Origin of the sequence: Phreatobacter sp. (assembly GCF_016793595.1) — a bacterium.
Classification (GTDB): Bacteria; Pseudomonadota; Alphaproteobacteria; order Rhizobiales; family Phreatobacteraceae; genus Phreatobacter.
In genome coordinates this window covers 1-113,413 of sequence record NZ_JAEULY010000014.1, presented here as the reverse complement: position 1 = coordinate 113,413, position 113,413 = coordinate 1, and the positions used below count along the sequence as shown (strand labels likewise).

The 113,413-nt window shown below is 66.7% G+C and carries 108 protein-coding genes and 3 pseudogenes (1 of these 111 cut by a window edge); 40 read left to right on the top strand and 71 right to left on the bottom strand.

The window, feature by feature from the left end; all coding sequences use genetic code 11:
- The 3 genes from JNK84_RS14850 to JNK84_RS14840 form a co-directional block, all read right to left on the bottom strand.
- Positions 1-1,104: the beginning of an NADP-dependent malic enzyme gene (locus tag JNK84_RS14850; protein ID WP_293425172.1), read on the bottom strand. The gene continues 1,182 nt to the left of window position 1, outside the view; the window shows 1,104 of its 2,286 coding nt (coding positions 1-1,104); it begins with the start codon at positions 1,102-1,104; the stop codon falls past the left edge of the window.
- A gap of 97 nt (positions 1,105-1,201) precedes the next feature.
- Positions 1,202-1,606 (bottom strand): GNAT family N-acetyltransferase, encoded by a 405-nt coding sequence (locus tag JNK84_RS14845; RefSeq protein ID WP_293425171.1) that lies wholly within the window; start codon positions 1,604-1,606, stop codon positions 1,202-1,204.
- 5 nt (positions 1,607-1,611) lie between these two features.
- The gene (locus JNK84_RS14840; protein WP_293425170.1) at positions 1,612-2,997 is read right to left on the bottom strand and encodes a leucyl aminopeptidase family protein; all 1,386 of its coding nucleotides are present in this window, start codon (positions 2,995-2,997) and stop codon (positions 1,612-1,614) included.
- A 167-nt stretch (positions 2,998-3,164) separates the two neighbouring features.
- Between JNK84_RS14840 and JNK84_RS14835 the strand changes: the two genes are divergently transcribed.
- Positions 3,165-3,755: a cysteine hydrolase family protein gene (locus JNK84_RS14835; RefSeq protein WP_293425169.1), complete on the top strand. Its 591-nt coding sequence runs from the start codon at positions 3,165-3,167 to the stop codon at positions 3,753-3,755.
- A gap of 64 nt (positions 3,756-3,819) precedes the next feature.
- Here the strand turns inward: JNK84_RS14835 and pheT are convergent, their stop codons facing one another.
- The 7 genes from pheT to JNK84_RS14800 form a co-directional block, all read right to left on the bottom strand.
- The gene (gene pheT / locus JNK84_RS14830) at positions 3,820-6,237 is read right to left on the bottom strand and encodes a phenylalanine--tRNA ligase subunit beta (protein WP_293425168.1); all 2,418 of its coding nucleotides are present in this window, start codon (positions 6,235-6,237) and stop codon (positions 3,820-3,822) included.
- Complete coding sequence (locus JNK84_RS14825) at positions 6,234-6,653, bottom strand: ASCH domain-containing protein (protein WP_293425167.1); 420 nt, start codon at positions 6,651-6,653, stop codon at positions 6,234-6,236. Before JNK84_RS14825 ends, pheT begins: the two co-directional genes overlap by 4 nt.
- 8 nt (positions 6,654-6,661) lie before the next feature.
- Complete coding sequence (gene pheS, locus JNK84_RS14820) at positions 6,662-7,744, bottom strand: phenylalanine--tRNA ligase subunit alpha (protein ID WP_293425166.1); 1,083 nt, start codon at positions 7,742-7,744, stop codon at positions 6,662-6,664.
- Positions 7,745-7,808: 64 nt separating this feature from the next.
- Complete coding sequence (locus tag JNK84_RS14815) at positions 7,809-8,867, bottom strand: aromatic ring-hydroxylating dioxygenase subunit alpha (RefSeq protein ID WP_293425165.1); 1,059 nt, start codon at positions 8,865-8,867, stop codon at positions 7,809-7,811.
- 114 nt (positions 8,868-8,981) lie between these two features.
- On the bottom strand, positions 8,982-9,347 hold the full coding sequence (gene rplT / locus JNK84_RS14810) for a 50S ribosomal protein L20 (protein WP_293425164.1): 366 nt from the start codon (positions 9,345-9,347) through the stop codon (positions 8,982-8,984).
- A 50-nt stretch (positions 9,348-9,397) separates the two neighbouring features.
- Positions 9,398-9,598 carry a 50S ribosomal protein L35 gene (rpmI, locus tag JNK84_RS14805; RefSeq protein ID WP_293425163.1) on the bottom strand — a complete coding sequence of 67 codons (201 nt, stop codon included), beginning with the start codon at positions 9,596-9,598 and terminating at the stop codon, positions 9,398-9,400.
- Between the two features lie 188 nt (positions 9,599-9,786).
- Positions 9,787-10,098: a hypothetical protein gene (locus JNK84_RS14800; RefSeq protein WP_293425162.1), complete on the bottom strand. Its 312-nt coding sequence runs from the start codon at positions 10,096-10,098 to the stop codon at positions 9,787-9,789.
- Between the two features lie 184 nt (positions 10,099-10,282).
- On the opposite strand from JNK84_RS14800, the gene JNK84_RS14795 reads away from it, so the two are divergent.
- Positions 10,283-10,588, top strand: coding sequence for a DUF1330 domain-containing protein (locus tag JNK84_RS14795; RefSeq protein ID WP_293425161.1), 306 nt, complete (start codon positions 10,283-10,285; stop codon positions 10,586-10,588).
- Positions 10,589-10,605: 17 nt separating this feature from the next.
- On the opposite strand, the gene JNK84_RS14790 is transcribed toward JNK84_RS14795, so the two are convergent.
- Positions 10,606-11,454, bottom strand: a complete 849-nt coding sequence (locus tag JNK84_RS14790; protein WP_293425160.1) for a LytTR family DNA-binding domain-containing protein — start codon at positions 11,452-11,454, stop codon at positions 10,606-10,608.
- Between the two features lie 127 nt (positions 11,455-11,581).
- Between JNK84_RS14790 and JNK84_RS14785 the strand changes: the two genes are divergently transcribed.
- On the top strand, positions 11,582-12,781 hold the full coding sequence (locus tag JNK84_RS14785) for an acyltransferase family protein (RefSeq protein ID WP_293425159.1): 1,200 nt from the start codon (positions 11,582-11,584) through the stop codon (positions 12,779-12,781).
- Here JNK84_RS14785 and ccrA read toward each other — a convergent pair.
- The gene (gene ccrA, locus JNK84_RS14780) at positions 12,756-14,036 is read right to left on the bottom strand and encodes a crotonyl-CoA carboxylase/reductase (protein ID WP_293425158.1); all 1,281 of its coding nucleotides are present in this window, start codon (positions 14,034-14,036) and stop codon (positions 12,756-12,758) included. The genes JNK84_RS14785 and ccrA overlap by 26 nt on opposite strands.
- Before the next feature lie 339 nt (positions 14,037-14,375).
- Between ccrA and JNK84_RS14775 the strand changes: the two genes are divergently transcribed.
- The 3 genes from JNK84_RS14775 (at position 14,376) to JNK84_RS14765 (ending at position 16,994) form a co-directional block, all read left to right on the top strand.
- Positions 14,376-14,630, top strand: coding sequence for a GlsB/YeaQ/YmgE family stress response membrane protein (locus tag JNK84_RS14775; protein WP_293425157.1), 255 nt, complete (start codon positions 14,376-14,378; stop codon positions 14,628-14,630).
- 118 nt (positions 14,631-14,748) lie between these two features.
- A complete protein-coding gene (locus tag JNK84_RS14770) occupies positions 14,749-16,725 on the top strand; it encodes a protein meaA (RefSeq protein ID WP_293425156.1) in 1,977 nt (658 codons plus the stop codon).
- 23 nt (positions 16,726-16,748) lie between these two features.
- A complete protein-coding gene (locus tag JNK84_RS14765; RefSeq protein WP_293425155.1) occupies positions 16,749-16,994 on the top strand; it encodes a hypothetical protein in 246 nt (81 codons plus the stop codon).
- 56 nt (positions 16,995-17,050) lie between these two features.
- On the opposite strand, the gene JNK84_RS14760 is transcribed toward JNK84_RS14765, so the two are convergent.
- Entirely contained in the window at positions 17,051-17,467 is a 417-nt protein-coding gene (locus JNK84_RS14760; RefSeq protein ID WP_293425154.1) for a hypothetical protein, read from the bottom strand.
- A gap of 177 nt (positions 17,468-17,644) precedes the next feature.
- Between JNK84_RS14760 and JNK84_RS14755 the strand changes: the two genes are divergently transcribed.
- Positions 17,645-19,264, top strand: a complete 1,620-nt coding sequence (locus JNK84_RS14755) for an acyl-CoA synthetase (protein WP_293425230.1) — start codon at positions 17,645-17,647, stop codon at positions 19,262-19,264.
- Here JNK84_RS14755 and JNK84_RS14750 read toward each other — a convergent pair whose 3' ends face one another.
- From JNK84_RS14750 to JNK84_RS14740, 3 genes are all read right to left on the bottom strand, one after another.
- Positions 19,265-20,398 (bottom strand): GNAT family N-acetyltransferase, encoded by a 1,134-nt coding sequence (locus JNK84_RS14750; protein WP_293425153.1) that lies wholly within the window; start codon positions 20,396-20,398, stop codon positions 19,265-19,267. It abuts the gene before it with no gap.
- On the bottom strand, positions 20,395-21,795 hold the full coding sequence (locus JNK84_RS14745; protein ID WP_293425228.1) for a lipopolysaccharide biosynthesis protein: 1,401 nt from the start codon (positions 21,793-21,795) through the stop codon (positions 20,395-20,397). Before JNK84_RS14745 ends, JNK84_RS14750 begins: the two co-directional genes overlap by 4 nt.
- A gap of 199 nt (positions 21,796-21,994) precedes the next feature.
- Complete coding sequence (locus JNK84_RS14740; protein ID WP_293425152.1) at positions 21,995-22,933, bottom strand: peptidylprolyl isomerase; 939 nt, start codon at positions 22,931-22,933, stop codon at positions 21,995-21,997.
- Positions 22,934-23,328: 395 nt separating this feature from the next.
- On the opposite strand from JNK84_RS14740, the gene secA reads away from it, so the two are divergent.
- Positions 23,329-26,118, top strand: coding sequence for a preprotein translocase subunit SecA (gene secA / locus JNK84_RS14735; RefSeq protein WP_293425151.1), 2,790 nt, complete (start codon positions 23,329-23,331; stop codon positions 26,116-26,118).
- A gap of 30 nt (positions 26,119-26,148) precedes the next feature.
- On the opposite strand, the gene JNK84_RS14730 is transcribed toward secA, so the two are convergent.
- Both JNK84_RS14730 and uraD read right to left on the bottom strand, forming a co-directional pair.
- Positions 26,149-27,372, bottom strand: a complete 1,224-nt coding sequence (locus tag JNK84_RS14730) for an MFS transporter (protein ID WP_293425150.1) — start codon at positions 27,370-27,372, stop codon at positions 26,149-26,151.
- Positions 27,373-27,463: 91 nt separating this feature from the next.
- Positions 27,464-28,345: a 2-oxo-4-hydroxy-4-carboxy-5-ureidoimidazoline decarboxylase gene (gene uraD, locus JNK84_RS14725; protein ID WP_293425149.1), complete on the bottom strand. Its 882-nt coding sequence runs from the start codon at positions 28,343-28,345 to the stop codon at positions 27,464-27,466.
- A 190-nt stretch (positions 28,346-28,535) separates the two neighbouring features.
- On the opposite strand from uraD, the gene JNK84_RS14720 reads away from it, so the two are divergent.
- Together JNK84_RS14720 and JNK84_RS14715 are read left to right on the top strand one after the other, a co-directional pair.
- Entirely contained in the window at positions 28,536-30,212 is a 1,677-nt protein-coding gene (locus JNK84_RS14720) for an AMP-binding protein (protein ID WP_293425148.1), read from the top strand.
- A gap of 3 nt (positions 30,213-30,215) precedes the next feature.
- Positions 30,216-30,662, top strand: coding sequence for a MaoC/PaaZ C-terminal domain-containing protein (locus JNK84_RS14715; protein WP_293425147.1), 447 nt, complete (start codon positions 30,216-30,218; stop codon positions 30,660-30,662).
- Positions 30,663-30,705: 43 nt separating this feature from the next.
- Here the strand turns inward: JNK84_RS14715 and JNK84_RS14710 are convergent, their stop codons facing one another.
- From JNK84_RS14710 to JNK84_RS14680, 7 genes are all read right to left on the bottom strand, one after another.
- Entirely contained in the window at positions 30,706-31,986 is a 1,281-nt protein-coding gene (locus JNK84_RS14710) for a TRAP transporter large permease (protein ID WP_293425146.1), read from the bottom strand.
- 16 nt (positions 31,987-32,002) lie between these two features.
- Positions 32,003-32,584, bottom strand: a complete 582-nt coding sequence (locus tag JNK84_RS14705; protein ID WP_293425145.1) for a TRAP transporter small permease — start codon at positions 32,582-32,584, stop codon at positions 32,003-32,005.
- Between the two features lie 98 nt (positions 32,585-32,682).
- Entirely contained in the window at positions 32,683-33,669 is a 987-nt protein-coding gene (locus tag JNK84_RS14700) for a sialic acid TRAP transporter substrate-binding protein SiaP (protein ID WP_441343252.1), read from the bottom strand.
- Between the two features lie 101 nt (positions 33,670-33,770).
- Entirely contained in the window at positions 33,771-34,499 is a 729-nt protein-coding gene (locus JNK84_RS14695) for a GntR family transcriptional regulator (protein WP_293425143.1), read from the bottom strand.
- A 208-nt stretch (positions 34,500-34,707) separates the two neighbouring features.
- Entirely contained in the window at positions 34,708-36,018 is a 1,311-nt protein-coding gene (locus JNK84_RS14690) for a carbohydrate porin (RefSeq protein WP_293425142.1), read from the bottom strand.
- Between the two features lie 226 nt (positions 36,019-36,244).
- A complete protein-coding gene (locus JNK84_RS14685; protein WP_293425141.1) occupies positions 36,245-36,868 on the bottom strand; it encodes a pyridoxamine 5'-phosphate oxidase family protein in 624 nt (207 codons plus the stop codon).
- Positions 36,869-36,976: 108 nt separating this feature from the next.
- Positions 36,977-37,867 carry an AraC family transcriptional regulator gene (locus JNK84_RS14680; RefSeq protein WP_293425140.1) on the bottom strand — a complete coding sequence of 297 codons (891 nt, stop codon included), beginning with the start codon at positions 37,865-37,867 and terminating at the stop codon, positions 36,977-36,979.
- 242 nt (positions 37,868-38,109) lie between these two features.
- Here JNK84_RS14680 and JNK84_RS14675 point away from each other — a divergent pair, with 242 nt between their 5' ends.
- The 8 genes from JNK84_RS14675 (at position 38,110) to JNK84_RS14640 (ending at position 48,110) form a co-directional block, all read left to right on the top strand.
- Complete coding sequence (locus tag JNK84_RS14675; RefSeq protein WP_293425139.1) at positions 38,110-39,699, top strand: ABC transporter substrate-binding protein; 1,590 nt, start codon at positions 38,110-38,112, stop codon at positions 39,697-39,699.
- Positions 39,696-40,718 carry an ABC transporter permease gene (locus JNK84_RS14670; protein ID WP_441343249.1) on the top strand — a complete coding sequence of 341 codons (1,023 nt, stop codon included), beginning with the start codon at positions 39,696-39,698 and terminating at the stop codon, positions 40,716-40,718. The genes JNK84_RS14675 and JNK84_RS14670 overlap by 4 nt, the downstream gene beginning before the upstream one ends.
- A 10-nt stretch (positions 40,719-40,728) precedes the next feature.
- Positions 40,729-41,565, top strand: coding sequence for an ABC transporter permease (locus JNK84_RS14665; protein WP_293425138.1), 837 nt, complete (start codon positions 40,729-40,731; stop codon positions 41,563-41,565).
- Positions 41,565-43,214 (top strand): ABC transporter ATP-binding protein, encoded by a 1,650-nt coding sequence (locus JNK84_RS14660; RefSeq protein WP_293425137.1) that lies wholly within the window; start codon positions 41,565-41,567, stop codon positions 43,212-43,214. Before JNK84_RS14665 ends, JNK84_RS14660 begins: the two co-directional genes overlap by 1 nt.
- Before the next feature lie 58 nt (positions 43,215-43,272).
- On the top strand, positions 43,273-44,484 hold the full coding sequence (locus tag JNK84_RS14655) for a GGDEF domain-containing protein (RefSeq protein ID WP_293425136.1): 1,212 nt from the start codon (positions 43,273-43,275) through the stop codon (positions 44,482-44,484).
- A 191-nt stretch (positions 44,485-44,675) separates the two neighbouring features.
- On the top strand, positions 44,676-45,086 hold the full coding sequence (locus JNK84_RS14650) for a DUF6165 family protein (RefSeq protein ID WP_293425135.1): 411 nt from the start codon (positions 44,676-44,678) through the stop codon (positions 45,084-45,086).
- Positions 45,083-46,231 carry a nucleotidyltransferase family protein gene (locus tag JNK84_RS14645; protein WP_293425134.1) on the top strand — a complete coding sequence of 383 codons (1,149 nt, stop codon included), beginning with the start codon at positions 45,083-45,085 and terminating at the stop codon, positions 46,229-46,231. The genes JNK84_RS14650 and JNK84_RS14645 overlap by 4 nt, the downstream gene beginning before the upstream one ends.
- A 73-nt stretch (positions 46,232-46,304) precedes the next feature.
- Positions 46,305-48,110, top strand: coding sequence for a tetratricopeptide repeat protein (locus tag JNK84_RS14640; protein ID WP_293425133.1), 1,806 nt, complete (start codon positions 46,305-46,307; stop codon positions 48,108-48,110).
- 31 nt (positions 48,111-48,141) lie between these two features.
- Here the strand turns inward: JNK84_RS14640 and JNK84_RS14635 are convergent, their stop codons facing one another.
- The 18 genes from JNK84_RS14635 to JNK84_RS14550 all read right to left on the bottom strand — a co-directional run bounded on the left by JNK84_RS14635 (position 48,142) and on the right by JNK84_RS14550 (position 65,547).
- The gene (locus JNK84_RS14635) at positions 48,142-48,339 is read right to left on the bottom strand and encodes a hypothetical protein (protein WP_293425132.1); all 198 of its coding nucleotides are present in this window, start codon (positions 48,337-48,339) and stop codon (positions 48,142-48,144) included.
- A gap of 54 nt (positions 48,340-48,393) precedes the next feature.
- Complete coding sequence (locus JNK84_RS14630) at positions 48,394-49,545, bottom strand: PqqD family peptide modification chaperone (RefSeq protein ID WP_293425131.1); 1,152 nt, start codon at positions 49,543-49,545, stop codon at positions 48,394-48,396.
- Positions 49,532-50,302: a hypothetical protein gene (locus tag JNK84_RS14625; protein ID WP_293425130.1), complete on the bottom strand. Its 771-nt coding sequence runs from the start codon at positions 50,300-50,302 to the stop codon at positions 49,532-49,534. Before JNK84_RS14625 ends, JNK84_RS14630 begins: the two co-directional genes overlap by 14 nt.
- A gap of 85 nt (positions 50,303-50,387) precedes the next feature.
- On the bottom strand, positions 50,388-50,672 hold the full coding sequence (locus JNK84_RS14620; RefSeq protein ID WP_293425129.1) for an acyl carrier protein: 285 nt from the start codon (positions 50,670-50,672) through the stop codon (positions 50,388-50,390).
- Between the two features lie 51 nt (positions 50,673-50,723).
- Positions 50,724-52,274, bottom strand: a complete 1,551-nt coding sequence (locus JNK84_RS14615; RefSeq protein WP_293425224.1) for a class I adenylate-forming enzyme family protein — start codon at positions 52,272-52,274, stop codon at positions 50,724-50,726.
- Positions 52,274-54,292: an asparagine synthase (glutamine-hydrolyzing) gene (gene asnB, locus JNK84_RS14610; RefSeq protein ID WP_441343248.1), complete on the bottom strand. Its 2,019-nt coding sequence runs from the start codon at positions 54,290-54,292 to the stop codon at positions 52,274-52,276. The genes JNK84_RS14615 and asnB overlap by 1 nt, the downstream gene beginning before the upstream one ends.
- A gap of 4 nt (positions 54,293-54,296) precedes the next feature.
- Positions 54,297-55,304, bottom strand: coding sequence for an NAD(+) synthase (nadE, locus tag JNK84_RS14605; RefSeq protein ID WP_293425127.1), 1,008 nt, complete (start codon positions 55,302-55,304; stop codon positions 54,297-54,299).
- Positions 55,301-56,158 carry an alpha/beta fold hydrolase gene (locus tag JNK84_RS14600; protein ID WP_293425126.1) on the bottom strand — a complete coding sequence of 286 codons (858 nt, stop codon included), beginning with the start codon at positions 56,156-56,158 and terminating at the stop codon, positions 55,301-55,303. Before JNK84_RS14600 ends, nadE begins: the two co-directional genes overlap by 4 nt.
- 225 nt (positions 56,159-56,383) lie before the next feature.
- A complete protein-coding gene (locus JNK84_RS14595; protein ID WP_293425125.1) occupies positions 56,384-57,073 on the bottom strand; it encodes a N5-glutamine methyltransferase family protein in 690 nt (229 codons plus the stop codon).
- A gap of 160 nt (positions 57,074-57,233) precedes the next feature.
- Positions 57,234-58,097 (bottom strand): VOC family protein, encoded by an 864-nt coding sequence (locus JNK84_RS14590; RefSeq protein WP_293425124.1) that lies wholly within the window; start codon positions 58,095-58,097, stop codon positions 57,234-57,236.
- On the bottom strand, positions 58,094-59,107 hold the full coding sequence (locus tag JNK84_RS14585; RefSeq protein ID WP_293425123.1) for a zinc-binding dehydrogenase: 1,014 nt from the start codon (positions 59,105-59,107) through the stop codon (positions 58,094-58,096). The genes JNK84_RS14590 and JNK84_RS14585 overlap by 4 nt, the downstream gene beginning before the upstream one ends.
- A 14-nt stretch (positions 59,108-59,121) precedes the next feature.
- A complete protein-coding gene (locus tag JNK84_RS14580; RefSeq protein WP_293425122.1) occupies positions 59,122-59,535 on the bottom strand; it encodes a PaaI family thioesterase in 414 nt (137 codons plus the stop codon).
- 13 nt (positions 59,536-59,548) lie between these two features.
- Positions 59,549-61,096, bottom strand: coding sequence for a class I adenylate-forming enzyme family protein (locus tag JNK84_RS14575; RefSeq protein WP_293425121.1), 1,548 nt, complete (start codon positions 61,094-61,096; stop codon positions 59,549-59,551).
- A 13-nt stretch (positions 61,097-61,109) separates the two neighbouring features.
- Positions 61,110-61,871 carry an ABC transporter permease gene (locus tag JNK84_RS14570; protein WP_293425120.1) on the bottom strand — a complete coding sequence of 254 codons (762 nt, stop codon included), beginning with the start codon at positions 61,869-61,871 and terminating at the stop codon, positions 61,110-61,112.
- On the bottom strand, positions 61,868-62,665 hold the full coding sequence (locus JNK84_RS14565; protein WP_293425119.1) for an ABC transporter permease: 798 nt from the start codon (positions 62,663-62,665) through the stop codon (positions 61,868-61,870). Before JNK84_RS14565 ends, JNK84_RS14570 begins: the two co-directional genes overlap by 4 nt.
- Positions 62,662-63,429, bottom strand: coding sequence for an ABC transporter ATP-binding protein (locus JNK84_RS14560; RefSeq protein WP_293425118.1), 768 nt, complete (start codon positions 63,427-63,429; stop codon positions 62,662-62,664). Before JNK84_RS14560 ends, JNK84_RS14565 begins: the two co-directional genes overlap by 4 nt.
- A 7-nt stretch (positions 63,430-63,436) precedes the next feature.
- Positions 63,437-64,501: an ABC transporter substrate-binding protein gene (locus tag JNK84_RS14555; RefSeq protein WP_293425223.1), complete on the bottom strand. Its 1,065-nt coding sequence runs from the start codon at positions 64,499-64,501 to the stop codon at positions 63,437-63,439.
- Positions 64,502-64,665: 164 nt separating this feature from the next.
- Positions 64,666-65,547 (bottom strand): helix-turn-helix domain-containing protein, encoded by an 882-nt coding sequence (locus JNK84_RS14550; RefSeq protein WP_293425117.1) that lies wholly within the window; start codon positions 65,545-65,547, stop codon positions 64,666-64,668.
- A gap of 402 nt (positions 65,548-65,949) precedes the next feature.
- Here JNK84_RS14550 and JNK84_RS14545 point away from each other — a divergent pair, with 402 nt between their 5' ends.
- Entirely contained in the window at positions 65,950-66,150 is a 201-nt protein-coding gene (locus tag JNK84_RS14545) for a hypothetical protein (protein WP_293425116.1), read from the top strand.
- 46 nt (positions 66,151-66,196) lie between these two features.
- Here the strand turns inward: JNK84_RS14545 and JNK84_RS14540 are convergent, their stop codons facing one another.
- From JNK84_RS14540 to JNK84_RS14525, 4 genes are all read right to left on the bottom strand, one after another.
- A complete protein-coding gene (locus tag JNK84_RS14540; RefSeq protein WP_293425115.1) occupies positions 66,197-66,874 on the bottom strand; it encodes an ankyrin repeat domain-containing protein in 678 nt (225 codons plus the stop codon).
- A 65-nt stretch (positions 66,875-66,939) separates the two neighbouring features.
- Positions 66,940-67,428 carry a GlcG/HbpS family heme-binding protein gene (locus JNK84_RS14535; RefSeq protein ID WP_293425114.1) on the bottom strand — a complete coding sequence of 163 codons (489 nt, stop codon included), beginning with the start codon at positions 67,426-67,428 and terminating at the stop codon, positions 66,940-66,942.
- Positions 67,429-67,535: 107 nt separating this feature from the next.
- Positions 67,536-68,156, bottom strand: coding sequence for a response regulator transcription factor (locus JNK84_RS14530; RefSeq protein WP_293425113.1), 621 nt, complete (start codon positions 68,154-68,156; stop codon positions 67,536-67,538).
- Complete coding sequence (locus tag JNK84_RS14525; protein ID WP_293425112.1) at positions 68,153-69,676, bottom strand: sensor histidine kinase; 1,524 nt, start codon at positions 69,674-69,676, stop codon at positions 68,153-68,155. Before JNK84_RS14525 ends, JNK84_RS14530 begins: the two co-directional genes overlap by 4 nt.
- 626 nt (positions 69,677-70,302) lie before the next feature.
- On the opposite strand from JNK84_RS14525, the gene JNK84_RS14520 reads away from it, so the two are divergent.
- From JNK84_RS14520 to JNK84_RS14510, 3 genes are all read left to right on the top strand, one after another.
- Positions 70,303-71,169: a hypothetical protein gene (locus JNK84_RS14520; protein WP_293425111.1), complete on the top strand. Its 867-nt coding sequence runs from the start codon at positions 70,303-70,305 to the stop codon at positions 71,167-71,169.
- 102 nt (positions 71,170-71,271) lie between these two features.
- Positions 71,272-72,660, top strand: coding sequence for a site-specific DNA-methyltransferase (locus JNK84_RS14515; protein WP_293425110.1), 1,389 nt, complete (start codon positions 71,272-71,274; stop codon positions 72,658-72,660).
- Positions 72,660-73,391, top strand: a complete 732-nt coding sequence (locus tag JNK84_RS14510) for a DUF5681 domain-containing protein (RefSeq protein WP_293425109.1) — start codon at positions 72,660-72,662, stop codon at positions 73,389-73,391. The genes JNK84_RS14515 and JNK84_RS14510 overlap by 1 nt, the downstream gene beginning before the upstream one ends.
- Before the next feature lie 373 nt (positions 73,392-73,764).
- Here JNK84_RS14510 and JNK84_RS14505 read toward each other — a convergent pair whose 3' ends face one another.
- The 5 genes from JNK84_RS14505 to JNK84_RS14485 form a co-directional block, all read right to left on the bottom strand.
- Positions 73,765-74,667 carry a plasmid partitioning protein RepB C-terminal domain-containing protein gene (locus tag JNK84_RS14505; RefSeq protein WP_293425108.1) on the bottom strand — a complete coding sequence of 301 codons (903 nt, stop codon included), beginning with the start codon at positions 74,665-74,667 and terminating at the stop codon, positions 73,765-73,767.
- Complete coding sequence (locus JNK84_RS14500; protein ID WP_293425107.1) at positions 74,664-75,557, bottom strand: plasmid partitioning protein RepB C-terminal domain-containing protein; 894 nt, start codon at positions 75,555-75,557, stop codon at positions 74,664-74,666. The genes JNK84_RS14505 and JNK84_RS14500 overlap by 4 nt, the downstream gene beginning before the upstream one ends.
- The gene (locus JNK84_RS14495; RefSeq protein WP_293425106.1) at positions 75,554-77,122 is read right to left on the bottom strand and encodes a recombinase family protein; all 1,569 of its coding nucleotides are present in this window, start codon (positions 77,120-77,122) and stop codon (positions 75,554-75,556) included. The genes JNK84_RS14500 and JNK84_RS14495 overlap by 4 nt, the downstream gene beginning before the upstream one ends.
- Before the next feature lie 300 nt (positions 77,123-77,422).
- Positions 77,423-77,653, bottom strand: coding sequence for a hypothetical protein (locus JNK84_RS14490; RefSeq protein WP_293425105.1), 231 nt, complete (start codon positions 77,651-77,653; stop codon positions 77,423-77,425).
- A gap of 121 nt (positions 77,654-77,774) precedes the next feature.
- A complete protein-coding gene (locus tag JNK84_RS14485) occupies positions 77,775-78,359 on the bottom strand; it encodes a hypothetical protein (protein WP_293425104.1) in 585 nt (194 codons plus the stop codon).
- Positions 78,360-78,443: 84 nt separating this feature from the next.
- On the opposite strand from JNK84_RS14485, the gene JNK84_RS14480 reads away from it, so the two are divergent.
- Positions 78,444-78,671, top strand: coding sequence for a helix-turn-helix domain-containing protein (locus tag JNK84_RS14480; RefSeq protein ID WP_293425103.1), 228 nt, complete (start codon positions 78,444-78,446; stop codon positions 78,669-78,671).
- 100 nt (positions 78,672-78,771) lie between these two features.
- Here JNK84_RS14480 and JNK84_RS14475 read toward each other — a convergent pair whose 3' ends face one another.
- Entirely contained in the window at positions 78,772-79,188 is a 417-nt protein-coding gene (locus tag JNK84_RS14475; RefSeq protein WP_293425221.1) for a MucR family transcriptional regulator, read from the bottom strand.
- A 233-nt stretch (positions 79,189-79,421) separates the two neighbouring features.
- Between JNK84_RS14475 and JNK84_RS14470 the strand changes: the two are divergent.
- Positions 79,422-79,604, top strand: a pseudogene (locus JNK84_RS14470) (integrase core domain-containing protein); the annotation flags it as partial.
- A gap of 18 nt (positions 79,605-79,622) precedes the next feature.
- On the opposite strand, the pseudogene JNK84_RS14465 reads toward JNK84_RS14470, so the two are convergent.
- A pseudogene (locus tag JNK84_RS14465) lies at positions 79,623-79,881 on the bottom strand (integrase core domain-containing protein); the annotation flags it as partial.
- An 8-nt stretch (positions 79,882-79,889) separates the two neighbouring features.
- A complete protein-coding gene (locus JNK84_RS14460) occupies positions 79,890-80,693 on the bottom strand; it encodes an IclR family transcriptional regulator (protein ID WP_293425102.1) in 804 nt (267 codons plus the stop codon).
- A 284-nt stretch (positions 80,694-80,977) separates the two neighbouring features.
- Here JNK84_RS14460 and JNK84_RS14455 point away from each other — a divergent pair, with 284 nt between their 5' ends.
- From JNK84_RS14455 to JNK84_RS14420, 8 genes are all read left to right on the top strand, one after another.
- On the top strand, positions 80,978-82,183 hold the full coding sequence (locus JNK84_RS14455; protein WP_293425101.1) for an ABC transporter substrate-binding protein: 1,206 nt from the start codon (positions 80,978-80,980) through the stop codon (positions 82,181-82,183).
- Complete coding sequence (locus JNK84_RS14450; RefSeq protein WP_293425100.1) at positions 82,180-82,920, top strand: SDR family NAD(P)-dependent oxidoreductase; 741 nt, start codon at positions 82,180-82,182, stop codon at positions 82,918-82,920. The genes JNK84_RS14455 and JNK84_RS14450 overlap by 4 nt, the downstream gene beginning before the upstream one ends.
- 108 nt (positions 82,921-83,028) lie before the next feature.
- Positions 83,029-83,787 (top strand): SDR family NAD(P)-dependent oxidoreductase, encoded by a 759-nt coding sequence (locus JNK84_RS14445; protein ID WP_293425099.1) that lies wholly within the window; start codon positions 83,029-83,031, stop codon positions 83,785-83,787.
- 24 nt (positions 83,788-83,811) lie between these two features.
- Complete coding sequence (locus JNK84_RS14440) at positions 83,812-84,567, top strand: SDR family NAD(P)-dependent oxidoreductase (protein ID WP_293425098.1); 756 nt, start codon at positions 83,812-83,814, stop codon at positions 84,565-84,567.
- A 21-nt stretch (positions 84,568-84,588) separates the two neighbouring features.
- Positions 84,589-85,371, top strand: a complete 783-nt coding sequence (locus JNK84_RS14435; protein WP_293425097.1) for an SDR family NAD(P)-dependent oxidoreductase — start codon at positions 84,589-84,591, stop codon at positions 85,369-85,371.
- An 18-nt stretch (positions 85,372-85,389) separates the two neighbouring features.
- Positions 85,390-86,151 (top strand): SDR family NAD(P)-dependent oxidoreductase, encoded by a 762-nt coding sequence (locus tag JNK84_RS14430; protein WP_293425096.1) that lies wholly within the window; start codon positions 85,390-85,392, stop codon positions 86,149-86,151.
- Positions 86,152-86,208: 57 nt separating this feature from the next.
- The gene (locus JNK84_RS14425) at positions 86,209-86,505 is read left to right on the top strand and encodes a Dabb family protein (RefSeq protein ID WP_293425095.1); all 297 of its coding nucleotides are present in this window, start codon (positions 86,209-86,211) and stop codon (positions 86,503-86,505) included.
- A gap of 3 nt (positions 86,506-86,508) precedes the next feature.
- Positions 86,509-88,416, top strand: coding sequence for an AMP-binding protein (locus JNK84_RS14420; protein ID WP_293425094.1), 1,908 nt, complete (start codon positions 86,509-86,511; stop codon positions 88,414-88,416).
- 216 nt (positions 88,417-88,632) lie between these two features.
- Here the strand turns inward: JNK84_RS14420 and JNK84_RS14415 are convergent, their stop codons facing one another.
- From JNK84_RS14415 to JNK84_RS14340, 16 genes and pseudogenes are all read right to left on the bottom strand, one after another.
- A complete protein-coding gene (locus JNK84_RS14415) occupies positions 88,633-89,763 on the bottom strand; it encodes a CaiB/BaiF CoA transferase family protein (protein ID WP_293425093.1) in 1,131 nt (376 codons plus the stop codon).
- A 16-nt stretch (positions 89,764-89,779) separates the two neighbouring features.
- Positions 89,780-90,925 carry an acyl-CoA dehydrogenase family protein gene (locus tag JNK84_RS14410; RefSeq protein ID WP_293425092.1) on the bottom strand — a complete coding sequence of 382 codons (1,146 nt, stop codon included), beginning with the start codon at positions 90,923-90,925 and terminating at the stop codon, positions 89,780-89,782.
- 24 nt (positions 90,926-90,949) lie between these two features.
- The gene (locus JNK84_RS14405; RefSeq protein WP_293425091.1) at positions 90,950-92,119 is read right to left on the bottom strand and encodes an acyl-CoA dehydrogenase family protein; all 1,170 of its coding nucleotides are present in this window, start codon (positions 92,117-92,119) and stop codon (positions 90,950-90,952) included.
- Positions 92,120-92,155: 36 nt separating this feature from the next.
- Positions 92,156-92,986, bottom strand: coding sequence for an enoyl-CoA hydratase family protein (locus JNK84_RS14400; protein WP_293425090.1), 831 nt, complete (start codon positions 92,984-92,986; stop codon positions 92,156-92,158).
- A 26-nt stretch (positions 92,987-93,012) separates the two neighbouring features.
- Entirely contained in the window at positions 93,013-93,759 is a 747-nt protein-coding gene (locus JNK84_RS14395; RefSeq protein ID WP_293425089.1) for an SDR family NAD(P)-dependent oxidoreductase, read from the bottom strand.
- Positions 93,760-93,763: 4 nt separating this feature from the next.
- Positions 93,764-94,489 carry an enoyl-CoA hydratase/isomerase family protein gene (locus JNK84_RS14390; protein ID WP_293425088.1) on the bottom strand — a complete coding sequence of 242 codons (726 nt, stop codon included), beginning with the start codon at positions 94,487-94,489 and terminating at the stop codon, positions 93,764-93,766.
- Positions 94,490-94,661: 172 nt separating this feature from the next.
- A complete protein-coding gene (locus JNK84_RS14385; protein ID WP_293425087.1) occupies positions 94,662-95,423 on the bottom strand; it encodes a TetR/AcrR family transcriptional regulator in 762 nt (253 codons plus the stop codon).
- Positions 95,424-95,601: 178 nt separating this feature from the next.
- Positions 95,602-95,685, bottom strand: a pseudogene (locus tag JNK84_RS23495) (hypothetical protein); the annotation flags it as partial.
- Between the two features lie 217 nt (positions 95,686-95,902).
- Positions 95,903-96,913 (bottom strand): NADPH:quinone oxidoreductase family protein, encoded by a 1,011-nt coding sequence (locus JNK84_RS14375; RefSeq protein ID WP_293425085.1) that lies wholly within the window; start codon positions 96,911-96,913, stop codon positions 95,903-95,905.
- 28 nt (positions 96,914-96,941) lie between these two features.
- Positions 96,942-98,573, bottom strand: a complete 1,632-nt coding sequence (locus tag JNK84_RS14370) for an AMP-binding protein (protein ID WP_293425084.1) — start codon at positions 98,571-98,573, stop codon at positions 96,942-96,944.
- Between the two features lie 102 nt (positions 98,574-98,675).
- Positions 98,676-99,485 (bottom strand): enoyl-CoA hydratase/isomerase family protein, encoded by an 810-nt coding sequence (locus JNK84_RS14365; RefSeq protein ID WP_293425083.1) that lies wholly within the window; start codon positions 99,483-99,485, stop codon positions 98,676-98,678.
- Between the two features lie 42 nt (positions 99,486-99,527).
- Complete coding sequence (locus tag JNK84_RS14360) at positions 99,528-100,223, bottom strand: ABC transporter ATP-binding protein (protein ID WP_293425082.1); 696 nt, start codon at positions 100,221-100,223, stop codon at positions 99,528-99,530.
- Positions 100,220-100,933: an ABC transporter ATP-binding protein gene (locus JNK84_RS14355; RefSeq protein WP_293425081.1), complete on the bottom strand. Its 714-nt coding sequence runs from the start codon at positions 100,931-100,933 to the stop codon at positions 100,220-100,222. The genes JNK84_RS14360 and JNK84_RS14355 overlap by 4 nt, the downstream gene beginning before the upstream one ends.
- A complete protein-coding gene (locus tag JNK84_RS14350) occupies positions 100,930-101,943 on the bottom strand; it encodes a branched-chain amino acid ABC transporter permease (RefSeq protein ID WP_293425080.1) in 1,014 nt (337 codons plus the stop codon). The genes JNK84_RS14355 and JNK84_RS14350 overlap by 4 nt, the downstream gene beginning before the upstream one ends.
- On the bottom strand, positions 101,940-102,785 hold the full coding sequence (locus JNK84_RS14345; RefSeq protein ID WP_293425079.1) for a branched-chain amino acid ABC transporter permease: 846 nt from the start codon (positions 102,783-102,785) through the stop codon (positions 101,940-101,942). Before JNK84_RS14345 ends, JNK84_RS14350 begins: the two co-directional genes overlap by 4 nt.
- A gap of 295 nt (positions 102,786-103,080) precedes the next feature.
- Positions 103,081-104,274 carry an ABC transporter substrate-binding protein gene (locus JNK84_RS14340; protein ID WP_293425078.1) on the bottom strand — a complete coding sequence of 398 codons (1,194 nt, stop codon included), beginning with the start codon at positions 104,272-104,274 and terminating at the stop codon, positions 103,081-103,083.
- A 728-nt stretch (positions 104,275-105,002) separates the two neighbouring features.
- Between JNK84_RS14340 and JNK84_RS14335 the strand changes: the two genes are divergently transcribed.
- From JNK84_RS14335 to JNK84_RS14300, 8 genes are all read left to right on the top strand, one after another.
- Positions 105,003-105,179, top strand: a complete 177-nt coding sequence (locus JNK84_RS14335; protein ID WP_293425077.1) for a hypothetical protein — start codon at positions 105,003-105,005, stop codon at positions 105,177-105,179.
- Positions 105,180-105,918: 739 nt separating this feature from the next.
- Complete coding sequence (locus JNK84_RS14330; RefSeq protein WP_293425076.1) at positions 105,919-107,766, top strand: TonB-dependent receptor domain-containing protein; 1,848 nt, start codon at positions 105,919-105,921, stop codon at positions 107,764-107,766.
- Between the two features lie 63 nt (positions 107,767-107,829).
- A complete protein-coding gene (locus JNK84_RS14325; protein WP_293425075.1) occupies positions 107,830-108,795 on the top strand; it encodes an ABC transporter substrate-binding protein in 966 nt (321 codons plus the stop codon).
- 5 nt (positions 108,796-108,800) lie between these two features.
- Entirely contained in the window at positions 108,801-109,604 is an 804-nt protein-coding gene (locus JNK84_RS14320; protein ID WP_293425220.1) for an ABC transporter permease, read from the top strand.
- Entirely contained in the window at positions 109,601-110,368 is a 768-nt protein-coding gene (locus JNK84_RS14315) for an ABC transporter ATP-binding protein (RefSeq protein WP_293425074.1), read from the top strand. Before JNK84_RS14320 ends, JNK84_RS14315 begins: the two co-directional genes overlap by 4 nt.
- Positions 110,365-111,582, top strand: coding sequence for an NnrS family protein (locus JNK84_RS14310; RefSeq protein ID WP_293425073.1), 1,218 nt, complete (start codon positions 110,365-110,367; stop codon positions 111,580-111,582). The genes JNK84_RS14315 and JNK84_RS14310 overlap by 4 nt, the downstream gene beginning before the upstream one ends.
- Positions 111,583-111,718: 136 nt before the next feature.
- Positions 111,719-112,921 (top strand): NnrS family protein, encoded by a 1,203-nt coding sequence (locus JNK84_RS14305; protein ID WP_293425072.1) that lies wholly within the window; start codon positions 111,719-111,721, stop codon positions 112,919-112,921.
- 297 nt (positions 112,922-113,218) lie between these two features.
- Positions 113,219-113,413 (top strand): hypothetical protein (locus JNK84_RS14300; protein ID WP_293425071.1); only part of this gene is annotated, 195 nt, incomplete at its 3' end.

The following is a 113,413-nucleotide window of genomic DNA, read 5'->3' as shown; positions in this document are numbered from 1 at the left end:
ATCCTCGCGCGCCAGCGCGGCAAGAGCCTCGGCGGCGGCGACCTTCATCTCCATGTTGATCTTGGTCGCGCGCACGTCGAGTGCGCCGCGGAACAGGAAGGGGAAGCCCAGGACATTGTTGACCTGGTTCGGATAGTCCGAGCGACCGGTCGCCACGATCGCGTCCGTGCGCACCGCATGGACCTCCTCGGGCGTGATCTCCGGGTCGGGATTGGCCATGGCGAAGATGATCGGCTGCGCCGCCATCGACATGACCATCTCGCGGGTCAGCGCGCCTTTCACGGAGAGACCGAAGAACACATCCGCGCCCTTCACGGCCTCCGCCAGCGTGCGGGCGTCGGTGGTCACCGCATGGCCCGACTTCCACTGGTTCATGCCCTCGGTGCGGCCGCGCCAGATCGTCCCCTTGGTGTCGCAGAGGGTGACGTTCTCGGGGTTGAAGCCCATGGCCTTGAGCAGCTCCACACAAGCAATGCCGGCGGCGCCCGCGCCGTTCACCACCAGCTTCGTCGTCTTGATGTCGCGGCCGGTAATGTCCATCGCGTTGATCAGGCCGGCAGCGGCGATGATCGCTGTGCCGTGCTGGTCGTCATGGAACACCGGGATGTCCATGAGCTCCTGTAGGCGCTGCTCGATGATGAAGCACTCGGGCGCCTTGATGTCCTCCAGATTGATGCCGCCGAACGAGGGGCCGAGATAGCGCACCGCCTCGATGAACCGGTCGGCATCCTCCGTATCGACCTCCAGATCGATGGAATCGACATCGGCGAAGCGCTTGAAGAGGACGGATTTGCCCTCCATCACCGGCTTCGAAGCCAGCGCACCGAGATTGCCAAGACCGAGAATGGCGGTGCCGTTGGTGATCACGGCCACCATGTTGCCGCGGGTCGTGTAGTCGAACGCCCGGTTCGGCTCCTCCGCGATGGCGAGAACCGGCACGGCGACACCGGGCGAATAGGCGAGCGACAGGTCGCGCTGCGTCGCCATCGGCTTGGTCGGTACGATCTCGAGCTTGCCGGGCTTGCCGAGCTGGTGGAACGCGAGCGCTTCCTGATCGGTGATGGTCGGGCGGTTGCGTCGGCCGGAGGTCTTGTCGGTCGCCATGGATTGTCTTCGGAGCGTTCCTTGGAAGGGACGGCGACCATAGGGAATGGCCCGCCATGCGGCAACGGGCCGTGAGGGGGAGATCGGCTTCCCCCTGTCACAGCAGCTTGGTCATGTAGAAGCGGCGCAGGCCGGCCGGATAGTCGAACTCGGCAAAAACCGTGTAGCCGCAGCTTTCATAGAAGCCGCGCGCCTGGAACTCGTAGGTATCGAGAAGCATGGCGGAGGCTCCGCGCGCCCTCGCCTCCTCTTCCAGCCTCCCGATCAGCCGCCGCCCGAGGCCGGTCTTGCGGAGGTCAGGGTCGAGCCAGACGCCCCTGACCTCGGCCGCTCCCATGCGCAGGACCCCGCGCGCGCCGCCCCGGACGTCGTCCGTCCCGTCCCTGATGGCCACCGTGAACGTCTGGTCGGACCAATCGACCTGCTGGTGGTTGAACGCCACCAGCCGCGCGTGCAGCTCGGCATAGGCCTCATCTCCGGGCTCGAGTACCGTGAAGTCCATGCGCGCTACTTCCCGTACCTCTGGCTCAACACCTCGAACAGCGCGCGCGCCGCGTGCAGCTCGCCGCCGACGGGGCGGGCGGGCCTCTCGGCCGGAACCCATGCGTAGATGTCGGCATGTAGCCAGGCCTTCGCCTTCTCGACGAAGCGGTCGAGATAAAGCGCAGCGGTAATCGAGCCGGCAAGGCCGCCGGTCGTGACGTTGTTCATGTCCGCGACCTTGCTGTCGAGGCCGGCCGCATAGGGCCTCCAGAGCGGCAGCCGCCAGACCGGGTCACCCACCCTGAGGCCAGCCGCCGTCAATTCCTCCGCCAGCGTGTCGTCGTGGGTGTAGACCGGCGGCAGGTCCGGTCCGAGCGCGACGCGGGCAGCGCCCGTCAGAGTGGCGAAATCCGCGATCAGGGCGGGGGCTTCCTCGTCGGCGAGCGCCAGCGCGTCGCAAAGGACGAGGCGCCCCTCGGCGTCGGTATTGCCGATCTCGACCGTCAGGCCCTTGCGCGTCGGAAACACATCCCCCGGCCGGAAGGCCGTGCCGGAGACGGAGTTCTCCACCGCCGGCACCAGCAGCCGCAACCGCACCGGCAGCTTCGCCGCCATGATCATGTGGGCGAGGCCGATGGCCGCCGCCGCGCCGCCCATGTCCTTCTTCATCAGGAGCATGGCCGCATCGGGCTTGATGTCGAGACCGCCGGTATCGAAGCAGACGCCCTTGCCGACCAGCGTCACCTTCGGGTGCTTCTCGTTGCCCCAGACGAGATCGACGAGGCGCGGCTCCCGCGGCGAGCCGGCGCCGACCGCGTGGATCATCGGCAGGTTGGCGCCGATCAGCGCCGCACCGACAATCGACGTCACCTTGGCGCGGTGGCGCTTGCCGAGGTCGCGGATGGCGGCCTCCAGCTCCGCCGGTCCGAGATCGTTGGCAGGTGTGTTGACGAGGTCACGGGCCAGGAACACCGCCTCGGCCATGCGCGTGACAGCCTCGCCGTCGACGCCCTTCGGCACGACGAGAATGGCGGGTCTGGTCTCCGACCTCTTGTAGCGGGAAAAGCGGTACTGCCCCATCGCCCAGGCAAGCGCGGCGGTCGCCGCGTCGCCGGGGTCGCTGGCGAAGGCATAGGTACCCGGCGGGATCTGGCCCGGCAGCTTGCCCACCAGCAGCGGGTCGCGGTGAGCAGCGTCCTCGGGCTCCAGCGCAAAGAAGACTGCGGCGATGCTCCCCTTGGCATCGGGGATAATCGCCGCCCGGCCCGCCTTCGGTTCATAGCCCGTTGCGGCGAGAAAGGCCTGTTGCGCCACCTTCAGCTTCGCCTTCGCCGCCGGGTAGGTCTTGCGGGTCACGAATGTCACCGGCACGGCGCCGGTCGTGCCGGCGGGTCTGAGAGCGGGATGCATGGGGAGCCTTCGGCGGTGGGGAATTCCAACAGGCTAGTGCCTTGCCGCGCCATCTGTCATCTCGCGCGTTGCGCGCAGATGCGAGCCGCGCACCACATGGTTTACGACACGGCCATCCCGTCGTTTGATGCGCGCCCGCGACGACGGACCGATCCGAGGACAAGCCCATGACCACCCCGAAAACCCTTCTGGAAATGGCTGGCCGCAAGCCCGCGCCGCCGAGACTGGCCGAGAGCATCCTCGTGCTGATCGACATCCAGAACGAATATCTCGACGGCCCCATAGCGCTGCCCGGCGCCGGGACGGCAGTGGCGAAGGCGGCGGAGCTGCTGGCGCGCGCCCGCAAGGCCGGGGCGAAAGTCGTCCACGTCGCGCACAAGGGCGGCAAGGGAGGCCTGTTCGACCGCGAGGCCCATCGCGGCGCGATCGTCGATGCTGTCGCCCCCATCGACGGCGAGGCCGTCATCGAGAAGCCGCGGCCGAATTCATTCTCGGGGACGAATCTCGCCGAGACCATCGGAGCGCCCGGCGCGCCACTGATCATGATCGGCTTCATGACCCATATGTGCGTGTCGTCCACGGCGCGCGCTGCGCTCGACCTCGGCTACCAGACGGCGGTCGCGGCGGATGCCTGCGCGACGCGCGACCTGCCGAGGCCGGATGGCGGCGTGATCGACGCGAAGAGCCTGCACGAGGCCGAACTAGCGGCGCTCGCCGACCGGTTCGCCGGCGTATTCAGGGTCGAGGAGATCGTCTGAGGGCGGCGATTCACGAACGTCATGGCCGGGCTTGGTCCGGCCATGACGTGGAAGTACCCGTATCCTACGCCCTGAGCGTGCCGCCGGTCTTCCTGGTCACCTCTGCGACGATCTTCGCAGCCACCGCGTCGATCTCGGCGTCGGTCAGCGTTTTGTCCCTGGGTTGCAGCGTCACGGCGATGGCGACCGACTTCTTCGCCTCGTCGATGCCCTTGCCCTCATAGAGATCAAAGACCTGCACGCCGGTGATGAGCTGCTTGTCGACGCCCAGCGCCGCCTTGACGAGGTCGCCCGCCTTCACCGTACGGTCCACGAGGAAGGCGAAATCGCGCTCCACGGGCTGGAAAGGCGACAGCACCAGCTGCGGCTTCGTGCGGGTCGGGCGCACCTTTGGCGGCGGCAGCTTGTCGAGCAGCAGCTCGAAGGCCACAACAGGCCCCTTCACGTCGAGGGCCTCCAGCACGCGCGGATGCAGCTCGCCGAACGAGCCGAACACGGTCTGCGGACCCATCTGGAACGTGCCGGACCGGCCGGGATGGAACCATGCCGGCCCCCCCGGCACGACCTGGATGCCGGCGAGCGGTGCGCCAACCGCAGCCAGCACGGCCAACGCATCGGCCTTGGCGTCAAATACGTCGGCAGCGCCCGCGCCCTGCCAGTGGCGGCCAGCGCCCGAGGGTTTGGCAAGGCCGCGCCTGATGCCGGTCGCGGCCATGAACTGGTCTTCCGGCTTGTCGCCCTTGAACACCTGGCCGACCTCGAACAGCGCGACATCGCCGTAGCCGCGGTCGGCATTGCGTTGCGCCGCGGCCGCGAGGCCGACCAGCAGCGTCGGCCGCATGTCCGAGAGATCGGACGCGATGGGGTTGGCGAGCGCCAGCGCCGGCTGGCCGCCGCCAAACAGCTCGGCCTGATCCTTGGCGATGAAGCTCCAGGTCACCGCCTCGACGAGGCCTCGTCCGGCGAGAGTGCGCTTCGCCATGCGGGTGCGCTTCTGGATCAGGGTCAGCACCGGCTTCGGCACGGTGCCGCCGCGATCAAGCGGCGTCGAGGGCACGCGGTCGACACCGGCGATGCGCATCACCTCTTCGGTGAGGTCAGCCTTGCCGTGCACGTCGGGCCGCCAGGAGGGCGGCGAGACCTTGACCATCGGGCCGTTGCCGGACACGTCGAAGCCGAGCGCCTCCAGGATGCGCTTCTGCTCGCGGTCTGAAACGTCGAGGCCGGTCAGGCGCTTGGTCTCGGCGAGCGGGAAGTTGATGATCGCGCCAGTATCGGGAATGGAGCCCGCCAGCGTCACCTCGGATGGCTCGCCGCCGCACAGGTCCATGACCAGCTTCGTCGCGAGCTCGATGCCCGACAGGGTGAAGTTCGGATCGACGCCGCGCTCGAACCGGTAGCGCGCATCGGTGACGATGCCGAGATTGCGGCCGGTGCGGGCGATGTCCATCGGATCCCAGAGCGCGGATTCGATCAGCACGTCGGTCGTCGTCTCGTCGCAGCCCGAATGTTCGCCGCCCATGACGCCGGCGATGGATTCCACGCCGTTGTCATCGGCGATCACCGTCTCGTGGCCGGTGAAGCCATAGACGCGGCCGTCGAGGCCGAGAACGGTCTCGCCGGCCTTCGAGCGGCGCACGACCAGCGCGCCCTTCACCTTGGCCGCATCGAACACGTGCAGGGGGCGGCCCCGGTCGAAGGTCACGTAATTGGTGATGTCGACCAGCGCATTGATCGGGCGGAGGCCGATGGCCTTCAGCCGGCGCTGCATCCAGTCCGGCGAGGGGCCGTTCTTCACGCCGCGCACGAGGCGGAGCGCAAAGGCCGGGCAGTACTTTTCCTCGCCCTTGGCGAAGGCGAGGTTCACCTGCTGCGGATTGGCGAAGGCGCCCTTCACCTGCGGAATCACGTCGGCCTTGAGCTTGCCGAGGCCGGCCGCCGCGAGGTCGCGCGCGATGCCGTGGATCGAGGTGCAGTCCGGCCGGTTCGGCGTCAGGTTGATCTCGACCACGGGGTCGCCGAGATGGGCCCAGTCGGCATAGCGCGTGCCGACCGGCGCATCGCCCGGCAGGTCGATGATGCCGTCATGGTCCTCGGAGATTTCGAGTTCGGCCGCCGAGCACAGCATGCCCCGGCTCTCGACGCCGCGGATCGTGCCGACGCCGAGCGTGATGCCCTTGCCTGGAATGAACGTGCCGGGCGGCGAGAACACCGACTTCATGCCCGTGCGCGCGTTGGGCGCACCGCAGACGACCTGCACGGGATCGCCCGTGCCGGTATCGACCATGCACACGCGCAGCCGGTCGGCGTTCGGGTGCTGCTCGGCCGAGATGACATAGGCGATGGTGAAGGCCGCGAGCTTCGCGCCGGCATCCTCGACATGCTCGACCTCGAGGCCGATCCGGGTCAGCGTCTCGGTGATCTCGGGCAGCGAGGCTTCGGTCTCAAGGTGCTCCTTGAGCCAGGACAGAGTGAATTTCATCGGATGGTTTCCGGCTGTTCGAAAGTCTGCAGCAGCTTGAAGCGCTCGCAGACGACCTGCATGTCTTCGGAATAGGTGCCCTGGCGCTGGAAGTAGCCGCGGTGGGCGGCGCGCCAGTAGTCGAGCGATAGGTCTCCCTCCCCTTCCTCCGCGGCGAAGGCGGCGGAGACCTCGCTAAATCGCATCACCGTGACGTCGGTGGTCTCGATGGCGCAGACGGGCATGCCGGCGCCGTCGAGGATCACGCTGACCTCGCCGACCGTCGGCATGATGTCGGCCTGCCGGGCCGCGAGAGAATCGCAGGTCGCCCGCTTGGCGCCCGACAGCACCAGCGCCAGCAACTCGTCGGCCAGCGCCGGGCTGTCGCCGAAGGCCCAGCGCGGCGCATCGCGGTAGAGATCGGGCACGTCGCTCATGACGCCACTCAGCTCGACAGGCCGCCGGCCAGCGACGGCAGGTCGAGCGGCTTGAAGCCGTAATGCGACAGCCAGCGCACGTCGCCCTCGAAGAACTGGCGCAGGTCGTTGATGCCGTATTTCAGCATGGCGATGCGGTCGATGCCCATGCCCCAGGCGAAGCCCTGGTAGATGTCGGGGTCGAGGCCGCAATTGCGGATGACGTTCGGGTGGACCATGCCGCAGCCGAGAATCTCCAGCCAGTCCTCACCCTCGCCGAAGCGGACTTCACCGCCCTGACGATTGCACTGAATGTCCACTTCCATCGACGGCTCGGTGAAGGGGAAGAACGACGGGCGGAAGCGCATCTTGACGCTGTCGACCTCGAAGAAGGCCTTGCAGAACTCCTCGAGGATCCATTTGAGGTGGCCGATATGGCTGCCCTTGTCGATGACGAGGCCCTCGACCTGATGAAACATCGGCGTGTGGGTCTGGTCGCTATCGTTGCGATAGGTGCGGCCCGGGCAGATGACGCGGATGGGCGGCTTCTGTGAAAGCATGGTGCGCACCTGCACCGGCGAGGTGTGCGTGCGCAGCAGCAGCCGCTCGCCGTCCGCCTTCGGATTGAAGAAGAACGTGTCGTGCATCTCGCGGGCCGGATGGCCCTCGGGGAAGTTCAGTTTCGTGAAATTGTAGTCGTCGGTCTCGATATCCGGGCCTTCGGCAATGGCGAAACCCATATCGGCGAAGATGGCGGTCAGTTCGTCCATCACCTGGCTGATCGGGTGAATGCGGCCCGTCTCGGTCGGGCTTTCGCGGACGGGCAGCGTCACGTCGACCGTCTCGGAGGCGAGCCGCGCGTCGAGCGCCGCCGCCTTCAGCACCTCGCGGCGGGCACCGATGGCTTCCGTCACGCGATCCTTGACCTGGTTGATCGCCGCGCCGGCGGTCTTGCGTTCGTCCGGCGCCATGGCGCCGAGAGTGGCGAGCAGCGCCGAGATCGAGCCCTTCTTGCCCAGCGCGGCGACGCGCACGGCTTCCAGCGCGGCCTCGTCGGGAGCGGCGGCCACCTGGGCGGTGAGATCGGTTTCGAGAGTTGCAAGATCGGTCATCGGCTCGGACACGCGGAGGTGAGGTGGCTTCGTTTGGCGATTGGCTGCGGTCGGGTCAAGCGGCTCAGCTTCGCCACCTGAGAGTCATCGGCTGGATCGGGTTCTCGAACGGCTTGCCGTCGGCCTGCGCCTTCACAAAGGCGTCCTTCACCCGCATCCACCAGCGCGCCTGCGTATCGGCGTCGTTGATGAGCATGAGCTTCGGATCGTGGACGAGGCCCTCGCGCTGCTGAACGACGACGCGCCGGTCCTGGTCGAGGAAGACCCGCATGAGGTGCTGGAACAGCGGCTTGCCGAGCGACATCCAGCCGGCGGACACCCAGAAGAATTGGTGGACCTCGGTCTCGCCCTCGTCGACCGGCGTGATCGCGGTGAGGCCGGTGGCCTGCATCCGCGAGCCGCGAATGTTCTCGATCCGGAGGCCCGGCAGCATGTAGCTGATCTCGGTGGTCACTGGCGTGCCGAGGATCTTGTAGGCGATGTTCTGCGGCGGCAGCTCGTGGCGCACCATCGACCAGCCGAGCTCGGACGGGGCGAAGTGCTTCTCCTTGGGGCGCAGCTTGCGCGCGCCCTTCTTGAACCACCAGGAGGTGTGGACATAGGCCGCGTGGGTCGGGTCCATCAGGCCGAAGGCGGCGTGGTCCATCGAGCAGTGGAACGGCAGCATGCAGTGGAAGCGCGGCGCATCGCCCACCGCGAAGTCCGGCATGACAGGCGGCTCGGGGAAACCCGCTTCAGCGGGCGTTTCGCCGTCGCGCGGCACGAAAACCCAGATCATGCCCTGCCGTTCAACGCAGGCGTAGGATGGCGTGCAGATCTTGGTCAGGTCCATCTGCTGACCCTCGCGCAGCGACGGGATCTCGACGCAGGTGCCGGTCCGGTCGAAGCGCCAGCCGTGATAGCAGCACTGGATCGACTGGCCGTCGAACGAACCATAGCGCAGCGGGATGCCGCGATGCGGGCAGGCATCGCGGATGGCGAAGACCGCGCCGTCGTCGGTGCGGCCGAGCAGCATCGGCTCGCCCAGCAGCTTCTTCGGCTGCATCTTGCCCGGCTTCAGGTCGCGGCCGTTCAGCGCCACGTACCAGAGTCCCTTGATGATCGGTGCCGTCAGGCCCTGCATGATGTCTCCGCGCTGTCTGGCGTCGCGTCGGCGGTCAGGCGTGAAACGGAAAAGCCCGCGCCACCCTCGGGGAGGGTCGCGCGGGCTTTAATGTCGTGATCCCGAAGTGAAGGATCAGGCGTTCGCCGGCAGCGATCCCTTGGCCTTTTCGACCAGGGCCGCAAAACCCTCCGGCGCGGTGATGGCGAGATCCGAGAGAACCTTGCGGTCCACCTGGATGCCCGCGCTGATCAGGCCGGAAATGAAACGCGAATAGGTGAGGCCGTGCTCGCGGACCGCGGCGTTGATGCGCTGGATCCAGAGCGAACGGAAATTGCGCTTCTTCAGGCGGCGGGCGATCGTCGCATACTGCAGCGACTTGTCGACGGCGGCCTTCGCGGCGCGGATCGTGTTCTTGCGGCGGCCGCGGAAACCCGAGGCTGCCTTGATGACTTTCTTATGCTTGGCGTGGGCGGTAACGCCCCTTTTGACGCGGGCCATGGCTGATCTCTTTCAACTATCTGGTAGGATTTTCCGGTCGAACGCTTCGATCAGCCGTTCGGGAGGAAGTACCGCTTGACGTTGTAGGCATCGGTCTCGAACAGGGCGGTGGTTCCGCGATGCTCGCGGATCTGCTTGTTCGACCGCTTGATCATGCCGTGGCGCTTGCCGGACTGGGCGTACATCACCTTGCCGGTCGCCGTGATCTTGAAGCGCTTTTTGGCGCCCGACTTCGTCTTCATCTTGGGCATTTGGCTCTCTTCATCGTTGCGAGACACCTGGCGTTCCGGATCCGAAAATCCGGAAGGACGTCTCTGAAGGCTCGGGAACGAGCGCTCGGGATCGCCACGGCAGCCCTTTATCAGCCGGTCGATCCGAAGGGCGGGCCTATACAGGAGAAGCTGGCGGCGGGCAAGGGCCGCGCCGGGGCGACGACCTTTCAGCGGCGCACGCGAGCCGGAACCGCGAGCGGTGGTGGCGCGAAAAGGGCCAGGAGACGCCCGCCCCCTCCCCTATCCCGGCCCTCGTCACGGCAGGGCAGCAGCATGATGGCCGCTCCCATCTGAATGCTGGCGAAGGTCAGGCCAAAGAAGAAGGTGAGCACGGAGAAGGCAATGCCGGTCGAACCGCTGCGGCCGGCAAGCGTCCAGAGGCCTGCGACGTCGAAGGCGGCCATCGCACCGACGAAGGCGGCAGCAAGGGCGAAGCCGATCAGCGCATGGCGCGCGAGAAACAAGAGATGGGCTGGCATGGCAGCCTCCTCCGACGGTCGGGACCGCTGCGTTTGCTCAATATCGGCGCGATGCCCGGGCGCCGCAAGGTGATTGGGCCGGCGCTCCGAGCGCAAGGCGATTATCCGTGCCATGCGGCCGGCTCCGCTTGCCGGCCGCCAGCCGCCGGCCCAAGAATGCACCGCTCGCAACAGGGAGAGAAAGATGCCCAAGGGCTACTGGATCGCGCGTGTCGATGTGAACGACGCCGACGCCTACAAGAATTACGTCGCCAAGAACGGCATCGCCTTCGCCAAGTTCGGCGGCCGCTTTGTCGTTCGCGGCGGCAAGTTCGAGGTTCTCGCCGGCAATGCGCGCCAGCGCAACGTCGTCATCGAGTTCCCGAGCTACGATCAGGCGCTCGCCTGCTGGCACTCGCCGGAATACAAGGCGGCCAAGGCCGAGCAGAAGGGCGGCGCGGTGATGGATGCGATCGTCATCGAGGGCTACGAGGGTGCCCAGCCCGCCTGATCAGGAGGCGGGGCCGATCAAACCTCCGGCCGCAGCATGGCCATTGCGTCGGCGCGGTAGCGCCGGCTGCCGCCGAGGCGTTCGCCCGTATCCATCTCGACCTCGAAATCGCCCGAGGCGCGCACCTCGATGCGCCTCAGCCTGAGGGCGTTGACCAGACGCATGCGGTGAATACGCACGAAACCGAGCGGCCTCAGCCGCTCCTCCTCCGACTGCAGCGTCGTGCGTATCAGATACTTCTCGCCCGAGGCGAGGCAGAACTCGACATAATTGCCGGCCGAGACCACCCAGACGATATCGGCTGGAGCGACCCTGACGCTGGTCGTGCCGTCACGCAGCCAGATCGCGACCGGCAAGGCCGCCTTGTCGGCCTCTGGTATCCGCGCCGGCTGCCCGCCGCCGAAGCGGCCCGCCATCCAGAACACCGAGACGATCAGCGAATAGACCAGTGCGTCCTTGCGCAGTTCGTAGAGAAAGCCAGCCAGCAGCGGCCCGAAGACGTAGCTCTCGGTGGAGAAGGCGGCATAGCCCGCCTTCCTGAGCAGAACCATTCCGCCGACATGAAGGAGCGAGAAGGCAAGCGCCCCGCCGAGGTGGATCGCGGCCAGAGCCACCAGGCGGTCCCGCACCGCCTGCCCTTGCCGGAAGAACCAGTGGACCAGCGGCGTCAGCGCAACGACGACGACGCCGCTGGTGGCCTCCCACAGCAAAGGCTGCCAGAACGGCACCGGCCGCCCCAGCCGGGCGAGGTCGTGCGCCGTCGAGAAGGCATTGACGAGGCAGGTGAGCGCCGTGCCAAGCGCGATGAGCCCATAGACGAGGCGCAGCGGCAGGCCCGACGGCCTTATCGCCCCGCCGTCCGTCACGCTGTCGCCACCGCTCGTCACTGCCCGGCCCTGTTCATCCCGCGTTTCCGTCTTCTGGCCCCTGCACGCTGGACCGGTTCCATCCTGCCCGGCGACATGGGAGCGCAACGACCAGCCGGGATCGGACATGCCTCATACATTCGCCAACGGTGATCGCCGCCTCGACCTTGACTGGATCCGCGTCTGCGCCTTCGGCCTGCTCATCATCTATCATGTCGGCATGCTCTACGTGCCGTGGGACTTCCATGTGAAGAGCATCCACCAGAGCAATACGCTTCCGGGGATCATGGCCCTGGTCAATCCATGGCGCATGTCGATCCTGTTCCTGGTCTCGGGCGCCGCCACGCGCTTCATGCTCGACAAGACCTCGCCCGGTGCTTTGGCGGGCAGGCGTTCCTGGCGTCTGCTCGTTCCGCTTGCCTTCGGCGTGGCGGTGATCGTGCCGCCGCAGTCCTATGCCGAGGTGGTCGAGAAACTTGGCTTCAGCGGTAGCTATCCGGATTTCTGGTTCGGCCACTATCTCGCCTTCGACCAGAACTTCTGCCGCCTCCGGGACGGCCGGCAGTACTGCATCGTCCTGCCGACATGGAACCATCTCTGGTTCGTCGTCTATCTGTGGGTCTATACCGTCATTCTCGCGGGAGCCGCAGCGCTTACTCCCGGCACCCTCGCGGCGCTCGAACGCTTCGTCGAGAGACTGCCTGCTCCCGCCCTGCTGGTGGGGCCCGCTCTGCTGCTTGCGGCCCTGCACGCCTTCGTCTATCCGCGCTTCCCGCCAACCCAGGCCCTGTTCGACGATGTCTATGGTCACGCCATATACGTGCCGATCTTCCTGTTCGGCTTCCTCATCGCCCGCTCCGGCCGCTTTGCCGAGGCGGTCGAGAAGCTGCGCTGGCCGGCGCTCGCCATTGCCGTCACCGCCTATGTCGCAATGATCCTTCTGGGGTCCGCCCCCTGGGATGAAATGCCCGTCAGCCGGGCGCGGCCGCTCGCCTTCGGCCTCGACCAGTGGTGCGCCATCCTTGCCATTCTCGGCTTCGCCCGCCGCTTCCTGAAGGACCGCGACGGGCCGCTACTGCGCTACGCCGCCGGCGCGGTGTTCTGCTGGTACATCGTCCACCAGACGATCATCGTCATGGCGGCGCACTGGCTGAAGCCGCTGGCCCTGCCGGCCGCGACGGAGGCAATGATCATCATCGCCGCGACCATCGCCGGCTGCTGGGCGTCCTATGAGATAGCGCGGCGTATCCCGTTCCTGAGGCCGCTCCTCGGCATCGCGCCGAGCGCCGAACCGGCGGAGCTCACGCTCCGCCCGTCGCCTCGATGACGTCGTCGAGTGTGCGCAGGCCCGGTCGCGGCGAATTGACCAGCACGGCCATGTTGCCGGGCTGGTGCTTGTTGGCAAGCATCAGCGCATGCGCCGCCGGGATCTTGTCCCACGGGAACAGCTCGCTCATGCAGGGGTCGACGCGCCGGTCCAGCACGAACTGGTTGGCGGCGGCGGCCTGCTTGAGATGGGCGAAGTGCGAGCCCTGAATGCGCTTCTGCCGCATCCAGACGTAGCGGGCGTCGAAGGTGATGTTGAAGCCGGACGTTCCCGCGCAGAACACCACCATGCCGCCGCGCTTCACCACGAGACAGGAGACGGGGAAGGTCGCCTCGCCCGGATGCTCGAAGACGATGTCGACGTCCTTCTTGCCGGTAATGTCCCAGATCGCCTTGCCGAACTTACGGGCTTCCTTCGTCCAGGCCGTGTACTCGTCGGAGTTCACCTTGGGCATCTGGCCCCAGCAGTTGAAGTCCTTGCGGTTGATCACGCCCTTGGCGCCGAGCTGCATGACGTAGTCGCGCTTGGTCTCGTCGGAGATGACGCCGATGGCATTGGCGCCGGCTGCCGCGACGAGCTGCACGGCGAAGACACCGAGGCCGCCAGAGGCGCCCCAGACCAGCACATTGTCGCCGGGCTTCAGGGTGTGCGGGGGGTGGCCGAACAGCATGCGGTAGGCGGTGGCCAGCGTCAGCGTGTAGCAGGCGGCCTCCTCCCACGGCAGATGCTTCGGCTTCTGCATGAGCTGGCGCGACTGCACCCGGCAGAACTGCGCGAAGGAGCCATCAGGCGTCTCATAGCCCCAGATGCGCTGGGACGACGAGAACATCGGATCGCCGCCATTGCACTCCTCGTCGTCGCCGTCGTCCTGATTGCAATGGACGATGACCTCGTCGCCGACCTTCCAGCGCTTCACCTTCGAGCCGACGGCCCAGACGATGCCCGATGCATCGGAGCCGGCGATGTGGAAAGGCTGCTTGTGGCTGTCGAAAGGCGAGATCGGCTGGCCGAGGCCGGCCCAGATGCCGTTGTAGTTCACGCCACCGGCCATGACGTAGATCAGCACCTCCTCCTCGCCGAGCTCCCAGGTCGGCACGACCTCGACCTTGAACGACTGTTCCGGCGGACCGTGGCGCTCCCTGCGGATAGCCCAGGCATACATGTTGGCCGGCACATGGCCGAGCGGCGGGACCTCGCCAAGTTCGTAAAGGTCCTTGAGCGGCTTGGACGCGGGAGCGGGGGCAGCGGCTGCCATGGTGTCACCTCGAGTTCTGCGCCTTCTTGGCCGGGCGCGTGGGGAGGCGGATTATGTGCAGTGCAACATTCCAGCGCAAGCGCCTTCTCACCTCCATCGACATAATCAATCCGTCGGATGTCCTCATCCTTTCGGCATATTGCGCCGGATTGTAACAGCTCGCCGAACAGATCGCCGGTGGCAACCGCCGTCCAACCGCTTTTTCTTCGCAGCGCGGAATGAACCTTTCCGGCCTCCGCACGTTCCCGGATCGGGCTATCGGCCGAAGCGATGCCCGCCTAACGTGTCCTGGTGCCGAGGGGTCCCGCCCGTTTCGCGCATCGGAAGAGGAAGACAGACATGCCAATCGAAAGCCTGCTCATTCTCATCATTGTCGGCGCGGTCGCCGGCTGGCTCGCCGGAGTCATCGTCAAGGGCTTCGGCTTCGGGCTCGTCGGCAACATCGTCGTCGGCATCATCGGCGCGCTGATCGCCACCTGGCTTTTCCCGCGCCTCGGTGTATCGATCGGCGGCGGCATCGTCTCCGCGATCATTTCCGCGACGCTCGGCGCGGTGATCCTCCTCTTCCTGATCAGTCTCGTCAGGCGTGCCTGAGCCGCCGTCGCCCGCGCCACCCTCCCCCGGACGGCCGAGCGCGGGCGACTTTCGCTGCATTGCAATAAATCCGGACAACGCCCAGAATAGTCGCCAAGAACCCGCTCGGGAGGCGACATTGCGCACCAAAGACACGCGCGACAAACCCTGGCTGATCCGCACCTATGCGGGTCATTCCACGGCCGCGAAATCCAACGCGCTCTATCGCGCCAATCTCGCCAAGGGTCAGACCGGCCTGTCCGTCGCCTTCGACCTGCCGACCCAGACGGGTTACGACGCCGACCATCCTCTCGCGCGCGGCGAGGTCGGCAAGGTCGGCGTGCCCGTCGCCCATCTCGGCGACATGCGGACGCTGTTCGACGGCATCCCGCTCGGCGAGATGAACACGTCCATGACGATCAATGCCTGCGCCGCCTGGTTGCTGGCCCTCTACGCGGCAACGGCCGATGAAACCGGCGTGTCGCGCGCGAAGCTCACCGGCACGACGCAGAACGACATCCTCAAGGAATATCTCTCGCGCGGAACCTATGTGTTCCCGCCGGAGCCGTCGCTTAGGCTGACCAAGGACACCATCCTGTTCACGACGGCGGAGATGCCGAAGTGGAACCCGATGAACGTCTGCTCCTATCACCTGCAGGAGGCGGGCGCGACGCCGGTTCAGGAGCTCGCCTTTGCGCTCGCCAATGCCATCGCCATCCTCGACACGGTGAAGGCCTCCGGCGAAGTGCCGGAGGGCGGCTTCGGCGAGGTGGTCGGCCACATCTCCTTCTTCGTCAACGCCGGCATGCGGTTCGTGACGGAGATGTGCAAGATGCGCGCCTTCGTCGACCTATGGGAGGAACTGGTCGAGACGCGCTATGGCGTGACCGACCCGAAGCACAAGCTGTTCCGCTATGGCGTGCAGGTGAACTCGCTCGGCCTCACCGAGCAGCAGCCCGAGAACAACGTCTATCGCATCCTCATCGAGGCCCTGGCGGTGACGATCTCGAAGAAGGCGCGTTGCCGTGCCCTTCAGCTCCCCGCCTGGAACGAGGCACTCGGCCTGCCGCGCGCCTGGGACCAGCAATGGTCGCTGCGGCTCCAGCAGATTCTCGCTTACGAGACCGATCTCCTGGAGTTCGGCGATCTGTTCGACGGCAACCCCACCGTCACGGCCAAGGTTGAGGCGCTGAAGGCGGAAGCGACCGCCGAGATGAAGCTGATCGCGGAGATGGGCGGCGCGATCGCCGCCGTCCCCTACATGAAGTCCAAGCTGGTCGAGAGCAACACGAAGCGACTGGAGGCCATCGAGGCCGGCGATCAGGTCGTCGTCGGCGTCAACCGCTTCACCGAGACGGAACCCTCTCCGCTCACGACGGGCGAAGGTTCCATCATGGTGGTCGATCCTGCCGTCGAGGCCGACCAGATCGCCAATGTGAAAGCCTGGCGCGAACAGCGCGACGCCAAGGCCGCCGCGAACGCGTTGGCCGACCTGCGCTCGGCCGCGAGCGAGGGTCGCAACATCATGGAACCCTCCATCGCCGCGGCGAAAGCGGGGGTCACCACTGGCGAATGGGGGCAGGTCCTGCGCGAGGTCTTCGGTGAATATCGCGCGCCGACCGGCGTCGGCCGCGCCGCACGCGCGGATGCGGGCGACCTCGCGCCGATCCGCGACGAGGTCGAGAAAGTCTCCCGCGCGCTTGGCCGGCGCATCAAGTTCCTCGTCGGCAAGCCCGGCCTCGACGGACATTCCAACGGCGCCGAGCAGATCGCGGTCCGGGCAAGGGACTGCGGCATGGAGGTCGTCTACGAGGGCATCCGCCTGACCCCGGCGGAGATCGTCAATGCCGCGCTGGAGGAAGGCGTTCACGTCGTCGGCCTGTCGATCCTCTCCGGCAGCCACATCCCGCTCGTCACCGAGGTGATGGAGCGGATGCGGGCCGAGGGCCTTGATGACGTGCCGGTCATCGTCGGCGGCATCATCCCCCCCGAGGACGAGACGGTGCTGCGCAGGGCCGGCGTCGCGGCGGTCTATACGCCGAAGGACTTCCAGCTCAACGCCATCATGGCCGACATCGTCCGCATCGTCGGTGCCGGCGCGAAACAGGCGGCCTGAGGCAGCTTTTCCCCGGCGATGCCATGATCAGGAGCCTGCTTCGCGGTCTGGCCATCCGTGCCCTCGCCGCCATCGTCGGCATCGTCCTGATCATCGCGCTGGCCCTAGCCGAAAAGCTGAACGGCTTCACGGCGCTCGCGGCCTTCGTGATCTGGGCCACGCTCCATTTCGGGTTGCCCTGGCTGTGGACCAGCGATTCCGACACCGACATTCCCGAGGATCGGCGCCCCTACGAGGAGCGATACCGGGATCGGCCAGAGGGAGACTAGCAGCCGCGGTGCGCACGCCGGCGTGATGCCAGCGTGCGGCTGCAACGTGCTGCGACCTACCCTGCGGCCGCCGAGACCACGCGGCACATAGCCGGCCGGACGTGCCCCTCGGCCGCCACCTGCCCCTGCTGGATCGAGAAGACCGCATCCACGCGGCTGCCCCGACCGGCGGCACGAACCACGACGCGCAGCATCTGCTCGCGTCCTGATCCTGTCGTTTCCTGAAATGCCGTGATCGAGCCGAGGTCGCGCTCGACGCGCATGCCGACGAAGCCTTCCGCCTGAACGGCACGGGCGAGGCGATCGAGAGCCCGGGCCGGCGGAATGCTGGCGAAGCTCTGCGACGTGCGGAAGGTGATCGCCGTCACCAGCGGAACGCCCTCCTGACGGAAATTGTCCTCGCAGGGGCCGGCCAGTGCTCCTACGCCGCTCAGCGCCACCACAAGACTGCCAATGCACAATGATCTAGCCACCTGGTCCATCTCTCCCGTTGATTCGCGCACTGCGAACCTTGGGACACTTGCGGCCGCGTGTTTCAGCAGGGTTTCCTCGACCTCGCCGTGAAGCGGGATGACGCGCCCGCGCTTCTGTGCGAGCTTCCCGGCCCCTCATCGCCGCCCGATACCGACTGCCCCCGAGATCGACTGCTCATGCTGCCCGACCGACGCGACTTCGACGCGCTGACCCGCGATTTCCGCTGGCAGATCCCCGAGCGCTACAACATTGCATCGAGCACCTGCACCCGGTGGGCGCTGGCCGAACCGGACCGGATCGCCATCATATGGAAGAAGCCGGACGGCTCGGTCGAGCCGGTCACCTATGGCCGGCTGGAGGCTGATTCGAACCGTCTTGCCAATGTGCTGGTCGCCAGGGGCGTGAGGCGCGGCGACCGCGTGGCGCTCGTTCTCGGACAAGGCGCGCCGGCGGCCATCGCCCATATGGCGATCTACAAGATGGGCGCCATCGCGGTGCCTCTGGCGATCCTGTTCGGCACGGATGCCCTCGCCTACCGCCTCGCCAATTCCGGCGCGCGGGCGCTGATCACCAATACCGAGGGTCTCACCAAGGTCGAACAGATCCGCGACGGACTGGGCGAGCTCTCGGTCATCCTGTCGGTCGATGGCCCCGCCGCCCATGGCGTCGAGGGCCTCGATGAGAACCTCGCGAAAGCCTCGCCGTCCTTCGCGGCCGTCGATACCTCGCCCGACGACCCCGCCATGATGATCTACACGTCCGGCACGACCGGCCAGCCGAAGGGCGCGCTGCACGGCCATCGGGTCCTGCTCGGCCACCTGCCGGGCATCCAGATGCCGCACGAATTCATGCCGCAGCCCGGCGACCGCATGTGGACGCCGGCCGACTGGGCCTGGGCCGGTGGACTGCTGAATGCCCTGTTGCCAGCGCTGCATTTCGGCGTGCCTGTGGTGGCCCGCAAGTTCGAGAAATTCGACGCCGACGAGGCTTTCGCCCTGATGGCCGGGATGGACGTGCGCAACGCCTTCGTGCCGCCGACCGCACTGCGCATGCTGCGCTCGGTCGAGAATCCACGGACCAAATACGATCTGAAGCTGCGAACGCTCGCCTCGGCCGGCGAGACACTGGGGGCGGAGACCTATGTCTGGGGGCAGGACCAGCTCGGGCTGACCATCAACGAGGCCTATGGACAAACCGAATGCAATCTCGTCCTCGCTTCCTGCGCCGCCATCGGCGTCACGAGGCCGGGCGCGATCGGGCCGCCCGTGCCGGGCCACGAGGTCGGCATCATCCGGCCGGACGGCTCGCTTTGCGATGTCGGCGAACAGGGACAGATCGCTGTGAAGCGGCCTGACCCCGTCATGTTTCTCGAATATTGGCGCAACCCGGATGCGACGGTGGCCAAGTTCATCGGTGACTGGATGACCACCGGCGACCAGGGCATCCGCGACGACGAGGGCTATGTCCACTTTTTCGGCCGCGACGATGATGTGATCACCTCGGCCGGCTATCGCATCGGCCCCGGCGAGATTGAGGACACGCTGCTGAAGCACCCGGCCGTCTCGCTGGCCGCTGCGATTGGCAAGCCGGACGAGCTCAGGACCGAGATCGTCAAGGCGTTCGTCGTCTTGAAGACCGGTTTCGAGCCCTCGCCCTCGCTGGCGAACGACATCAGCGGCTTCGTCCGCACACGGATGTCCGCTCATTCCTATCCGCGCGAGGTCGAGTTCATCGACGAGATGCCGATGACGACCACGGGCAAGATCATTCGCCGCGCCTTGCGCGCCCGTTCCTGATCAGCGCTTCAGCAGGCGCTTGGCCGCCGCCTTGCCGTCGATCCATGTGCGCATCGCCACGCGGGCGACATGGAAGCGCCAGCCCGGCGCACCGGCCTGCACGGCGATCAACTGACGGGTCATCGTCACGCGGCCGGGCCAGATGCGTTCGATCATCGAATGGCCGGGAATGGCGCAGGAATCGGCGAGGCGGATGCCACCCCCGGCCATCAGTTCCTCGCCGATGGCATGGCTGAGCAGGAGGCCGGGCGAGTAGCGCGCGAGGTCCTCGGCATAGGCCGTCTTCCAGTACCAGGCGCGGTCGCCGGCCATCAGGGCAACCCCGACGGCAATGGGTCGTCCGTCCAGCCGCATGATATCGATACGCGCCATTCCTGCCGATACGAGCCCTGAAATGCCGGCGAGGCACAAACCCCGCGTCGCCGCCGAGCCGGCGAGCGCCGTGCCCTTGCGGCCTTTCCAGCCGGCCACTTCGAGATCGAGGAAGGCGTCCAGCGCGGCATCAGGCGGATGACCGATCGCGGTTGAAACGCGATCCAGCGCGCCGTGCTCGGCGAGCCGGCGGGCAAGCCGCCTGTGGTCCTTGGAGAGCTTGGGCGCGGCACCGTCGAGACAGGCGCGGTCGTGCCGGTCGAGCACCACGACGCGGCGGTCGGCACAGAACGCTTCCAGCGCTGTGGAGAACCGCCCCTCGTCGAGCATCGGCCAGTCGAGCGCCGCAACGCCCCGGTCGCGCAGTACCGGGAACAACGCAGCGAGAACGGCAGCCTCGCCGCCTTCCCGGACGAGAGGCAGCCCGTAGGGCGCATAATCGTGCGTCCAGATCGAGAAAACCGTGCCGCCGGGGCCGATACGGCCAGGCACGAAGCCGATCCACTGACCATCCCGCATGATCACGACGGCCCCGAGCCCGGGCGCGGGGTCGATGGCCCGCGCGGCCAGCGCGAAGGCCGGCGCGAGGAAGACGTTCGGCTGTGCCGCCTCGAACAGCGCCTGCCAGTCGTCCCGCGTCGAAGACCAGTCCTCCGCCGGGAGCCATTGTGCCGTCACGGCTCCCATGCCGCTCGGCCCCGGCTCAGGCTGGAGCGGCGGCGCGACGACGGCGCGGGTTGGCGACAGCGTTGCGGAAGTCATTCCGCCGCCACCGGCTTCGGAGACCGGCGAAGCGACATGGAGAGGCCGAGCCGCGTGGTGGTGATCCAGAACAGCAGGACTGATTCAAGCACCAGCGCCGCGGCGGTCGCCACCGCCGCTCCCATCATCCCGAACGGAGGAATGAGCAGGAAGCAGAGCACGACCGCCAGCCCGAAGGCCGCGCCATAGATGACCGCGCAGGCGGTCTGGTGGCCCGACATGACCAGCAGGCGCTCGACGGGACCGACGGCCGCACGGGCGAGCAGGCCGACCGACACGATGAACATGGCGGGATAGCCACGGACGAAATCCGGGCCGAACATCATCAGAAACGGCTTGCCGAGCACGAGGATCAGGATCGTAGCGGCCAGCGAGGGGAAGAAGGTCCAACGGATCGAGGCGGCGAGGAAATCCGCCAGCTTCTCCCGGTCGCCGGCGACATGATACTCGCTGAAGCGGTGGGCGGCGGCGGCGGCCACCGAGAAATAGATGAAGGCGACGAGGGCCAGCGTCTTCACCGCCGCCCAGTAGACCGCAACCTCCTGCGGACCCGCCAACGCCTTGAGCAGCACGATGTCGGTGTAGGTCAGCGCCAGATAGAAGGTCTCGACCACGAAGATCGGCAGGCTCGCCTTCAGCCAGACGCCCGGCTCGATGCGGCGCAGCCCTGTCGTCACCGTCTCGGCGAGGCGGCGATCGATCAGCACCATCTGCACCATGGCGGCGATCCATGTCGCGACGACCGCACAGGCCATGGCGGTGACCGCCGTCGCCGCAAAGCCCAGCGCGTGACCCGCCGCCATGCCGGCGAGCAGCAGGATCGGCCGGATCAGATAGGGCGGCCCGAGCGCGAGGTCGGTCCAGTTGTAGGAGCGGGCAATGCCATCCTGGATGTCGGTCAGCACGAACATCGGCAGGCACAGCGCGGCGAGCGCCAGCGGCATGACCATGGTCTGCGACAGGAAGGCGCCGAAACGCCAGAGCGCGAGAAGCCCAAGCCCCGCGACCACCGTCGCCAGGGCGAAACCGATCAGGCGCGAGCCGAAGATGAAGCCGCGCAGACCCTCGCCGTCGCCACGCTCGGCATAGTCCGGCACGAATCGCTGGGCGGCGGAGGCAAGCCCGGCATTGGAGAAATGGCCGATCAGCAGCACCCAGACCCAGACCGCGACATAGGTGCCGAATTCGGCCCCCCCCATCCAGCGCGCCATCAGAACCTGGCTGACATAGGCGATTGCCGCGCTCATCACGCGGATGACGAAGGCTGCGCCCGCCATGCGCTGGGCGACGGAATGGTCGGAGCGGTCCGCGAGGAAGGCGCGCAGGCGTCCGGCTATTGCAGACGGCGACAGCAGCGTCTTGGCGCCGCGCCCCATCTCCGCTTCTTCCGAACCCATCACCGACACGAGGCACAGCCTTCATGATCCGCCAGCCCGGACAGAGACCGCGCGTCGGCAAGACATAGCCCGCGAGCTTTAAGAAACGGTTGGTATCGGGCAGGCCGAGGCTGCGCCGAAGCGCAAAAAGGCGATGATTCGGCTCGGGTTCCCGCCTCGCGCCATCACAACGGCGCGAGGATCCGGTCGCGCCCGTGCGTCAGGGGCGCGGCGCCGCCGGAGCGGGCGTGCCCGGCGCACCGGGAATGGTCGGCATGGCCGGGCGCGGCGGCTGGACGAAGCGCTCGACCTGCGCCTCGGCGCGCAGGCGCTGGACGAGATCGGCCTGCACGCGGCGGGTCAGGAAGTCCTCGATCTGGCCGCGCACCTGCTCGAAGCTCGGGATGGGTCGCTGGCGGCGCTCCTCGACCTTGATGATGTGCCAGCCGAACTGCGTCTTGACCGGCGCTTCGGAAAGCTGCCCGGCCTGCATGCCGAAGGCTGCTTCGGCAAACTCCGGCACCATCTGCGCCTTGGAGAAGAAGCCGAGATCGCCGCCATTGGCCGCGCCGCCCGGATCCTTCGACTTTTCCTTGGCGATGGTGGCGAAATCGGCGCCGCCGCGCAGCTGCGCGATGATCGCCTTGGCCTCGTCCTCGCTCTCGACCAGGATATGACGGGCGCGCACCTCGTCCTCGGGCGTCACGCGGGCGCGCTGCTCGTCGTAGATCTTGCGCATCTCGGCTTCGTTGACGCGCGCGGCCGTCTCGCTGTTGAGCAGCGTCTCGACCAGCAGCTTGTTGCGGTAATAAGCGAGCTTGCGGGCGAAATCCGGGCCGCCCTGGATGTTGCGCTGCTCGGCCGCCTTGGCGGCGAGCGTCAGGTCGATGACGAAGGACAGGAGATATTCCCGCTTCTGCTCGGGATTCATCTGCGCGGTGGCCTGTCCGCCGATATCCTCTTCGGCCGCGTCGAGATCGGCCTGCCGGATCTCGATACCCTGCACGCGGGCGAGGATGCCATCCGCCGGCGTCGGCAGGGCCGGGGCAGCCGTCGCGGGGGCCGCCGGCGCGGGAGACGGGGCCGGCGTCTGGGCGGCGAGCGGGGCTGCGAGAACCAGCGAAAGAGCGGCCAGAGCCAGGGGCAGGCGGACGGTCATCGGGAAGCGGAGCCTCGTGTCACGGAATATGTGCCTTGGCGAGCACTTGTGGCGCTTTGAAGGTCCAATGCCGCCCGAACATGGCGCGGCGGCGGGAGGGGAAGGCATGGGCCTGGAGGGACAACGCCGGGACGGGACCGCCAGTTGCGGCAGCAATGCCCGTTTCCGGCCGAATTGACAACCCTATGCACCGTCCATATCTGTCGCGGGTTGTCGGAAATGCGTGGTTTTCGCGCCGTTCCGCGACCCCAATCCCGCCGGGACTTCAGGCCGGAGCGCACGGGGCGCTCCGCCACCCGCCTTGTGGGGTGCGGGACCGGGTTGAACCCGGAAGGCTCTCGTCGCGACTGAGCCTTTCGGCACTCTCCTGGCCGGCCCCTAGTGAAGGAACGCACATGTTCGGCGCGCTCGCCCGCAAGATTTTTGGCAACGGCAACGACCGTCGCGTCAAGGGCTATCGCCCGCGCGTCCAGGCGATCGCCGCGCTCGAACCCGAAATGGAGAAGCTCTCCGACGAGGCGCTGCGCGCCCGCACGGAAGAATTCAGGGCCCAGCTCGCCGCTGGGAAGACTGTGGACGACCTGCTCGTTCCCGCCTTCGCCACCGTGCGCGAGGCCGCCAAGCGCGTGCTCGGCCAGCGCCATTACGACGTGCAGATGATCGGCGGCATGGTGCTGCACGAGGGCGCCATCGCCGAGATGAAGACCGGCGAAGGCAAGACGCTGGTCGCGACCCTGGCCGTCTACCTCAACGCGCTGCCGGGCAAGGGCGTCCATGTCGTTACCGTCAACGACTATCTCGCCAAGCGCGACGCCGAGTGGATGGGCCGGGTCTACGGCTTCCTCGGCATGACCACCGGCACCATCGTCCACGGCATGGACGATCAGCAGCGCCACGACGCCTATGCCTGCGACATCACCTACGGCACCAACAACGAATACGGCTTCGACTACCTCCGCGACAACATGAAATACACCAAGGAGGAGATGGTCCAGCGCGGCCATCACTTCGCGATCGTCGACGAGGTGGACTCCATCCTGATTGACGAGGCACGCACGCCGCTGATCATTTCCGGCCCGCTCGAGGACCGCTCCGACTTCTACGCCACCATCGATCGGTTCATCCCCGTCCTTGCCAAGGAGGACTACGAGGTCGACGAGAAACAGCGCACCGCCGCTCTCACCGAAAGCGGCAACGAGAAGATCGAGAAGGCGCTGGTCGAGGCCGGTTACGTCAAGGGCGAGCTCTATGACATCGAGAACGTCTCGACCGTTCACCACGTCAACCAGGCACTGAAGGCCCACAAGCTGTTCCAGCGCGACAAGGACTACATCGTCCGCAACGGCGAGGTCGTCATCATCGACGAGTTCACCGGCCGCATGATGCCGGGCCGCCGCTATTCGGAGGGCCTGCATCAGGCGCTGGAGGCCAAGGAGCGTGTCCAGGTCCAGCCGGAGAACCAGACGCTCGCCTCGATCACCTTCCAGAACTACTTCCGCATGTACAAGAAGCTCGCCGGCATGACCGGCACAGCGCTGACGGAAGCCGACGAGTTCATGGACATCTACAAGCTGCAGGTGGTCGAGATCCCGACCAACCGCGGCATCGCCCGCACCGACGAGGACGACGAGGTCTACAAGTCGGTCGAGGACAAGTACAACGCCATCATCGCCGAGGTGGAGGCAGCCCGCGCCAAGGGCCAGCCGGTGCTGGTCGGCACCACCTCCATCGAGAAGTCCGAGACGCTCGCCGAGATGCTGAAGCGCGCCGGCTTCAAGCAGGTGGACCTCGAGGACCCGCAGGCCTTCGCCCCGCTCTATGACGGCGACCAGGGCACCGCGGCCGAAAAGGTCTTCGCGGTGCTGAACGCCCGTTATCACGAGCAGGAGGCGTTCATCGTCTCCCAGGCCGGCGTCCCGGGCGCCATCACCATCGCCACCAACATGGCCGGCCGCGGCACCGACATCCAGCTCGGCGGCAATGCCGATATGCGGGCTTCCGCCGAACTCGCCGGCATGGAAGACGGGCCGGAGAAGCAGGCAAGGGCCGAGGCGATCCGCCTTCAGGTGCAGCAGCTGAAGCAGCGCGCGCTCGACGCCGGCGGCCTCTACATCATGGGCACCGAGCGCCACGAGAGCCGGCGCATCGACAACCAGCTTCGCGGCCGTTCAGGCCGCCAGGGCGACCCCGGCCGCTCGAAGTTCTATCTGTCCCTGCAGGACGACCTGATGCGCATCTTCGGGTCGGACCGCATGGAGGGCATGCTGACCAAGCTCGGCCTCAAGGAGGGCGAGGCCATCGTCCATCCCTGGATCAACCGGGCGCTGGAGAAGGCCCAGCAGAAGGTCGAGGCGCGCAACTTCGACCTACGCAAGAACGTGCTGAAATACGACGACGTCGCCAACGACCAGCGCAAGGTCATCTTCGAGCAGCGCATCGAGCTGATGAGCCAGGAAGACCTCTCCGACATGATCGTCGACATGCGCCATGGCGTCGTCGAAAACCTCGTCGCGACCTACATCCCCTCCGAGGCCTATGCCGAGCAGTGGGACACCGGGAAGCTCAAGGAAGAGGTCTGGCGCGTCCTGAACCTCGAACTGCCGATCCCCGACTGGGCGAAGGAAGAGGGCATCGCCGACGAGGAAGTGACCGAGCGCATCACCAGGGCGGCGGACGAGATGATGGCGTCCAAGGCCGCGCGTTTCGGCCCAGACACCATGCGCCAGATCGAAAAGGCCGTGGTGATGCAGGTGCTCGACCACCTCTGGCGCGAGCACATCGTCCAGCTCGACCATCTGCGTCAGGTGGTCGGCTTGCGCGGCTATGCCCAGCGCGACCCGCTGAACGAGTTCAAATCGGAGGCCTTCCAGCTCTTCGAGAGCCTGATGGAGCGGCTGCGCGAGATGACCACCCAGCAGCTGGCGCTGGTGGAGTTGCAGGAGCCGCCGCCGATGCCGGAGCTGCCGCCGATGAGCGCGCACCACATCGACCCGACCACCGGCATCGACGAATTCGCGCAGCTCGGCCAGGCGACTGGCGGCAGCTTCTCGGCTGACGCGGTGAGCGTCGCCGAGGCCCAGCGCAACCCGAACGATCCCGGCACCTGGGGCAAGGTCGGCCGCAACGAGCTTTGCCCCTGCGGCTCCGGCAAGAAGTTCAAGCACTGCCACGGCCAGTATATCTGAGCCCGGCCTTGCCGGCCCGGCGGCGTCGCGTCAGGCGACGCTGCTCCGGCGTTCCTGAACGAGCGCCAGCATGACGGTCGCCACCATGAAACAGGCGGCGACCGCGAAGATCATGCGGCTCGCGCCGCTGTCGAGCAGCGCCGCGTAGAGCAGCGGGCCGACGAGCCCGCCGATATTGAAACCCGTCGTGACCATGCCGAAGACGATGCCCTCCGCGCCGGGGGCGGCGGCGGCGCGCACCATCATGTCGCGCGACGGCGTGATGATCCCGGACAGGAACCCGGCAAGACCCAGCAGCAGCAGCGCCACCAGCGCCGAGGGGCTGCTCAGTGCCAGCACCGTGCTGATCGCCGCTGTTGCGAGGAAAGCGCCGGCCGCCACCAGCCCATGACGCGCGGTACGGTCGGCCAGCGCCCCTCCGGCCAGAACGCCGGCCGCGCTGGCGAACAGGAAAGCTGTCAGCGCCGCATTGGCCGAGGGCAGGTCGATGCCGTAACCGGCGACGAGCGCCGAGACCGAGAAGGACTGAATGCCTCCGGTCGACAGGTTCAGCAGTGCGAACATGATCGTCAGCGAGACCACGGCGCCAGTGACCAGCCCGGTGCGGCGCGGCGGCGGTGCGCCGCCCTCGGTCGCGGGCTTGGCCGCCTTGCGCGGCAGCGTGCCGGCGGCAGGCGCGAGGATCAGCAGCAACGCGACGGCGAAAGCGATCAGGCCCGCGACCGCGAATGCATGCGGCAGGCCTGCAAAAGCCGCCGTGCTGAGCAGCAGGACAGGGGCGATCGCGGTGCCGAGATAGCCGGCGAACGTATGGATCGAGAAAGCGCGCCCCATCCTCTTGCCGTCTATGCCATTGGCAAGCAGGGCGTAATCGGCCGGGTGATAGACGCCGTTGGCGATACCGGTTCCGACCATCGCGACGATCAGCGCCGCGTAGCTTTGCGTGACGGCGAGCAGCATGAAGCTGGCGCCGCCCACCAGCAGTCCGCCGATCAGCACGCGTCGCGCGCCATATCTGTCGCTGATGAATCCCATCGGCGTCTGAACGAGCAGCGAGACGAGATTGAACACCGTCAGCGCGAAGCCGATGCCAACGAAGGTCGTGCCGAAATGCGCCGGCAAGAGCGGCAGCAACGCCGGCAACGTCATGATGTGAAAATGGCTGACGAGATGCGCCAGCGAGACCTGCACGAGAAGCGGCATCTCGGAGGGGGAGGCAGCAAGGGCCGGTGGGCTGTCGGGGCGGATCGTCATGAGCTGGCCATCGGGGATGCTGCCCATAGCACAAACAGCGGCAGCCACGCGCGAGCATCGCCGCACGGCTGCCGTGCGGCGGTTCGCTGCATCAGCTGCCGCGATAGGTCGCCGTGCTCCAGGGCGTCATGACGAGAGGCACGTGATAGCGGCCCTCCGGCTGGTCGATGCCGAACCGGATCACAGCGTCACCGATGAACGGGATATCCGGCAGCGCCACGCCGCGCCGGCGGAAATAGGCCTCGGTGTGGAAGACGAGTTCGTAGCGCCCGCGCCTCAGCGGCTTGCCGTGCATCAGCGGCGCGTCGGTTCGTCCGTCCTTGTTGGTCACGGCCTCCGCGATCCGGGCGCGCCCGCTCAAGCCCACTTCGAACAGTTCGATCCGGATGCCCGCCGCCGGCTCGCCGTGATAGGTGTCGAGCACATGGGTCGAGAGATGGCCTGCCGTGGCCGGCATGCCCGGCCCCTCCACCGTTTCGATCAGCCTGAGCCGGGTGATATGGGCGATCTCGTCGAGGGCGCGGGCAAGTTCGCTCGCCTCGTCATTGGCAAGGCGCGGCTCGTAGGAGGCGAGCACCGCATCGCGCGTCTGCCGGCGCACGCAGACGATGAACGGGAAGCCGAAGCGGTTGAGATAGGCGGCGTTCAGCCGCTGGAACGTCTCGTATTCCTCGTCCGAGAGCCGGTCGAGCCCGAGTCCCGCCTGTTCCGACACCGAGGCGGGCGCCATGTCCCCTGCCCGCGCGGCCTTGCCGGCGAGGTCCGGATGCGCCTTCAGGAACGCGATCTTGGTTGCGCGCGGGCTGTCGAGAACCGCCTGCATCATCGCCTCGTGCAGGGCCGCCACGGTCGCGAAGGGCCGCTTGTCGAAGGCTGCCTCGGCCACCCAGGGCGAGTGTTCGAACAAGCCGCCGAGCGCGGCGACGAACTCATCCCTTGAGGAGCTGTTCAGCGTGTCGAGCGAGACGGGCATGCGAAAGTCCTTCGGGATCGGCGGGCGGCGGCGGGCGGCCGCGATAGAAGCTACGGCCTCGCACGCCGGCTTGCCAGTCGCCGACCGCCGGAGCATGCCATCTGCGCGGGGCCTTGCCCGAGGCCGGGCGGCAAGCCTATCGTCCGCGCAAATGAACAGAGTTCAATAAGCCTCGGGAGAAATGACCATCATGGGGCCATCCGCCGATCCTGACGCGAGCGCGGCGCCGCTGATTCCCTTCGGCGAGGACACGACCATCGGCGAGGCCTTCGTCAGGGCCGCCGAAGCCTATGCCGCCCGTGCCTTCCTCGCCGTTCCGTCCGGCGCGCACCGGCCGTGGCACCGGGAGGGCTACGAGATCGACTATGCGACCGCGCGACGCGAGGTGACCCGCCTCGCGGAAACCTATCGCGCCGCCGGCTTCGGTCACGGCCACCGCGTCGCCATGCTGCTCGACAACCGCCCCGAGCATTTCCTGCACAAGCTGGCCCTCAACACGCTCGGCGTTTCCTGCGTGCCGATCAATCCGGACTATCGTGCCGGCGAGATCGCCTATCTGATCGATCACTCCGAAGCGGATCTCGCCATCGTCGCGCCCGAGCGTCAGGATCAGCTCGCGGCCGGCATCGCCGCCAGCGACCACAAGCCCTCAGTCGCCGTGTTCGAGGATCTCACGGGTCTTTCGCATCCGGCGAGGGCGGCCCGTGGCGGCGCTGTGTCGGCGGCGAGCGAGGCCAGCATCCTCTACACATCGGGCACGACGGGGCGACCGAAGGGCTGCATGCTGTCCCACGGCTACGAACTCGCGTCAGGCGCCTGGTATGCCGAGCGTGGCCACCTCGCTGCCTTTCGGGCGGGCGGCGAACGCATCTACAACCCGCTGCCCGTCTATCACGTCAATTCCTCGATCGTGTCGTTCTACGCGGCCATGCTGACCGGCAGCTGCCAGATTCAGCCCGACCGCTTCAACCCGGAGCGCTGGTGGCCGGAAATCGCCGAGACGCGCGCGACCATCGCGCACTATCTCGGCATCATCATTCCGCTTCTCATGAACCGCCCGGCCGGCGAGGCCGACCGGAATCACGGCGTGCGCTTCGCCATCGGCGCGGGCGTCGAGCCACAGCTCCATGCGGCTTTCGAAGAGCGATTCGGCTTTCCCCTCCTCGAGGTCTGGGGCATGACCGAAATGGTGCGCGTGCTGCTCGACAACGTTCCCCCGCGCGCGGTCGGCACCCGCGCGTTCGGCCATCCCGTGCCGGGCGTGGAGGTCCGTGTGGTCGACGAGCACGACGCGGACGTGCCGCGCGGCCAGCCCGGCGAGATGGTCATCCGCCATTCCGAGGCGACACCGCGCAAGCACTTCTATTCCGGATATCTCAAGGACGAAAAGGCGACCGCCGAGGCGTGGCGCGGCGGCTGGTTCCACACGGGAGACACCGTGCGGCAGGACGCGGACGGCATGCTGCATTTCGTCGACCGCAAGAAGAACATCATCCGGCGCTCCGGCGAGAACATCGCGGCGGCCGAAGTGGAAGCTGTGCTGCAAGCCCATGACTGGGTGAAGTCGGTAGCGGTCCTCGCCATCCCCGACGACATCCGCGAGGAGGAGGTGCTGGCCTGCATCGTTCTGGCCGAAGGCGTAGCCGTCTCACGTGCCACGGCGGAGGCACTGTTCGCCCATTGCAACGCCGAGCTTGCCTACTTCAAGGCGCCCGGCTGGCTGCACTTCGTCGAGACCCTGCCGACCACCGGCACGCAGAAGATCCAGAAGCACAACATCTATCCTTCCGGCGTCGATCCTCGGGCCCTGCCGGAAGTGTTCGACCTGCGCTCTGCGAAGAAGCGCAATCCTGGAGCCGCGAGCTAGATCATGGGCCTGACCTTCGACGCCCTCGACATCGGCGCGGTTCATGTCTCGCCCCGCCGCACCATCATCGACGCCGACATCATGCAGTTCGCCGGACTGACGGCCGACTACAACCCGCTGCATACCGACGACGTCTTCGCCGCCGCGACACCCTTCGGCGGGCGCGTGGCCCATGGGCCCATGCTGGTCGGCATGGCCTTCGGCCTCGCCTCCCGCGCCGGCCTGTTCGACGGCACGGTTCTGGCTCTGCTCGACATCGCCTGGACGTTCAGCGGCGCCGTCCGGCCCGGCGACACAGTCCATGTCCGGGTGACGGTCGCGGACAAACGCGCGACGAGCAAGCCGGATCGCGGCGTCGTCGACTTCGCCCTCGACATCGTCAACCAGCGCGACGAAGTGGTTCAGCGCGGCAAGGCCAAGATCATGATGTCGCGCGCGCCGCTGGGGTGAGGCGGGGTGCGGGAGCGAGCCTGCGCCCGCCGCCGCCCGCGCGTCATTTCAGCATGCCCATCTGCCTTGGCAGCCAGAGCGTCAGTTCGGGAATGAACGTGACCGCCGCCAGCGACAGCAGCAGCGGGATCAGCCAAGGCAGGATCGCCACGGTGGTCCGCTCCACGGTGAGGCCGGATATTCGGGCAAGGACGAACAGCACCATGCCGAGCGGCGGGTGCAGGAGCCCGATCATCAGGTTGAGCGTCATCATCACGCCGAAATGCACGGGGTCGATGCCGACCTTCAGGAGGATCGGCATCAGCACCGGCACGAGAATGCTGATCGAGGCGATGGGCTCCAGGAAGCAGCCGACGATCAGCAGCAGGATGTTGACGAGGATGAGGATCACATAGGGGTTGGTGGTGATCGACAGCAGACCCTCGGCCGCCATCTCCGTCAGCCGCGTCGTGGTCAGAACCCAGCCGAACAGCGAGGCCGCCGCGACGATCAGCAACACGCCCGCTGTCGTCTCGATCGTGTCGAGCGTCACCTTGTAGAGCCGCTTCCAGGTGAGCGAGCGATACAGGAGGAAGCCGAGGATCAGCGCCCAGGTGCAGGCGGCGATCGCGGCCTCGGTGGGCGTGAACCAGCCGAAAGTCATGCCGCCGATGATGATCATGGGCGTCAGCAGCGCCGGCAAGGCGGCGATGAAGGTCTGGCCGAGCACGGTCCAGCGGAAGATCTGGTCGCGGCCCATATTGTACTTCCGCGCGCACCACCAGACGTAGAACATCATGAAGGCGGTCATGACGATGCCCGGCACGACGCCGCCCAGGAACAGCGCGCCGATGGAGACGTTCGCCATCATCCCGTAGATGACGAAGGGCAGCGACGGCGGGATGATCGGCCCGAGCGTCGAGGAGGCCGCGGTGACGCCGACGGAAAACTCGGTCGAGTAGCCGTGGTCCTTCATCGCCTTGATCTCGATGGTGCCGAGACCTGCCGCATCCGCGATGGCGGTGCCCGACATGCCCGCGAAGATCACCGAGCCGACAATGTTCACCTGCGCGAGACCGCCGCGCATCCAGCCGGCGACCGCCACGGCGAAGTCGTAGATCTTGTTGGTGATGCCGGCCGAGTTCATCAGGTTGCCCGCGAGGATGAAGAAGGGCACGGCCAGAAGCGGAAAGGAATCCAGCCCGCCTGCCATCCGGTGCAGCACGACGAAGTCCGGGATATGCGCGATGAAGTGGGTGTAGATCAGCGCCGAGCTCGACAGCGCGATGAAGACCGGAATGCCCGCGAGCAAGGCGATGAGGAAGATGAAGATGACGATGGTCATGACGATGCGCGCCCGCTCAGCCGTTCGTGTCCTGGGGTGAGGCGGGTTCCCGCCGGAAGCCGGCGCGGGCGTCGCGCCAGAGGTTCTGGGCCTGCCGCCAGACCATCAGGAAGCAGCCGATGGCGATGCCGCCATAGACCAGCGACATCGGCCAGTCGAAGACGGTCATGTAGAGGTTGTGCATGCGCTCGGTGATCAGCACCGACAGCCAGGCAAGGATCGCGACGAAGGCAAGGCTGAAAACGCCGACAGCGGCGATCAGCGCCCGCTTGGCCGGCCCGTCCTTCATGACGTTGCTGACCAGCTCGACGGCGATCTGGGTGCGCCGGCGCGTCACCATCGCGCCGCCGACGAAGACCAGCACCATCAGCAGGTAGCGGGCGATCTCCTCGGTCCAGGCCAGCGAGTTGTTCAGCACGTAGCGGGTGAAGAACTGCAGGAAGACGATGACGGCGAGCGACCAGAAGATGCCGATGGCGAGCCAGTCCTCGAGAAAATACTCGACGGTGACTTCCTCGTCGGTCGCAACGATCAGATGGACGTCCTCGAGGTTCGGATCGACGCTGGGCGCGGACGGAGATTTCGGCGGTTCCGACATGGGGTGCTCTCGCGGGCGGGCGCTGGCCGCGCCCGGCTCGTGGCAGGGAGGACGGAAGGGCGCCGGAGCATCCGGCGCCCCTTGAGGCGGAAGCTCCGTCAGCTGGCCGGCGCGAGGCCCTGCAGCGCGTCGTATTCGGCCTTGGACCAGCCGGCGCCCGAGGCCGCGTCGTTGTGCAGCGGCAGCGCCGCAGCGCGGAACGCCGCGCGGTCCGGCGCGATCACCGTCTTGCCGAGCTTGCGGAACTCGTCGGCCAGCTTCTGCTCCTGCTCGCGGATCTGGTCGCTCGCGCGCGCAGCCGCCTGCATCAGCACCTCGCTGAAAATGTCCTTCTCGGCGCTGGAAAGCCTGCCCCAGACGTGGTTGCCGACCACGGAGACGAGCGATTCCGTGATGTGGCCGGTGAGCATGATGTGGCTCTGCACCTCGTAGAACTTCTTCGCCATGATGGTCGGCAGCGGGTTCTCCTGCCCGTCCACCGTGCCCTGCTGGAGCGCCAGATAGACCTCGGCGAACGCGATGGGCGTCGCATTCGCGCCGACCGACTTGGTGAACATCAGGAACAAGGGCGCCGGCGGCACGCGCAGCTTCATGCCGCGCATGTCCTCCGGCTTGTTGATCGCCTTGTTGGCCGTCACATGCCGCTCGCCGTAATAGGTCAGCGCCGCGACCTTGTGGCGGGTGCGGTTCTCGTAGCCACCCGCGATCTGCCGGAACAGCGGCGCGTCGCGATAGGCCTTCCAGTGGTTGAAATCGCGCAGCACATAGGGCGCGTTGGTGATCGCGATGGGCCGGTGAATCGAGCCGGCGAAGGCGACGCCGGTATAGATCATGTCGACGGTCGCGAGCGCCAGGCCCTCGTTGATCTGGTTCTCGTTGCCGAGCTGCGATGCCGGGAACACGTCGATCTGGTACTTGCCATTGGTCCGCTTGGCGATCTCGCCGGCAGCCCAGACCGCTTCCGTGTGATAGGGCTCGCCCGTCTCGTAGACATGGGCCCATTTGAGCTTGGCCTGCTGCGCGCGCAGCGGTGTGGCAAAAGTGGCAAGTCCGGCGCCTGCGATGATCGCGCTGCGGCGAGTCACTGTCATTGGGTAATCCTCCCTACCCGTTTCCGTTCGATATCCGGCGGTTCTGCCGCCGCTGTTTCTGCGTCCCGCTCTGCCGGCGGGCGAATGGTCGGGCCTCAGGCCCGCATGAGGTCAGGCCGCGCCATGTCCTCCAGGAAAAAGTCCGGATTGAACCGGCGGACGTCGTCCAGCCCGACCTGCAGTCCCGCGATATGGCTGGCCATGGCGGCGGCGGCGGCATCGGCGTCACGCGCCTCGATCGCCTTCAGCACCGCCTCGTGCTCGGCGACGACGCGCGCCATGCGCCCGGCGATCGGCAGCGTCAGGCGGCGAAACCGATCCACCTGCAACTTGACCTGACTGACCAGTGCCCAGACGCCGGGATGACGGCCGACAGCCGCGACCGCCTCGTGGAAGGCTTCGTCGGCGCGGTGGAAGGCCTCGGTGTCGCCCGCCTCGGCGGCCTCGTGGCTCCGGGCGACGATGGCCCCAAGCTCAATCAGCTGGCTGCGGCTGGCGCGGGCCACCGCCTCCCGCGCGGCGAACTGCTCCAGCACGCCGCGGATGGTGATCGCCTCCGGCAGGTCCGTCATCGGGATGCGCGAGACGTAGGTGCCCGACTTGGAAACGATATCGACGAGCCCTTCCTCCGCGAGGCGCAGCAGCGCCTCCCGGACGGGTGTGCGGCTGACCCCATGGCAGGCTGCGATGTCCTTCTCGCTGATCTGCGATCCGGGCTCGCGCTTCAGCGACAATATCTCGTCCCGGAGAGCGCCATGGATCGCGGCCGCAGCTGTCAGACCGCGTGGCCAGCGCGGGTCCTTGGATCGCACGATGGTGAGCATTCGTCCCCCGTGCGAGTGAGGTACACCTGATATATCAGATTGGCAATTGCTTTTGCATTGCGCCCGAAACGGCCCGCCACACAAATATTCCCACGAACCCATGGCGCATCGCCGCAAGGTGGCGCGCGAGCGGCCGCGCCGCGACGGCGGCATCTTCAACGCGGCCGGGTCGTCCCGATATCGCTATTTGCGCGGGACTGGCGCCCGGTCAGAAGCGGACCATCGTGCGCATGCCGCCGACCACCGCGTTGCGGCTGCGATCACCATTCGGATGGATCACATAGGTCAGCACCGGTTGCACCGTCAGGCCCGGCCGGATCTGGGCGAGATAGGTGGCCTCGATGTTGAGCTCGTAGTCGCGGATCACGACCGGCAGACCGGTGAAGGCGGCGACATCCCGGTCGAAGGCGCGCACGCTGTCCGAAAAGCGCGAATAGATGACGCCGAAGCCGAACTTGTCATCCGGCCGGCTGGCGATCATGCCGGCGAAGACGATGCCGCCATCGGCGTAGAAGCTGACGAGGTTGCGGTCCGAGGGGCTGACCGACGCGCGACCGAAGACAGAAATGCCGCTGTCGGCGTCGCCCCCGGCCGGGCGGTATATCTGCTGCTCGGCAACGCCGTAGAGCCCCCAGTTGCCGCGTCGCGTCAGCGGGATTCTGGCCCCGGCAGGGTTTGCGATCAGCGTGCCGTCATTGGCGAAACGCTGGTCGTTGAAGCGGCCGAAATGCGCCCAGCCGCCGACCTTGACGGTGGAGGAGAGGCCGGTGTCGCCGGGTGCGCGGTTGGTGCGGAACTGCGCCTCGGCGAGGAGCAGAGGCGGATCCTGGACACGGAAGTTGAGCCCATGGCGGTTGCGCACCTGCTCGTCGCCCGGTCCGGGTCCGGCGGGATCGCCGTTGAACACCGCGAAGAGCAGCGAGAGGTTGGGCGCCGGATCGATCTTCAGCCGGACGCCCGGCGTCGCTAGCGGATAGGCGGGTCCGCCGCTCGGCGTATTGGTGGCGGCGATCGTCGCCCAGTCGCTCTGCAGCAGCAGCGTACTGAGGCCGGAGAAGAAGAACTCCACATCCGCGGCGAGCTGGCCGAGCCGGACGCTGGCGAGATCGCCGCCCAGTTTCTGTTCCAGCCACAGTTCCGACAGGCGGACCGTCGGCACCGCCTCGATCGCGGCGATCGTGTTGATGCCGCCGACATAGTCGCGGCGGATGCGGCCGGTATTGTGGATGACGAAGACGTTCGAGAAGAAGGTGAGCCCCTGGATGCCGATCAGCTTCTGCAGATCGAGCTGCAGCGCCATGTCCAGCTTGCCCTGATTGATCACACCGCGCCGATGGCCGCCGGCCATGTTGGCGAGAATGTCGTTGGTGTAGACGAAGTGATAGTTGATGCCGCGCTCGGCGAGCAGCCGGCGATAGCCCATCGGATCGCCATTGGCGGGAAGGCTGGTGGCGAAGGACGGCACGGGCAGGCCGGCGGGCGTATACTCGGCCTGATCCGCGGAGACAGGCTTCGGCATGCCGACCATGCATGCGGCGACGCCCACGAGAATGCAGCAGCGAACCGCGCCCCGGACCAGAGTGAAGCCGGGGACAAGCCGGGAGCGACGTATTGCTGAACCGGCCATGCTCATCGTCCCGCAGCTGCTTGCGGGACGACTGCCACAGGTTCGGTCACTTCGCAAGGTTTGTTGCAAATTACTGGCAACAAGCCGACTAAGCAGCGCCCGGACCGGGCACCGGACCTCAGTAGAGGTTCGTCGTATAGGCGACCTCCAGCCGCTTGTTGGCGGCATCGGCATCGAAGCCCTTGATCTGATCGGCGAGCACCGTGCCAAGCATCGGGAAATCCTCCCGCGCGACCTTCTTCTCCGGGTTCCACAGATCGGCGCGCAGGATGGCGCGGCCGCAGTGGAAATAGACCTGCTCCACCGCGATCTGCATCGCCGAGGCGGGGACGATCTTGCCTTTGATCGCCATGGACTGGAGCACCGCCGGATCGGTCACGATCTTCGCCTTCCCGTTGACGCGCAGCGTCTCGTTCAGGCCCGGAACGAGGAAGAGCAGGCCGATCTGGGGATGTTCCAGCACGTTCTGCATGGTGTCGAGCAGGTTGTTGCCGCGCCGGTCCGGCAGCAGCATCGTCCGGTCGTCGACGACCTGGACGAAGCCCGGTTCGTCGCCGCGCGGGGAACAGTCCGTTCCCGCCGCGCTGGTGCTGGCTATGGTCAGGAAGGGCGACATGGCGATGAACCGCCGCGCATGCGGATCCAGATAGTCCAGCACCTTCTTGCGGGCCATCTCGACAGGCGGGTCGTAGGTCTGACGCAGGGCGGTCGTATCGGTGATGACGCTGATGCCGTCGCTCATGGCTTGCTCCTCGCGGCGGCTGTCGAGCCGCCAGCCTCCAATAGCACCGCGCCTGTCACAGGACTTCATCGTGCGGGACGTGGACTGTCGTGCGCCGGCCAGAATGGGTCAGTCGTGTCGATCGCCGTCATGAGGATCGCCCCAGCGCAGATAGTCGCGTGGCGACAGCCCCATCGTGCGCCGGAACATGGCGGTGAAGGCGCTCGGACTGTCATAGCCGAGATCAAGCGCGACATTGGTCACGCTGTCCCCGGACGTCAGGCGGGTCAGCGCCTCCATCAGCCGCACCTGCTGGCGCCATTGCGTGAAGCTCATCTCCGTCTCGGAGCGGAACAGCCGCGTCAGCGTACGGCGGGCAAGGCCGCCGTGGCGCGCCCAGTGGTCGAGATCGTGGTTGTTGCCGGGGTCGCGCAGGATCGCCTCGCAGATGCGGGCGAGCCGCCGGTCCTTCGGCATGGGCGCGCTGCTGGCCAGAACCGGCACGCGCCCGATCTCGATGAGGATCAGGTCGATGATCCGTCCCGCGCGGCCCACGGGGTCGTATTCGACCGGCAGCGCGACGGCCTCCTGGACAAGGGCCGCGAGCAGCGGCGTGAGCGTCATGAGCTGGCAGGTCGCGGGCAGCCCGGTCGCGGCATCCGGCTCGACATAGAGCGTGCGAAGGCTGACCGGACCCCAGCATCGGGTCTGGTGCATCAGGCCGGGCGGAATCCACAGGGCGTGCTGGGGTGCGACCGCCCAGCTCCCCTCGTCGGTGATGACAGTCATGATGCCCGACGTGGCATGGAGGAACTGCGCCCGGCGGTGGCAGTGCCGTGTGCCGACTTCGCCATTGGCGAATTCAGCGGCCATCGCTACCACGGGGCGCTGCACATCCTGCAGCGCCGCCGCCTGCTGGCCGCTGGCCCGGTGGCCCGTATAGCTGACGAGGGCGGCCGAGCGGGCCGTCCTGCGCCCCGGACCTCTTGCGGCCGGCGCACTTGCCGAAGACTGGGCCATGCCGCGGCTCCCTGACGCGATGCGGTTGCGATGTGCAGGCGGCGATCTCGTCACAGACCGGCAGCGACCGCAAGATGGCGCTATTCCCAAATGGGAAGCACGAATCGTGCCGGCTTCAGAGGAAGGCCCGTTTGCGACAGTTCTCGGCCCTCGGACGCCAGCGCGCGCGAGGGCCGGACAGGAACATCCGGCCATCGGGCCCACCTCCGTGGGCGGGCCTCAACAACGAGGGGATCAGCGCGATGAACAGGCGCGAATTCGCAAAACTCGCGGCGGCGGCAGGTGTTGCAGGTGCAGCCGAGATTCCCTGGGGCATCACCCGCGCCGTCGGCCAGACGCGCGGCGGCACGCTCAACGCCATCATCCAGCCTGAGCCGCCCGTGCTGGTCACGGCGATCAACCAGCAGCAGCCGACGCTGACGCTCGGCGGCAAGATCTACGAGGGTCTGCTGCGCTACAGCACCGACCTGAAGCCGATGCCGGGCCTCGCCCAGTCCTGGACCGTCTCGCCGGACGGCAAGACCTATACGTTCAAGCTGTTCCCCAACATCACCTTCCATGACGGCAAGCCATGCACGGCCGAGGACGTGATCTTCACCTGCACCAAGATGCTGATGGAGACCCACCCCCGCGCGCGCGGCACGTTCCAGCGCGTCGAGAAGGCCGAGGCGCCCGATCCGCTGACCGTGGTGTTCACGCTGAAGGAGCCCTTCGCGCCCTTCCTGTCGGCGTTCGACTGCACGACCACGCCGATCCAGCCGAAGCACATCTATGACGGCGCCGACTATCGCAACAACCCGGCCAATGCCCGGGCGATCGGCACCGGCCCGTTCAAGCTGAAGGAGTGGGTGCGTGGCAGCCACATCCATCTCGTCAGGCACGAGGGCTACTACCGCCAGGGTGAACCGCATCTCGACGAGATCATCTACCGCATCATTCCCGACGCTGCCTCCCGTTCGGTGGCTCTGGAGAAGGGGACCGTCCAGCTCACCCAGTGGACCGATGTTGAGTTTTTCGACGTGGCGCGCCTCAAGGCCCTGCCGCATCTGGAGATGACCACGCGCGGCTACGAGCTGTTCGCGCCCCATCTGTGGATCGAGCTGAACAACCGTGTCGCGCCGATGAACGACAAGCGCTTCCGGCAGGCGGTTGCCCACGCCATCGACAAGACGGCGATGAAGAACCGGGTGTTCTTCGGCCTCGGCAAGGAGGCAACGGGCCCCATCTCGTCGAAGACCCGCTTCTATGACGGCGACGTCAAAAAATACGAGTATTCGCTCGACAAGGCCCGCGCCCTGCTCGACGACATGGGCCTGAAGGCTGGTGCCGGCGGCAAGCGTGTGACGATCAAGTTCCTCGTCGCGCCCTATGGCGAGATCTGGCAGCGCATCGCCGAGTTCGTTCGCCAGTCGCTCGGTCGGGTCGGCATCGAGGTGGTGCTCGAAGGCAGCGACGTCGCTGGCTGGGGCCAGAAGGTGTCGAACTGGGAATATGAGATGACCAGCAATCTCCTCTACCAGCTCGGCGATCCGGCGCTCGGCGTGTCGCGCACCTATGTCACCTCGAACATCCGCAAGGGCGTGCTGTTCTCCAACACGCAGGGCTATTCCAATCCCGAGGCCGACAAGCTGTGGGAGGCCGCCGCCGTGGCGACCGACGACGCCAAGCGGCAGGCGCTCTACTCGCAGGTCCAGAAGATGGTGGTCGAGGATATCCCGGTCGTCTGGCTGATCGAGCAGGACTACCCGACCTTCCACGACAAGAAGCTCAAGAACGTCATCACGTCCGGCATCGGCGTCCACGAGACCTTCGGCGCGGTTCAGTTCGGATGACGACTTCCGCCTTGGGCGCAAAGGGCCATCGCGGCATCGCGATGGCCCTCGCCATTCTGGGCTGGGCGGCGAAGTTCGTCGCCGTGGTCCTGGTCATCGCCACCTTCGCCTTCGTTCTGGTCAAGGCCGCTCCGGGCGATCCCGCGCAGGTCATGGCCGGCCAGACGGGCGCCGCCGACGAGCGCATGCTGGCGCAGATCCGCCAGGAATACGGGCTGGACAAGCCGGTCATCGTGCAGCTCGGCACCCACCTGAAGCGGGTGCTCACGCTCGACCTCGGCTTTTCCTACCGCCAGCGCCAGCCGGTTTCGACTCTGATCCTCGAGCGCCTGCCGGCGACCCTGCTCCTGACCGGTACCGCTTTCCTGCTCGCGCTCTTCTCGGGCATTCTGCTCGGCACGCTGGCCGGCCTGCGCGCCGGCAAATGGTCGGACACGCTGCTGACCGTCATCTCGCTCATCTTCTACGCCATGCCCGTCTTCTGGCTCGGCCTCATGATGGTGCTGCTGTTCTCCGTCCAGCTCGGCTGGCTGCCCGCCTTCGGCTACCAGACCATCGGCGTCACCATGGGCCCGTTCGCGCGCATGCTCGACGTCGGCTCCCATCTGGTTCTGCCGGCCGTATCCCTCGCCGCCATCTATCTCGCCATCTACACGCGACTGATGCGCGCCTCCGTGATCGAGGTCGCCCATCAGGACTTCATCAAGACGGCGCGCGCCAAGGGTCTGACTCAGTCCCGCATCATCACGGGCCACATCCTGCGCAACGCCATCCTGCCGGTCGTCACCATAGCCGGCATGCAGGCAAGCGCGCTGGTCGGCGGCGCGGTTGTCGTGGAGACCGTCTTCGCCTGGCCGGGGCTCGGCCGCCTGACCTACGAGGCGGTGATGCAGCGCGACTATCCGGTGCTTCTCGGCATCTTCCTCGTCATGTCGGTGCTGGTCATCGTGCTCAACCTGGTCACCGACGCCATCTACCGGCTGATCGATCCGCGCGTCACCACGCGCGCGACGAACTGAGGAGGGGTTCATGGACACCATCCGCGCCTTCTCCCGGCACCCGAGCGGCATGATCGGCTTCGCCATCCTGCTGGTCGTGCTGGTCCTCGCCGTCCTCGCGCCGGTCCTCTACCCGGAGGATCCGTGGGAAATGGTCGGCCGGCCCTTCGCGCCGCCGATGACCGACGGCTTCCTGCTCGGTTCCGACACGCTCGGCCGCGACGTTGCCGCAGGCATCATCCACGGCACGCGCGTCTCGCTCACGATCGGCGTCACCTCGACGCTCGCGGCGGTGCTGATCGGCGTGCTGATCGGCGCCATGGCCGGTTATTGGGGCGGCCGCGTCGACGACTTCCTCATGCGTGTCACCGAACTGTTCCAGACCATTCCGGGTTTCATCCTTGCCATCCTGCTGGTGGCCACCCTCGGCCCCTCGCTCGTCAATGTCATCGTCGCCATCAGCGTGGTCAGCTGGCCGCCGCTGGCAAGATTGACCAGGGCCGAGTTCCTGCGCCTGCGCGGGCGCGAATTCGTGCAGGCCGCCGCGTGCCAGGGCGAGACGCCGTTGCAGGTGGTGCTGCGCCACATCCTGCCGAACGCGATCTCGCCGATCATCGTCACGGGCTCGCTGACCATCGCCAGCGCCATCCTGATCGAGAGCGCCCTGTCCTTCATGGGCCTCGGTGACCCCAACGCCATGTCGTGGGGTTTCATGGTCGGCGCGGCACGCACGGTGATCCGTCAGGCCTGGTGGATGAGCGTCTTCCCCGGCATCGCGATCCTCCTGACCGTGCTGGCCATCAACCTGCTCGGCGAGGGGCTGAACGACACGCTCAACCCGCGCAACGCCCGGTCTGGGAGGCACTGATGGCGGACGACATGCTGCTCTCGGTCGAGAACCTGTCGATAGCGTTGCCGCGCGGCGCCGACCGCGCCCACGCGGTGGAGGAGGTGACGCTGTCGGTCGCCGCCAACGAGATCGTCTGCCTCGTCGGCGAGTCCGGTTCGGGCAAGTCGATGACCGCCCATGCGATCCTGCGGCTGCTGCCCGAGCGGGTCTCGATCGCCAACGGCGCGATCCGCTTCAAGGGCCGCGATATCGCCGCCTTCGACGAGGCCGCCATGCGCGACCTGCGCGGTGGTGAGATCTCGATGATCTTTCAGGAGCCGATGTCGGCGCTAAACCCACTGGCGCGGATCGACGACCAGATCGCCGAGGCCATCGTCACCCACGCCACGCCCGCGCCCGCGCGCGAGACCGTCGATGCGCGGGTGATCGAGCTCGTCACCGCGGTCGGGCTGCCGGAGCCCGCGACCATCGTCCGCTCGTTCCCGTTCCAGCTGTCGGGCGGCCAGCGCCAGCGCGTGATGATCGCCATGGCCATGGCCAACAATCCCGCGCTGCTGCTCGCCGACGAGCCGACCACCGCGCTCGACGTGACCACCCAGAAGCAGATCCTCGGCCTGATCCGCGACCTGCAACGGGCGCGCGGCATGGGCGTCCTGCTGATCACCCACGATTTCGGCGTGGTCGCCGACATGGCTGATCGCGTGGTCGTCATGCGCAACGGCCAGGTGGTCGAACAGGGGACGGCGGAGGCCGTGCTCCGCTCGCCGCGACACGACTACACCAAGGCGCTGATCGCGGCCGTCCCCGGCGCCCGACCGGTGGAAACCCGCTCCCGTGACATTCAAGACGCGCCGATCCTTGTCGCCGAGAACCTCGAAAAGACCTTCGTGACGCGGCAGGGCTTCTTCCGGCCGCCGCGCCGCGTGCCGGCCGTCCAGAAGGTGGCTCTGTCTCTGAAGGCCCGCGAGACCGTCGCGGTGGTTGGCGAATCCGGTTCGGGAAAGTCGACGCTCGGCCGGATGATCATGCGGCTGGTCGAACCGGATGGCGGCGTGGTCGACTTTAACGGCACCGACCTTCTCGCCCTGCGCGGTGAGCCGCTGCGGCAGATGCGGCGCCAGCTCCAGATCGTCTTCCAGGACCCCTATGCCGCCCTCGATCCGCGCCAGAAGGTTGGTGATGCCATCGCCCGCGGACCCATGGCCTATGGCACGCCGCGTCAGGAGGCCATGGCCGAGGCGAAGCGCCTGCTCGCCCGCGTCGGGCTCAAGGACAATGCCGCCGACCGCTATCCGCACGAGTTCTCGGGAGGGCAGCGGCAGCGCATCTGCATCGCGCGCGCACTCGCGCTGAAACCCCAGGTACTGGTCGCCGACGAGGCCGTGTCGGCGCTCGACGTCTCCGTGCAGGCCACCATCCTCGAACTGCTGGCGGAACTGCGCGAGGAAATGAACCTCGCCATGCTGTTCATCACCCACGATCTGCGCGTCGCCGCCGAGATCGCCGACCGTATCGTGGTGATGCGCCGTGGCGAGATCGTCGAGCAGGGCGCAACGGCCGAGGTCTTCGCGAACCCCGCCCACGCCTACACGCGCGAATTGCTCGACGCCGTGCCCGGCAGGCGGCTCTTCGCCGGCCCCGGCTCCCTGCTTCAGGCCACCGCCTGATGGGGGCCGACGGGCAAAACTAACGAATTGTAAATTCGGCCGCGGACAATGTGGGGCGATGACCGGCCCGCTCTTCGCGCTCGTGTTCAACGCCTTCGTGGCGCTGCTGTTCGCCACGACCTTCCTGCTGATGTCGCGCCTCGACACTGTGCTGGCCGCGAGCCGGTGGTTCGCACTCAGCTATGCGGTCGGCGCTCTCACGCCGCTCAGCGAGCTCATGGTCTCGCTTGCGCGGCCGACCGCGTTCTGGGTCATGTCGAGCTACGTCAGCTTCGCCGGCGCCTTCGCCATCACCCACTTCGCTTTGCATCGGTATTTCGGTCAGCCAGTCTCCTGGCGCGTACCGGCCGCGCTGATTGCGGGCGCCATCGGCACGCGGCTCGCAATCTGGGGCGGACAGCGGGACAGCCTCGCCTACGAGCTCGCCTATCAGGCGCCCTTCGCGATCCTGACCGGGCTTTGTGCCCTGGCAGTTCTGCGCCTGTCCTCGCGGGGCCCTATCGACAGGGTTCTGGCCGGCGCCTTCGCGCTCACCTCCCTTCACTTTCTGATCAAACCCTTCCTGGCCGAGGCCTTCGGTTCCGGCGCCACCGCGACCGCCTATGCGCAGAGCCTCTATGCGATGTTTTCGCAGGCCGGCACGGGCATCCTGCTCATCGCGACCGGCCTTGTCCTGACCATGGTGCTGCTGCGCGATTCGTCCAGCCTCGGCCGCCGCGCCGCCGAGACCGATCCTCTGTCGGAATTGCTCAATCGGCGGGGTTTCGATGGTCACGCCAGAGCCGTTCTGGCATCCACGCGCCGGACGAGTGCCGTGTTGATGATCGACATCGACCGCTTCAAGGAGATCAACGACACATTCGGCCATGCCGCTGGCGATCAGGTCATTGTTCTGATCGCTGGCGCAAGCCGCGACGCCCTGCCAGGCGCCACGATCGGCAGGATCGGTGGCGAGGAGTTTGTCGCCATCCTGCCCGGCGCCGATGCCCATGAGGGCCTTGCGAAGGCCGAAGCGATCCGGGCGGCCGTCAAGGCGATCGCAACCGCGACGCTTCCCGCCGAATACCGCATTTCGGTCAGCGTCGGCGTCGCGGTCCACGAACCCGGCGATAATCTCGACGACAGCATGGCGCGGGCGGACGAGGCTCTCTACCAAGCGAAGCGAAGCGGCCGAGACCGGGTGTGGTTCGCCGGGTCGGGCGCCATTTCAGCTATGGGCCACCCGGACCGGACCACCTCTCGCCCGCCCGGCCTCAGTTCGAAATCGTAGGTGAGCATCGCGCGGGGTTGAGCGCCCCGCGTTCCGGCCGGACAGGCCGCCGGCTTGATCGGCGGGTAGCGGAAGCGGCCGTCCACATCGATGCAGAACCACCGAAACCGACCTCGGTGTGCGTTGCGAAGGCTGGTCCCGGCTGTGATTTCCGGCCATGATCAGCTGCGGCATGGCGGGCGCGGGTTTATATGCAGGACTCCGACAACATCGTTCTCATGGTCCCGGCTTCGGCCGGCGAACTGATCGACAAGATTACGATCCTCAGGATCAAGTCGGAACGGATCTCCGATTCCGCCAAGCTGGCCAATGTCCGCAAGGAACTCGTCGCGCTGGAGCAGGTTCTGTCGGCCCACTTCCCCGCCGCAGGCGCCGATCTGCGGGCGTCGATCCTCGAACTTCAGGCGATCAACGAGCGCCTGTGGACCATCGAGGACGATATCCGCGACTGCGAGCGGATGGGTGATTTTGGCGCCTCCTTCGTCGCCCTCGCCCGGGCCGTCTATCTGACCAACGACGAGCGGGCGCGGGTGAAGCGCGCCATCAACACCGCGGTCGGCTCGGCCTTTGTCGAGGAAAAGAGCTATCGGGACGTGACGTGAGCCCGGCGGCACGCGACATCGCTCAGGCCACCGTGCGAACGGAGCCAGATCCTGCACCGCCCGCGGAACAGATCCTGGCCGCATGGCTTGTCTGGCGCTCCGGACGGCGCGGTCCGATTGGCGACCTTTCCGAGAATGCCATCGACTGGATGGCGACGGTTGCGCTGGCGGCCCGCGACTTCGCGCTCCCGATGCTGGCGACCGTTCTTGACGATGCCGGCGTCCGGGACCGGGTGCCGGCCGATGCCGCCTCCTATTTGGACTACGCGCTCGCCGCCAATGCCGATGGCAATGCCGCGATCCGCATGCAGGTGCTGGCCATCGGCGAGGCGCTCGACGCGGCCGGCGTGACGGGCGTTCTTCTCAAGGGCGCCACCTGGCTGTTCCAGGCAGGCCCCGCTTCAGGCGACCGCATGATGCGGGACATCGACCTGCTGGTCGCCTCCCGCGATCTCGACACGGCGATGCGTTCGCTGGCCCTCGCCGGTTTCCTGCCGTCGGGCACGATCGGCACCGAGCAGGCCCATATCCACGAATGGCCGCTGGAACATGCCGAACACCCGGTCAGCGTCGAGGTTCACACCGCCCTGTCCACGCGCACCCGCATGCTGTCGGGGCCGGACATGCTCGCGGAAGCCGTATCCGTCGCGCCGGGTCTCGCCATTCCCTCGCCGCGCCACCGCATTCTGCACAACGTCATTCACGGCGAGATCGTCAACGGCAATCGCGCAGGCGGCATCATCGACCTGCGCGAAGCGATGGACCTCGGGCGCCTCATGCAGGCCTCCATGGCAGGGCTGGACTGGGCCGCGCTCGCCCGCGAGGCCGACGAACGGGGCATGGGCGCTGCACTGGCCGGCGGTCTCCACAAGGCGTCCTTCGTCTCGGCCTGCCCGGTGCCGGAGCCGTTCGCGCGGGACGGGCGCGGCCGGCGGCACTTGTCGCGGTGCCTGATACAGCGCCGCCGGCCCCGGCTGGACCGCCTTCTACGCCCGCTCGCCAACCTGTCGCGCGGCCTTGCCTGGGAGCGCGACGCCTTTGCCCTGGGGCTCGGCGAGCGGCGCGATGTCGGCGCCCGCCTCAAGGTCAACCGCCGCCGCATCGTGCGGGCCTGGACGGGCCTGGGAAGGCTGTTGCGGGGATGACCGGGACATCATACTCCGAACCGTCGCCAAACCCTCCGCTGCACGCCGGCGGGGACACCGCCAAGGGTCGACCATGATCATCTCGATGCCTTCGTTTGGCACAGCAACGGACGCGCCGGCCGCGACACTCGCGTTGCGGCGGCGCGAGGCTCTCGGCCTCGACCATGCCGGGCGGCATGAGGATGCGGTCGAGGCATGGCGCGCCGTCCTCCATGCAAGCCCCGACGATGCCGACGCGGCCCATGCACTGGGCAGCGCGCTCGCCGCCCTCGGCCGCCATGCCGAAGCGCTGGCCAGTTTCGAGCGGGCGCTTCAGTACGCCCCCTCCGCCGAGGCCAGCAAGATGGCGCTCGCCCGATCCCTTCTCGCGCTGGGACGGCACGCCGATGCCCGCGTCAACTTCGAGGACATTCTGGCGGCGCGCCCGGAGGATGCCGACGCCCTGTCCGGACAGTCCGCCTGCCTCCGTCTCGCCGGCAAGCCGGACATGGCGCTCGCGGTCGCGGAGCGCGCCGCCGGGCTTGCGCCCGACCACCCGCGGGTTCTGCTTGAACGCGCCCGGGCGCTCGCCGACCTCAAGCGCGGCGACGAGGCGACCGCGGCGCTCGAGGATCTTTGCCACAGGCACAAGGATCAGTTGGAAGCCGCGCAGCTCCTCGCCCGATACCTTGTCGAGGCAACGCGCCCAGCGCCCGCGATCGACCTGCTGAAAACGGTGGTCGCGGCGCGCCCGGACGATGCGGGCGCCTGGCAGGAACTCGCCTGCGCCCTGTCCGCCAACAAACAGCTTGGCGAAGCGCTGGATGCGTTCCGGAGAGCGCTCGTCCTCAAACCGACCTTTGCCGCGGCGCATGCCAATATGGCCATGGCGCTGGCCGATCTCGGTCGTCTCGACGAGGCTGTCCTGTCAATCGACCGGTCGCTGTCCATCGAGCCCGATTCACGATCCGTGCGCTTCACCAAGGGCTGCATTCACCTCACGCGGGGCGAGTTCGGGCCCGGATGGGCGGGATACGAACACCGGTTCACCAAGGAGAGCCAGAAGGGCGCGCGGGAGGACGTGAATGCCGCGCCCTGGCTGGGCGAATCCCTCGCAGGCCGGTCGATCCTCGTGCTCGGCGAACAGGCCAACGGCGATTACATTCAGTTCGCTTCGCATTTGCCGCGTCTCACCGCGCTGGGTGCGAAAGTGTCCTTCTTCACCCCCCAGCGGCTGAAGCGGCTGTTCATGGGGCTCGCGGGCGATGTCGAGATCATCCCCTCGCTGACCCCCGGCATGCGCTTCGACCATCAATGCCACCTGATGAGCCTGCCGGACCGGTTTCACCGTATCGGCGAACCGATCCCGACGACGCCGTGGCTCTCGGCGGAACCCGGCCTCGTCGAGAAATGGCTGGCCCGAATCGGGTCGGAGGGTTTCCGGGTCGGAATCGCCTGGCGCGGCAGCAACAACGACAGCCGCTCATTCGGCGCGGACGAGTTCGCGCCGCTGGCCGCGATTCCCGGCGTCCGCCTGATCAGCCTCCATACCGAGGCGGCGGTCGGCGACCTGCCGCCGCTTGTGAACGGGCACAGGATCGAGACGCTCGGCGAGGATTTCGATTCGGGCGAGGACGGATTTGTCGATGCCGCCGCGGCCATCGAATGCCTCGACCTGGTGATCTCGTGCGACACGTCGATCGCGCATCTCGCCGGTGCCCTCGGCCGTCCGGTCTGGACGGCCCTCAAGACCGCCCCGGAATGGCGCTGGCAGCGCGGAACATCGACATCCGTCTGGTATCCGTCGATGCGGCTGTTCAGGCAGTCATCGCCCGCCTATTGGCACGACGTATTCGGCGCAATGGAAGGCGAACTGCGCCGACTCGCAATACCTGCATAGACGCCGCCCCCGAGGAGCGGCCGCAGAGCGCCTAAGTTGGCGTCGACGTCGTGGTCGTCGTGGTGCTGGTCGTGGTCGTGCCCGACGTGGCCTGAGCGCGCGCGCGCCCGGTCGCCGACAGCATGAGCGCGACAGTCGGCGGCGTCACGGCCGCAAAGCGGCCCGCCTTGTCCAGAAACTGGCGACGGTCGCGGTCCGACACCTTGTCCATCGGATTCTTGGGCGCCACGCGAAACCTCCGGCCGTTGATCAAAGACCCGAGACCACTATCCGTCAGGCTTCCCTAACGCAAGCTTGAAAAATCGGCACCGTTGATAAGTTCCGATGCAGACTGCGAATCTCCGAAGCCAAGCGCGTAGTAATTCGTGCTCTCGTGCCAGGATATGAGCCGGGTAACGTCCGCCTCGCCAAATCCCGGCGGCACGTAGATGCACTGCGCGAGAAGCCACCGCAGGCCGTCAGCTGGCGAAATCGGCATCAGTTCGGTCGCGGAGCCGGGCCGGTACTGGGGAAAGACGACCGTCCGCAGCGTCATCCGCCGGGCATCCAGCGGCAGCGGCAGGAACTTCACCCTGCGGCCGAATCGAACGTGCTCCATCGCATCGCCGAGCTGCGGGAAGGCCGATGCGATCAGGTCGTAATTGTCGCTCTTCACGCACGGCCGGAATGGCAGGCCGCGCCAGCCGAGATCGCGGTCGAGCAGGGCCATCTCGTCCGTCAGGAGAGACCAGCCGGCTTTTGCCAGCGCGATAGCCAGCGTGGTCTTGCCCGAGCCCGACGGCGCGGAGAGCAGAACCGACCGGTCGCCCTGCGCCAGCAGCGCGCCGTGAAAGGCCAGGAAATGCGGCACCCGGGGGACGATGTCCTGAACGATGCGCCGCTCCACATCCGGGACGATCGTCGCCATGGTTTCGACCGTCGCCGGGTCGCCGCCGCTCTCGACGCGCAGGCGCTCGCCGTGCGGCGTGACCCGCACCCACAGGTCTTCGGCGCTCACCGGCGCCAGCGCCGGGATCATCCGATCGCCCAGAAGCGCATCGATGCCGTCCAGAACGGCTTCAGGCGCGTCGACATGGACCGGCTGGCCGAGCAGGCGATAGACGACCCCCGCGCCGAAGGGGCGCGGAGCCATGACATGCGGCTCGGCCGGTGCATCGACCGCTTCCGCCGCATCCCGCAGGATCGACTCGGCGAACGACGCGACGGCAAGGTCGTGCCACTCGCGCGCGGTGGCGGGCTCGAGCGAATAGGTCGCGGCGAGCCGCGCCACGGTCTCCGCCTGGGTCGCGCCCTCGGACAGGTCGCGCCAGACCAGCGCCGCCGGAGCATTCAGCCCGTACAGCCGGCGAACACGGTCGAGATAGACGATCCCGCCATCGGCAATGGGAAAGAAACTGGCGCCGCGAACCGGCAATCCCGGTTCAGGCGGCGACAAGGCGCTCGCCCCTGCTGAGGCGGCCCGCGAGCAGGATGACGGGAGATGGCGCGGGATCGCCCGCCTCGATGGCCGCGCCCGCTTCACCCGGCGGCGCCAGCAGAATATCGCCCTCGATCAGAACGAGACCACGCGTGATGCCCTCGTCGGCGAGCCGGACCGAAAGCCCGAGCGGCGCTTCCACCACGACCAGCACATCGAGCAGGACATCTGCCTGATCGCGCGCTGGAAGCGCGAGGGCAGCGCCCTCGCCGGCCCGGATCAGGCGCATGTCGAGATGGGTTCCCCCGTTTGCATCGACGCCGAGGGCGGCGATGCCCCGCGCGGCGGCAGCGACCAGCGCATCGACGACGGCGGCGGGCAGCGATTGCGGGTCGACCATGTCCCGCACACCCGGTGCGGGATGGCCACGGCCTTCGACTTCGGGAAGCTTCATGGCTTCCGCCATCGCCTCGCCGGGCAGCGCCGCCGGCAGCAGCAGGAAGCGTGGCGGCCGCAAGGGCAGCGAGCCAGGCCGAGGTGTATTCGGTGCCGCCGGCACCTGTCGGACGGAAACTGCGACCAGCGACGTGCGCGGGAAATAGAGGCGTTCGCCGGCGCGATTCTCCACCTGCACCAGCCCGTCCGGCGGCAGATTGGCATCGACGGTCGCGCCGGGCAGCGCCGAGACGACCCCGATCACCATCGGGTCGTCCTCGTCGCAGACGAATTCCCACGCGTGGCCACCCGCCAGCGACAGCTTGATCGCGACATCCATCAGACGCGTATGCCCTACGCGGCCGGTCGAGCGCAACGGCTACATGACGCAGCGTCCGCGGCCATCCCGCCGTGGCGGGATGAGTTCAACCGGCGGTGACCGGCTCGGCCTGCTTGCGGATCACATAGGCGGCGATGCCCTGGATGGTGTCGAGATTCTCGGGCAGCAGCTCGCTGTCGTCCACCGCGATCCCGAAGGTCTGCTCGATGAAGCCCACGACCTCCAGTACGCCGGTGGAATCGATGATGCCCTTGTCGATCAGCGATGTGTCGTCGCGCAGCGCCGCCACGTCGCCGACGTAGAAATTTGCGGCCAGGAAGGCGCGGACCTGATCCCTGCAGGCGCCAAGCGCCGCCGTTTCTCGCATCATCGGTTCACCCTCCTCATGACAAGACGTTCTTCGGCTGGAAATGGATCCCGCTCATGACAGAGCCCGCTTGTTGATCTTTGCCGTATCGGTTTTCGGCAGGCTGGAGACGATGTCGATGTGCTTCGGCACCATGAAGGTCTCGAGGCGCCGGCGGCACTCGTTGCGGATCTGCGCCTCGCCTATCGCCGCTCCCTGCTCCATCACCACGAAGGCCTTGACTGCCTCGCCGAGCAGGTCGTCGGGAACCCCGATGACGGCCGCCTCCTTGACGCCGGCAATGCCCATCAGGACATTCTCGACCTCCTTCGGCGCGACCTTCTCGCCGCGCGACTTGATGATCTCGTCGCTGCGGCCGACGAAGTAGAGATAGCCCTCCTCGTCCATGCGGCAGTAGTCGCCGGTGTGCAGGACCTGCTCGCCGGGCAGCGGTCCGGGCTTCAGCTTCTCGGCGGTCGCCTCGGGCTTGCCCCAGTAGCCCTTCATCACGGTCGCGCCGCGGATCACCAGCTGCCCGACAAGACCGGGCCCGAGCCGCCGGCCGCCCTCGTCGACGATCCACATTTCGGTGTTCGGAATGGCGATGCCGACGCTTTCCGGCTTCCGGTCGATATCCTCCGGCGGAAGGTAACTACAGCGCTTGCACTCCGTGAGGCCGTACATCGAATAGATGCGGGCGGCCGGCAACAGTTCCCGCAGCATCTGGATGTGCTTCACCGGCAGCGCCGCGCCGGTATTGGTCACGTAGCGGATGCTGGCGAGGTCGCTGCTGCGGAGCGATTTCAGGCCGAGCAGCGTGGAGAAGACCGTGGGCACGCCGGGAAGCCCGGTGACCCTCTCCTCGGACAGGACCCGGATCGTCTGTGCCGGAAAGGCGAAGGAGCGCTCCAGCACCAGCCGCGCGCCGACACTGAAAGCCATGATCATCTGGTAGAGGCCGTAATCGAAAGCCAGCGGCAGGACGTTGAGGATCACCTCGTCCTCGCGCAGCTCGAGATAGGAGGCGATCGACGCGCAGGCGGTGAGCATGTTGCGGTGGGTCAGCATCACGCCCTTGGGATCACCGGTCGATCCCGACGTGTAGACGATCGCCGCCAGGTCGATGTCGATGCAGCGCGGCACCGGCGGCGCGCCGTGCGCCGTCGTCGCCACCTCCCACCGGACCGCGCGCGGCAGCCTGACCGGCTCTGAATCGCCGGCCTCGCCGCTGACCACTACCCGTTTCAGGAAGGTCGCGCGGCGAACCGGGTCGCCGAACGCCGCATGGAGGTGCGCATCGGTGATGAACGCCGCCGGCCGGCAGTCCTGCAGGAGGTAGTCGAGCTTGTCGGCCTTGGTCAGCGGATTGATCAGGCAGGCCACCGCATTGGCCTTCAGCGTCGCCCAGAAGCCGACGACCGCCTCGACCGTGTTGTCCGCGAAGATCATCACGCGGTCGCCACGGGCTACCCCCGCAACGGCCAGATGAGCCGCCAGCGCGTCGGAGCTTGCATCGAGCTCATCATAGGTGACGCGGCGTCTGCCGCAGACGAGAGCGACCTTTTCCGGGCTCCGGCAGGCCGAACGGATGAGGTGGTCATGCAGCAACGGAACGGCGGTATCCATCACGCGAAGGCCTCTGCGCGGTGCAGTTGGTCGATGTCGGTCGCCAGCGCCGGAAGCCTTGCGGCATCCGGACGGCTGGCGACGAACTGGTGGTGCAGCAACTGGGTCGACAGCACGCCGACCAGTGCCATGTTGTCGGAATTGGAGAGATCGCCGCCGCCATCCTTCTGATGCTTCCGGCATTTCGAGACGAGGCGCATGACGGCGGCGGGGTCGAACACGTTCGCATCGCGAAGCGCCGCCTCCGACAGCATGTCCCCGACATAGTCAGGCGCGCCCGCGCCGAAGAAGCACAAGGCGTTGGGCGCGCGATAAGGCTGCTTCTTCCGCGCGACGATCTCCGGTGGGACGAGCGGCGCGGCGACGCGCTTGAGGACGTGCTTCTCGTCGAGCACGCGCAGCTTGTGGGTGGCCGGCAGGGCGTTCGCCACGGCCATGACGCCCTCGTCCAGGAAGGGGAAGCGGCCCTCGACAGAATGGGCCATCAGCATCCGGTCGCCCTGCGCCGACAGGAGATAGCCCGACAGCAGCGTCCGCATCTCCAGATACTGGTCCTGCGCCAGCGGCCCCCAGCGCGCGAATGCCTGCGGCAGGCCGTCGATGAGCCTCGCCACGGCGTCCTCGCCCGCGACGCGCGCGCCCAGGTCGGCGGAGAACAGCCGCTTGATCGCGCCGGTCGTCCGCCAGCGCGTATCGTGGCCGAAGCCGGGATCGGCGCTGCCGGCAAGGCCGTGCCCGAAAAACTGCCGCGCCATGGCCTGCTGGCGGACGGGCGAACGGGACAGATAGGGGTAGAGCCGCTCGATCAGCCGCCAGCGCCAGGCGGAATCGGGACGGGACGCCCAGAAGCGCCGGACCTTCGCCTCGCGGAACAGATCGTAGCCGGCGAAGACCTCATCGGCCCCCTCGCCGGTGAGCACCACCTTGATGCCGGCCTCGCGCACCATCCGCGACAGCAGGAACAGCGGCGCGGGCGCGGTCCGCAGGATCGGCCGCTCGCCGTGGCGGATCACATCGGGGAAGACGCGCGCGATGGCATGCCGCTCGACGACGAGCTCGTGATGTTCGCTCCCGGTCCGGCCCACCATCAGGCGCTGGAAATCCGTCTCGTCGTACTCGGCATCGGCGAAGCGCAGCGAGAAGGTCTGGAAGCGCTCCCCCGCGAAGCGCCGGCCCATGGCGGCGACGAGCGAACTGTCGAGGCCGCCGGAGAGATAGCTGCCGACCGGTACGTCTGATCGGACCATGCGCAGCGACACCGCCGCGTCGAGGGCATCGCGCACCATCGCCACGGCGTCGTCCAGCGAGCCGGCGAAACCGTCGCCGGAGCCTTCGGGAAAGCGAGGTTGCCAGAAGCAGCGCTCGCGCGCGGTACCGCCCCGATAGATGCGGACATGGCCGGGCGGGAGTTCGCGGATGCCCGCAAAGACACCCTGCGGCGCGACGGGCGCCCATAGCGTGAAGATCTGGTCGAGCCCTGCCGGATCGAAAGCGCGGGGAATTGCCGGGTCGGCCGCGAAGATCGCCTTCACCTCGCTGGCGAACAACACGCGGCCGCCATGTTCGCAAAGGTAGAGCGGACAGATGCCGGTTCGGTCGCGCGACAGGATCAGGCGGCTTTCCATCGGCTCCCAGAGCGCCAGGGCCCACTGCCCCCTCATTCGCTCGAAGGCCGCCTCGCCCCAGGCGCGCCAGGCCTGGACGATCACCTCGGTATCGCTCCGTGTGCGGAACCGATAGCCGAGCGCCGCCAGTTCGGCGCGCAACTCGACATAGTTGAATATCTCGCCGTTGAAGACGATCCACGCCGCGCCATCGGCATCGGACAATGGCTGGCCGCCACCGTCGATGTCGATGATCGACAGCCGGGCATGGGCAAGGCCCGCCCGCTCGTCGCGATAGATGCCCTGTTCGTCCGGTCCACGATGGACGAGCGTCCCGGCCATGCGGATCAGCGCGTCGCGCGCGGGAGGCGGTGCCGACGCGCTGAGTGACACGATCCCCGCCATGCCGCACATCGCATCACTCCGTGGCGACCGGAGCGACGAGCAGGGACCGCGCATGGAGATAGCGCGAGGCGCGGCGCTTGGCCTCGATGTCCCGGAACGCCCGCCGCACCTGTTCGGCGGTCAGGCTGGTGGCGGCCGCGACGGCCTCGGCGGCAATGCCATGGTCGGCGGCATAGAGGCAGAGGTCCATCAGGTCGTAGGGCAGCGCGAAGTAGAACTCCTCCTGGCTCTGCGGCATCGAGAACGTGTCGGTGGTCGGCGGCCGCTGACGGATCTCCTCCGGCACGCCGAGATGCTCGGCGAGCTGGTAGACCTGCGTCTTGTAGAGATGCGCGATCGGCATGGCGTCGGCCATCCCGTCGCCCTGTTTGACGAAGAAGCCCTGATCGTGCTCCAGCCGGTTGGGCGTGCCGATCACCGCATAGCGAAGGCGGTCGGCGTGGTAATATTCGCTCATCTTGCGCAGGCGCTGCTTGTAGTTCGTCGCCGCGACGAGCTTGAGATAGGCATCCGGTGGCAGGCGCACGGTCCTGACAATGCCTTCAGGGTCCTGCACCGTCAGGCGCGTGATGTTGATGCCGGTGCTCTCGCGGATCGACGGCAGGACCAGCTTGCATTTCCAGCCGTCGCCATAGTCCGGCACCACCGCGCGGATCGCCTCTTCCTGCCGGCGATAGGCGCCGAGGGCGCCGAGGGCCGGCCCGATATCCTCGACCATCGTTTCGATACCGAGCGCCGCCGCGATGACGCATCCGAGCCTCAGCGAGTCGCCGGAGGAATGGTGCTCCGGCATCAGCAGGCCGAGAACCTTGTCGCGCCCGAACGCGCGCGCGCAGAGCGCCGCGACGACCGAACTGTCGACGCCGCCGGACAGGCCGACGACCGCGCCACGGCGGCCGAGAGTGGCCAGAACCTGCCCGGAGAGCACCTTCACGATGCGGTCGGTTTCCGCCGCCGCATCGAGCCTCAGGATGTCCCTGTCAAAGGCCCGGTAGCGCGCGACGGAGGCCGCCCGGTTCATGACGCCGCTCCGCGCAGCGCGAGTTCAGTCGGCGCATAGGAGCGTACCACCGCCGCCTCGATCAGCGGATGGTTGCGGGTCAGGTGCGGCTGCATGATCAGGTCGATATGACCGCCGTCGATGGCGACGACATCAAGCCTGGCGAACAGGCCGTCCCAGCCGAGATGCTGCGGCATGTCCTTGCGCGCGCAGCGGAACAATGTGGCGGTCAGCGGCAGTGATGCCTTCGGCTGGTCCAGCCAGCGAAAGAACGCCCGCGAGCGCAGCACCTCCTGCAGTTCGAGCGTGATGCGGAAGCGCGTGGCGTTGAACTGGTTGTTGCCCTTGCGATCGACCATACGCGCGAGCAGGCCCTCGCAACCGAGCCGGGCCGCGACCTTGGCCAGGCCGCGGCACGCCATCCGCGCGGCCGTCACCTGGCTGGTGCGGATGCGCTGCACGGTGCGCGAGAAGGTCTCGCGGTATTCCGAGCGTTCGCCGAGGATGCTCGTGTCGAGAATGCCGAGGAACCGCACCGAGCGGCCGCTCTCCAGCAACCGGCCGGCAACCTCGAAGGCCACGGCGCCACCGAGCGAATGGCCGAGAAGGCGGACGGGTCCGCCCGGCTGCTTGCGCCCGATCTGCTCCATGGCATCGTCGGCCATGGCGGCCAGCGAGGCGCGCCCGGCCAGCATCATCCGAAGATCCGGGTAGCGGACGGGGACGATCTGGGCGGTTCCCGCCATCGCCCCCGCGAGCGCGGCGAGGCTTCGGCCATAGCCGACCGAACCCGGGAACAGGAACACGAAGGGGAGGCCGGTTTCACGCACGGCACCGCGCCTGGCCTGCGCCGCAGCCCCGGGTGCCCGCGGCATCGATGCCTCCAGGCGGTGTTCTCCCGATGCCGTTCGCAGATGCGCCGGAGCCATGGCCAACCCCGCTGACAGTCCGGCTCATTTTTTCCGATGCCCGGTCCGGAGCTTCATCATCCGTTTGAACGACGCATCGCCCCGGCGCTGCCCGCGAGCCCTTCCGGAGCCAGTTGGATGGTCACTCCAAACGCACGGTGGCCGCCTTGTGCGGAGAGGCAGATTTCGCGATCAGGACCGGCGCGAATGACCGAGGACGACCCGTCCCTCGCCTTCGCCATTGGCGACCGTCGAAACCGCCTCGTAGGCGGCGCTGCGCTCGAACAGGCCAGCGACCTGACGATCCTGTCCGAGGCCGACCTCGAACAGCAGAACGCCTCCGGGACGCAGGAAGACCGGCGCTTCCTTGAGCACCTTCATGTGGATGCTGAGCCCGTAGGGACCGGCCGCGAAAGCCTCGCGCGGCTCGCGCGCTAGCAGGTGCGCCCGGTCGCCCTCCAGCCGCTTCTCGGAGATGTAGGGCGGGTTGCACACGATCGCATCGACGGCCTTCTCAAGCCCCTGGCCGGACAGGGCGCCGAACAGGTCGCCGCGTGACACGGCGACGCGATCGCCGAGGCCGAGATTATCGACATTGCCCCGCGCGACATCGACGCATTCCTGCGTCAGGTCGCAGGCCCATATCCGCGCTTCCGGAAGCCGCACCGCGATGGCGCAGGCGAGATTGCCGGTGCCGCAGCACATGTCGATGACCAGCGGCGCCGCGACGTTCATGCTCCGCAGCGTCTCGATGGCGGTGGTGCCAAGCAGTTCGGTTTCCGGTCGCGGCACGAGCGCGCCCGGCGCGACGAGCAGCTTCAGCCCCATGAAGGTCGTCCGGCCGCTGGCATAGGCCTCCGCGACCTCGTCGTCCCCGATCACGCGCACTGCATCCTCCGGGGTTCCCCGGTCGTCGCCCAGGCTGCCCGGACCAGGCCGGTGGGCGAGCCTGCCGCCATTCGGAGTACGGCAGCCAGAGCGCAGAGGGATTAGCGCTGCCTCTTAAGGATAGCCGCGGCGGATGCGAGAACACCGCATGCCATCACGGCGCGGGCGCGACGAAGCCCAGCGAAATTCCGCCGGGATTGCCGGCCGGCACCCGGCCGCCGGACCACAGCGCTCCGGCGCAGGCGACGGCGGAATCGATATCGCGGGTCGCGATGTCGATGGCGACGACACCCTCGCTCCGCGCGCCCGCGAGGGCGTGCGCGGAGAGCTGCGCCTCGAGAGCGGCCCGGGTGGCGAAACGGATGTCGGCCCGTCCGCGCCCGCCGCCGACCACGAGAGCGTCACTCTGGGGGGCCGCAACGACAGCGCGTCCGACCGCACGGCTGAACGCCCGCGCCTCACGGGCCGGATCGGCAGCCGCGACGAAGATCGTTGCGATCCCGACGGCGCCATTGCGATGACTGGTCAGTTCCGGGAGCCAGACCCACTCGGGCGTCACGTGGTGGCAGACGAACAGGCCGATGCCTGCCGTCCGCACGGGCGCCGGCCAGCGGACAATGCCGAAGCGGGCCTCGCCGCGCGCTCCATCGGCGCGTTCGACCGCGCGGCCGAACAGGCCCGGTCTGACCGTCCCGCTTCCCTGTGCGCTGATGAAGGCTGCGGCGGCGTCCGCGTCGTCGGCCGCCAGCGCGAGATGCTCGACGCCGTCGCCGCCGGTGAGGAAGCCACGCGTCGGCTCGCTATAGGCCGTCGGCTCGGCCACGCCCAGAAGCTCGACATAGTCGTGCCCGAGCATGATCGTGTGATTGGCCGTGCCGAGTTCGCGCCCGTGATAGCCCCGCGGCGACAGCGTGAAGCCGAGGACCGACCAGCTTGCCGCAGCCGTCGCGAGATCCGCGACGGCGACGACGATGTGGTCGAGCCCGCCGATCGGGCTGGCCGGCTCGGCCTCGCTCACGGCTCCACCACGACCTTGCCCATGACGGCACGCTTGTCGAGAACCGACATGGCGTCGACCGCGCGGTTCAGCGTGAATCGCTCCGGGTGCAGCACGGGCTTCAGCTTGCCGCTCTTCACAAGGTCGAGGAGGTCGACGACGTCCTGCCGGCTCCAGCCGTTCGAGCCGATAATGTTCAGCTCGAACGTCCAGATGAAGCGGATGTCCTCGGGCGGATTGTAGCCGGCCGTCGCGCCGCAGGTGAGAAGCCGCCCGTCGCGCTTCATCACCTTGAGCGACCTCGTCCAGGTGTCGCCGCCGGTGAAGTTGACGACGACGTCGATGCCCTTGCCCTCGTCCTGGAAGACGCGGGCGCGGCCGAACCTGGCCTGGCAGGCCTTCACGAAATCCTCGGTCGCATAGTTGATGCCGAAATCCGCGCCAATCTCGGCGAGACGCGCAAGCTTCTCGTCGGACGAGGCACAGACCGCGACCTCCGCGCCGGCCAGCTTGGCGAGTTGTACGCAGCAGGTGCCGACGCCGCCGGACGCGCCAAGGATCAGCACGCTCTCGCCGGCCGAGACCTTGCCGCGCGCGATCATCATCCGGTAGGCGGTGCCATAGGCCACCGGCAGGGCGGCCGCTTCGGCATAGCCGACGGCGGCATCGAGCGGAACGAGCTGGTGGACGGGGATGCGGACATATTCCGCAAGGCCGCCGTCATAGGTCTCGCCGGTGAGGCCGCCCTTCACCCGGTCGATCGGGTCGACCAGCACGCGGTCGCCGACCTTGAAGTCCCGCACATCGGAGCCGACGGCAACGACGTCGCCGGCAATGTCGATGCCGATGATGATCGGCATGGGCACCTTGATGCCGGGCATGCCGTTGCGCGTGAACACGTCGTGATAGTTCAGCGTACAGGCGCGGACGCGCAGGATGGCGTCCTGCGGGCCCGGCGTCGGATCCGGCCAGTCGGTTCGGTACTCGAAGGCTTCGTTACCCCCGTGCTGCTTCAGCACCATTGCGCGCATGGCTGTTCCTTCCCTTATCCGGCCTGTGAGCCGTAGGTGCCGCGCCCTATGGCGACCAGCGATCCCTTGGCGTCGAAAACGTCGATGTCGCAGACGGCGACCGTCCGCCCGAGCCGGCGCACCATCGCCCTGGCGGCGAGGCGCGGGCCGGTCGCCGGCTTCAGATAGTCGATCCGCAGGTTGATGGTCGGCACGCCGCCGCCGACGGCAGCCGCGACGGCGAGATCGCCGATCGTGTCGATGAAGGATGCCAGCGGCCCGCCGTGGAACTGGTTCGTGCCAGCGCCGCGCTCATGCTGGGCCTTGAGCGGCAGATGGCCCGTGACGACACCGTCGCCGCCAAGGCTGATATCCTCCATGCCGAGGGCCTCGACGGCCGGCGACCTCTGGAACCCCGCGACGATCTGCGCGAACGCTTCCGTGTCCATCACTGCAATCTCCTCATGCCAATGCCTTGTCGGCGCGCTCGCCGCGGGCGCGACGCTCCGCGGCGATGCCGGCCGCGCGGCGCGTCAGTCCGCCGCGGTCCGGCTTGTTGGTGGCGGCGAGCGGAATTTCCGCGACGATCTCGACGAAGCGCGGATGCGCGAAGGCCGGGCCGTTCGCGAGGGCGAAGGCCTTGATGTCGTCCTCGGAAACCGTCAGCCCGGGACGGGGAACGATGAAGGCGAAGGGCAGCGTGCCCTTCACGTCGTCCGGCACCGGCACGACCATCGCCTGGTGCACGGCATCGTGCCGCTCGAGCAGTTTCTCCACCTCGCCGGGCCAGACATTCTCGCCACCGACCACGAACATGTCATCGGCGCGACCGACGAAGTAGAAGAAGCCGTCGGCGTCGCGCCGCATGATGTCGCCGGAGCGGTACCAGCCCTCGCGCAGCGCATCGGCCGTTTTCTCCGGCAGGTTGTGATAGCCCTCCATCAGCGATGGGTTGCGCATGTAGAGCACGCCCTCGTCGGCCGACGGCCCCTCGCGCAGTTCCATCACACCGCCATCGACCGGATAGCCGAGAGCGATGACCGGGCGGGGCTTGCCTTGCGGATGCGGGCCGAAGACGACGGGGCCGGCCTCGGTCGTGCCGTAGCTGTTGGAAAGGATCGCGCCGGGGAACAGCGCTTCGACCTTGTCGATGAGCGCCTGCGTCAGCGGAGCGGAGCCCATCATCACCCGCCGGACCGACGAGAGGTCGAGCGTCGCGAACAGATCCTTCTCGCGCGCGCAGAGGGCGAGCATGGTCGGAACCGAGGTGAGCCACGTCACGCGCTGCCGGGCGACTGCCTTCAGATAGGAGACGGCATTGAACGAGGGCATCAGCACGAAACTCGCGCCGGCCACCAGCGCCATCTTGACGCTGAAGGTCGCGTTCATGTGGTAGAGCGGCGCCGCGACGATGTAGCGGTTGGCGGACACGTCGCCGAACAGCTCAGCGGACTTTGCGAGCCCCCAGAGCTGCGAGGAATGCGACAGCAGCACGCCCTTGGGCTTGCCGGTCGAGCCCGACGTGTAGAGCATCATGCCGACTTCGTGCGGCTCCGGCTTCGCGGCCGTGAAGGGGCCGGGAGCGCGCAGGTCGTCGAACGAACCGCCGGGCTCCATCGCGATGGCCGGCAGATCGGCCGGCACGAGCCGGGCATGGGCGGCATCGTGGAACACCGCCTTCAGCGAGGCGTCGGCAACGATGTAGTCGATGATCTCGGTCGCCAGCTTGATCGAGATCGGCACGGTGACGAGGCCTGCCCGCATCGTGCCGAGGAAGGCGACGACATAGCGCCAGGAATTGAAGCCGAGGATGCCGATCCGGTCGCCGCGCCTGAAGCCGCGCGCGGTGAGCCCGCGCGCCACGGCATTCACCTGGGCGTCGAGCTCGGCATAGGTGAACGACACGGGATTGTCGGGATCACCGACGTCGATGAGCGCCACCTTGTCGGCGCGTCCGGCGATGTCGAAGCAATCCCCGAGATTGCGGGCCAGAAAGTCGGACCGGTCCATTGTCTTGATGCCTCTAGGAGCGCCGCCAGGGCACGAGCGCCCGGTGCGCCGCACGGATCAGTGCTGCGGCCAGCGCCCCAAGGACGCCGAGCCCGATGATCGCCGCGAACATGACGGAGACGTTCAGGTCGGAGGCGAAGGTTTTCACGATATGGCCGAGCCCCTTGGGGCTGGCGATGAACTCGGAAACGACGCAGCCGACGAAGGCGAGAACCACGGCGATCTGGATGCCCGCCATGATGGAATCGACCGCTCCGGGAAGCTTCACGTCGAGAAAGATTCTGGTGCGCGAGGCTCCGAAGGCCCGGTAGAGATCGACCAGCGCCGGATTGGCGCCACGCACGCCAACGATCGTGTTGACGAAGACCGGGAAGAAGCAGAGCAGCGCGACGGTGGCGATCTTCGAGGGCAGGCCGATGCCGAGATAGACCACGATCAGCGGCGCGATGGCGACCGTCGGCATGGACTGCGTGGCGATCACCAGCGGATAGACGGCAAGGGCCAGCGGCCGGATTTCGGCGACGAGCGCGCCAAGGACGATCGCCACGACCACGCCGATGACGAGCCCGGCGGCTGCCCCCTGAAGCGTGAAGAGGGCGTGTTCGTAGAGCGTGCCGACCACCCAGCCCTGATAGAGCGCCTGCCCGACCGCGGAGAGCGGCGGCAGCACGAAGGGCGGCAGCGCGAAGATGCGGATCGCGCCCTCCCAGGCCAGCGCGCAGACGGCGAGCGTCGTCAGCGTGGCCAGGATGGTCTTGAGGCTGTCCGTCATCATGGCGCGCTCCCGGTCGAAGCGGTCGCTGTGGCGCGGTTCCAGAACACGACCCGCCGGTGCGCGAAGCGGACGATGGCGTTGCCGGCGACACCAATGAACCCGAGCGTCAGGATCGCGGCGAAGACGGTCGGCAGGTCGAAGGCGTTGGAGGCGTCCTGGATCAGGAAGCCCATGCCGCGCGTCGCGCCGATGAACTCCATCACGACACAGCCGATCAGGGCGAAGGAGACGGCGACCTCCAGCCCCGCGAAGATGGTCGGCGCGGCCATCGGCAGCTTCACCTCCATGAACCGGGCGAAGCGCGAGGCGCCGGCGGCGCGCATGAGGTCGAGCAGATTGGCATCGGCCGCCCGAAAGCCGACGAGGCCGTTCACGAAGACCGGGAAGAAGCAGATCAGCGCGACGAGCAGCGTCTTGCCTTCGAGACCGAAGCCCGCCCAGAGAAACACCAGCGGCGCGACGGCCACCTTCGGGATCGCTTGGATCGCGGTCAGAGGCCCGATCAGAAAGCGCTCCACCGGACGAAATTCGGCGATCAGCGCCGCGAGGACCAGGGCGACCAGCGAGCCCGCGACATAGCCGAAGATCGTCGCCTGCAAGGTCGAGTTGAGATGCCGCCACACCAGCGGGTTCTGCGCGCCATCGATCAGCGCCGCGAAGACGCGGCCCGGCTGCGGCAGCAGATAGGACGGCACGGCGCCCGACACCGTGCCGACATGCCAGGCGCCGACGGCGAGCGCGAGCGCCGCCGCCGGGTAGGCGAGATCGACGAGTTGCCGGCGGAGCGCCGTCACGGCATGTCCTCCTTCGGGCGGAACTGCGCGCGCAGGTGGCTTGCGAGCGCCACGAAACGCGGATCGTCCAGCGTCGCGACCGTGCGCGGTCGCGGCAGGTCGATGGCCAGTTCCTCGATCACCCGGCCCGGCCGCGGCGACATGACCAGCACCCGGTCGGAGAGATAGACCGCCTCGGGGATGGAATGCGTGATGAACAGAACCGACTTGCCGGTAGTCGACCAGATGCGCTGGATCTCGTCCATCATGGTCTCGCGCGTCATGGCGTCGAGCGCCGCGAAGGGCTCGTCCATCAGCAGCATCGCGGGATCGTGGATGAGCCCGCGGGCGATGCCGACGCGCTGCTGCATGCCACCCGAAAGCTCGTGCGGATAATGGTCCTCGAAGCCTTTCAGGCCGACGAGTTCCAGAAGCTCCCGCGCCTTGTCGCGATAGGCCTTGACGTCCCGGCCCATGGCGCGGATCGGCACCAGCACGTTGTCGATCACCCGCCGCCAGGGCAGTAGGGTCGGTTGCTGGAACACGATGCCGACATCGGGGCGCGGTCCGGTGACGACCTGTCCCGCGAGGGTCAGGCGCCCCCGCGTCGGCATGATCAGGCCCGAGGCAAGCTTGAGCAGGGTGGACTTGCCGCAACCCGACGGGCCGAGCACGGAGACGAACTCGCCGTCGCGGACACGGAAGTCGAGTCCTTCGAGCGCGGTCAGCGGTCCTCGGCTCGTCGCATAGACGAGCGCGACATCATCGACGATCAGTCGGTCCATCGAAGCCTCAGCGCGCGGCGCGTGCAGCGGCCTCGATGGCGGCAGGGTCGATGCCGCGATTGATCTCGGCCAGATGCTCGCCGGTCGTCAGCCGGGAGAGGTCGAGGTCGGAGCGCTGGATCTGGCCCTCGGCGCGCATGACATCGATCAGACGCTGCCAGGAGCCATCCGGGAACTGCCCGTACTGCCGGGCGGCGCCAGCCGGGAAATCGTCGATCTGCACGCGATCGGTCATCACGACACGCGATTGCGTCGCAAGCTCCGCGGCCTCCTGGCCAGCCGGGGGCCGGGAGGCCGGCACGGCCGCCCACCAGCTCCGCGCGCAGGCTTCCGGATTGGCCTTGCAGGCGATCCAGGACTTGATCATCGCGCGCCCGAAACCGATGGCGAGGCGCGGGTTGTCGCGCAGGGTCTGTTCGCTCGCGACCCAGCCGTTCGAGAACAGCGAGCGGAACGCCTCCGGCATGGGCAGGCGGCGGATCTTGATGCCCGCGATTTCCATCCGAAGATGCTCGCCGACGAAGAGGTTGAGAGCGTCGACCTCGCCCGTCTGCATCCGGCGCCATGCGGCCGCGCCAAGCCCGACTGGCAGCACCTCGACATCACGCTGCCACGCGATGTTCTGGCTGGCGAGCATGGCGCGGGACAGCGGCAGGTTGCCCCATGTCAGCGCGCCGACGCCGAGCTTCTTGCCTTTGAGGTCTGCGAGCGTCCGGATCGGACTTGCCTCGGGCACCACGAATTCAAAGGTCTGGCTGCGCAGCCAGTTCATGAAGAAGCGCACCGGCATCGGCTCGCCGCGCGCGAGCGCGATGATCGCGAGGTCGGGATTGGCATAGCCGAAATGAACCTGCCCTGCCGCGACTTGCGGCAGCAGGACGGCGGAGCCGGTCACGCCCACGCGCTCGAGCACCATGCCCTCCTCGCGGAAATAGCCGAGCTGCTCGCCGAAGGTGAAGAACGCGAACTGCACGTTCCAGGGTGCGGGATGGCCGACCACGACGCGCTGCTGGGCAGAAGCCGGGGCCGCCGCAAGACCGCCGGCCAGCGTCATCAGAACGAAGGAAAGCACACGCAAGATGGGTTGGGACAACATCAGATCACCAGGCTCTCGAGCAGCGAGTTCGGGATGGCCGCGCGGGCCTTCGATCTCGTCGAGCCTACGGAGCAAGGCTCCCCGGGCAATCTCTATGTCTTGCGATCCTAGCTGAATCTTGCGGTGATGTTCCCGCCGCGTCAACGGCCCGCCTCGCGCCACGCGCGCGGAGTGGTGCCGAAACGCTTGCGGAACAGTTCGCCGAAGCGGCTGGCCGAGGCGAACCCCGTTGACTGCGCAATGTCGGCCACCGGGCGGCGGGTGCTCATGAGCAGTTCGCGGGCCTTGGCGAGCCGGTGCTGAACCACCCAGTCGTGCGGCGTATAGCCGGTCGCCGACTTGAACATGCGCGAGAAATGAAACTTCGAAAGGCCGGCGGCCAGGGCCATGTCGTCGAGCGTCACCGGCCGCGCGCCCTTGGCCTCGATAAAGTCGATCGCGCGCCGGATGCGCCAGTGCAGCCCGCTGGCCGCATCGATCTCCCGGCGGCCTCCCGCGCGCATCAGCGCGGAGACGATCAGCCCGATGGACTGGTCGCAATAGAGGTCGTCGAGATCGTCCACCGCCCGCCCGCTGGTATGCGCATCGACCAGTCGGCGGATGAGCACCGCGATCACCGGGTCTTCGGCGGCGAGATGCGAACCGTCAACGACGGCAGCCTCGTTGCCGACGCCGGCACTCGCCAGGAATTCGCGAACCCAGCGCCGTGGAACAGCGACGCTCGGAAAGCGGTAGGTGCCGTTCCAGGCGGCGAAGCGGTTGCAGCTCCACGGGATTGCATAGACCGAGCCGGGCTTGATCTTCAGCCGCTCGAAGCCGTCACCACGGTCCCGCTCCATGGTGAACGGGCGGCTGACGTCGAAAATGCCGACGACGAGATCGTCGAAGCCGCTCAGCCAAAGCCCGGCATTCGGCTTGCACGCGGCGAGCGACACCCATGTCCGCGAGCGCCCGACCGTCGCCTGCGCGACGATGCGGTTGCACTCTCCGTAATCGTCCGTCGCTTGTTCAAAGCGGTTCATGGGAACGATCCCGCCCGAGGTTCGAGCCGAGTATAGGCCGCATGGCGCGGCGCGCTCAATGGACCGTCCGGGCTGCGCGAATGGCTGTCTGTCGCCGGCACGGCCGCGCGGGGCTCAGCGGCCGACGCCGAGCAGTCCGGGAATGGCAGCGAGATCGGCTGTATGGATCGTCGCTAGCGCAGCCTCGGTCTCGCTCCCGAACCCCACCGTGACAAGGCCCGCGGATAGGGCTCCGGGTCGGGCTTACCATCCACGAAGCGCCTATACGGCCGAGGTCGTCTGCAGCGGAGCTCCGGTGATGCCAGGTTCGGGAAAGGCGCTCGTGCGCGCCGAAACGTCCGCAAGCGGTTCTGTCGCAACGAGGCGCTGAAGGACGTCGGCCTTCAGGTCGCGACCGGCGAGGTGCTCGGCGTCATCGCCGACCTCGCCAAGACCGGCATGACCATGGTCGTCGTCACCCATGAGATGGCCTTTGCCCGGCAGGTATCGAACCGCGTCGTGCTCATGGAAAGCGGCAGGGTCGACTGCGAGGCCGATCCGGAGACTTTCTTCCGCGACCAGCCGAGCCCCCGCCTGAAGGCGTTTCTCGCGACAATCCACTGAACCGGCGGCGGCATCGGCGAGCGACGCCGGCCGCCGGCCGCCGGCCTCATTCCAGCAGCGCGGCGATCTCGGAATAGGCGCGACGCCGCGCATGGTCGATCGGCGTCACGCCGGCGCGGTCGGCAATGTCGCGGCGGGCGCCGGCCCGGACGAGATGGGCAACAGTCCTTATGTGGCGGGTGCCGCCGTCGCCGAGGATCACTGCCTCGATGAGCGCGGTCCAGCCGAGATTGTTGACGTGATCGAGCGGTGCCCCGGCATCGATCAGCGCCTTGACGACCTCGACATGACCGAGATGCGCCGCGGCGATCAGCGCCGTGCCAAGATAGGGGCTGGTCACCGCGCGCGGGTCGCCGCCGATCTCCAGCGCGACGCGCATGGTGGCGAGATCGTCGCGCACGGCCGCGATGGTGATCGCGTCATAGCGCTGGCTGTCGAGGGCGCGCGGATCGCCGCCGCCGCGAACGAGGGCGCGCATCGCGTCGCGGTGCCCCACATGGGCCGCGACATGGAGCGGCGTGCGGCCGTGGCGGTCGCGGGCATTGGGATCGGTGCGGCCGGCGATGAGGCGGTCGATCTCGGCGGCATCGCCGCGTTGGGCCGCGGCGTGCAGCCCGCGATAGTCGGCGATCTCCGCCGCCGAGGGCGCGGTCTGGGCGCTGGCGCCGGCCGGCGAGAGGGCCAGGGCGAGCAATGCCAGCAGGGTGGTGACGGATCGCTTCATGCGTGGGCTCCTGCGGCAGGCGCCGGGGGCGTTGTGTCCCCCGGCGGATCTCGGGACGCCTCGGATCAGCGCAGCTTCGCGGCGATCGCCTGGAGGCCGGCATTGGCGCATTCCTCGTCGAGGTGGCCGCCCGGCGCGCCGCCGACGCCGACCGCGCCGATGACCTCTTCACCGGCGCGAACCGGCACGCCGCCACCGAGCAGGAGGAAGCCCTGGATATGCACGAGATTGCGCGCGCCGGCATTGTTGGCGGCGGTCTCGGCCATGGCCGACGTGTTGCCACGGGCGGAGGCGGAGGTGAAGGCCTTGGCGCGGCTCGCATCGATCGTATGCGGGCCGGCGCGATCGGCGCGGACCATGGCGCGGACGATGCCGGCGCGATCGACGACGGTCGCGGTCACCGCGAAGTTCTTGGCGGCGCAGGCAGCGACGGTCGCCTGGGCCAGTTCCACGGCGAGGGCCGAGGAGATGTTGCGCTCCTGCAGGACCTGCGCGCCGGCGGCGGCCGTTCCGGCGAGGACGAGGCAGGCTGCGGCAAGGGTTATCTTCGACATTTGAAATCTCCGGGTCGCGGGGCCATGGACGGCCCGCAGCGCCATCAGTGATGCAGCAGGCGCCGGCCGCGCGGTATCCGCTCGGCCGCGGGCCGGGATCGGTAGCGCTACCGATGTCCGGGGTCCCGCGCACTCAGGCGCAGCCGCACCATGTCGGCGACCGAGGTGGTGCCCAGCTTGTCGGCGATATGGGCCCGGTGGGTATCGACCGTGCGCGGCGAAAGGGTCAGCTTCCGCGCGATCTCCTTGGTCGCGAGGCCGTCCGTGACGAGCGCGAGGATCTCCAGTTCGCGCGACGACAGGCGCTCGATCAGCCGCGCGGCGCGGGTGCCTTCGCTGCGCGAGGCGACGCGGTCGGCGAGCACCGACAGCGCGCCCTGCACGGCGTCGATCAGCACCTGCTCGTCGATCGGCTTGGTCAGGAAATCCACCGCGCCCGCCCGGAATGCGCGGCGGCAGGCTTCGACGTCGCCATGCCCGGTGATGATGATCACCGGCCAGTCGCAGCCGGTGGCGGTCAGGCGCTCCTGCAAGCGCAGGCCCGTGACATGGGGCATGCGGATGTCGATGAGGATGCAGCCCTCGGTGAGACCCGGCAGGGCCTCGAGGAAGGTGAGGCCGTCGGCATAGGAATGGACGGTGAGCCCGACGGTGCGCATGAGGAAGCTCAGCCCGTCGCGCACCTCCAGGTCGTCATCGACCAGATGGACAATTCCCGCCCGGTTCATTCGGCCGCCACCCGGTCGACCTGCCCGCCTGATCGCGCGCGCGGCATGCGCATGTGCAGAACGGCGCCGCCGGCGGGGCCGTTCCCGGCGCCGAGCGTGCCGCCATAGCGCTCGACCAGCGTGGTGCACAGCGACAGGCCGAGACCCATGCCCTCCGCGCGGGTGGTGAAGAACGGCTCGAACACGCGGCCGAGCGCCTCTGCCGTGAAGCCCGGCCCGTTATCGACGATGTCGAGCACGACGCGCCCGGCTTCGTCGCCCCAGCGGATGTCGATGGCCCGTCCGCCACCACGGTCCCGCAGGGCATCCATGGCGTTGCGCACCAGATTGAAGACCACCTGTTCCATGTGGACACGGTCGGCCATCACCAGAGGCTCGCGCGGCGGCGGCGCGATCCGTATCGCGATGCCCGCATGCGCGGCCTCTGCGCCGAGCAGCTGCACGACATCGGCGACCACCGCTGACAGATCGACCTGCTGGATGGTCGGCTGGCCCTTGGTGAGCCATGACCTGAGCCGCCCCAGAATATCGCCCGCGCGCTTGGCATTGCGGGTCGTGGCGTCGAAAGCGGTGGAAATGGCTTCCCGGTCGATCTCGGGTCGCCCGGCGAGGCGCTGGCCCGCCTGGCTGTGGCTGAGGATCGCGGTGAGCGGCTGGGTCAGTTCGTGGGCGATTCCGGAGGCCAGCTCCCCCATGGCGTTGACGCGGCTGGCATGGGCGAGCTTCGCGTCATGCGAGGCGACAAGGGCGCGCAGGCCGGCCTCGCGGGCGGCGCTCCGCGCGTCGAGCAGCCGCTCGACCGCCAGGGCTCCCAGCGCGACGAGGGTCGTCGCCAGAAGCAGCCAGCCCCAGGGGATGGCGGGCAGGGTTTCGGCGGCAAGCACAAGGCGCAGGGGTTGGGTGCTGCTTGCCAGCGGCTGGTCGAACAGCACGCGCTGGCCGGCATCGGGGCCTTCGCTGAACAGGGTCCGGCCGTCGAGCAGCAGGCTGACGCGCGTGGTCGGGGCGGGAGCGTCATCGGAGGCGATCAGCCGCGCCAGATCGATGGACATCATGATGGCCAGCCGCGCCGGCCCGTCCGTGGGCGACCGCTTCAGAATGTGCAGGACGCCGCCCTGCTCCCTCGGCACGAGCAGGAAGGGCGCGTCCGCCAGTCGCCCGTGCACCGCCACGACCTCCGCCGGAACGGCCGCGCCGAGCAGAGCCGCAGGTGGCTGCTTCGTCAGGTCGAGCACGTCGATGGCGACGATCCGCGGATAGAAGCGCGTGATGCTGGCAATGACCTGCTGCAAGGCCTCGGCGGGCGGCGGATCGGAAACGTTGGCCAGCGCCGACACGCTGGTCAGATGCGCGTCGTGCTGGTCCACCCTCTGCGAGACGAGGCGCTGGAGCGCGGCGCCCCGCGCCGACACCGCCGCGGCAATATCCTGCCGCGCCTTCAGGACGATGCCCGCATCCAGCGCGGCCAGAATCAGGACCGCGCTCAAGCCGACCAAGACGCGGCGGCGGATAGGCGTCATCGGACAAGGCTCTCCGCTTCGGTCGTCAATCGCCCGCCTGCCGGGTGGCCGATCGTCGAAGGCAGCCATTGAGGCCACACGATCCCCCGACCCCGCAAGTGGTATCGCATCGTGGCGCAGCGGCGGCTCCGGCCCTCGCTCGAAGGCCGGCCGCCGGATGAGCGCGCATTCCCGATGCCGCGGAGGCATGGCCGCCCGCCGCGACGCGACCAGGGACCGCGCTCCGTAGTCAGGGACCGGCGCGATGACGCAAGCCGCGCGGTGGCGCGGCGGGGAGCCAGCGGGTTGGGAAGCGGCTGCCGGTTTCGGAAGGAGCCTCGAAATCGAAGGTCGATCTCAAGAGTGCGGGCTGGTGGCGGACGTAGTCTCGGTAGAGGGTGTCTCCGGCCCTATATTCCCTGCTAACAGGGAAATTATCAGGGAAGTCGTCGGAAATTCGCGCCTTGGCGCGTTGAAGACCTCGCAAACAGGCCAAATATCAATGGCTTGTGAGGACATTCCCTACTCGCTGGAACAGGGAATTCCATTTTCAGCAACTGGGAACCTGGTCTGGCGCAGCAGCGAATGGTTCTTCTAGGATCAGCGACTTCTGGGCGAGCGTGCACACTTCGCAGAATGGCTGTGGCATGACCAACAAACCTCGAAAGAAGCCCGGCCTGAAAGCTCCGCTGCGTGATGCGCCCCGCATTTTCTGGAACGTGCTTTTCCCCGAGGCTGGTGCTTACGAAGCGACGATCCGGGAGTGGGTGATCAACAGGCTGGCGAGTCTGCACTCGCTCGATGCCACCGCGGACGCCTCGAGCCGGTCGGACTTCGAGATTGTTGTGGAGGCTGACCGCGTCGAGCTGAGCTTCCCTCGGCAGAGCAACATCGATCCGATGACGATGAAGCTGTTCGCGGAAGCGGGGCTGATGGAACACCATCCGGCCTGGGAGCAGCAGCACCCGATCGCTCGAATGCTCGCCAATCCGGCCTGGCCCCGGGGTCGGCAGGATGTTCACACGCTGTTTCGATCGACGGTCGGGCGGATCAACGAGCGGGTGTCGCGGGCGCTCTTGCAAGCGCTTCGCGAAGGGCGCCTGAAGGTTTGGGCGGCTCGATCGGACGACCTACATTCGCCCGATCGTATTCCACCGGGCCTCCTGCCACGCGTGACGAACATCAGGATCGCAGGCGGGACGATGGAGTTCGAACCGGGGGCGCCGTTTCTCGTTCGGGTCGAGATCGAAGGGCCTGGTTCCGAAGGCTTCGCACCCGGCAAAAGCCAATCGCTTGAGAAGGCCGATGAGCCATTCGTCGAGGAGATGTATGAGCTCATGAAGAGCACTGGCATCGGGATTACGGCAGCATCCCTGCAGGTCGCGAAGAAAGCCCCCGGTCGCGCTAGGATTTCCGAGTCGAAGGCTCGGAGAATTCGGAACCGCTTTCTTCGCAAATATCCCAATTGGGAGAGGGGCATAGAGAAGTTTAGGAGAGAAGCCGGACTCTCCTAAACCGGTACTCTTATTCACCCATCGATCGGGCTCCAGGAGGGTTCGCGTCGCAAGGCATCTCGCATGGGCGGGTTGCACTGTGCATGCGACAGGAGCCCCCAAGTGAAAAGCATCCCCAACAACCTCAAGGTCGAGTACCGACCGCCTGATAGTCTGCGCGCGAACCCGCGCAATCCGCGAACTCACTCCAAGCAGCAGATCGCGCAGATCGGCGAGAGCATCGCCAAGTTCGGCTTCGTCAACCCGATCCTCGTCGACGAAGAAGCCATGGTCATTGCAGGGCATGGTCGCCTTGCCGCCGCCAAGGAGCAGCGCTCCGACAGCGTGCCGGTGATCGTGCTGGCTGGACTTTCCGAGGCGCAGAAAAAGGCGCTGATGATCGCCGACAACAAGATCGGCATGAACGCCGGGTGGGACAGCGACCTCCTCGCCGAGGAGCTGCGCTCCCTCACCGAGGCGGTGGTCGATATCGGGTTCGACGCGACGATCACCGGGTTCGAGACCGGCGAGATCGATGTCCTTCTCATCGACCATGACGAGGAGGCTTCCGAGCCCGACGAGGAAACCTCCCCGATGCCCGAGAAGCCGATTGTTCGCGCCGGCGACCTATGGCTGCTCGGCCAGCATCGCCTCTTGTGTGGCGACGCCACAGAGGCTGAAGGATACGCGCGTCTGATGAAGGGCGATGAGGCCGCCATGGTCTTCACCGACCCACCCTACAACGTGCCGGTGAACGGCCACGTCATGGGGCGCGGCAAGGTGCGCCACGAGGAGTTCGCCATGGCGTCCGGGGAAATGACCCCGGCGGCCTTCACGGCCTTCCTGACCGTCGTCATGAAGCTGCTCGTCAGTGTTAGCCGAAGCGGTTCCTTGAACTACCTGTTCATGGACGCCGCGCATATGCGGGAGATGCTCGCCGCCGGCGACAGTGCCTTCGAGCGCCTCGTCAGCCTCTGCATTTGGGCGAAGACCAATGCCGGCCAGGGCAGCTTCTACCGCCACCAGACCGAGCTTGTCTTTGTTTGGCGGAAGGCGGGTGCTGCACATACCAACAACATCCACCTCGGCAAGTTCGGCCGCAACCGCTCGGACCTCTGGACCTATGCCGGCGCGAACAGCTTCCGCGCCGGCCGCATGGACGACCTCAAGGCGCATCCGACGGTAAAGCCCCTGATGCTCGTCGCCGATGCCATCAAGGACGCGACACGCCGGCGCGAGATCGTCCTTGACCCCTTTGCCGGATCGGGCACCACGATCCTTGCTGCAGACAAGGTCGGCCGGCGCGGCTACGGCATGGAGATCGAGCCGAAATACGTGGAGGTCGCCATTGCCCGCTGGCAGGCACAGGCGGGCCAGGACGCGCGCCTGGAGGGCTCGGGCAAGTCCTTCGAGGAGGTCCGCACGGAGCGGCTCGCGCCCGTCACGCGCCCGCGCTGGCTGCCCGCACCGAAATCCGCCAGACCGGCCGCCAAGAGCGATGAGGCGGTGTGATGGCCAAGAAGGACAAGCCCCCCGAGCCCGAAGAGCCCAAGGGCGATCAGGACGAGGCGGTCGGCTATTGCCGGCCGCCTAGGGCGCATCAGTTCAAGCCCGGTGAAAGCGGCAACAAGTCTGGCCGCCCTAAGAGGCAGGCCCCCGTCGTCTCGAAGCTGGAGCAGCGACATCGGCAGCTCGTGCTCGACGAACTCTATCGGCTCGTCCCGATCAAGGAGGGCGACAAGACGGTGAGGGTGCCCGCGCTGGCCGCGATGGTCCGCGGCCAGTGGGCGGCCGGCATCAAGGGCAGTCGCCTGTCGGCCAAGCTGATGATCGACCTGATCAAAGAAATCGAGAGAGAATCGGCGGCGGCACAGGCTGAGTTGGTGAAGACGCTCGTCGACATGAAGCAGAAGGGGATGGCCAAGCAGCGCGCTGCCCAGCGGGCGGGCGAGCCCGAACCTGACTTTGACATTTATCCCGAAGACATCAGCATCGACATGGAGACGGGCGAGGCGACCTTCCGCGATCCAGCCATCCGCAAGCTCGACGAGCAGTACAGTCGGATAACCGAGGAGGTGGAGGCGGCCGGCAAAAGGCTCAAGAAGGCCCCTAAGGACAAGAAGCTCCAGCTCCAGCTCAAGCTCGAGATCGAGCGCCTGGAGGGCCAGCGCGAACTGGTCTCGGAGCGCTACATGAAGCTGCTCTTACAAGAGGAGGAGAATTGCCGAAAGCGACAAGCCTGAAGCGTCAGTTCGTCGCCGGCATTAGCCGGCGACGAGGTCCGCTCGCGCCAGTGCACGTTGCCGCCGACGAAACGTCGTGCCGCACTTGGGGGATGCGAGGCAATCAGAGACTGCCAACATCTCGAAGGTGCCAACTTAGACAGCTCCGGCGACCATCCGACCTCCACCTCCGGGACGGTCGCCTGGGAGCGATAAGGATGGCCACTGCCACTCCGGATGCTCATCTAGCCGCCAAAGACCCTGACATCTCTCACCCGCTGCCTGATTTGCCCTAGCCCGCCGATGGCGAGCCGCGGGCCCAAGCCAGAGGTGAGAATGAAATGCGGCGAGTCGGGATCAGTGAATACAAAATCTAGTGGCGCCGGCTCGTTCCTCATGCTGCTCGATCCACGAGCGAGTTCGCATCCGCTATGGCCTGAAACTCTTCAAGATACTCGGGGCGATTTTGGAGCAAGTAGCGGACAACACGTGGATTGCCCAGCAGCTTGACGAGATAGCCCTTCACCACGGTCAGTTGGAGGTGCTCCTTGCCATACGTGTCCTGGAGGTCGGCCATCGATTCCTGGAGGCGGGCTAGTTCCCTCTCCATCCGGGCCATGGCCTCGGGCGTTACGCCGTGGACTCTCTTCGGCTTCGTTTCGCTGACGAGTTCGTTCGCCGCCGTGCCGGCGAGAAGGGCCGTTGCGTATGCCACGGTGTAGTTGTTCGCGGCAATCATCAGCTCTGCTGCCTCGACCTGCCGCAGCGGCTTCATGCGCTTGAGGATCTCGAAGACCGCCATAGGGCACATCGTGTCCTTCAGGAGCGAGACAACCTCCTGGTAGATGCCGTCAAGCAGACGGGCTTTGCGCTGGACGCTGTGGACGTGGAGGCTCAGGGCGCGGGCGATCTTCTCGTCGGAGACGCCTCGAGCGATGGCCTTCAGGATCATCGAGTGCTCCTGAACGGCCGAGATGCGACTAATGCGCTTGTTGAAGGTGAAGGCCTCGTCGTCGGTCGAAACCAAACACTCGACTTCGAGCGTGCCGAGGTCCTTGAGAATTTCTATGCGGACGTGACCGTCAAGCAAAAGGAAGTTGTCCGGGTTGTCGGCAATTCTGGCAATGACGGGCGCCTCCACCAATCCGATCTCCATTATGGAAGCGCGAATCTGCAGGTACTTGTGGCTCGCTTTGACGGATGCTCTCGGTGGGCGGACCGGCAGGAGTGCTGCAATCGGCACCGTGAGGCAGTCGGTTTCGAAGGCAATTCGAGAGTGCGTCTGGATCTCGCTCATGCCGCTTCTCCCGCGATGCGCACCTCAAGGTCCCTGGGCATCGTGTCGAGCTTCTCGGCCCGGAGCAAAGTGACGAAGTTCTGGTCGGCCCGGAGCTTCTTGAGTGCCTCCACGACAAACAGGAGCCGAGTTTGCGTGACCTCGGCCTTCTTGACCAACAGCCGCTGTCGGCCCGCCTCCTGCTCGAAAATCCGGACGAAGGCCTCGGACGTCTTCGCTCGCGCCAGCTTCCTGCCGAACGAGGTGGCGGAAAGGTGCTTGCCCCGGCGCGTTCGCTGTTCGATTAGCCGCCGCATCTTGATCAGCTTTGGCCCCGTCAGCTTGCCCTGTATGTAGGCTTCAGCGAGCATCTGCTGAATTGTCTCATCGTCAGCTTTGGCAATCTCTATCGCAACCGAGATGGGGATCGTGCCCACGTCGACCGCCTCGACGAGGCGATGTTCCCCCTTCTCGATCAGCAGAGCCATCATGCCGACCCATTCGGAGGTCGTGCCGATCTTGTCCGCAATCTGCCGGTCGGTGTATCCGCGTTGGCGCAGCGTTGCGACGTCCTGAAGCAAGTCGATGGAGCGATGCTGCCGCCGGGCACAGTTCTCAACAAGGCTCATGACGAGGCACTCCTCCTCTGTCGCCTTGGTGACGATGGCCGGGATCTCCGTCTGGCCAAGCTCTCGAAATGCTTCGATCCGGCCCTGACCGCACGCAAGGCCGTAGGAGCGTTGGCCGTCCGGTCCAAGCATGGTATTAACTCGGATCGGGCGCTTCAGGCCGACCGTACGGATGCTCTCGACTACTTCCATGAACTTGCGCCGGTTGCGGACGCGCGGGTTGAGGACGATGATCCTGTCGATCGGGATCATCTGCACGCGTGTGTTCGTCGCTTGGGTCATGCCGCCTCCTCAAACTGAGCGCGCGCTGCCAGAGAGAACAGGAAGTCGAGTGTCTCGAAGCGATAACCGTCGAGGGACAGGCCGTTATTCTGCGCGAGGCGCAGGTTCGGCTCGGTCATGTCGAGGCGTGGGAGTAGGTAATAGTCCAGCGGAGAGACATTGCCGCGGTCCATTCGCACCGCGACCGTGATGTCAGGCGCCAACCCGGTATCCAGTCGTATGCGCCAGCGTGGCGAGCCAGCTTGCGTCTCTCCGCAGCGGGCAATGACGACAGAGGCTTTGAACTCACCATTGATGTCGAGCAAGCCGGTATCGAAATCAACGCTGACCTCACCACCGGCAGCTCGCAGACCATCAACAACCGCAGCGACGACGTCGGGATGGAGGGTTCGTATCCGTCGGTTGATCTCGATATAGCGATAGTCCCGTCGCGGGTTATAGCCGACGAGGTGATAGGCGCGCAGCAGGCTACCGAAGCGGTTGCGGTAAACGCTGCTCGACGGCATGTCGTCGCGCTCGTCGATAACGAGGCTGGAGAGCGAGCCCTGCGCGCGTAGAAGCGATCGCAGCAGATCGAGAAGATCAGTGTCGGATAGTTTCCGGCTGCGGTCCTCGACAATGCGGGCGGCGCGTTCGAAGACGTCAGTATCAACAAGGGCGGTGAAAGCACCGCGGGCACGGACCCACCGATCGGGCGTGTTCACGACACGCCTCATTTTCAGCTTGAAGGATACGCGGTTGAAGACGTTGTCGCCGATGTACTTCGGGTTAGTAAGAATCTCATGGACAGTTCCCCGTGTCCACGAACGTCCCAAGTCCGTGAGAAGGCCATCTCGATTCAGCCGAGCCGCGATCTCGGCTTCCTGGACACCCTGCTCGACAAAGAGCCGATAGATTCGTCGGACTGTCTCAACCTCTTCCGTTGGACCGAGAACAAGAATGACGCGGTCGGTCTGGAGGCTCTTGCGCTCGCCAAGCATGAGTTCGGCCTTCGGCTCGCCGTGCTCATCGACGAGAAGGCGGCGCAGTCCATAGCCTGCCATCCCACCCTGCCGAAACCCCTTCTCGACGAGGCGGCACTGGCCGGCGAAGACCTTCACGGAAAGCTCACGGCTATACTCGCCGGCCATGACGCGCTTCACGGTCTTCAGCAGGTTCGAACTTATGCTGCCGTCGTTCTCGAATTGCTCCGCGCAGTAGTGAACAACGATGTCAGCACGAGAGCACAGGAACTCCAAGTGAGCGCCCTGATCGGCGTTCTGGAAGCGTCCCCAACGACTAATATCATAGACGAGGATCGCACCGAAGTCGGGGCCGCGCTCGACATACGCGAGTAGTCGCTGAAACGCCTCGCGCCCTTCCAGGTTCAGCCCGCTCTTGCCAGCGTCTTCGTAGACCCGGACGATCTCAATGTCTCTGGCCTCGGCGAACGCCTTAATCGTGTCGAGCTGATTCTCCGTCGAGTAGCGCTGATGGTCAGTCGACATCCGCACGTAGGCGACGGCGCGAGTTGACCGGTCACCGGCAACCTTCAACTCGGGATGGCGTCTGTCACCTTTACTCACACGTTGACGCTCCAGTCTGTGCGTCGAAGCCAGCGTGAACGTCGAGCACTACAGCGCGGAGGTGAAGGAATGTCCTTTCCAGAATCGGGCAATGTCTTTCCAAGGGGACAGCCGCGAGCAGCCAGCTCGTTGTCCTTCGCAAAGTTGATCTCCACGGCTCTGCGCACGTCGCTCCGAGGACAGTCCTCTTCCATCAAGACTGTCGCCCAGTGGACCGGGGCGAATGAGCGGACTGTGAAGAACTGGTTCGCTGGCGAGCGAGCGCCATCCGGCGACCACTTCCTTGGTCTAGCCGCGAACTCACCCGCTGTCCTGGCCGCCTTCCTTGCCGCAATCCAACGAAACGACTGCCTGGTCATGGCCGACATCGAAGAGGCGCGGGCCAAGGTAGCTGCTGCGCTCGTGGCGCTGGATGCGGTGCGAGCTGTTCAATTGGAGCGGTAAAGGCTGCAAAAGCGCCATCAATTCTACGAGGGTGTGTCGTGCAGAGATCAGCTTCTGACCGCAGTCGATTTCGGCTCGGATCTTCAAGGGCGCATTGCACCTCACAGATTGTCAGGTGCAAGGGGCCGGCTTGGGCACACCTGAGACGCCGAATCAGGCCTACGGCGACTGGTCGCCTTCCCATTCTGATTTGATCAGCCCTTACTTCTTAACGGGTCGTGGTTCCGATTGCATCCCATTGCGATCGAAGGAAGTCCTCGCTGCCGAGCTTTTCCCAGCGCAGGTAGACGTTGCGCCACATGCCGTCGGTGGTCAGCATCCGCGAGCGGCAGGGCCAATCCGAGCCCGAGCTGTTCTGGAAGGGTTCGACCCGCAGCAACTGCACATGCCCGGCACGGGCGAAAGAAGACGTTGTAAAGGTCACTTTGAAGTGCTCGAGTGTATAGGCCGAGCTGCAAGACAAGTCCCGCTTCGCGAACAAGGCGCGCAAGCTAGGGTTGGTTGCATACGCATAGCCAAACCATCCTGCGAGGGCGCCCACGAGCGGTAGCCATACCGTCATACTCGGCCAGCCGCGGCCCTCCCTTGTGGGGCGACTCGCCGCGCGGAGCCCGCTCAGTGATGTTGCAAGCGACGCGAATTCCGAGACGTCGACCGAGATCCATTCCTTTGTCTCGTCGTTCTGGATAGCCGAGTACACCTTGAGCTTCTGGTCGATCAGCAGGCCCCGGATGGTCGCATCATCGACCGGCCCTCGAACCGCCTCACCCTCTCCGTAGTTCCACAGCGTCACGGCAGCATTCTCCGACGTCTATTGAGCGTCGAATGATACTTAAAAGCGGTCGCCTTAAAGGCGTCAAGACCCATCCTTTGAAGGGTGAAGAAGACCCACCCTGGACCGCTGCGCGACGTGCTCGCGAAGAACATTAGGAAGCTACGCGCTGCCCGCGAACTCTCGCAGGAGGCGCTCGCTGACGCTGCTGGACTGCATCGCACTTACCTCGGCGGCGTCGAGCGCTCCGAGCGCAATATCAGCATCGACAACATGGCCCGCATTGCGAAGTCGCTCGGCGTCGAGCCGTGGGAACTGCTGAAGGATAAGTGACGCGTTGTCTCACGGCGAAAGGTGCTGACGAGAGTTGCCCCAATTCCCCACATGCCAATTGACGATACCAGTGCCTGACACTGCAGGTCGGAAAGACTGACTATTTGCGCTTGGGTTTGGCCGGGCTCTGCGCCCGGCCAACGGCGATCACTGGCGCGCGTTTGCGGCCAAGGCCGAGCTTCTTGGCGAGCTGCGAGCGCGCTGCCGCATAATTAGGCGCGACCATCGGGTAATCGGAAGGCAAGCCCCACTTCTGGCGATACTCGTCCGGACTGAGGTCATGGTTCGTTCGCAGATGGCGCTTCAGCGACCGGAACTTCCGGCCATCCTCCAAGCTAATGATGTAGTCCGGCGTTACCGACTTCTTGACCGGTACAGCCGCCACAAGCGGTGGTGCGGCGGGTTCCGATTTGCCCGTACCTGCGAGCGCGGTATGAACGCTCGCGATGAGGTTTGGCAGATCGGAGGCTAGGACTTGGTTTCCGCTCACGAAAGAGGAGACGATGTCCGCGGTCAGGGTCGCAAGATCTGGCTGTTACAAATTCGTAGCCTTCGTCAAATGAACTCGATGCTCAAAGTCACAGTAGGATAGATCGTGGATCAGGCAAAGCTTAGCTATGTCTAAACGTCGGATTATAGAGAAGCAAGGTCGCCGCACTGCCTTGGTTGTTGGAGGACTGGAGTCCAGGGAGCGCCGTTCAGGCGAATTTTGTTGATTCCAAAGCCCGACGAGGAAGGCCAGCATGACCAAGCGGCGACCTCGACCTCTGGGCCTATGCCAACGATGTCATCTTGGACTTCTCCTGCCCCGGCAAAGCGCCCTACAATACGTTCAGCGGGGCCTTCAATCGGCAGTTCAAGGCTGAATGTCTGCACACCAAGTGGTTTCTGATGCTGGTCGATACTGCCAAAAAGTTGGTGGCTTGGCGCAGATGACCTGCCACTGATTTGTCATCCAGGGGCGGTTAGAGCCTCGGCTGATTTTGCGCGGGGTTGCGCCGTGGCGGTGAGATTGGCGGCATAGACCGCCGGCGGGATGTATCCGAGCGCCCGAGTGGGGGCGCCGGAGGTTATAGTCGTCTACCCAGGCGAAGATCCTGATCCGTGCATGGTCGAGCCCGAAGAACAGGCTCTCATTGAGCAGTTCGTCGCGCATGCGGTCGTTGAAGCTTTCGCAGAAGCCGTTTTGCATGGGATTGCCCGGCGCGATCGACCGGGTCAGGCCTGCGGCCCCCGCCTCGGGCGCGCCGAACGCGCCACCGCTTGGGTGCCGGCCGGCACATGGTGGGCGATCGCCGCGTCGATCTGGGCGGCAATCGCAATGATCTCGGCGCGCAGTACGGGCTCACCGATTGCGACGAGCTGGTGCTCGGGTACGGCAAAGACGATGCTGCCGAGAATCCGCCGATCCGGATCGAAGATCGGCGCCCCGATGCCGACCAGCCCCTCCACCACCTCGCCGCGGGTGACGCAGCTGCCTTCCTTGCGAATGCGAGCCATGGCCTGGCGAAACTCCTCCCAGTTGTCGCCAAGACCGGCCGCCCGGATCTCGTCGGCATGCCACAGCATCATGTTGCGGAGCTGGTAGGGCGTCAGGTGCGCCAGGATGAGCTTCGCCATGGCACCGTGGAACATCGGCATCTTGCGGCCGCGCTCATAAGCCGGCCGGACGCTGTGGTCGGGCCAGACGATCTCAGCGCACATGACCTTGTCGCCGTAATAGCTGCAGAGCAGCATATTGAGCCCAAGCCGGGCGCTGACGGCCTCCATGATCGGTCGCGCGCTCGTCGACAGCGGGTCTGTTTTCCGCACGAGACGATCCAACTCGATGATCTTCGAACCGAGCACGAAACTGCCGCCAGTGGCCGGCGCGATCAGCCCGGAGGCGGAGAGAACTTGGAGATATCTGTAGACAGTGGCCCGCGAGGCACCAGTCGCCGCGACCGCGTCGTCGAGCTGGAAATTCGACCTATCATCCTCGAAAAGCTCGAGAATCCGGAGCATCTTGGCGAGGCTGGTCATGGGCTTTCGGGGGAGCGACCGTGGAATGGGAGCGAGACCTCCCTCTGTGACAGAGCCGGGCTCGAATGTCATTTCATGATTTTTCTTGCGTTATGAGAATTATCAATCATCCTATGTCCAATTTTGGCTGAACTCGACGAGGGCCGGTGTCGGGGCTCTTGCCCCGTAGCCGACCCGAGCAGGTCACGGCCGGGGGCGCCGACGTCTCGATACGCAGGCATGACCGGTCCGCCGGCCTGCCGTCTGGGCGACGCCGCTGGGAAAAATGAGGGAACGAACGGCTCATGACATCGATTACCAGAAGGACATTCACCGCGGGTGCGGCCCTGGCGATGACGGCGCGCGGCGCCGCTGCGGCCGAGAAGGTCAAATTCGGCGTGCTCGCCGACATGGGCGGTCCGTTCGCCGACATTTCCGGCCGGGGCTCGGTCGAGGCGGCGCGCCTCGCGATCGAGGACATGGGCGGCAACATGTTCGGCTCACCGATCGAACTGGTGTTCGCCGACCACCAGCATAAGCCGGATATCGGCCTGAACCTTGCGCGCCAGTGGTACGATCTCGACGGCGTCGACGTGATCCTCGACGTGCCCAATTCGGCAATCGCGCTCGCGGTCAACAACCTGACCAAGGAAAAGAAGAAGCTCGCCATCTACGCCAATGCGGCGACTGATCGCCTTACGGAGGATTCGTGCAGCCCCTATGGCCTGCACTGGACTTTCGACACTTATTCGCAGACCCGCGGCGCGACCGGTGCGCTGATCAGCCAGGGCTATGACAGCTGGTTCCTGCTGGTCGCCGACTATGCCTATGGCCACAGCATGGAACAGGCCATGCGCGAGGCGGTGGTGGCCAATGGCGGCCGGATCGCCGGCAGCGTCCGTCACCCCCTGCAGACGCTAGATTTCGCGTCCTATCTGCTGCAGGCGCAGGGGTCCGGCGCCAAGATCGTGGCGCTCGCCTCCGGCGGCGACATCACCGTCAACGTGATCAAGCAGGGCCGCGAATTCGGCCTGCACCAGACCGGCCAGAAGCTGGCTAGCCTTCTGACCTTCATCACCGACGTTCATTCGCTCGGCCTGTCGACGATGCAAGGCCTGCAGTTCGTCGTACCGTTCTACTGGGACATGGACGACAAGACGCGCGCCTTCGCCAAACGCTTCTACGACCGGCTCGGCAAGATGCCATCAGAATCGCAGGCTGGCGTCTATTCCGGCGTGCTTCACTATCTCAAGGCGGTGCAGGCACTGGGCACCAAGGATCCCGACAAGGTGGTGGCGAAGATGCGCGCGACGCCTGTTGAGGACATGTTCGCGCGTAACGGCAAGCTCATGCCGAACGGTCGCATGGTCCACGACATGTATCTGGTCGAGGTGAAGAATCCGGCCGAATCCAAGCAGCCATGGGATTACTACAAGATGATCGCCACGATACCGGCAGACAAGGCTTTCCGACCTCTGACCGAGAGCGTCTGTCCGCTGGCGAAGCAATGACGTTGCTGAAGGATTGCCGGGCGATCGTCACCGGTGGCGGCCATCCTAGCGGGATCGGCCAGGCGACCGCCCGGCTGTTCGTCGAACAGGGTGCCGAGGTCGTGGTGTTCGACCGCGCCTTTCCGATTAGCGAACTGCCCGCCGGCCAGACCGCCCGTGTGCTCGATGTCGGCGACGCCGTCGCCTGCGGCCTGGCGGTCGATGAGGCGGCGCGCACGCTTGGCGGCATCGACATCGTCGTCAACAATGCAGGCATCGTCGCACCCACGCGTATTCCCGATATGACGGCCGAGGACTTCGCGCGGATGCTGGCGGTGAATGTCGTCGGCACCTTCAATGTGACGCGGGCGGCGCTACCGCACCTGAAGCAGAGCCGGCGCAATCCAGCGATCGTCAACCTCGGATCGATCGCCGCCCAGCGCGGCGGCGGCCTACTTGGCGGGTCGCATTATGCGGCGTCCAAGGGCGGCGTGATCAGCTTTACGAAGGCGACCGCGCGCGAATGCGGGCCGCTCGGCATTCGCGCCAATGCGGTGGCGCCCGGCATTATCGATACCGGCATGACGGAGGGCAAATATGACGGCAATCGTCGCCGCGCCATCAGCGAGACGATCCCGCTCGGCCGGTTCGGCACGGCCGAGGATGTGGCCCGAGTGATCCTGTTCCTAGCGAGTCCGCTCGCCGGATACCTGACTGGCACGGTCATCGACGTCAACGGCGGCTACCACATCCACTGATGCCAGGCTCGGCGCAAGAACAGCCGGGCGCGCCAGCAAGGGCAACTGACTCGCATCTATCGAACGTAAATTATCTCAAATAGTAGCAATTTTGCATGAGAAGACATCGTGCCAGCTCAAGCACCAGCGCTCTCGTCACGGCCCTATGACCTCACCGGCCAGCGCATTCTGTTGACCGGAGCTGCCGGCGGCATCGGCAGGGCCACCGCGAACCTACTCGCGAATCTCGGCGCCGAGCTCGTGCTCACTGACCGCGCCGCCGCGCCGGACCTTCTGGCGAGTCTTGCTGGGAACGGGCGTGTCCACAGCTTCGTCGCCTGCGACGTGACCTCGCCATCCGAGATCACGGCGCTCTGCGGCGGCGTAGGCGCCGTCGATGCGCTCATCCTGAATGCCGGCATCTTTCCGACCAGCCAGTGGACCGATGATCCGTGGGACGACGATTTCGACGCCGCCATGAGGATCAACGTTCGCGCCTCCGCCCACTTCGCCCGGGCGTTGTTACCGGCGATGAAGGCGCGCGGCACCGGCCGCATCGTGATGCTCGGCTCGGTCGCCGCCCATACTGGGGGCACCTATGCCCATTCGCCGCTGCACTACGCGGCGTCGAAGGGCGCGGTGCACACCATGGTGCGCTGGATGGCCCGCCGCGCCGCGCCGGAAGTGCTGGTCAACGGCATCGCGCCGGGCTCGACCGCTACCGCCATGGTGGCGACCGCTGATCCCTCGGCGCTGAAGGCGCTGCCGGTCCCCCGCTTCGGCCGCCCGGACGAAATCGCCTGGCCGATCGCCTTCCTCTGCTCGCCCGGCGCGAGCTTCATCTGCGGCACCACCATCGACGTCAATGGCGGCGCCTACATGCGCTGAAAGGCGACGAGGACACGGAACGATATGGCCAGACTGCAGGACAAGATCGCCCTCATCACCGGCGCGGGCGGCGGCATCGGCCGCGCCTCGGCCGAACTGTTCGCCCGAGAGGGTGCGAGCGTGATCATCGCGGAATTCGACCCGACAACCGGCGCGGCCGCCGGCGCCGCCATCAACGCGGCCGGCGGCAAGGCATTGTTCGTGCGGACCGACGTGACCGACGAGGCAAGTGTCAAAGCGGCGGTCGCGGCTGCCGTCGCGCATTTCGGCGGCCTCCACATCCTCTATAACAATGCTGGCGGTTCAACGTTGCAGGACGGGCCGCTGACGGAAGCACCGATCGACGAATTCTGGCGGGCGATCAAGCTCGACCTGCTCGGCACCTGGCTGACGAGCCGTTACGCTATCCCCGAGATTGCCCGCTCGGGTGGTGGCTCCGTGATTAATGCCTCGTCCATCGTCGCTCTGATGGGCTGGCCTGGTAAGGATGCCTACACCGCGTCAAAGGGCGCCATCTCCGCGCTGACCCGCTCGATGGCGGTGGAGTTCGCCGCTGACAAGGTCAGGGTCAATGCGATCGCGCCCTGTGTCACCCGCACGCCGCGGGTGCTGGCCCAGTTTGCCGAAAACGAGACCACCCGGAAGATCGCCGCCCGCCATCTCGTCGGCCTCGCCGAGCCCGACGATGTCGCGCGGGCGGCCCTGTTCCTCGCCTCCGATGAATCCATCCGCACGACCGGCCATATCCTGGCAGTCGACAGCGGCCTCACGATTTCCTGACAGCGTCGCGAAGAGAGTCGGATGAACACCGCCAGAACCCATGCTGACACATTCTCGCTCTCCGGCCGCGTTGCGCTGGTCACCGGCTCGGCCCGCGGAATTGGCTGGGGCATTGCCCGTGGCTTGGCCGAGGCTGGCGCGCATGTCGTGCTGAACGATCTCGATCCGGCGGCGCTGGAGACGAAGCTCGCCGAGCTGAAGGCGGCGGGGCTCAAGGGCTCCGCTCGGGCCTTCGACGTGACCGAAGAGGCCGCCGTCACGGCCGGTATCGACGCCGCCGCGGCGGCCGAGGGCCGGCTGGACATCCTCGTCAACAATGCAGGTATCCAGCGCCGCAAGCGTTTCGTTGAGTTCAGCTATGACGAGTGGCGCGCGATCATCAACACTCATCTCAACGGCTCGTTCCTATGCACCCGCGCGGCCATCCCGCACATGGAGAAGGCTGGCTATGGCCGGGTGATCATGCTTGGCTCGATCGCCGTGCAGTCGCCCAAGGCGCAAATCTCGGCCTACGCGGCGGCCAAGGGCGGCGTCACCTCGATGGTCAAGGCGCTGGCGATCGAGCTCGGGCCGCTCGGTATCACCTGCAACGCCATCGCTCCCGGCTACACAGCGACCGAGTTTACCAAGGTGCTTCACACCGATCCGGCGTTCACCGCCAAGCTGATGGAGCGGGTGCCTAGCGGCCGATGGGGCCAGCCGCACGATATCGCCCCGGCTGCAGTCTACCTCGCTTCACCCGGCGCCGCCTTCGTCAACGGGTCGGTGGTGACCGTCGATGGCGGCTATCTCGCCTTCGGCTGATCCAGAAGGACCCTTGCCATGTTGCCCACGACCCCAAGTTTCCGTCTCGACGGCAAGCAGGCGCTGGTGACCGGAGCCGGGCGTGGCATCGGCGTGGCGCTGGCCGCAGCTCTTGCCCAGGCGGGCGCCACGGTGACGCTGGCCGCCCGCACAGCCGGGGAAATCGAGGCGGCGGCCGCCGAGATCCGGGCGGCCGGCGGCAAGGCCGACACGCTGGTCATCGACATCACCGATCTCGCCGCTTTTCGGATGGCGATGGATGCTCGGGCTGCCTTCGATATCTTCGTCAACAATGCCGGCACCAACCGTCCGGACCCGTTTCTGGAGGTTGCCGAGGCCGATTTCGACGCGGTGATCAAACTCAATGTGCGCGCCGCCTTCTTCTCCGCCCAAGCGGTCGCCCGCCGCATGGCAACCGCCGGCGTGAATGGCTCGATCATCAACATTTCGTCGCAGGCGGGCCATACCGCGCTCGCCGCGCGCTCGACTTACACGACCAGCAAATTTGCTGTCGAAGGCATGACGAAGGCGATGGCGACCGACCTCGCTCCGCTCGGCATCCGGGTCAACAGCCTGTGCCCGACCTTCATTGAGACGGCGATGACCCGGCCGGCACTCGCCGATCCGGCGTTCCGCGCCTTCGTCACCACCAAGATCAAGCTCGGCCGCGTCGGCGCGGTCGAGGATCTGATGGGTGCGGTCGTGTTCTTGGCATCCGACGCCTCGGCTCTGATGACTGGATCGGCGCTGATCGTCGATGGCGGCTGGACCACCGGCTGATCGCTAGTGCAACCCCCACTCCCCCGCCGAAACCGACCATCCGAGGACCTGCCCGTCATGTTCCACCACATCGTCCTGATGAGCTTCAAGCCCGGCACGGGATCTGAGTTCTTCGCTAAGGCGCAGCATTACGTCGAGCGGGTGAAGGCCGAATGCGTCGATGTCGTTACCTATTTCCTAGCCGACAACATCGCCGCGCGTAGCGACGGACTGACCCACGGCATCGTCGGCGTCTTCACCTCCTCGGCCGCCCACGACACCTACCAGGTCTCGCCCGTGCACCAGGAGATGAAGGTCTTCATGGCGACGCGGATCGACCGCATCGTCGTCCTCGACACCGAGACCGGAGCTTGAACCATGGCGAACGCGCCCTTCCAGTTGCAGCTCTTCATGAACCGCTACGGCTTCGCGACTTACGAGCAGCTGATCGCGCGCGCGGACCATGATCCAGAATGGTTCTGGCCGGCCGTCATGGACTTTCACGGCCTCACCTTCTTCAAGCCGTTCGAGCGGGTGCTCGATACATCGAAGGGCGTGCAATGGCCTCAGTGGTGCATCGGCGGCACCACCAATATCGCCTACAACTGCATGGAGCGGACGCTGGCGCGGGGCCATGCGAAAAAGCAGGCTATCTTCTGGGAGGGCGAGGACGGTGAGACGCGGATCTGGACTTATGGCGAACTCGCGGCCCAGGCCGAGAGCGCGGCCGCGGGCCTGAAGACACTCGGGCTGAAGTCCGGTGACGTCGTCGGCATCTATATGCCGTTCTTGCCCGAGACCATCGCCGCCTTCCTCGCCATCACGCGCATCGGCGGCATCGCGCTGCCGATGTTCTCCGGCTTCGGCCCGCAGGCGGTGATCGAGCGGCTGAAGGATGCCGAGGCGAAGGCGGTGATCACCGTCGACGTCACCTACCGGCGCGGCCAGCCGATCGCCATGGCAGACGTGATCGACCAGGCGCGACCGGACGTTCCTACCCTTGCGCATGTCGTGGTGGTGGCGCGCCATCCTGGGCGCGAAGCCGGCAAGCGACTTTGGTGGCATGATCTCGTCGCCACGAAAGGCACCTGCCCGGCCGAGCCCATGCCGGCCGACGCGCCCTGCATGATCGTCTATACCTCGGGCACCACCGGCAAGCCGAAGGGCACGATCCACAGCCATTGCGGCTTCATGACCAAGGTGGCACTCGACTTCGGCATCATCCTCGACCTGACGCCGGCCGACCGTCTGCTCTGGATGAGCGACATGGGTTGGTTGACCGGCCCGATCCTTGCCGTCGCCGTGCCGTTGGTCGGTGCCAGCATGGTGCTGGCCGAGGGCACGCCCGATTTTCCCCATCCCGGCCGGCTCTGGCGCCTCGCCGAAACCCACAACGTCACCTTCCTCGGTGTCGCGCCCACCATGGTGCGCAACTTCATTCAGCAGCCGCCCGAGGTGATCGCCGGATTCGACTTCCCAAAGCTGCGCGTCACCGCCTCCACCGGCGAGCCGTGGACACCGGAGGCCTGGACCTGGTTTCTCGCCCATGTCTGCAAGGGCCGCGCGCCGATCCTCAATTATTCCGGCGGCACGGAAATCGGCGGTGGTATCGTCGCCGGCACCATGCTTGCCTGCGACATGCCGTCCGGCGCGTTCACGGGGCCGATCCCCGGCATGGGCGCGGCGGTGGTCGACGAGACGGGCAATCCGCTGCCACGCGGCCAGGTCGGTGAGCTCGCGCTGACCGTCCCCTCGATCGGCCTTACGCGCGGCCTCTGGCGCGCACCGGAGCGGTTCATCGAGGCCTATTGGGACAAGGTTCCGGATATGTGGATCCACGGCGACTTCGCTTCCGTCGATGCCGACGGCTACTGGTATGTCCATGGCCGGTCGGACGACACGATCAAGATCGCCGGCAAGCGCACTGGCCCCTCGGAGATTGAGGCCCTGTTGCTCGGCACCGGCAAGGTTGGTGAGGCCGCCGTGATCGGCGTGCCCGACCCGATCAAGGGGTCGGCGGTCATCTGCGTCTGCGTGCCCGCACGTGGCGTCACCGGGACGCCGGAGCTGGCGGACGAGTTGAAGAAGGCGGTGGTTGCCGGCCTCGGCGCCTCGTTCCGGCCGAAGGCGGTGACCTTCGTCGAGGCCGTGCCGAAGACGCGGTCGATGAAGATCATGCGCCGCGTCGTGCGCTCGATCTGGCTCGGCGAGCCGGTCGGCGACCTCTCCGGCCTCGTCAATCCGGAGGCTGTGGACGGGCTGAAGGCGATGGTGGCGAAACTCTAGAGTTTCGCTAGACAGGGAGGACGCGGATGGCCGCACGAGGCCTACCATGATCGGGGGAGGGGTTCGGTTGAAGGTCAGCCCGACGCCGGTCTCTGACCGCCAGCGGCGCGCCCTCTCCCGACGTCATCCCCGGCCGACGCTACGCCGAGGGTGACCGATGCATTGCTTGGCTGGTGGTGCGCGGGCTGCGCCCCACTTCCGATGTCATGCCCGTCCTTACTTGCCCGGCCAGCCGACCCGCCTTCCGGCTTCGTCGAGCGCCGGGGCGTCGCGCGTCGCGGCCGGGTCACGTAGATCCCTATCAAGCGGCACGGGCAGCGCGGGCATGGTGGCATCGCCCGCCGTCACGGCGCGCGCGAACAGGCCGCGTCCAACGAAGGCGGGATCGGAGGCGGCTTCCTTCAGCGTCGCGACCACGGAAACACAAGCATCGGCGGTGCCGAAGATCGCTTGCCATTCGGCCGCGGCGCGCCCGGCAATGAGCCGGCTTACTTTTGCCTTCACGACCTCGGCTGCGAGGCTGTCGTCACGCTCGTCCTCAGCCAAACCGATCTTCTCGCAGAACACCTGCCAGAATCGCTCCTCCAGCGGAGCGGCGGCGAGGAAACGCCCATCCGCGGTGCGGTAGATCTGGTAGCGCGGCGAGCCGCCGGTGATGAGTTCGCGGCCAGGCTTCGGCCAGGCGCCGGCATAGCCGGCGGCCAGTCCCCAATAGGCGAAGGCGAACAGATTGTCGGCCATGGCGATGTCGAGATGGCAACCCTTGCCGCTGCGCTCCCGTCCCTGCAGGGCCATCAGGATGTTGATCACGGCGGGATAGGCGCCGCCGCCGATGTCGGCGGCCAGCACCTGCGGCAAGACCGGCGCGCCATCGACACCGCGCGTCAGGCCGAGGAGGCCGGCTTCCGCGAGGTAGTTGAGGTCGTGACCGGCCCTGGCGACCCGGGGGCCGGACTGACCGTAGCCCGAGATCGAGCAATAGACGAGGCGCGGATTGAGGTTCGCAAAATCCTCATAAGCGAGCCCGACGCGCGCCATGACGCCGGGGCGGAACTGCTCGATCAGCACGTCGGCTTCGGCCGCAAGCGCCATCACATGGGCGAGGTCACCGGCGTCCTTCAAGTCGGCGACGAGGCTGGTCTTGCCTCGGTTGAGCAGGGCGAAATTGCCGCTGGACGCGCCGAGGGGCGGGAAATAGCCGCGCATCTCGTCGCCGGTGCCGGGGCGCTCGACCTTGATCACCTCGGCGCCAGCTTCGACGAGCAGCAAGCTCGCCAGCGGGCCGGGCAGCAGGTTGGAGAAGTCGAGTACCTTCAGGCCGCGCAGCGGCGGCAGCGGCGCGGGCATGATGACCTCCGGCGGATCAGGCGGCGTTGCGCTTCTGCATCTCGCGCAGGATCACGAGGTGCTGGATGTCGTTGGTGCCCTCGTAAATGCGCGTCACGCGGGCGTCGCGATAGAAGCGCTCAACTGGGAAGTCGGCGAGATATCCGTAGCCGCCCATCGTCTGGATCGCCTCCGAGCAGACCCATTCGGCGGCGTCGGAGGCGACGAGCTTGGCCATGCAGGCTTCCATCAGGCACGGTTGGCCGGCATCGGCGAGGGACGCCGCGTGCAGCACCATCTGGCGCGCGGCCTCCACGCGCGTCGCCATGGCGGCGAGCCGGAAACCGACGACCTGATGCTCGATGATCGGCTTGCCGAAAACCACGCGGTCGCGGGCATAGTCGAGCGCCGCATCGTGGGCCGCGCGGCCGATGCCGACCGCCTGCGCCGCGATGCCGATGCGCCCGCCCTGCAGGTTGGACAGCGCAATGCGGTAGCCCTCACCCTCGGCGCCGAGTCGGTTTTCAACCGAAACACACAGGTCGTTCAGCGCGATCTGGCAGGTGTCGGAGGAATGCTGGCCGAGCTTCTCCTCCTTGCGCACCACCACATAGCCGGGCGCCGGCAGCGGCACGATGAAAGCGGAAATGCCCTTTGTGCCGTTCTGCGGGCCGGTGCGGGCGAAGATCAGCGCGACATCGGCATTGCTGCCGGTGGTGATGAACTGCTTGGTACCGTTCAGCACGTAATGATCGCCGTCGCGCACGGCGCGGGTGGTGAGCGCGCCGGCGTCCGAGCCGCCATGGGCCTCGGTCAGCAGGAAGGCCGAGATCATGCGCCCTTCGGCCATCGGCTTGAGGAACCGTTCTTTCTGATCGTCGTTGCCGAAATTGGCGATCGGCATGCAGCCGACTGAATTGTGCCCGCTCATAACGGTGGAGGTGCCGGCATCGCCGGCCGCGATCTCCTCGAGCGCCAGCGCGGTCGACACGTAGTCTGCGCCGACGCCACCCCACTCGACCGGCACGTTCATGCCCATCAGCCCGAGGCGGCCCATCTCACGGATTTCCGCCATCGGGAAATGGCTTTCGCGATCCCACAGGGCGGCCTTGGGCGCCAGCTGCGCGCGCGCGAACTGGCGCGCCATGTCGCGGATCATCGTCTGCTGTTCGGTGAGGATCATGGCGTTCGTCCCGGCGGATGTTATCTAGTTCTGAAATTTTGCGAGGTGCGCGCGGGCGATGACGATCTTCTGGACCTCGGTCGCGCCCTCGTAGATGCGCAGCGCGCGGATATCGCGATAGAGCTCCTCGACTTTCTCGCCCTTCTTCACGCCGAGGCCACCGAACACCTGGATGGCTCGGTCGATCACCCTCTGGGCGCTTTCAGTCGCCACCATCTTGGCGATGGCCGCTTCCTTCGTGATGCGCTCGCGGCCCTGATCCTTCTCCCAGGCGGCCCGGAAAATGAGCAGGGCCGAGGCCTCCAGTTCCGCCACGCTGTCGGCGAGTGAGGCCTGCGTCAGCTGGAGGTCGGCGAGCGAGGCGCCGAACATCTGGCGTGAAACCGCGCGCCGGCTCGCCTCGGCGAGCGCGCGGTTGCCCATGCCGAGCGCCGCGGCGGCGACGGTGGAGCGGAACACGTCGAGTGTCGCCATGGCGATGGCGAAGCCCTGACCGGGGCGGCCGAGCAGCGCAGCCTCCGGCACGACACAATTCTTGAAGTCGAGGGTCGCCAGCGGATGCGGGGCGATGACGTCAATGCGCTCCTTCACCGTCAAGCCGGACGTTGCCGCTGGGACGATGAAGGCGGAGATGCCGCGCGCGCCCGGTGCCTCGCCGGCGCGGGCGAAGACCACGTAGCGGTCGGCGATGCCGCCGTTGGAGATCCAGGTCTTGGTGCCGTCAAGCCGCCAGCCGCCAGCGACCTTCGTCGCGGTCGTGGAGAGGGCCGCGACGTCCGACCCCGCATCGGGTTCGGAGAGCGCGAAGGCCGCGATCGCCGTGCCGTCGCGCACCGAGGGGCAGGCCGCGGCCTTCTGCGCGGGCGTACCGAACAGCGAGATCGGCCCGGTGCCGAGGCCCTGCATGGCGAAGGCGAAGTCGGCGAGGCCGTCGACATAGCCGAGCGTCGCGCGGGCGATGCAGAGCGTGCTCACGTCGAGGGCAGGACGAAGGCCGCCCTGATCGCCGGGCACGCAAGCCTTCAGAAAGCCCGCCTCACCGAGCGCCGTCACCAGCCGGCGGCAGGAACCGTCGACATCGTGGTGATCGACGAGGGCCGGCACCGTTGCTTCGGCCCAGGCGCCCAGTCGGCCAGCGAAAGCGCGATGCTCGTCGTCGAACAACGGTAGCGCGAGGAAATCAGCGGAGAGCATTGGCGCCCTCCTCGGCTCGACCGGGCGACTGCATGATCAATTGCCCTCGAAGACCGGCTTCTGCTTGGCGACGAAGGCGTTGTAGGCGCGCCCGTAATCCTTGGTCTGCATGCAGATCGCCTGCGCCTGAGCTTCGGCCTCGATGGCGCTGTCGATGTCCATCGACCATTCCTGATGCAGGCAAGTCTTGGTCATGCCGTGGGCGAAGGTCGGGCCGTCGGCGAGTTCCTTGGCCAGCTTCTGCGCCTCGGCCAGCACGTCGTCGGGCGAGACGACCCGATTGAAGAAGCCCCACTTGTCAGCCTCCTCAGCCGACATTGAACGGCCGGTATAGAGCAGCTCGGAGGCGCGACCCTGGCCGATAATGCGCGGCAGGATCGCACAGGCGCCCATGTCGGCGCCGGCGAGGCCGACCCGCACGAACAGGAAGGCGGTCTTGGCGCGGGGGGTGCCGATGCGCATGTCGGAGGCCATGGCGACGATGGCGCCGGCGCCTGCGCAGATGCCATCTACCGCCGCGATGATCGGCTGCGGGCAATGGCGCATGGCTTTCACGAGATCGCCGGTCATGCGCGTGAACGCGAGCAGGCCCGGCATGTCTCCGGCTTCCTGCATGCGGACCAGCGGCCCGATGATCTCGTGGACGTCGCCGCCCGAACAGAAATTGCCGCCCGCACCGGTGACTACCACGGTCTTCACGTCGCTCGCATGGACTAGCTCCAGGAACAGGTCACGCAACTCGGCATAGCTTTCGAAGGTTAGCGGATTCTTCCGCTCGGGTCGGTTCAGTGTGACGGTGCCGACTTTGCCGGCGACCTCCCACTTGAAATGGGTCGCCTTGTAATCTGTGGCTTTGAAAGTCTGCACGGGAATGTCCTCTTGTCGATGATCGATCAGGCCATGGTCAGGCCACCGGAGATGCTGAGCGTCTGGCCGGTGATGTAATCGGATTTGTCGCTGGCGAAAAACAGGATCGCATTGGCCACGTCTTCCGGTTTGCCAAAGCGGCGGAACGGAATCGCTCGCTTGAAGGCCTCCAGGTGGTTCTCCGGCAAAGCCATCAGCATGGGCGTCTCGGTCGGACCGGGGCAGATGCAGTTCACGTTGATCGAATAGCGCGCCATCTCGCGGGCGAGGCCCTTCGAGAAGCTGATCAAGCCGCCCTTGGCGCCGGAATAGACCGTCTCGCCGGACGAGCCGACGCGGCCGGCATCGCTGGCGACATTGACGATCTTGCCGGAGCGGCGGGCGATCATCGGGTCGATGAGGGCGCGGATCAGCTTGATCGGCCCCATCAGGTTGATGTCGACGACGCGCTCCCAGAACGCTGCGTCGTTTTCGACGAAGGGCTGGCCCTTGCCCCAGCCGGCGCCGTTGACCAGCACATGGACCTCGCCGCGACCCAGCACGGCGCGGGCGAAGGCCGCGATCGATTCGTCGGACGCCACGTCGACATGCACGAAGGTGGCCTTCAGCCCGGCCTTGCGCATCGCCTCAGCCTGCACCTCGCCCCTGTCGGTCGACAGATCGGCCAGCACGACGTCGGCGCCGGCATGGCCGAGCATCGCGGCGGCCGCCAGTCCAATGCCCGATGCCGCCCCCGTGACGACGACGGTCTTGCCTTCGAGCCTCATGGTCATGTCCTCATCGGTCCAAAAAGGCGGCGATCCGCCCGCGGGTGTCGCCGGTATTGAGAAGCTTATGGGTTTCAAGCAGCTCGATCAGCATGCCGGCGCTGAGTTCGGCGTCGGCCGCACTGAAGCAGCGCTTGCAGGCGGCGAGCGCCTTCGGCGACATGGTGGCGACTCGCTCGGCGAGCGCGCGCGCGAACGCTTCGAGTTCGTCTGCCGGCACCGCCCACTGGACCAGGCCGAGGCGGAGCGCCTGCGCTCCACTGATCACCTCGGCGGTGAGAATCATGCGCCGGGCGACGCCCGGGCCGCAGAGCCTTGACATGCGCTGCGTGCCGCCGGCTCCCGGCAGCAGGCCGAGGCGCGTCTCCGGCAGGCCGAGCGGCGCACCCTCTGCCGCCACCCTGAGATCGCAGGCGAGCGCCAGCTCGAAGCCGCCACCGTGAGCCGCGCCGCCGATCTCTGCGATCACCACCTGAGATGCGGCCTCTATCCGGTCGTAGAGTCGCTGCATCCGCCTGACCGTCTCGACCATCGCGTCGGGACCGTCCTCGGTCGCGAAGCAGTCGCGCATCAGCTTGAGGTCGGCGCCGGCCGAGAAGGTGCGCTGCGACGAGCGCACCAGCAGGACGGTCACGTCGGAACAGTGCTCGAGCTCATCGAGCACAGCCTCGAAGCCGTTGATCCATTCGCGGTTGATTGCGTTGACCGGCGCCCGCTCCATCGTGAGCGCGAGCACCGAGCCTCTGGTCTCTGTCTTGAACATGCGTTCACCGAATGAATGATCATTCATTCGGAATATGGGAACCGGCTTTACCCGTCAAGTCGCCGAACGGCGCATGGCGGCAATTGCCTTGGCGGACCAGTGCATCCGCCTTTCAGCGCGGCCGCGATGACCGGCGCTTAACGGCTCAGACCTGATCGTCCGGCTTCGCCTTCCTCGCGGTCTTGCTTGCCTTGCCGCTTGCCTTGGCCACCCTGACGCGGTGGACGGCGAGAAACTGGCCGTACTGGATCAGCCCCTTCGGGGTCGCCATCGCATGGACAAAGAAATCAAAACCCTGCTCGATATAGCCCTCGATCGTGGTGATCTGGCTGAGCCGCCAATATTTCAGCGCCCAGGTATGGGCATAGAGCACCAGCTGATAGGTGACGAGATCGACATTGATCTCGCGAAACACGCCGGCGGCGACACAGTCGCGCAGCCGCTGCGCGATGAACTCGTTGGTCTCCAGTTCCAGCTGCTTGATCAGCTCGCGCTGTTCGCGCGGCAGCGACTTGGTCGAGCGATAGGCTAGCACGGCCGCGCTGCGCCGATGATCGATAATCCGGCAGAAGGTCGCCAGCGACGACCATAGCGCCTCCAATGGATCGCTGATGGCGGTGACCGAGAGCGGAATCTCCTGCTTGTAGGATTCCAGCACGCTCATCAGCGACAGCAGCAGGACGTCTTCCTTAGTCTGCGCATATTGGTAGATCAGACCGATGCTGACACCCGCCTTGCGCGCGATGTCCTGGATGGTCGTGCGGTAATAGCCCTGGTCGGAGAACAGCTCGACCGCCGCCGCGACGATCTGCTCGCGCCGGCGCATGACCAGTTTCTCGTCGGTAACCTGGCTCTTGACGACCGTCTGATCGAATGCCCTGGTCGAGGGAGGCAGAGGCTTCGTCATCGTCTTCCGATCCGATTGGGCGCGATCGTCCCCCCGGGGGCGGGGGGAACAACGCCTCATCACGCTGGATAAACCGGGCGCAGCCGTTTCCAAAGCCCACTTGCCGTAAGCAACAGCCTTTTCCGCAATACAACTCACCGGTGACGAAGACGACCGAACGGGTCGCCCGCGCGGAGCATTTGATCAGATCGCCCGGCTGGGCGCCGTCGACGAAATCGCACGTGAGGCTAACGGTGACCACCATGCCGCCGATCGCCTGCATGACGGTGGGGCTCAGCGTCTGGTCGGCAAGCGCCGTCAGCACGCCGTCATGGATGGCGCCGCGAATGTTGCTGTGCGCCTCGCCGACCCTGAAGGCGAAACCGGAGCCGCGCGCCCGCCTGTAGAGCGGTCCGAAGAGCCGATCGAATTTTCCGTCTAATGCCGGGGCCGGTTCGTAGCCTTCGGGAATGTCGGGCGGGGGAACCCTGGTCATGGCTTCATTCCGAGGGCCCACTGCCGCCTTCGGTGACCAGCACGATCTTGCCGAGAGCCTTGCGCGTGATGATCAGGTCCATGGCCTCGGCGATCCTGCCGATTGGTAGCACCGCGCAGATCGGCGGATCGATCCGGCCCTGGGCGACCATGTCGAACAGCTCGGCCTGCACCTCTCGTACCCGATCCGGCATCCGCTGGAGATAGTCGCTCCAGTGAATACCTGTCACGGCGATGTGTTTCACTAGAATGTAGTTGGCCTGCGCGCTGGGGATCTCGCCGCCGGAAAAGCCGACGACTACCAGTCGACCGTCCCAGGCAAGCGCCCGCAGACATGCCTCGAAGCCGGGGCCGCCGACATTCTCGATCACCACGTCGGCGCCGTGGCCGCCGGTTGCCGCGTGAACCTGGGCGCGCACGCTGTGGCGCAGGTTCTCGCCGCCCATATCGATCACGGCATCGGCGCCCTGGCCCAGAACGAAGTCCCGCTTGTTCGGCGTACCGATGCCGGCCAGCACCCGGCAGCCTGCTGCCTTTGCGAGCTGCATGGCGGAGACGCCGATGCCGCCGCCGGCGCCAGTCACCAGCACGGTCTCGCCGGCCTTCAGCCGGCCACGGTCGAACAGGGCGAACCAGGCGGTCTGGTAGGTCAGGCCAATGGCCGCTGCCCTTACCATCGAGAGCTCGTCGGGCAGCGGGTAGCAATGATCCGCCGATATCCTGACAGTCTCGGCGAAGGCGCCGTTTTCCAGCTGGCCGACCACGCGCTCGCCGGCACGAAAGCGCGTGACGGACGCGCCGACGGACGCGACTGTCCCGGCGAATTCCTTGCCCGGCACGAAGGGCAGTGGCGGCAGCGTCTGGTACTTGCCGGCCGCGACCAGCACGTCGGGAAAATTGAGGCCGACTGCATGGACATCGACGGTCACCTCGCCCGCCACGGGCTGCGGTTCCGGCCAGTCGCGGAACGCCAGTTCCTCCGGCGATCCGAAGCGCTCGACCACCACAGCTTTCACAGCGTCCTCCTTGCGGCTCGCGCCTCGCTCACTCGCCCGGCTTCATCGTCTTGGCCATCTCGCGCAGTCGGAACTTCTGGATCTTGCCGCTGGCGGTGCGCGGCAATTCGTCCAGGATTTCCAGCCGTTCGGGGAGATAATTCTTGGTAATGTCCAGGCTCGACAGGAAGGCCGTGACGTCGCCAAGCGTCACCTCAGTGCCCGGCTTGGTGGTGATGAAGGCGCAGGCGCGCTCGCCGAGGCGATCGTCCGGCATGGCGACAATGGCGACGTCATTGATGTCGGGGTGCTTGTAGACGAGGCCCTCGATCTCCACGACCGGAATGTTCTCGCCGCCGCGAATGATGATGTCCTTGGCGCGGCCGGTGATGCGGACATAGCCCTCCGAGTCGATCCGCGCGAGGTCGCCAGTGTCGAACCAGCCCTCGGCGTCGACGGCATTGAAATCCGGGCGCTTCAGATAGCCGACGAAATTACTGCTGCCACGAACCTGCAGGCGCCCCTCCTCGCCGGCAGCGAGCGGCCGGTCGGCGGGATCGACGACGCGCACTTCCATGCCGGGCAGGGGGCAGCCATCGGTCTCGAAGGCCTTTTCCGGCGGATCTTCCGGCTTGGTGACGGTCACCGCGCCATTCTCGGTCATGCCCCATCCCGATGCGATCGTCGCACCCATGTGGTCGGTGGCGCGGCGCACCAGAACGCGCGGAATCGGCGCGCCGGCCGACAAGAACACCCGGAGCGACCGGAAGGCTTCGGGTCTCGCCTCGGCCTCGTCTGTGAGGTCGGCGAGGAAAGGGGTCGAGGCCATGGTGAAGCTCGGCCGCTCAGCCGCGAACAGGTCGGCGGCAACCTTGCGATTCCAGATGTCCTGCAGCACTACATGGCAGCCGAGGACGATCGGCATCATCAGGCCGTACATGAAGCCGGTCTGGTGGGCAAGCGGGGATGCCATGAACACGATGTCCCGGCCCGACAGGTGAAGCCGCTCGATATAGGGGCCGAGATTGCTGATCTGGGTGTTCGACGTGTGCATCACACCCTTCGGCTCGCCGGTCGTCCCGGAGGTATAGAGCACCTGGATGATGTCGTCCGGTTTCGGCCGTCGAGCGGCGAACAGCGCCTCTGCCGCCTTCCCATCAACCGGCTGGTCGTGCAGGCGCTCGAACGCCGCCTCATCCTCGCCGCCTATCACCAGCGCGTGGTCGAGATGCGGCAGCGCGTCGCGCATGCCCGCGATCATCGCGCCATGGTCGAAATCGCGGAACCGCCGCGGCGTTACGATCACCTTAGAGCGGGCGTGGTTGAGCATGAATTCCAGCTCGCGCCGCCGCAGGATCGGCATGATCGGATTGGTGATCGCGCCGATGCGCAGACAGGCGAGATGCAGCGCCACGAACTGCCACCAGTTCGGCAGTTGGTAGGAGACGATGTCGCCGGGGGCGATGCCGAGGCCGGCGAGATTGAAGGCGATGCGCGTCACGCGCTCGCCGAGCTCGCCATAGGTCAGCCGCGTCTGGCTGCCGGTCATGGCGTCATGTGCGACGATGGCAAGCGCTTGAGGGCCGTCCTTTAGTCGAAGGTCGAAATCGTCGAGCAAAGTCCGGTTCTTCCAGAACCTGGCCTTGACCATGGCGTCGCGGCGCGCGGCAAACCCGTCCATATGCATCGTCCACTCCCTCGGGCGGTCCGTCTCAGGCGCCGCCCTCGAGGCACCGCCACTTCTTGTCCCCGACAGTCTTTTCGCCGCCGGTTGTGGGTCAGGTTAGAGCGGAGAGCTCTTCGGGAACGCCGGCTTGCGCTTCTCGACGTGCGAGGCGAGGCCCTCCTTCACGTCGGGTCCGGTGAAGCCCATGAATTCTAGCGCCAGCGAGGCGTCGAAGGTCGGCCCCATCTGCCGCAGCCAGTTGTTCAGCGCATATTTGGTCCAGCGGATGGCGTTTGGCGCACCCTCGGCGAGGCGGACCGCGATCTCCAGCACCTTGCCGTCGAGGTCAGCATCGTCGACGGCCAGCGAGACCAGGCCGATCCGCTCTGCCTCGGCGCCCGAGACCGGGTCGCACAGCAGCAGGTAATATTTGGCCTTGGCCATGCCGCAGAGCAGAGGCCAGATGATCGCGGCGTGGTCGCCGGCCGCGACGCCGAGCCTCGTATGGCCGTCAATCAGCCGGGCATCCTTGGCGACGATGGAAATATCGGCGAGCAGGCCGCAGACGAGGCCGGCACCGACCGCCGGCCCGCGAATGGCGCTGATGATCGGCTTCGAACAGTTTATGACATTGTAGACGATGTCGCGCGCTTCCTTCCAGTTGCGCGCGCGGGTCTCGAAATCGTTGATGATCTTGTCGATCATCTTGAAGTCGCCACCCGCGGAGAAAACCTTGCCGTGGCCCGTGAGGATCGCCGCCGAGACGGTCGGATCCTTGTCGATGTCCTGCCAGACGGTGGCAAGCTCGCCATGCATGATCTCGTCGGCGGAATTGAGCCGCTCTGGATTGTACATTGTGACGCGCAGCACGCGCGGGTGCGGCCGATCGAAGCGCAGGCGCTGGTACTTGGCATAGGCGTCGGACATGGTGTTGCTCCTTCTCATTCCATTGGCGAAACGCCGGCCTGATCAGACGGCAACATGCTTCTTCAGGCTTTCCCTGGTCAGGCCCTCGAGCCGGCCCTCCTCGACCACGGCGCCCTTCGACATGACGTAGTAGCGTTCGGCCACTCGGTGAACGAGGCTGAAATTCTGCTCGATCAGCAGGATGCTGGTCTCGCCGGCGGCGAGGCCCACCAGCGTCTCGCCGAGTTCGTCGACGATGACCGGAGCGAGGCCCTCGCTTGGCTCGTCGAGGATCAAGAGATCGGGATTGGCCATCAGCGCCCGGCCGATCGCCAGCATCTGCTGCTGGCCGCCGCTCATCGCGGTGCCTAGCGTGTCGGCCCGTTCGCGCAGGATCGGGAAAAGGGCACAGACACTGTCGAAAGACCAGGGTCCGCTGCGGCCGACGGCCGCGCCAAGCAGCAGGTTTTCGCGCACCGTCAAGCCCGGCACGATCCGGCGGCCCTGCGGCACGACGGAAATACCGGCACGTGCGGCGGTGAAGTGGCGGATCGCGGCGGGCCTCTGGCCGGCGAAGGCGATGGTGCCTTTGCGCAACCTGGCGATGCCGAGGCAGGTATTGACGACGGTGGTTTTGCCGACGCCGTTGCGGCCGAGGATCGCGACCCGCTCGCCGCGCTCTACCGTGATGGAGATGTCGTGGAGCACCTGAGCCTCGCCATAAGAGGCATGAATGCCGTCGAGCCGAAGCAGGGTCATGTGATGCTGGTCCCGAGATAGGCGCGCACCACTTCCTGGTTGGCGCGGATCTCCTCGCCGGGGCCGTCGGCCAGGATCTTGCCAAGATGCAGAACGGTGATGCGGTCCGAGATCGAGAAGATGACGTCCATGTCGTGCTCGACGATCAGCACGGTGACGCCCCAGCTGGTGGCAAGCTCACGCAGCAGGCGGGCGAGCACGAGAGATTCGCTGATCGACAGGCCGGCCGCTGGCTCATCGAGCAGGAGAACGGACGGCTTGCCGACCAGAGCGAGCGCGAGGTCGAGGCGACGCTGGTCGCCATAGGAGATGTCGGCGGCGCGCCGGTCGGCGAGGCCCGAAAGCCCGAGCGCCCGGATGACCTCCTCTGTGTTGTCGCTCTCTGCCGCGCTGGCGGCCAGGCTAATCTGCTCGCGCACCTCAAGGTCGGCGAAGATGTTGGTCTTCTGGAACGAGCGCGCGAGACCGGCGCGGCGCCGCGCCCGCGCGGACAGCGCGCTGATGTCGCGTCCCTGAAAGCGCACGGTACCGACCGTCATGCCGCCGCCGCGACCGCACAGCGCGTCCATGAGTGTCGACTTGCCTGCGCCGTTGGGGCCGATCAGCCCGCGGATCTCGCCGGGAATCAGCGCGATCGAGACCTTGTCGACAGCGACGAACCCACCATAGCGGCGCGTCATGTCGATACCTTCGAGAGCAAAGCCGCTCATTGGGCCTTCCCCTTCAGTTTCGACACGATGGCGGACAACAGGCCGCTGACGCCATGTGGCAGCAACACGGTGACGACGATCAACGTCACGCCGATGATTGCCGGCCAGTGCTCGGTGAGGTCGCCGGCGGCGTCCTTGAACATAAAGAAGATCACCGAGCCGAGCGCCGGCCCCCAGACGGCGCGCGCGCCGCCGATCACCGCCATGACTAACGCCTCGCCCGACAGCGACCAGTGCAGGACGCCCGGTGTTACGAAGGCGTTGTAGAGCACGAACAACACGCCGCCGATGGCGCCGACCGCGGCGGACACGCCATAGACGATGGCACGCGGCACCACGGTCTCAAAGCCGATATAGCGCGCGCGTTCCTCGTTCTCGCGGATGGCGATGGTGAGCAGGCCGAAGCGGCTACGGGCGATCAGCCAGAGGCCGCCGATGATCACCACCAGCACGATCCAGCAGACGACGAACATGGTCGCAGGCTGCTGAAATACCACGATGTCCATGCCGAACAGGGTGGATGGCAGGCGCACAGCCATGCCGTCATCGCCGTTGGCGAGGTCGCGCCAGCGCAGGAAGATCTCGTGGAACGACTGGGCGACGGCGAGCGTCAGCATAGAGAAGGCGAGGCCGGGGAGCCGAACGATGCCGAGGCCGGCGACGAAGGCAAGAATCGCCGGCAGGACGATCGCCAGGATGATGGCAATCTCGGTCGGCATCAGGCCGAATTTGCCGTTGAGCGCCAGGGCATAGGCGGCCAGACCGAAAAAGGCCGCGTGGCCGAAACTGGTCAATCCGTTCTGGCGGATCATGAAGCCGATACCGGTCGCGAGCACCGCGCTGATCACGGCCTGGGTCATCAGGGTGAGCGCCAGCTGCGACGGAACCAGGGCTGGTACGAGAAGTCCGAACCCGAGGACGCAGGCGACGACGAGCGCCGCCAGCAGCAGCCGCGACCGCGATGCCGGCCGAGACGCGGCCAAATTGGTTCCGACGGAGGGAATGGTCATTTTCCGGCTCCGGCAAGGCCTTGCGGGCGCAGAGTCAGCACGAGCGCCATAATCGCCAGCGGCAGCATGGAGGCGAGCTCGGGGACGAAGACGATGCCAAGGTTGTGCACCTGGCCGATCAGCAGGGCGGCGATGAACACGCCGGTGAAGCTGGTAAGGCCGCCGGTCACGACGACCACGAAACAATCGATGATGATGTAGCCGCCCATCGACGGCGACAGGGCGAGCAGCGGGCCGGCAATCGTACCCGACAGGCCGGCGAGGCCAGTGCCGATGGCGACCACCAGCGCGCTGAGCCGATCGGTATCGACGCCCTGCATGCCGGTGGTGACCGGGTCGACGCTGGAGGCCCGCACATAGAGGCCGACGCGGCTGGAGCGCAGCCAGAGCGCGAGGCCGGCGGCCACCAGCATGGCGACCGCAATGACGAACAGCCGATAGACCGGGAAAGTTGAGCCGAACATCGGCACGACGCCGGACAGAATCTGCGGCGGCGCGACTGTCAGGAAGTCCTTGCCCCAGATGGTGCGAACGAGGTCCTCGACGACGAACAGCAGTCCGAAGGTGACCAGCAGCGTGACGATCGCATCCTCGTGGGCGAGTGGCCGGAACACGAACCGGTCGAGGAGCACGCCGAGGGCAGCCAGCGCGGTCACTGAGGCGACCATGCCTGTCCAGAAGCCCAGATAGGCGGCGACCGCATAGGCAATGTAGGCGCCCAGCATGAACAGGCCGCCATGAGCGAAATTGGTGACGCGGCGCAGGCCGAAGATCAGCACCAGTCCGACGGACAGCAGATACAGGAAGCTGCCATAGACCAGCCCGTTGATGATCTGGATCATGCCGGCCGCCTCCGGGTCGGCCGTGCGCGGGGCGCCAGGCGGCCGGGACCGCTCAATCCTGCCATCACGCCTTCCCTTCTGCACGATGCAATGCGGTCACTCCGCACGATGAATGAATATTCATTCAGTGCGCCGCTGTCAATGCGCGGCGCTCAATTTTGGGGGATGGATTGAAGGGTATGACCAGGCCCTGCCGAATACAGTTGGCCGATCGGGAGGATTGGCGCGCCGCGACATGGCCGGGCGACACGCTGCGGTCGCGCCCAAGGCGCGACCGAACTTGAAGCAGGTTGGATCAGAGGCGGCAGGTGCCGTCGGGCTTGGGCGTCGCAACATCGGCCGGAACGGTCATGTTGATGACCGGGCGGAGCACACCGTTGGCCATGGCGACCTGGCCGAAATAGTTCGGCCCGATCAGCTGGTGATCTTCCTTCCGCATCGTCTGCGACCCGAGGATCGTATCGAAGCTGCCGCCTTCCATGACCTTGGCGATATCGGCCGGCTTGACGCTGCCAGCCTTCTTCACCGCCTGGAAGATCACCTGCATGCCGATATAGGTCTCGCCCTCGAAATTGGTCGGCAGGGTGCCCGGATATTTGACCGCCCAGTCGGCGACGAACTTCTTGTTCGAGGGCGTGTCCAGCGTCGCGCTGTAGTTGATGATGGCGTGAATTCCCTTCACGGTCTCGCCTAGCACCTTCACCGTACCGTCGGTTGTGAAGCTGGTGCCGCCGGTGACCACCTTGTCGAACAGACCGAACTGTTTGCTTTGCGTGGCGAAATTGATCGCATCGCGGCCGGCGAGCGCGACCCACAACGCCTGGGCGCCGGAATCGGCGACCTTCTGGATGTGGGCGGCGTAGTCGTTGCTGCCGAAAGCCGGATAATTCTCAGAGACGATGGTCTTGCCGGTGGCTTCCGCCGCCTTCTTGAAACTCGCACCGGAGTTGCGGCCCCAGGCGATGTCGGCGGCGACGATCGCCCACTTGGTTTCCGACCGCGTGGCAAGCCAAGGCTGCACCACGGCGGCGTCGGAATAATCGGGCCGGTTCACGCGGAACATGCGGCCCTGGCATTGCTTGCCAGTGATGTCGTCGGCCTTGTTGATGGTCGCGACATACAGCGCGTTCCAGCGCGCCAGCATCGGGCCCATGGCGAGGGCCTCGCCAGAAGCGATGGCGCCAGTCAACACGTTGAAACCGGCGAGTGCCAGCTTTTCGCCCTGCTGGCGAGCGAGTTCAGGCTTCGCTTCGGTATCGAGGAAGCGGACCTCGACGACTCGCCCGTCGACGCCGCCGGCAGCATTTGCCTCCGCGACGGCGAATTCGATGGCGCGCTTGGCCTCGTCGCCGAGCTGGGCATAGGTTCCCGTCAGCGCCGTCGGCACGCCGATCTTTAGAGGCTCCTTGGTCTGAGCCCAAGCTGTGCCGGCGCCGACGAGCGCAATGCCAGACGCCCCGATCAGGAGCGATCTTCTTGTCGTCCGCATGGGTAATTCCTCCGATGATGTCCCTTGTACGAATGAACATTCATTCATTCTCTCAGAGGAGTTTGATTGTCAAGACGGATTGACGGATGCCAATGCGCGCCGCGCGCGATCGCGAAATTCCGGTAGCCGAAAGCAAATCCTTCGGACGCGGTTGAACGCCGCGGCGGTAGAAATGGGGTCCAGAGAATTGTATCAGTGCCAGCGGGGACGCTGCCCTGCGCGTTCTAACCAGCGGAACGATGACGTCGGGGCGCGGTTGCCGTTGCAGCCGGGCGCGAACTGGCGCGCAACGATTGATGCCGCATTGCGCCTTCTTTCGGAAGTGTCGGAAAAGAACTGGCGGCGGAGCAATGTGCTTTGGCCAACGGAAGGCACCCGCAGTATTGCAAGCACGATCGTCACATCCGCTTGATGTCTCTTCTAGTTCAAAAATTCGGTTTCAACAGAACTGCGATGTCTGGCAGTCGGTAGGCGCCGGTTAGTCCGGACGTCCCCTATGATCTCGCGCTCGCGAGCGAACACCGTCTCCCGATACGCTCTGCGCCGAGCCCCTGATGGCGGATTAGCACGCCCCGCAAGTTTGTCGCGGTGCGGCTGATCGTCCCCTCGTAATTGGGGCCGTTGTCATAGCCGCCGCGCTCCTTGAGGCGGATGGCGCTGCCAGCGAGAACGCGCCCTTCATAGATCTCGCGGCCCACTCTTGATCCGGTTCGCTGGCGCACTGGTCGATGGTCGTCAGCGCATCACGGCCGGCCAGCGAGGCGAGCGGCGGCTCGAGTTCGCGCGGCTTCCGCAAGGCTAGCAGGGCGGAAGCAGCAGGCCTGCCAATTCCGGCCAGCGAACTGTGGCGCCTGACCGAAGGCCAGCAGACGACGGCCGGCGCCTATCGCAAGGCCTGGCGCTGAGGCGCGGGCGGAGAACGTCATGGAACTGACCGTCGGGCCATCATCGTCACAGTCAGAGCTGACTTCGGGACCGCCGGCCCACAGGCGTTAGCCCCCAGCAGTTGCCGCCTGAGCCGCCCTCTCTAACCACTGTTGCTGCACCAGCCGCTGTATGTCCGGAACCCACTTCACGGCGATGGCCGCCGTGCTTGTCTGAGTTTGCTGGAGCAACTCCCGACAGCGTTAGTTGCTGTTCTGCGAGGCGGCTTTCCTGAGCGTATCCCGGACCATGGACACGCCCGACATGCCGACTTGTTCCTCCACTTGATGTTGTACGCGCCTTGGCGACTCATCGTCGCTTTTTCGACCGCAGGAGGATCGCTATGAACAAGCTACGCGACCTTACGGGCCACCAGAAGCAAGACACCCAGCGCGAGCATCAACAGCACATGATGCCGGGAAGCCGGGTCAAAAGCGCCCCCCGCTCCCAGCCAACACCCGCCGTCCGAAACCCCTGACAGGACGCCTCCACATACCGGTTGAGTCGAGGCCATACGTCCCGGACATCTAACGATCTCACCACCAATTCTCATTCTTTTTGATTTGCGTCAAAGCTGATCCCTTGGAAAACAAAGTTGACTATGTAAGTCAACTTATCGTGAGCGAATCAATGAACAGCCCTGCCGCCAAGTCGAGGAAAGCGAAGGGGGCGCACTCGACCCTAAGTTTTGTCGCCATTCTGGTCGCTGGAGCGCAGGTAGTGCACGCACACGCCGGCGAGCCGACCGCGCGGCTGCCGATACCTGCCACCGTGTCGATCTACGATTCCCTTGGCGGGCCGGACCTTCGTAATCCGCTCCGCACGGACATCGCCCAGTGCTCTCTGTGGTCCGGCGGCCCCGCGGGCACGCTGTTGCCCCAAGGCTCCGACCAGCCGGCATTTCCGCGGCCGGGTGTCCACGGCGCGATCGGGGCGGGCTGGAACAGCGCCTGCAGAGCGCTCTATGGCCTTGCCCAGGGAAGCGTCTTCCGTGACGGCGCCTTTGCGCGCGCCACAGTCTATGGCGAGCGCATGGGCTCCTATACGGCGCCTGACGGCAGCCGGGTGGCCTTCGGCCACGAGCGGCGGGTCTACTCGGCCGGCGCGGGGTTCGCCCAGCCCGATGGCTCGTTCATTTCGCTGGACGTGACCCGTGCCGAAAGACGCGGCACGCTCTATGGCGGCTCGCAGATCGATTCCCGTTACTTCGACGCAACCTCGGTCCAAATGCGCGGCCTCCGGATACTGGAGCACCCGCATCTGCAGTCCCTGCGCTTCTCGGCGAGCTACACGGACGTCGACCGGCTGAACGACAATTTCACATGCCGCCCGCTGGTCGGCGCGGCGACGCTCGCCCGCTTCGACCGCAAGGCTCTTGCTGCGGACCTCGCACTCGACGGCCGGATGGACCGGCTCGCCTGGACCTTCGTCCTGTTCCTCCGCTCCGATCAGCGCGACGCGACACGCTATCAAGGCCCGCTGCTTGCGCCGCAATCGCCGGTCATCGCCGGCGGCAGGGTGACGAGCTACGGCGCCAGTCTCGACGGGCGCTACGATCTCGGCAGCGGCCGGCGCGTCCTTGCCGGCGCAAGGCTCGACCTCGTCTCGGCGGGTCTCGGGGGCATCGACGAGACCGGTTATGCGACGCCCGGCTTCGGCGCCACGCCGACCGCACGGCAGCTCTTCGCCGCGACCTATGGCTATGCGGGCGGCGGCTCAGCCAGCGAAGCCAATCTCGGCGGCATGCTGCGGCTTGAACAGGACATCGCAGCCGATGGCCGGCTCTATGCAGGAATTCGCCGCGTCGTGCGCACCGCCGATCCGCGCGAGCGCTATTTCATCTCGTTCACGCCTCAGGCCGGCGGCACCCTCAATCCCGGCCCGATCCATCGCACCTGGATCGGCAATCCCGGGCTGAAGCCCGAGCAGCACCATCTCGCCGAGGTCGGCTTCGGTTGGCGCTCCGGGGGCTGGGAACTCGTCGCGCGTGCCTATGGCGACCGCGTTGCTGACTTCATCCTGTGGGATCGGACGCGGGGCCAGCCCGGCGTGCTGCGCGCGGACAATGTCGGCATCTTCCGTAATGTCGATGCAGCGATAGCGGGCCTCGAGGCCAAGGTGCGCTACCGTTTCGCCAGCGGCATCTGGCTCGGTGCGGACGGCTGGCTGACCTACGGCCAGAATCTCACCGATGACCGGCCGATCGGACAGATTCCGGCGGCCGAGGCGCAGCTGCGCGCCGGCTGGGTTTCCCAGGCCATCGAGATCGAGACACGGCTGCGCCTCGTCGCGACGCAGGATCGCGTCGACGGCAATTTCCGCGCGGGGTCGGGCGTCGACGGCACGGGCCTCGTGGGTTCCGAGCAGCGCACGCCGGGTTTCGCCACGCTGGACGCCGCGCTGACCTGGAAGTCGCGCCCGAACGTGCGCCTGACGATCGGCGTCGAGAACATCCTCGACACCGCCTATCGCGAGCATATCGAGCGGACCGATATCGACGATCCCTTCACCTATGCACCGACCGCCACGGGCCGCTCCGTCTACCTGCGCGGGCTGGTGTGCTTCTGAACCGGCCGGGAAAGGACCCTCGCCATGACTGTTCCCTCGTCATCGTCCCGGCCTGCCGGTGGCATGAGCCGTCGCCTGGCGCTGGCCGGCGCAGCTGCCCTCGCGGCCCCCCGCCTGGTGCGTGCCGCTCCCTTGCGCGAACTGGTGCTGCACGGGCCGCCTGCGGGGCCTTCGATTACGCTGGCTCATGCCGTTGCGGCCGGGGCGCTTTCAGATGTCGCCGACAAGGTCACCTTCCGCGCGTGGCGCAATCCCGACGAGATGCGGGCCGGCCTCACCTCCGGCACCATGCAGGCCGTCGTCATGCCCACGACGACCGCCGCCAACCTACACAACCGGGGCTTCGGCCTGCGGCTCGTGAATGTGATGACCAACGGGCTGCTGCACATAGTCTCCGCCGATCCCTCGCTCACATCCTTCAAGGCGCTGTCGGGGCGGCGGCTTGCGGTGCCGTTTCGGAACGACACGCCGGAGTTCATCCTCAATCGCATCCTGGCGCATGAGGGGCTCGCCGCGGGTCGCGACATCGTGGTCGACACGACCGGCACGCCGGTCGAGGCGATCCAGCTCGTGGTCGCGGGGCGGATCGACGCCGCTCTGGTGCCGGAGCCGGCGGCCTCGGCCGCGATCGTGCGTGCGCAGGCCGCCGGCAAGCGCGTCAGCCGCGTGATCGATGTCCAGACCGCCTTCCGGCAGATCGCCGGGCCGGAGGCGACCCTGCCGCAGGCAGGTCTAGCGGTGACGGCGCGGTTCATGGCCGACCGGCCCGACCTCGTGGAAGCCCTTCATTCGGCTCTGGAGCGGACCACCCGGCAGGTTCTCGCAGCGCCCGCTCGCGCCGCCGGCAGCGCCGCCGCGCCGCTCGAAATGCCATGGCCCGTTGTCGAGGCCTCCATCGAGCATTCGAACCTCGTCGCCATCCGTGCCTCGGCTGCGCGCGCACAGCTAGAGACCCTGTTCCGGACCATCGCGGACGGAAATCCCGCGCTGATCGGCGGGAGACTGCCGGACGCGGCGTTCTACTGGTGACGGTGATGCTCGCCGCCCGCTTCGGCCAGCTCGGCCTGTTCCTGTGGTCGGGCTGGGCCGGACTTGCCGCTCTGTCGCTGCTGGCCGCCCTCTGGCAGGCGGGTCACGAGACCTATGGCGACTTCATTCTCCCGGCGCCGGCGGCGACGCTGCGAGCGGGGATGGCGCTTCTGTCGGATACCGGCAACTGGCGGATCGCCGGCGTCACGGTCCTGCGCGCGGTCGAGGGGTTCGCAACAGCCGCGTTCATCGGCGCGGCGGCGGGGCTCGCCGCAGGCTACTCCCCTGCCGGCCAGCGGCTCGCCAGGCCGCTGCTGACCGTGCTGCTCGGCGTTCCGCCGATCGCCTGGATCGTTCTCGCCATGATCTGGTTCGGTTCGACCGACGGCACGGTGGTGGCGACGGTGACGGTAGCTAGCGCCCCTGTCGTCTTCCTCGGCGTCGCCGAAGGAGTCGCGACGCGCGACCGCGGCCTCGACGACATGGCCCGGGCGTTCGGCGCCGGACCCTTGCGGCGGCTCCTGACGCTGGGCCTGCGCCATGTCGCTGACCATCTGTTCCCGGCGCTCGCGGTGGCCCTCGGTACGGCCTTCAAGGTGGCGGTCATGGCGGAATTGCTCGCCAATACCGGCGGCGTCGGCGGCGCTCTGGCCTCGGCGCGCGCCAGCCTCGATGTCGCGGCGGCGCTGGCCTGGGTGATGATCGCGGTCACCGCGCTGATTGCCGTCGAATACGGTCTCGTCCACCCGATCCGATCCGAATTCGAGCGCTGGCGGGAAGCCGCGCGGCCATGGGGCGTCAAGCGATGACCGAGGCTGTTTTCCCGCCGGCCCTCGCCATGGCCGGCGTAGGCCACTCCTATTTCGGCCGGCGCGTGGTCGATGCGGTCGACCTCGTGGTCGGACAGGGCGAGATCGTCGCGCTGGTAGGTCCGTCCGGATGTGGAAAGTCGACGCTCGTCCATATCGCGGCGGGCATCGTCGACCATGTGCGCGGAACGGTGGAACGCCGCTATCGCCGCCACGGCATGGTGTTCCAGGAGACGCGCCTCATGCCCTGGGCGACGGCGCGTGAGAACATCGCCTACCCCTTGCGCGTGGCAGGTCTGTCCCGCGCGGAGCGCCGCGACCAGGTGGAGGCCGCGGCCAGCCGTGTCGCGCTTGCCGCCGAAGACCTCGACAAATATCCGGTCGAGCTGTCGGGCGGCATGCGCCAGCGCACGGCCATCGCCCGCGCCCTCGTCACCGATCCCGATTTCATCTATTTCGACGAGCCGTTCACCGCGCTCGACGTGGCGCTGAAGCGGCGCATGCAGGATCTGGTGATCGATGCGGGGCGCAATGCCCGGTTCGGTGCGCTGTTCGTGACCCACGACCTCGCCGAGGCGACGCGGATCGCCCACCGCATCGTCGTGCTCGACGCACGCGGGCAGGGCGTCACCGGCGAGCGCCGGCTGCCCGGCGCGCCGGGCGAGCGGGACGACGCGGCCGTCTTCGCGCTGACCAGTGGCTTCCTGCGGGAGGACCTTCTCTTCCGGCACATCCACGACATCGACGAGCGGCTGACGGCGTGACCGGTACCTCCTCCCCCACTCCCGGCCGCATAGGGCGGACGCTTGGCGTGCTCGGCGACGAGGGTCTCAGGCTGTTCTTCCCTCTCGCCGCGGTTCATGCCGCGCTCTGGCCCTTCCTGTGGGTCGTTGTCCATGGCTACGACCTGCCGCTGGCGCGCGAGGTGCCGCCGTCCCTGTGGCATGCCCACGAGATGCTCATCGGTACGTTCGGCGGTGCGCTGATCGGCTTCATCACGACCGCCGTTCCCGAATGGACGGACACACCGCGCCCGCGCGGACGACCGCTCTTCGTGCTGGCGACGCTCTGGGCCGGTGGGCGAATCGTTGGCTTCGCCGGTGCGGATGTCGCTGGGGCGGTGGCGGCGGTGCTCGACCTTGCCTGGCTTTGCGGGCTCGTCCTGTTCGTCGCGCGCGTGTCCTGGTGTCGGCGCACGACGCGACTCCTCGCCTTCCTGTTCTGGATCGCCGCGCTGACCATGGCCGAAGCGGTGACTCGGTACGGATTCCTCTCCGGCGATGTCGGCCTCGCCCAGGGGGCGCTCCGGCAGAGCGGTTTTGCCTTGCTCGCCCTTCTGTCGCTGGTCCTCGCCCGCATTTCGGTGCCGATCACGAACCTCGTTCTCGACCCGAGCGAGACGACGTCACCGTTCCGGCCGCATCCCGGCCGGCTCAATCTGGCAGCCGGACTGGTCGCGGTCATGATGGCCGGCGATCTCGCGGGGCTTTCCGAGACGGCGCGGGCTTATCTGGCGATCGCCGCCGGTGCCGCCTTTCTCGACCGCACGGCAGAGGCCTTCGTCGGCCGATCGTTCTTTCGGGGCGAGATTCTGGCGCTCGGCGGATCCAGCGCTCTGGCCGGGATCGGACTGCTTCTCGTCGGCGCGGCACGGCTCAGGACGGGTCTGCCGGAGACGACCGGCCTGCATGTCGCGCTGATGGGGGGACTTGGGCTCGGGGTTCTGGCGGTCTTCGCCATTGCCGGGCTGCTCCATACGCATCAGCCGCTCGGCCTCAGCCGGATGACGCGGCTCGCCCTCGCCATGCTGGTCGCGGCGGTCGGCTTGCGTGTCGCGCCCGATTTCGGTGCTGTCATCGCCGCCCCGACGGCCCACGGGCTGGCGAGCTTGGCATGGGCCGCGGCCTTCATCCTGTGGCTCGCTTCCTATTGGCCTGCGCTATCCGATCCGGCGACGCTCGGTGACAGCCGATGCTGATCCGCCGTCCCCTGCGACATCCGGTTGCAAAGGCTCACATCCTCGTATTTTTGACGTTCGTCAATTTCATGGCTGCGTTTCCAAGCGATCAAGGATGCGCGGACCACCCCCACGGTACGGAACCGAGAGACGCGCCATGGCCACCACGATGGAACTCCAGCGATCCTGGCGCGGGCCGGTCCTGTTCAGCTACGGCTTCCGTCCGTTCTTCTCTTTCGGGGCGGTACTCGCGGCCCTGCTGATCCTTCTGTGGGTGCCGTGGTTTCTGGGCCTGATCGCCATTCCAAGCGCGCTGCCGCCGGTTGCCTGGCACACCCATGAACTGCTGTTCGGCTACGTGCCGGCCATCGTTGCCGGCTTCCTGCTGACGGCGGTGCCGAACTGGACGGGGCGGCTGCCCGTGGTCGGCCGGCCGCTCATCGGGTTGTTCGGTCTCTGGCTGGTGGGGCGTCTTTCCGTCGTTCTGTCGAGCTTCGTCGATCCCCTGAGCCTTGCCGCACTCACGCTGTTCTTTCCCGTTGCCCTTGCCGGCGTCATCGCACGGGAGATCGTCGCCGGACGGAACTGGCGAAACCTCAAGGTTCTGACCGGCGTCGTGGTGCTCGGGCTGGCGCAGGCGCTGTTCCACCATGAAATCTGGCGCTACGGCCGCCCTCTCGTCAGCGACCGGATCGCGATCGGCGCGACGCTCATGCTGATCATGATCGTCGGCGGCAGGATCGTTCCGAGCTTCACCACCAACTGGCTGAAGCGGGAAAATCCCGGCCGCCAGCCCGTGCCCTTCGGCCGCTTCGACCTGATTGCCATGATGGTCGCGGCGCTGGCCCTGGCGGGCTGGGCGGCCGCGCCCCTCCATCCGGCCATAGAGCAGCCGACAGGTCTGCTGCTGCTCGCCTCTGGCATCCTCCAGGTGGTGCGGCTCATCCGGTGGGCCGGCGACCGAACGCTCGCCGAGCCGCTGATCACCGTCCTGCACGTGGCCTTCGCCTTCGTGCCGGTGGGATTCTGGCTGTCGGGATATGCGCTGCTGATGGCGGACGATGGAGCGCGTTCGGCTGGCCTGCACGCTTGGACCGCCGGCGCCACCGGGCTAATGACGCTGGCGGTCATGACCCGCGCCAGCCGGGGTCATTCAGGACGCCCCCTCACCGCGCCTCCCGCCACGGTCCTGATATACGTTGCTGCTTTTCTCGCGGCGGTCCTGCGCATGGCCGCGGCTTTCGCGCCCGCGCACACGATGATGCTCCTCGGCGCGGCGGGCGGCGCGTGGGTCGTGGCTTTCTTGGGGTTCGCGGCGTGCTACGGCCCGATGCTGCTGCGGTCGCGCGAGGGGGCATGAGGGCCCGCCGCCCCACAGGCTTTCCTCGAGGATCGGCCGCACCGCGAGCGAATCCTCGTTGTGGTGGAAAGCGATGGCGAGCCGGAAGGAATGGGCGATGCGCAGCGCCCGGTCCATGAAGAGGACTGCGACATCCGGCGGACAAAGCTGCTGCACCGCCGCCCTGAACAGTGCGAGCCAGCGCCGGAAATGTGCCTCGCCGAGCCCTGGCAAGGAAAGATGCGGCGGAAGCGGCCGCCCAGCGTAGCGACCCGTTCGCAGCAGGGTGGCTGACCAGAAATCGCACATGCGAGCGAGGTGCCGAGGCCAATCCGCGTCGGCGATGGCGCCGTTGAACACCGGCCCCAGCAGGTCGTCTGCGCGGATCTCGGCGTAGAAGCCGCGGACGACGGCCTCAATCATCGCCACGCCGAGCGCTTCCGGCAGCAGCCGGCCGTCGATCAGCACGACACGCGAGGGGGCGGGACGACCCTTCATGGCGGGGTCTCCTTC

Excerpts from the sequence above, each read along its gene's own strand:
- JNK84_RS14845 (WP_293425171.1), bottom strand. The coding sequence starts at position 1,606 with ATGGACTTCACGGTACTCGAGCCCGGAGATGAGGCCTATGCCGAGCTG.
- JNK84_RS14840 (WP_293425170.1), bottom strand. The coding sequence starts at position 2,997 with ATGCATCCCGCTCTCAGACCCGCCGGCACGACCGGCGCCGTGCCGGTG.
- JNK84_RS14835 (WP_293425169.1), top strand. The coding sequence starts at position 3,165 with ATGACCACCCCGAAAACCCTTCTGGAAATGGCTGGCCGCAAGCCCGCG.
- pheT (WP_293425168.1), bottom strand. The coding sequence starts at position 6,237 with ATGAAATTCACTCTGTCCTGGCTCAAGGAGCACCTTGAGACCGAAGCC.
- JNK84_RS14825 (WP_293425167.1), bottom strand. The coding sequence starts at position 6,653 with ATGAGCGACGTGCCCGATCTCTACCGCGATGCGCCGCGCTGGGCCTTC.
- pheS (WP_293425166.1), bottom strand. The coding sequence starts at position 7,744 with ATGACCGATCTTGCAACTCTCGAAACCGATCTCACCGCCCAGGTGGCC.
- JNK84_RS14815 (WP_293425165.1), bottom strand. The coding sequence starts at position 8,867 with ATGCAGGGCCTGACGGCACCGATCATCAAGGGACTCTGGTACGTGGCG.
- rplT (WP_293425164.1), bottom strand. The coding sequence starts at position 9,347 with ATGGCCCGCGTCAAAAGGGGCGTTACCGCCCACGCCAAGCATAAGAAA.
- rpmI (WP_293425163.1), bottom strand. The coding sequence starts at position 9,598 with ATGCCCAAGATGAAGACGAAGTCGGGCGCCAAAAAGCGCTTCAAGATC.
- JNK84_RS14800 (WP_293425162.1), bottom strand. The coding sequence starts at position 10,098 with ATGCCAGCCCATCTCTTGTTTCTCGCGCGCCATGCGCTGATCGGCTTC.
- JNK84_RS14795 (WP_293425161.1), top strand. The coding sequence starts at position 10,283 with ATGCCCAAGGGCTACTGGATCGCGCGTGTCGATGTGAACGACGCCGAC.
- JNK84_RS14785 (WP_293425159.1), top strand. The coding sequence starts at position 11,582 with ATGCCTCATACATTCGCCAACGGTGATCGCCGCCTCGACCTTGACTGG.
- ccrA (WP_293425158.1), bottom strand. The coding sequence starts at position 14,036 with ATGGCAGCCGCTGCCCCCGCTCCCGCGTCCAAGCCGCTCAAGGACCTT.
- JNK84_RS14775 (WP_293425157.1), top strand. The coding sequence starts at position 14,376 with ATGCCAATCGAAAGCCTGCTCATTCTCATCATTGTCGGCGCGGTCGCC.
- JNK84_RS14765 (WP_293425155.1), top strand. The coding sequence starts at position 16,749 with ATGATCAGGAGCCTGCTTCGCGGTCTGGCCATCCGTGCCCTCGCCGCC.
- JNK84_RS14755 (WP_293425230.1), top strand. The coding sequence starts at position 17,645 with ATGCTGCCCGACCGACGCGACTTCGACGCGCTGACCCGCGATTTCCGC.
- JNK84_RS14750 (WP_293425153.1), bottom strand. The coding sequence starts at position 20,398 with ATGACTTCCGCAACGCTGTCGCCAACCCGCGCCGTCGTCGCGCCGCCG.
- JNK84_RS14745 (WP_293425228.1), bottom strand. The coding sequence starts at position 21,795 with ATGGGTTCGGAAGAAGCGGAGATGGGGCGCGGCGCCAAGACGCTGCTG.
- JNK84_RS14740 (WP_293425152.1), bottom strand. The coding sequence starts at position 22,933 with ATGACCGTCCGCCTGCCCCTGGCTCTGGCCGCTCTTTCGCTGGTTCTC.
- secA (WP_293425151.1), top strand. The coding sequence starts at position 23,329 with ATGTTCGGCGCGCTCGCCCGCAAGATTTTTGGCAACGGCAACGACCGT.
- JNK84_RS14730 (WP_293425150.1), bottom strand. The coding sequence starts at position 27,372 with ATGACGATCCGCCCCGACAGCCCACCGGCCCTTGCTGCCTCCCCCTCC.
- uraD (WP_293425149.1), bottom strand. The coding sequence starts at position 28,345 with ATGCCCGTCTCGCTCGACACGCTGAACAGCTCCTCAAGGGATGAGTTC.
- JNK84_RS14720 (WP_293425148.1), top strand. The coding sequence starts at position 28,536 with ATGGGGCCATCCGCCGATCCTGACGCGAGCGCGGCGCCGCTGATTCCC.
- JNK84_RS14715 (WP_293425147.1), top strand. The coding sequence starts at position 30,216 with ATGGGCCTGACCTTCGACGCCCTCGACATCGGCGCGGTTCATGTCTCG.
- JNK84_RS14710 (WP_293425146.1), bottom strand. The coding sequence starts at position 31,986 with ATGACCATCGTCATCTTCATCTTCCTCATCGCCTTGCTCGCGGGCATT.
- JNK84_RS14705 (WP_293425145.1), bottom strand. The coding sequence starts at position 32,584 with ATGTCGGAACCGCCGAAATCTCCGTCCGCGCCCAGCGTCGATCCGAAC.
- JNK84_RS14695 (WP_293425143.1), bottom strand. The coding sequence starts at position 34,499 with ATGCTCACCATCGTGCGATCCAAGGACCCGCGCTGGCCACGCGGTCTG.
- JNK84_RS14690 (WP_293425142.1), bottom strand. The coding sequence starts at position 36,018 with ATGCCGAAGCCTGTCTCCGCGGATCAGGCCGAGTATACGCCCGCCGGC.
- JNK84_RS14685 (WP_293425141.1), bottom strand. The coding sequence starts at position 36,868 with ATGAGCGACGGCATCAGCGTCATCACCGATACGACCGCCCTGCGTCAG.
- JNK84_RS14680 (WP_293425140.1), bottom strand. The coding sequence starts at position 37,867 with ATGGCCCAGTCTTCGGCAAGTGCGCCGGCCGCAAGAGGTCCGGGGCGC.
- JNK84_RS14675 (WP_293425139.1), top strand. The coding sequence starts at position 38,110 with ATGAACAGGCGCGAATTCGCAAAACTCGCGGCGGCGGCAGGTGTTGCA.
- JNK84_RS14670 (WP_441343249.1), top strand. The coding sequence starts at position 39,696 with ATGACGACTTCCGCCTTGGGCGCAAAGGGCCATCGCGGCATCGCGATG.
- JNK84_RS14665 (WP_293425138.1), top strand. The coding sequence starts at position 40,729 with ATGGACACCATCCGCGCCTTCTCCCGGCACCCGAGCGGCATGATCGGC.
- JNK84_RS14660 (WP_293425137.1), top strand. The coding sequence starts at position 41,565 with ATGGCGGACGACATGCTGCTCTCGGTCGAGAACCTGTCGATAGCGTTG.
- JNK84_RS14655 (WP_293425136.1), top strand. The coding sequence starts at position 43,273 with ATGACCGGCCCGCTCTTCGCGCTCGTGTTCAACGCCTTCGTGGCGCTG.
- JNK84_RS14650 (WP_293425135.1), top strand. The coding sequence starts at position 44,676 with ATGCAGGACTCCGACAACATCGTTCTCATGGTCCCGGCTTCGGCCGGC.
- JNK84_RS14640 (WP_293425133.1), top strand. The coding sequence starts at position 46,305 with ATGATCATCTCGATGCCTTCGTTTGGCACAGCAACGGACGCGCCGGCC.
- JNK84_RS14625 (WP_293425130.1), bottom strand. The coding sequence starts at position 50,302 with ATGGATGTCGCGATCAAGCTGTCGCTGGCGGGTGGCCACGCGTGGGAA.
- JNK84_RS14620 (WP_293425129.1), bottom strand. The coding sequence starts at position 50,672 with ATGATGCGAGAAACGGCGGCGCTTGGCGCCTGCAGGGATCAGGTCCGC.
- JNK84_RS14615 (WP_293425224.1), bottom strand. The coding sequence starts at position 52,274 with ATGGATACCGCCGTTCCGTTGCTGCATGACCACCTCATCCGTTCGGCC.
- asnB (WP_441343248.1), bottom strand. The coding sequence starts at position 54,292 with ATGTGCGGCATGGCGGGGATCGTGTCACTCAGCGCGTCGGCACCGCCT.
- nadE (WP_293425127.1), bottom strand. The coding sequence starts at position 55,304 with ATGAACCGGGCGGCCTCCGTCGCGCGCTACCGGGCCTTTGACAGGGAC.
- JNK84_RS14600 (WP_293425126.1), bottom strand. The coding sequence starts at position 56,158 with ATGCCGCGGGCACCCGGGGCTGCGGCGCAGGCCAGGCGCGGTGCCGTG.
- JNK84_RS14585 (WP_293425123.1), bottom strand. The coding sequence starts at position 59,107 with ATGCGCGCAATGGTGCTGAAGCAGCACGGGGGTAACGAAGCCTTCGAG.
- JNK84_RS14580 (WP_293425122.1), bottom strand. The coding sequence starts at position 59,535 with ATGGACACGGAAGCGTTCGCGCAGATCGTCGCGGGGTTCCAGAGGTCG.
- JNK84_RS14575 (WP_293425121.1), bottom strand. The coding sequence starts at position 61,096 with ATGGACCGGTCCGACTTTCTGGCCCGCAATCTCGGGGATTGCTTCGAC.
- JNK84_RS14570 (WP_293425120.1), bottom strand. The coding sequence starts at position 61,871 with ATGATGACGGACAGCCTCAAGACCATCCTGGCCACGCTGACGACGCTC.
- JNK84_RS14560 (WP_293425118.1), bottom strand. The coding sequence starts at position 63,429 with ATGGACCGACTGATCGTCGATGATGTCGCGCTCGTCTATGCGACGAGC.
- JNK84_RS14550 (WP_293425117.1), bottom strand. The coding sequence starts at position 65,547 with ATGAACCGCTTTGAACAAGCGACGGACGATTACGGAGAGTGCAACCGC.
- JNK84_RS14540 (WP_293425115.1), bottom strand. The coding sequence starts at position 66,874 with ATGAAGCGATCCGTCACCACCCTGCTGGCATTGCTCGCCCTGGCCCTC.
- JNK84_RS14535 (WP_293425114.1), bottom strand. The coding sequence starts at position 67,428 with ATGTCGAAGATAACCCTTGCCGCAGCCTGCCTCGTCCTCGCCGGAACG.
- JNK84_RS14530 (WP_293425113.1), bottom strand. The coding sequence starts at position 68,156 with ATGAACCGGGCGGGAATTGTCCATCTGGTCGATGACGACCTGGAGGTG.
- JNK84_RS14525 (WP_293425112.1), bottom strand. The coding sequence starts at position 69,676 with ATGACGCCTATCCGCCGCCGCGTCTTGGTCGGCTTGAGCGCGGTCCTG.
- JNK84_RS14520 (WP_293425111.1), top strand. The coding sequence starts at position 70,303 with ATGACCAACAAACCTCGAAAGAAGCCCGGCCTGAAAGCTCCGCTGCGT.
- JNK84_RS14510 (WP_293425109.1), top strand. The coding sequence starts at position 72,660 with ATGGCCAAGAAGGACAAGCCCCCCGAGCCCGAAGAGCCCAAGGGCGAT.
- JNK84_RS14505 (WP_293425108.1), bottom strand. The coding sequence starts at position 74,667 with ATGAGCGAGATCCAGACGCACTCTCGAATTGCCTTCGAAACCGACTGC.
- JNK84_RS14500 (WP_293425107.1), bottom strand. The coding sequence starts at position 75,557 with ATGACCCAAGCGACGAACACACGCGTGCAGATGATCCCGATCGACAGG.
- JNK84_RS14460 (WP_293425102.1), bottom strand. The coding sequence starts at position 80,693 with ATGACCAGCCTCGCCAAGATGCTCCGGATTCTCGAGCTTTTCGAGGAT.
- JNK84_RS14455 (WP_293425101.1), top strand. The coding sequence starts at position 80,978 with ATGACATCGATTACCAGAAGGACATTCACCGCGGGTGCGGCCCTGGCG.
- JNK84_RS14450 (WP_293425100.1), top strand. The coding sequence starts at position 82,180 with ATGACGTTGCTGAAGGATTGCCGGGCGATCGTCACCGGTGGCGGCCAT.
- JNK84_RS14440 (WP_293425098.1), top strand. The coding sequence starts at position 83,812 with ATGGCCAGACTGCAGGACAAGATCGCCCTCATCACCGGCGCGGGCGGC.
- JNK84_RS14435 (WP_293425097.1), top strand. The coding sequence starts at position 84,589 with ATGAACACCGCCAGAACCCATGCTGACACATTCTCGCTCTCCGGCCGC.
- JNK84_RS14430 (WP_293425096.1), top strand. The coding sequence starts at position 85,390 with ATGTTGCCCACGACCCCAAGTTTCCGTCTCGACGGCAAGCAGGCGCTG.
- JNK84_RS14425 (WP_293425095.1), top strand. The coding sequence starts at position 86,209 with ATGTTCCACCACATCGTCCTGATGAGCTTCAAGCCCGGCACGGGATCT.
- JNK84_RS14420 (WP_293425094.1), top strand. The coding sequence starts at position 86,509 with ATGGCGAACGCGCCCTTCCAGTTGCAGCTCTTCATGAACCGCTACGGC.
- JNK84_RS14415 (WP_293425093.1), bottom strand. The coding sequence starts at position 89,763 with ATGCCCGCGCCGCTGCCGCCGCTGCGCGGCCTGAAGGTACTCGACTTC.
- JNK84_RS14410 (WP_293425092.1), bottom strand. The coding sequence starts at position 90,925 with ATGATCCTCACCGAACAGCAGACGATGATCCGCGACATGGCGCGCCAG.
- JNK84_RS14405 (WP_293425091.1), bottom strand. The coding sequence starts at position 92,119 with ATGCTCTCCGCTGATTTCCTCGCGCTACCGTTGTTCGACGACGAGCAT.
- JNK84_RS14395 (WP_293425089.1), bottom strand. The coding sequence starts at position 93,759 with ATGACCATGAGGCTCGAAGGCAAGACCGTCGTCGTCACGGGGGCGGCA.
- JNK84_RS14385 (WP_293425087.1), bottom strand. The coding sequence starts at position 95,423 with ATGACGAAGCCTCTGCCTCCCTCGACCAGGGCATTCGATCAGACGGTC.
- JNK84_RS14370 (WP_293425084.1), bottom strand. The coding sequence starts at position 98,573 with ATGGACGGGTTTGCCGCGCGCCGCGACGCCATGGTCAAGGCCAGGTTC.
- JNK84_RS14365 (WP_293425083.1), bottom strand. The coding sequence starts at position 99,485 with ATGTCCGACGCCTATGCCAAGTACCAGCGCCTGCGCTTCGATCGGCCG.
- JNK84_RS14360 (WP_293425082.1), bottom strand. The coding sequence starts at position 100,223 with ATGACCCTGCTTCGGCTCGACGGCATTCATGCCTCTTATGGCGAGGCT.
- JNK84_RS14355 (WP_293425081.1), bottom strand. The coding sequence starts at position 100,933 with ATGAGCGGCTTTGCTCTCGAAGGTATCGACATGACGCGCCGCTATGGT.
- JNK84_RS14350 (WP_293425080.1), bottom strand. The coding sequence starts at position 101,943 with ATGACCATTCCCTCCGTCGGAACCAATTTGGCCGCGTCTCGGCCGGCA.
- JNK84_RS14345 (WP_293425079.1), bottom strand. The coding sequence starts at position 102,785 with ATGATCCAGATCATCAACGGGCTGGTCTATGGCAGCTTCCTGTATCTG.
- JNK84_RS14340 (WP_293425078.1), bottom strand. The coding sequence starts at position 104,274 with ATGCGGACGACAAGAAGATCGCTCCTGATCGGGGCGTCTGGCATTGCG.
- JNK84_RS14335 (WP_293425077.1), top strand. The coding sequence starts at position 105,003 with ATGGTCGTCAGCGCATCACGGCCGGCCAGCGAGGCGAGCGGCGGCTCG.
- JNK84_RS14325 (WP_293425075.1), top strand. The coding sequence starts at position 107,830 with ATGAGCCGTCGCCTGGCGCTGGCCGGCGCAGCTGCCCTCGCGGCCCCC.
- JNK84_RS14320 (WP_293425220.1), top strand. The coding sequence starts at position 108,801 with ATGCTCGCCGCCCGCTTCGGCCAGCTCGGCCTGTTCCTGTGGTCGGGC.
- JNK84_RS14315 (WP_293425074.1), top strand. The coding sequence starts at position 109,601 with ATGACCGAGGCTGTTTTCCCGCCGGCCCTCGCCATGGCCGGCGTAGGC.
- JNK84_RS14305 (WP_293425072.1), top strand. The coding sequence starts at position 111,719 with ATGGCCACCACGATGGAACTCCAGCGATCCTGGCGCGGGCCGGTCCTG.